112 protein-coding genes, 4 tRNA genes, 2 other RNA genes and 1 riboswitch (2 of these 119 only partly in view) are annotated in these 112,278 nt (G+C 56.8%); of the genes, 59 read left to right on the top strand and 59 right to left on the bottom strand.

All coding sequences use genetic code 11. The annotated features are described in order from the left end of the window. From cydB to pnuC, 18 genes are all read left to right on the top strand, one after another. On the top strand, positions 1–798 hold the 3' portion of the coding sequence (gene cydB, locus ACUTSW_RS09595) for a cytochrome d ubiquinol oxidase subunit II (protein ID WP_004949760.1). The gene continues 342 nt to the left of window position 1, outside the view; 798 of the gene's 1,140 nt are visible here — the last part of the coding sequence; its start codon lies off the left edge, out of view; its stop codon occupies positions 796–798. A gap of 17 nt (positions 799–815) precedes the next feature. Then, positions 816–929, top strand: a complete 114-nt coding sequence (gene cydX / locus ACUTSW_RS09590) for a cytochrome bd-I oxidase subunit CydX (RefSeq protein ID WP_004949761.1) — start codon at positions 816–818, stop codon at positions 927–929. Further along, entirely contained in the window at positions 929–1,225 is a 297-nt protein-coding gene (gene ybgE, locus ACUTSW_RS09585) for a cyd operon protein YbgE (protein WP_006324115.1), read from the top strand. Before cydX ends, ybgE begins: the two co-directional genes overlap by 1 nt. A 130-nt stretch (positions 1,226–1,355) precedes the next feature. Further along, the gene (gene ybgC / locus ACUTSW_RS09580; RefSeq protein ID WP_004949765.1) at positions 1,356–1,760 is read left to right on the top strand and encodes a tol-pal system-associated acyl-CoA thioesterase; all 405 of its coding nucleotides are present in this window, start codon (positions 1,356–1,358) and stop codon (positions 1,758–1,760) included. Continuing rightward, positions 1,757–2,440 carry a Tol-Pal system protein TolQ gene (gene tolQ, locus ACUTSW_RS09575; protein WP_006324117.1) on the top strand — a complete coding sequence of 228 codons (684 nt, stop codon included), beginning with the start codon at positions 1,757–1,759 and terminating at the stop codon, positions 2,438–2,440. The genes ybgC and tolQ overlap by 4 nt, the downstream gene beginning before the upstream one ends. A gap of 12 nt (positions 2,441–2,452) precedes the next feature. Then, complete coding sequence (tolR, locus tag ACUTSW_RS09570; RefSeq protein WP_004949769.1) at positions 2,453–2,881, top strand: colicin uptake protein TolR; 429 nt, start codon at positions 2,453–2,455, stop codon at positions 2,879–2,881. An 81-nt stretch (positions 2,882–2,962) separates the two neighbouring features. Continuing rightward, the gene (gene tolA / locus ACUTSW_RS09565; RefSeq protein ID WP_445584267.1) at positions 2,963–4,300 is read left to right on the top strand and encodes a cell envelope integrity protein TolA; all 1,338 of its coding nucleotides are present in this window, start codon (positions 2,963–2,965) and stop codon (positions 4,298–4,300) included. 133 nt (positions 4,301–4,433) lie between these two features. Then, positions 4,434–5,726: a Tol-Pal system beta propeller repeat protein TolB gene (gene tolB / locus ACUTSW_RS09560; protein WP_004949773.1), complete on the top strand. Its 1,293-nt coding sequence runs from the start codon at positions 4,434–4,436 to the stop codon at positions 5,724–5,726. 44 nt (positions 5,727–5,770) lie between these two features. Beyond that, positions 5,771–6,286, top strand: coding sequence for a peptidoglycan-associated lipoprotein Pal (gene pal / locus ACUTSW_RS09555; protein ID WP_013811931.1), 516 nt, complete (start codon positions 5,771–5,773; stop codon positions 6,284–6,286). Between the two features lie 9 nt (positions 6,287–6,295). Continuing rightward, positions 6,296–7,096 (top strand): cell division protein CpoB, encoded by an 801-nt coding sequence (gene cpoB / locus ACUTSW_RS09550; RefSeq protein WP_062869950.1) that lies wholly within the window; start codon positions 6,296–6,298, stop codon positions 7,094–7,096. A gap of 178 nt (positions 7,097–7,274) precedes the next feature. Further along, positions 7,275–7,350: transfer RNA gene (locus ACUTSW_RS09545), tRNA-Lys, on the top strand. Positions 7,351–7,382: 32 nt separating this feature from the next. Next, positions 7,383–7,458, top strand: a tRNA-Val gene (locus ACUTSW_RS09540). Positions 7,459–7,465: 7 nt separating this feature from the next. Then, a tRNA-Lys gene (locus ACUTSW_RS09535) sits at positions 7,466–7,541 on the top strand. Between the two features lie 14 nt (positions 7,542–7,555). Continuing rightward, positions 7,556–7,677, top strand: a non-coding RNA gene (locus ACUTSW_RS09530) — RtT sRNA. 58 nt (positions 7,678–7,735) lie between these two features. After that, a tRNA-Lys gene (locus tag ACUTSW_RS09525) sits at positions 7,736–7,811 on the top strand. A gap of 43 nt (positions 7,812–7,854) precedes the next feature. Further along, positions 7,855–7,984, top strand: a non-coding RNA gene (locus tag ACUTSW_RS09520) — RtT sRNA. Between the two features lie 247 nt (positions 7,985–8,231). Continuing rightward, positions 8,232–9,293, top strand: coding sequence for a quinolinate synthase NadA (nadA, locus tag ACUTSW_RS09515; protein WP_445584266.1), 1,062 nt, complete (start codon positions 8,232–8,234; stop codon positions 9,291–9,293). A 26-nt stretch (positions 9,294–9,319) separates the two neighbouring features. Further along, positions 9,320–10,045: a nicotinamide riboside transporter PnuC gene (pnuC, locus tag ACUTSW_RS09510; RefSeq protein WP_445584265.1), complete on the top strand. Its 726-nt coding sequence runs from the start codon at positions 9,320–9,322 to the stop codon at positions 10,043–10,045. A gap of 37 nt (positions 10,046–10,082) precedes the next feature. Here the strand turns inward: pnuC and zitB are convergent, their stop codons facing one another. From zitB to ACUTSW_RS09495, 3 genes are read right to left on the bottom strand one after another with little or no spacing between them, the layout of a single operon-like run. Further along, positions 10,083–11,045: a CDF family zinc transporter ZitB gene (gene zitB / locus ACUTSW_RS09505; protein WP_445584264.1), complete on the bottom strand. Its 963-nt coding sequence runs from the start codon at positions 11,043–11,045 to the stop codon at positions 10,083–10,085. After that, entirely contained in the window at positions 11,045–14,260 is a 3,216-nt protein-coding gene (locus tag ACUTSW_RS09500) for an ATP-binding protein (RefSeq protein WP_445584263.1), read from the bottom strand. The genes zitB and ACUTSW_RS09500 overlap by 1 nt, the downstream gene beginning before the upstream one ends. Continuing rightward, positions 14,257–14,862, bottom strand: coding sequence for a response regulator (locus ACUTSW_RS09495; protein ID WP_445584464.1), 606 nt, complete (start codon positions 14,860–14,862; stop codon positions 14,257–14,259). The genes ACUTSW_RS09500 and ACUTSW_RS09495 overlap by 4 nt, the downstream gene beginning before the upstream one ends. Before the next feature lie 206 nt (positions 14,863–15,068). On the opposite strand from ACUTSW_RS09495, the gene aroG reads away from it, so the two are divergent. Continuing rightward, complete coding sequence (aroG, locus tag ACUTSW_RS09490; protein WP_004941813.1) at positions 15,069–16,121, top strand: 3-deoxy-7-phosphoheptulonate synthase AroG; 1,053 nt, start codon at positions 15,069–15,071, stop codon at positions 16,119–16,121. Positions 16,122–16,201: 80 nt separating this feature from the next. Here aroG and gpmA read toward each other — a convergent pair whose 3' ends face one another. The 9 genes from gpmA to modE all read right to left on the bottom strand — a co-directional run bounded on the left by gpmA (position 16,202) and on the right by modE (position 25,264). Then, a complete protein-coding gene (gpmA, locus tag ACUTSW_RS09485) occupies positions 16,202–16,954 on the bottom strand; it encodes a 2,3-diphosphoglycerate-dependent phosphoglycerate mutase (RefSeq protein ID WP_004941818.1) in 753 nt (250 codons plus the stop codon). A 214-nt stretch (positions 16,955–17,168) separates the two neighbouring features. Continuing rightward, positions 17,169–17,513, bottom strand: coding sequence for a PsiF family protein (locus ACUTSW_RS09480; protein ID WP_013811939.1), 345 nt, complete (start codon positions 17,511–17,513; stop codon positions 17,169–17,171). Positions 17,514–17,710: 197 nt separating this feature from the next. Further along, the gene (gene galM / locus ACUTSW_RS09475; protein WP_063202856.1) at positions 17,711–18,754 is read right to left on the bottom strand and encodes a galactose-1-epimerase; all 1,044 of its coding nucleotides are present in this window, start codon (positions 18,752–18,754) and stop codon (positions 17,711–17,713) included. Continuing rightward, positions 18,748–19,899 (bottom strand): galactokinase, encoded by a 1,152-nt coding sequence (galK, locus tag ACUTSW_RS09470; RefSeq protein WP_166728379.1) that lies wholly within the window; start codon positions 19,897–19,899, stop codon positions 18,748–18,750. Before galK ends, galM begins: the two co-directional genes overlap by 7 nt. Further along, positions 19,896–20,948 (bottom strand): galactose-1-phosphate uridylyltransferase, encoded by a 1,053-nt coding sequence (gene galT, locus ACUTSW_RS09465; protein ID WP_445584262.1) that lies wholly within the window; start codon positions 20,946–20,948, stop codon positions 19,896–19,898. Before galT ends, galK begins: the two co-directional genes overlap by 4 nt. A 284-nt stretch (positions 20,949–21,232) precedes the next feature. Then, entirely contained in the window at positions 21,233–22,051 is an 819-nt protein-coding gene (locus tag ACUTSW_RS09460) for a CPBP family intramembrane glutamic endopeptidase (RefSeq protein WP_062869961.1), read from the bottom strand. Positions 22,052–22,205: 154 nt separating this feature from the next. After that, the gene (locus tag ACUTSW_RS09455) at positions 22,206–22,778 is read right to left on the bottom strand and encodes a cysteine hydrolase family protein (RefSeq protein ID WP_004941837.1); all 573 of its coding nucleotides are present in this window, start codon (positions 22,776–22,778) and stop codon (positions 22,206–22,208) included. A gap of 131 nt (positions 22,779–22,909) precedes the next feature. After that, positions 22,910–24,382: a molybdate ABC transporter ATP-binding protein ModF gene (modF, locus tag ACUTSW_RS09450; protein ID WP_445584261.1), complete on the bottom strand. Its 1,473-nt coding sequence runs from the start codon at positions 24,380–24,382 to the stop codon at positions 22,910–22,912. 90 nt (positions 24,383–24,472) lie between these two features. Beyond that, a complete protein-coding gene (gene modE / locus ACUTSW_RS09445; protein WP_062869963.1) occupies positions 24,473–25,264 on the bottom strand; it encodes a molybdenum-dependent transcriptional regulator in 792 nt (263 codons plus the stop codon). Positions 25,265–25,454: 190 nt separating this feature from the next. Here modE and ACUTSW_RS09440 point away from each other — a divergent pair, with 190 nt between their 5' ends. From ACUTSW_RS09440 to modC, 4 genes are all read left to right on the top strand, one after another. Then, positions 25,455–25,604 (top strand): AcrZ family multidrug efflux pump-associated protein, encoded by a 150-nt coding sequence (locus tag ACUTSW_RS09440; RefSeq protein WP_004941845.1) that lies wholly within the window; start codon positions 25,455–25,457, stop codon positions 25,602–25,604. 161 nt (positions 25,605–25,765) lie between these two features. Beyond that, complete coding sequence (gene modA, locus ACUTSW_RS09435; RefSeq protein WP_445584260.1) at positions 25,766–26,539, top strand: molybdate ABC transporter substrate-binding protein; 774 nt, start codon at positions 25,766–25,768, stop codon at positions 26,537–26,539. Next, entirely contained in the window at positions 26,536–27,225 is a 690-nt protein-coding gene (gene modB, locus ACUTSW_RS09430; RefSeq protein ID WP_004941851.1) for a molybdate ABC transporter permease subunit, read from the top strand. Before modA ends, modB begins: the two co-directional genes overlap by 4 nt. Beyond that, complete coding sequence (gene modC, locus ACUTSW_RS09425) at positions 27,226–28,293, top strand: molybdenum ABC transporter ATP-binding protein ModC (RefSeq protein ID WP_445584259.1); 1,068 nt, start codon at positions 27,226–27,228, stop codon at positions 28,291–28,293. Between the two features lie 33 nt (positions 28,294–28,326). Here the strand turns inward: modC and ACUTSW_RS09420 are convergent, their stop codons facing one another. Next, complete coding sequence (locus ACUTSW_RS09420) at positions 28,327–29,151, bottom strand: pyridoxal phosphatase (RefSeq protein WP_062869965.1); 825 nt, start codon at positions 29,149–29,151, stop codon at positions 28,327–28,329. A 178-nt stretch (positions 29,152–29,329) separates the two neighbouring features. On the opposite strand from ACUTSW_RS09420, the gene pgl reads away from it, so the two are divergent. Then, positions 29,330–30,334, top strand: a complete 1,005-nt coding sequence (gene pgl / locus ACUTSW_RS09415; protein ID WP_445584258.1) for a 6-phosphogluconolactonase — start codon at positions 29,330–29,332, stop codon at positions 30,332–30,334. 371 nt (positions 30,335–30,705) lie between these two features. On the opposite strand, the gene ACUTSW_RS09410 is transcribed toward pgl, so the two are convergent. Then, entirely contained in the window at positions 30,706–31,188 is a 483-nt protein-coding gene (locus ACUTSW_RS09410; RefSeq protein ID WP_445584257.1) for a kinase inhibitor, read from the bottom strand. Positions 31,189–31,353: 165 nt separating this feature from the next. Between ACUTSW_RS09410 and ACUTSW_RS09405 the strand changes: the two genes are divergently transcribed. Further along, positions 31,354–31,755, top strand: coding sequence for a YkvA family protein (locus ACUTSW_RS09405; protein WP_004941868.1), 402 nt, complete (start codon positions 31,354–31,356; stop codon positions 31,753–31,755). Between the two features lie 4 nt (positions 31,756–31,759). On the opposite strand, the gene bioA is transcribed toward ACUTSW_RS09405, so the two are convergent. Beyond that, positions 31,760–33,034 carry an adenosylmethionine--8-amino-7-oxononanoate transaminase gene (gene bioA / locus ACUTSW_RS09400; protein ID WP_445584256.1) on the bottom strand — a complete coding sequence of 425 codons (1,275 nt, stop codon included), beginning with the start codon at positions 33,032–33,034 and terminating at the stop codon, positions 31,760–31,762. A 90-nt stretch (positions 33,035–33,124) separates the two neighbouring features. Between bioA and bioB the strand changes: the two genes are divergently transcribed. From bioB to bioD, 4 genes are read left to right on the top strand one after another with little or no spacing between them, the layout of a single operon-like run. Further along, entirely contained in the window at positions 33,125–34,162 is a 1,038-nt protein-coding gene (gene bioB, locus ACUTSW_RS09395; RefSeq protein ID WP_062869967.1) for a biotin synthase BioB, read from the top strand. Next, complete coding sequence (gene bioF, locus ACUTSW_RS09390; protein ID WP_445584255.1) at positions 34,162–35,313, top strand: 8-amino-7-oxononanoate synthase; 1,152 nt, start codon at positions 34,162–34,164, stop codon at positions 35,311–35,313. Before bioB ends, bioF begins: the two co-directional genes overlap by 1 nt. Continuing rightward, positions 35,297–36,064 (top strand): malonyl-ACP O-methyltransferase BioC, encoded by a 768-nt coding sequence (bioC, locus tag ACUTSW_RS09385; protein ID WP_445584254.1) that lies wholly within the window; start codon positions 35,297–35,299, stop codon positions 36,062–36,064. The genes bioF and bioC overlap by 17 nt, the downstream gene beginning before the upstream one ends. Next, a complete protein-coding gene (gene bioD, locus ACUTSW_RS09380; RefSeq protein ID WP_062869970.1) occupies positions 36,057–36,737 on the top strand; it encodes a dethiobiotin synthase in 681 nt (226 codons plus the stop codon). The genes bioC and bioD overlap by 8 nt, the downstream gene beginning before the upstream one ends. A gap of 59 nt (positions 36,738–36,796) precedes the next feature. On the opposite strand, the gene ACUTSW_RS09375 is transcribed toward bioD, so the two are convergent. Continuing rightward, the gene (locus ACUTSW_RS09375; RefSeq protein WP_445584253.1) at positions 36,797–38,443 is read right to left on the bottom strand and encodes a hypothetical protein; all 1,647 of its coding nucleotides are present in this window, start codon (positions 38,441–38,443) and stop codon (positions 36,797–36,799) included. A gap of 172 nt (positions 38,444–38,615) precedes the next feature. Further along, a complete protein-coding gene (locus tag ACUTSW_RS09370; RefSeq protein WP_004941886.1) occupies positions 38,616–39,326 on the bottom strand; it encodes an ATP-binding cassette domain-containing protein in 711 nt (236 codons plus the stop codon). Between the two features lie 1,319 nt (positions 39,327–40,645). Between ACUTSW_RS09370 and uvrB the strand changes: the two genes are divergently transcribed. Together uvrB and ACUTSW_RS09360 are read left to right on the top strand one after the other, a co-directional pair. Next, positions 40,646–42,658, top strand: coding sequence for an excinuclease ABC subunit UvrB (uvrB, locus tag ACUTSW_RS09365; protein ID WP_004941889.1), 2,013 nt, complete (start codon positions 40,646–40,648; stop codon positions 42,656–42,658). A 167-nt stretch (positions 42,659–42,825) separates the two neighbouring features. After that, positions 42,826–43,083 carry a VF530 family protein gene (locus ACUTSW_RS09360; RefSeq protein WP_445584252.1) on the top strand — a complete coding sequence of 86 codons (258 nt, stop codon included), beginning with the start codon at positions 42,826–42,828 and terminating at the stop codon, positions 43,081–43,083. Positions 43,084–43,098: 15 nt separating this feature from the next. On the opposite strand, the gene yvcK is transcribed toward ACUTSW_RS09360, so the two are convergent. Further along, the gene (gene yvcK, locus ACUTSW_RS09355) at positions 43,099–44,016 is read right to left on the bottom strand and encodes a uridine diphosphate-N-acetylglucosamine-binding protein YvcK (RefSeq protein WP_004941894.1); all 918 of its coding nucleotides are present in this window, start codon (positions 44,014–44,016) and stop codon (positions 43,099–43,101) included. Positions 44,017–44,402: 386 nt separating this feature from the next. Next, positions 44,403–44,546, top strand: a riboswitch (molybdenum cofactor riboswitch). Here yvcK and moaA point away from each other — a divergent pair. From moaA to ACUTSW_RS09325, 6 genes are all read left to right on the top strand, one after another. After that, positions 44,533–45,519, top strand: a complete 987-nt coding sequence (gene moaA / locus ACUTSW_RS09350) for a GTP 3',8-cyclase MoaA (protein WP_006324157.1) — start codon at positions 44,533–44,535, stop codon at positions 45,517–45,519. (Overlaps the previous riboswitch by 14 nt.) 83 nt (positions 45,520–45,602) lie before the next feature. Continuing rightward, positions 45,603–46,115, top strand: a complete 513-nt coding sequence (moaB, locus tag ACUTSW_RS09345) for a molybdenum cofactor biosynthesis protein B (protein ID WP_445584251.1) — start codon at positions 45,603–45,605, stop codon at positions 46,113–46,115. A gap of 5 nt (positions 46,116–46,120) precedes the next feature. Further along, positions 46,121–46,600, top strand: a complete 480-nt coding sequence (moaC, locus tag ACUTSW_RS09340; protein WP_434462575.1) for a cyclic pyranopterin monophosphate synthase MoaC — start codon at positions 46,121–46,123, stop codon at positions 46,598–46,600. Further along, the gene (gene moaD, locus ACUTSW_RS09335; RefSeq protein ID WP_445584250.1) at positions 46,597–46,842 is read left to right on the top strand and encodes a molybdopterin synthase sulfur carrier subunit; all 246 of its coding nucleotides are present in this window, start codon (positions 46,597–46,599) and stop codon (positions 46,840–46,842) included. Before moaC ends, moaD begins: the two co-directional genes overlap by 4 nt. Before the next feature lie 2 nt (positions 46,843–46,844). Then, positions 46,845–47,312, top strand: coding sequence for a molybdopterin synthase catalytic subunit MoaE (gene moaE / locus ACUTSW_RS09330; RefSeq protein ID WP_062869977.1), 468 nt, complete (start codon positions 46,845–46,847; stop codon positions 47,310–47,312). A 131-nt stretch (positions 47,313–47,443) separates the two neighbouring features. Continuing rightward, positions 47,444–48,154, top strand: coding sequence for a Bax inhibitor-1/YccA family protein (locus ACUTSW_RS09325; protein WP_004941907.1), 711 nt, complete (start codon positions 47,444–47,446; stop codon positions 48,152–48,154). Between the two features lie 113 nt (positions 48,155–48,267). Here the strand turns inward: ACUTSW_RS09325 and ACUTSW_RS09320 are convergent, their stop codons facing one another. The 5 genes from ACUTSW_RS09320 to cecR form a co-directional block, all read right to left on the bottom strand. Next, positions 48,268–49,374: an ABC transporter permease gene (locus ACUTSW_RS09320; protein ID WP_445584249.1), complete on the bottom strand. Its 1,107-nt coding sequence runs from the start codon at positions 49,372–49,374 to the stop codon at positions 48,268–48,270. An 11-nt stretch (positions 49,375–49,385) separates the two neighbouring features. Further along, positions 49,386–50,558, bottom strand: coding sequence for an ABC transporter permease (locus tag ACUTSW_RS09315; protein ID WP_445584463.1), 1,173 nt, complete (start codon positions 50,556–50,558; stop codon positions 49,386–49,388). A gap of 14 nt (positions 50,559–50,572) precedes the next feature. Continuing rightward, positions 50,573–52,303, bottom strand: coding sequence for an ATP-binding cassette domain-containing protein (locus ACUTSW_RS09310; RefSeq protein WP_062869979.1), 1,731 nt, complete (start codon positions 52,301–52,303; stop codon positions 50,573–50,575). Between the two features lie 10 nt (positions 52,304–52,313). Beyond that, a complete protein-coding gene (gene hlyD / locus ACUTSW_RS09305) occupies positions 52,314–53,300 on the bottom strand; it encodes a secretion protein HlyD (protein WP_445584248.1) in 987 nt (328 codons plus the stop codon). Between the two features lie 146 nt (positions 53,301–53,446). After that, entirely contained in the window at positions 53,447–54,136 is a 690-nt protein-coding gene (gene cecR, locus ACUTSW_RS09300; RefSeq protein ID WP_445584247.1) for a transcriptional regulator CecR, read from the bottom strand. A 303-nt stretch (positions 54,137–54,439) separates the two neighbouring features. Here cecR and rhlE point away from each other — a divergent pair, with 303 nt between their 5' ends. The 3 genes from rhlE (at position 54,440) to dusC (ending at position 58,024) form a co-directional block, all read left to right on the top strand. Continuing rightward, on the top strand, positions 54,440–55,804 hold the full coding sequence (gene rhlE, locus ACUTSW_RS09295) for an ATP-dependent RNA helicase RhlE (protein ID WP_006324167.1): 1,365 nt from the start codon (positions 54,440–54,442) through the stop codon (positions 55,802–55,804). Positions 55,805–55,922: 118 nt separating this feature from the next. After that, the gene (locus ACUTSW_RS09290) at positions 55,923–56,882 is read left to right on the top strand and encodes a D-2-hydroxyacid dehydrogenase family protein (RefSeq protein ID WP_445584246.1); all 960 of its coding nucleotides are present in this window, start codon (positions 55,923–55,925) and stop codon (positions 56,880–56,882) included. A gap of 206 nt (positions 56,883–57,088) precedes the next feature. Next, positions 57,089–58,024, top strand: a complete 936-nt coding sequence (dusC, locus tag ACUTSW_RS09285) for a tRNA dihydrouridine(16) synthase DusC (RefSeq protein WP_445584245.1) — start codon at positions 57,089–57,091, stop codon at positions 58,022–58,024. A gap of 41 nt (positions 58,025–58,065) precedes the next feature. Here the strand turns inward: dusC and ACUTSW_RS09280 are convergent, their stop codons facing one another. The 3 genes from ACUTSW_RS09280 to ACUTSW_RS09270 all read right to left on the bottom strand — a co-directional run bounded on the left by ACUTSW_RS09280 (position 58,066) and on the right by ACUTSW_RS09270 (position 60,461). After that, on the bottom strand, positions 58,066–58,332 hold the full coding sequence (locus ACUTSW_RS09280; protein ID WP_062790379.1) for a hypothetical protein: 267 nt from the start codon (positions 58,330–58,332) through the stop codon (positions 58,066–58,068). 356 nt (positions 58,333–58,688) lie between these two features. Beyond that, on the bottom strand, positions 58,689–59,450 hold the full coding sequence (locus ACUTSW_RS09275) for an arylamine N-acetyltransferase family protein (RefSeq protein WP_445584244.1): 762 nt from the start codon (positions 59,448–59,450) through the stop codon (positions 58,689–58,691). A 75-nt stretch (positions 59,451–59,525) separates the two neighbouring features. Next, the gene (locus ACUTSW_RS09270) at positions 59,526–60,461 is read right to left on the bottom strand and encodes a LysR substrate-binding domain-containing protein (protein WP_445584243.1); all 936 of its coding nucleotides are present in this window, start codon (positions 60,459–60,461) and stop codon (positions 59,526–59,528) included. Between the two features lie 93 nt (positions 60,462–60,554). Between ACUTSW_RS09270 and ACUTSW_RS09265 the strand changes: the two genes are divergently transcribed. Together ACUTSW_RS09265 and ACUTSW_RS09260 are read left to right on the top strand one after the other, a co-directional pair. Next, positions 60,555–61,403 carry an EamA family transporter gene (locus ACUTSW_RS09265; RefSeq protein WP_445584462.1) on the top strand — a complete coding sequence of 283 codons (849 nt, stop codon included), beginning with the start codon at positions 60,555–60,557 and terminating at the stop codon, positions 61,401–61,403. 72 nt (positions 61,404–61,475) lie between these two features. Next, positions 61,476–62,072 (top strand): HD domain-containing protein, encoded by a 597-nt coding sequence (locus ACUTSW_RS09260; RefSeq protein WP_445584242.1) that lies wholly within the window; start codon positions 61,476–61,478, stop codon positions 62,070–62,072. A 108-nt stretch (positions 62,073–62,180) separates the two neighbouring features. Here the strand turns inward: ACUTSW_RS09260 and ACUTSW_RS09255 are convergent, their stop codons facing one another. Together ACUTSW_RS09255 and ACUTSW_RS09250 are read right to left on the bottom strand one after the other, a co-directional pair. Further along, a complete protein-coding gene (locus tag ACUTSW_RS09255) occupies positions 62,181–63,998 on the bottom strand; it encodes a hypothetical protein (RefSeq protein WP_445584241.1) in 1,818 nt (605 codons plus the stop codon). A gap of 220 nt (positions 63,999–64,218) precedes the next feature. Then, positions 64,219–65,511, bottom strand: coding sequence for an oligosaccharide flippase family protein (locus ACUTSW_RS09250; protein ID WP_445584240.1), 1,293 nt, complete (start codon positions 65,509–65,511; stop codon positions 64,219–64,221). 155 nt (positions 65,512–65,666) lie between these two features. Here ACUTSW_RS09250 and ACUTSW_RS09245 point away from each other — a divergent pair, with 155 nt between their 5' ends. Beyond that, a complete protein-coding gene (locus ACUTSW_RS09245) occupies positions 65,667–66,536 on the top strand; it encodes an ATP-grasp fold amidoligase family protein (RefSeq protein ID WP_445584239.1) in 870 nt (289 codons plus the stop codon). Here the strand turns inward: ACUTSW_RS09245 and ACUTSW_RS09240 are convergent. Next, complete coding sequence (locus ACUTSW_RS09240; protein ID WP_445584238.1) at positions 66,533–67,444, bottom strand: LysR substrate-binding domain-containing protein; 912 nt, start codon at positions 67,442–67,444, stop codon at positions 66,533–66,535. The genes ACUTSW_RS09245 and ACUTSW_RS09240 overlap by 4 nt on opposite strands. Before the next feature lie 112 nt (positions 67,445–67,556). On the opposite strand from ACUTSW_RS09240, the gene ACUTSW_RS09235 reads away from it, so the two are divergent. Next, positions 67,557–68,336: a HalD/BesD family halogenase gene (locus tag ACUTSW_RS09235; protein WP_445584237.1), complete on the top strand. Its 780-nt coding sequence runs from the start codon at positions 67,557–67,559 to the stop codon at positions 68,334–68,336. A 39-nt stretch (positions 68,337–68,375) separates the two neighbouring features. Here the strand turns inward: ACUTSW_RS09235 and ansP are convergent, their stop codons facing one another. Continuing rightward, positions 68,376–69,839, bottom strand: coding sequence for an L-asparagine permease (gene ansP / locus ACUTSW_RS09230; RefSeq protein ID WP_004941963.1), 1,464 nt, complete (start codon positions 69,837–69,839; stop codon positions 68,376–68,378). A 561-nt stretch (positions 69,840–70,400) separates the two neighbouring features. After that, positions 70,401–70,838 carry a PACE efflux transporter gene (locus ACUTSW_RS09225; RefSeq protein ID WP_006324198.1) on the bottom strand — a complete coding sequence of 146 codons (438 nt, stop codon included), beginning with the start codon at positions 70,836–70,838 and terminating at the stop codon, positions 70,401–70,403. A gap of 112 nt (positions 70,839–70,950) precedes the next feature. Between ACUTSW_RS09225 and ACUTSW_RS09220 the strand changes: the two genes are divergently transcribed. Both ACUTSW_RS09220 and ACUTSW_RS09215 read left to right on the top strand, forming a co-directional pair. Next, on the top strand, positions 70,951–71,844 hold the full coding sequence (locus tag ACUTSW_RS09220; protein WP_062869993.1) for a LysR family transcriptional regulator: 894 nt from the start codon (positions 70,951–70,953) through the stop codon (positions 71,842–71,844). A 77-nt stretch (positions 71,845–71,921) separates the two neighbouring features. After that, entirely contained in the window at positions 71,922–72,545 is a 624-nt protein-coding gene (locus ACUTSW_RS09215) for a LysE family translocator (RefSeq protein WP_183130029.1), read from the top strand. A gap of 2 nt (positions 72,546–72,547) precedes the next feature. Here ACUTSW_RS09215 and ACUTSW_RS09210 read toward each other — a convergent pair whose 3' ends face one another. Both ACUTSW_RS09210 and ACUTSW_RS09205 read right to left on the bottom strand, forming a co-directional pair. Beyond that, the gene (locus ACUTSW_RS09210) at positions 72,548–73,111 is read right to left on the bottom strand and encodes a DedA family protein (RefSeq protein ID WP_004941969.1); all 564 of its coding nucleotides are present in this window, start codon (positions 73,109–73,111) and stop codon (positions 72,548–72,550) included. 50 nt (positions 73,112–73,161) lie between these two features. Continuing rightward, entirely contained in the window at positions 73,162–73,842 is a 681-nt protein-coding gene (locus tag ACUTSW_RS09205) for a DJ-1/PfpI family protein (protein WP_445584236.1), read from the bottom strand. A gap of 91 nt (positions 73,843–73,933) precedes the next feature. Here ACUTSW_RS09205 and ACUTSW_RS09200 point away from each other — a divergent pair, with 91 nt between their 5' ends. From ACUTSW_RS09200 to pbpG, 3 genes are all read left to right on the top strand, one after another. After that, positions 73,934–74,878 (top strand): GlxA family transcriptional regulator, encoded by a 945-nt coding sequence (locus ACUTSW_RS09200; RefSeq protein WP_445584235.1) that lies wholly within the window; start codon positions 73,934–73,936, stop codon positions 74,876–74,878. A gap of 48 nt (positions 74,879–74,926) precedes the next feature. Next, complete coding sequence (locus tag ACUTSW_RS09195; RefSeq protein ID WP_445584234.1) at positions 74,927–76,030, top strand: adenosylhomocysteinase; 1,104 nt, start codon at positions 74,927–74,929, stop codon at positions 76,028–76,030. Between the two features lie 162 nt (positions 76,031–76,192). Continuing rightward, entirely contained in the window at positions 76,193–77,122 is a 930-nt protein-coding gene (gene pbpG / locus ACUTSW_RS09190; protein ID WP_062869998.1) for a D-alanyl-D-alanine endopeptidase, read from the top strand. 34 nt (positions 77,123–77,156) lie between these two features. Here the strand turns inward: pbpG and ACUTSW_RS09185 are convergent, their stop codons facing one another. After that, positions 77,157–77,612 (bottom strand): GNAT family N-acetyltransferase, encoded by a 456-nt coding sequence (locus ACUTSW_RS09185; protein WP_062869999.1) that lies wholly within the window; start codon positions 77,610–77,612, stop codon positions 77,157–77,159. Positions 77,613–77,691: 79 nt separating this feature from the next. Here ACUTSW_RS09185 and ACUTSW_RS09180 point away from each other — a divergent pair, with 79 nt between their 5' ends. Together ACUTSW_RS09180 and ACUTSW_RS09175 are read left to right on the top strand one after the other, a co-directional pair. Further along, positions 77,692–78,087 (top strand): VOC family protein, encoded by a 396-nt coding sequence (locus ACUTSW_RS09180; protein WP_445584233.1) that lies wholly within the window; start codon positions 77,692–77,694, stop codon positions 78,085–78,087. Between the two features lie 88 nt (positions 78,088–78,175). After that, complete coding sequence (locus ACUTSW_RS09175) at positions 78,176–79,093, top strand: DUF808 domain-containing protein (protein WP_445584232.1); 918 nt, start codon at positions 78,176–78,178, stop codon at positions 79,091–79,093. A 32-nt stretch (positions 79,094–79,125) separates the two neighbouring features. Here ACUTSW_RS09175 and ACUTSW_RS09170 read toward each other — a convergent pair whose 3' ends face one another. The 3 genes from ACUTSW_RS09170 to ACUTSW_RS09160 all read right to left on the bottom strand — a co-directional run bounded on the left by ACUTSW_RS09170 (position 79,126) and on the right by ACUTSW_RS09160 (position 80,879). Beyond that, on the bottom strand, positions 79,126–79,209 hold the full coding sequence (locus ACUTSW_RS09170) for a membrane protein (RefSeq protein ID WP_017346848.1): 84 nt from the start codon (positions 79,207–79,209) through the stop codon (positions 79,126–79,128). 104 nt (positions 79,210–79,313) lie between these two features. Then, positions 79,314–79,850: a GNAT family N-acetyltransferase gene (locus tag ACUTSW_RS09165; protein WP_445584231.1), complete on the bottom strand. Its 537-nt coding sequence runs from the start codon at positions 79,848–79,850 to the stop codon at positions 79,314–79,316. Between the two features lie 102 nt (positions 79,851–79,952). After that, positions 79,953–80,879, bottom strand: a complete 927-nt coding sequence (locus ACUTSW_RS09160; protein ID WP_197928045.1) for a DMT family transporter — start codon at positions 80,877–80,879, stop codon at positions 79,953–79,955. 99 nt (positions 80,880–80,978) lie between these two features. Between ACUTSW_RS09160 and ACUTSW_RS09155 the strand changes: the two genes are divergently transcribed. Next, positions 80,979–81,857, top strand: coding sequence for a LysR substrate-binding domain-containing protein (locus ACUTSW_RS09155; protein ID WP_445584230.1), 879 nt, complete (start codon positions 80,979–80,981; stop codon positions 81,855–81,857). Here ACUTSW_RS09155 and ACUTSW_RS09150 read toward each other — a convergent pair. From ACUTSW_RS09150 to ACUTSW_RS09130, 5 genes are all read right to left on the bottom strand, one after another. Then, on the bottom strand, positions 81,854–82,879 hold the full coding sequence (locus ACUTSW_RS09150; protein ID WP_445584229.1) for a MerR family transcriptional regulator: 1,026 nt from the start codon (positions 82,877–82,879) through the stop codon (positions 81,854–81,856). The genes ACUTSW_RS09155 and ACUTSW_RS09150 overlap by 4 nt on opposite strands. Before the next feature lie 133 nt (positions 82,880–83,012). Continuing rightward, complete coding sequence (locus tag ACUTSW_RS09145) at positions 83,013–83,825, bottom strand: MetQ/NlpA family lipoprotein (protein WP_013811999.1); 813 nt, start codon at positions 83,823–83,825, stop codon at positions 83,013–83,015. A gap of 178 nt (positions 83,826–84,003) precedes the next feature. Beyond that, a complete protein-coding gene (locus tag ACUTSW_RS09140) occupies positions 84,004–84,840 on the bottom strand; it encodes a DUF1460 domain-containing protein (RefSeq protein ID WP_445584228.1) in 837 nt (278 codons plus the stop codon). Between the two features lie 103 nt (positions 84,841–84,943). Next, on the bottom strand, positions 84,944–85,486 hold the full coding sequence (locus ACUTSW_RS09135; RefSeq protein WP_445584227.1) for a GNAT family N-acetyltransferase: 543 nt from the start codon (positions 85,484–85,486) through the stop codon (positions 84,944–84,946). Next, complete coding sequence (locus ACUTSW_RS09130) at positions 85,483–85,953, bottom strand: acyltransferase (RefSeq protein WP_063201749.1); 471 nt, start codon at positions 85,951–85,953, stop codon at positions 85,483–85,485. Before ACUTSW_RS09130 ends, ACUTSW_RS09135 begins: the two co-directional genes overlap by 4 nt. Positions 85,954–86,157: 204 nt before the next feature. Between ACUTSW_RS09130 and ACUTSW_RS09125 the strand changes: the two genes are divergently transcribed. Next, positions 86,158–86,748, top strand: a complete 591-nt coding sequence (locus tag ACUTSW_RS09125) for a Yip1 family protein (RefSeq protein ID WP_062870008.1) — start codon at positions 86,158–86,160, stop codon at positions 86,746–86,748. A gap of 55 nt (positions 86,749–86,803) precedes the next feature. On the opposite strand, the gene ACUTSW_RS09120 is transcribed toward ACUTSW_RS09125, so the two are convergent. The 5 genes from ACUTSW_RS09120 to ACUTSW_RS09100 form a co-directional block, all read right to left on the bottom strand. Beyond that, positions 86,804–87,655: a DMT family transporter gene (locus tag ACUTSW_RS09120; protein WP_445584226.1), complete on the bottom strand. Its 852-nt coding sequence runs from the start codon at positions 87,653–87,655 to the stop codon at positions 86,804–86,806. 342 nt (positions 87,656–87,997) lie between these two features. Next, complete coding sequence (locus ACUTSW_RS09115; protein ID WP_445584225.1) at positions 87,998–89,371, bottom strand: NAD-dependent succinate-semialdehyde dehydrogenase; 1,374 nt, start codon at positions 89,369–89,371, stop codon at positions 87,998–88,000. A gap of 174 nt (positions 89,372–89,545) precedes the next feature. Further along, positions 89,546–91,255, bottom strand: a complete 1,710-nt coding sequence (dld, locus tag ACUTSW_RS09110; RefSeq protein ID WP_445584224.1) for a D-lactate dehydrogenase — start codon at positions 91,253–91,255, stop codon at positions 89,546–89,548. A gap of 209 nt (positions 91,256–91,464) precedes the next feature. Beyond that, complete coding sequence (gene map, locus ACUTSW_RS09105) at positions 91,465–92,259, bottom strand: type I methionyl aminopeptidase (protein ID WP_445584223.1); 795 nt, start codon at positions 92,257–92,259, stop codon at positions 91,465–91,467. Further along, a complete protein-coding gene (locus ACUTSW_RS09100) occupies positions 92,256–92,459 on the bottom strand; it encodes a ParD-like family protein (protein ID WP_006324220.1) in 204 nt (67 codons plus the stop codon). Before ACUTSW_RS09100 ends, map begins: the two co-directional genes overlap by 4 nt. Before the next feature lie 169 nt (positions 92,460–92,628). On the opposite strand from ACUTSW_RS09100, the gene ddlA reads away from it, so the two are divergent. Continuing rightward, the gene (gene ddlA, locus ACUTSW_RS09095) at positions 92,629–93,732 is read left to right on the top strand and encodes a D-alanine--D-alanine ligase (RefSeq protein ID WP_004942006.1); all 1,104 of its coding nucleotides are present in this window, start codon (positions 92,629–92,631) and stop codon (positions 93,730–93,732) included. A gap of 402 nt (positions 93,733–94,134) precedes the next feature. On the opposite strand, the gene ACUTSW_RS09090 is transcribed toward ddlA, so the two are convergent. The 3 genes from ACUTSW_RS09090 to ACUTSW_RS09080 form a co-directional block, all read right to left on the bottom strand. Next, complete coding sequence (locus ACUTSW_RS09090; protein WP_445584461.1) at positions 94,135–94,404, bottom strand: hypothetical protein; 270 nt, start codon at positions 94,402–94,404, stop codon at positions 94,135–94,137. Positions 94,405–95,348: 944 nt separating this feature from the next. Continuing rightward, positions 95,349–96,128, bottom strand: a complete 780-nt coding sequence (locus tag ACUTSW_RS09085) for an ABC transporter substrate-binding protein (protein ID WP_037432444.1) — start codon at positions 96,126–96,128, stop codon at positions 95,349–95,351. Positions 96,129–96,170: 42 nt separating this feature from the next. Continuing rightward, positions 96,171–97,325: a pyridoxal phosphate-dependent aminotransferase gene (locus tag ACUTSW_RS09080; protein ID WP_020438686.1), complete on the bottom strand. Its 1,155-nt coding sequence runs from the start codon at positions 97,323–97,325 to the stop codon at positions 96,171–96,173. Positions 97,326–97,532: 207 nt separating this feature from the next. Between ACUTSW_RS09080 and ACUTSW_RS09075 the strand changes: the two genes are divergently transcribed. Further along, positions 97,533–98,462: a LysR substrate-binding domain-containing protein gene (locus ACUTSW_RS09075; protein ID WP_445584222.1), complete on the top strand. Its 930-nt coding sequence runs from the start codon at positions 97,533–97,535 to the stop codon at positions 98,460–98,462. Between the two features lie 116 nt (positions 98,463–98,578). After that, a complete protein-coding gene (bglX, locus tag ACUTSW_RS09070; protein ID WP_445584221.1) occupies positions 98,579–100,876 on the top strand; it encodes a beta-glucosidase BglX in 2,298 nt (765 codons plus the stop codon). 42 nt (positions 100,877–100,918) lie between these two features. Here bglX and ACUTSW_RS09065 read toward each other — a convergent pair whose 3' ends face one another. Further along, positions 100,919–101,653 carry a GntR family transcriptional regulator gene (locus ACUTSW_RS09065; protein WP_062870013.1) on the bottom strand — a complete coding sequence of 245 codons (735 nt, stop codon included), beginning with the start codon at positions 101,651–101,653 and terminating at the stop codon, positions 100,919–100,921. 101 nt (positions 101,654–101,754) lie between these two features. On the opposite strand from ACUTSW_RS09065, the gene ACUTSW_RS09060 reads away from it, so the two are divergent. Continuing rightward, positions 101,755–102,678, top strand: coding sequence for a DUF7916 family protein (locus ACUTSW_RS09060; protein WP_445584220.1), 924 nt, complete (start codon positions 101,755–101,757; stop codon positions 102,676–102,678). Between the two features lie 67 nt (positions 102,679–102,745). Here the strand turns inward: ACUTSW_RS09060 and ACUTSW_RS09055 are convergent, their stop codons facing one another. From ACUTSW_RS09055 to ACUTSW_RS09020, 8 genes are all read right to left on the bottom strand, one after another. Continuing rightward, positions 102,746–103,951 carry an MFS transporter gene (locus ACUTSW_RS09055; protein ID WP_445584219.1) on the bottom strand — a complete coding sequence of 402 codons (1,206 nt, stop codon included), beginning with the start codon at positions 103,949–103,951 and terminating at the stop codon, positions 102,746–102,748. Continuing rightward, positions 103,929–105,155, bottom strand: coding sequence for an ATP-grasp domain-containing protein (locus ACUTSW_RS09050; protein WP_445584218.1), 1,227 nt, complete (start codon positions 105,153–105,155; stop codon positions 103,929–103,931). Before ACUTSW_RS09050 ends, ACUTSW_RS09055 begins: the two co-directional genes overlap by 23 nt. Further along, on the bottom strand, positions 105,152–106,375 hold the full coding sequence (locus ACUTSW_RS09045; protein ID WP_445584217.1) for an ATP-grasp domain-containing protein: 1,224 nt from the start codon (positions 106,373–106,375) through the stop codon (positions 105,152–105,154). The genes ACUTSW_RS09050 and ACUTSW_RS09045 overlap by 4 nt, the downstream gene beginning before the upstream one ends. A 45-nt stretch (positions 106,376–106,420) precedes the next feature. Then, positions 106,421–107,200 carry a metallophosphoesterase family protein gene (locus ACUTSW_RS09040; RefSeq protein WP_445584216.1) on the bottom strand — a complete coding sequence of 260 codons (780 nt, stop codon included), beginning with the start codon at positions 107,198–107,200 and terminating at the stop codon, positions 106,421–106,423. 26 nt (positions 107,201–107,226) lie between these two features. Further along, positions 107,227–108,288, bottom strand: a complete 1,062-nt coding sequence (locus ACUTSW_RS09035; RefSeq protein ID WP_445584215.1) for a hypothetical protein — start codon at positions 108,286–108,288, stop codon at positions 107,227–107,229. Then, positions 108,285–108,797 carry a dCTP deaminase gene (locus ACUTSW_RS09030; RefSeq protein WP_445584214.1) on the bottom strand — a complete coding sequence of 171 codons (513 nt, stop codon included), beginning with the start codon at positions 108,795–108,797 and terminating at the stop codon, positions 108,285–108,287. Before ACUTSW_RS09030 ends, ACUTSW_RS09035 begins: the two co-directional genes overlap by 4 nt. A gap of 35 nt (positions 108,798–108,832) precedes the next feature. Continuing rightward, a complete protein-coding gene (dcd, locus tag ACUTSW_RS09025) occupies positions 108,833–109,351 on the bottom strand; it encodes a dCTP deaminase (protein WP_062870021.1) in 519 nt (172 codons plus the stop codon). A gap of 74 nt (positions 109,352–109,425) precedes the next feature. Beyond that, the gene (locus ACUTSW_RS09020) at positions 109,426–110,214 is read right to left on the bottom strand and encodes a class I SAM-dependent methyltransferase (protein ID WP_062870022.1); all 789 of its coding nucleotides are present in this window, start codon (positions 110,212–110,214) and stop codon (positions 109,426–109,428) included. Between the two features lie 592 nt (positions 110,215–110,806). Between ACUTSW_RS09020 and ACUTSW_RS09015 the strand changes: the two genes are divergently transcribed. Both ACUTSW_RS09015 and ACUTSW_RS09010 read left to right on the top strand, forming a co-directional pair. Continuing rightward, positions 110,807–111,856, top strand: a complete 1,050-nt coding sequence (locus tag ACUTSW_RS09015; protein ID WP_445584213.1) for an ABC transporter substrate-binding protein — start codon at positions 110,807–110,809, stop codon at positions 111,854–111,856. After that, positions 111,853–112,278: the 5' end (the start) of a FecCD family ABC transporter permease gene (locus ACUTSW_RS09010; protein WP_445584212.1), read on the top strand. 573 nt of this gene lie beyond the right edge of the window; the window shows 426 of its 999 coding nt (coding positions 1–426); its start codon is at positions 111,853–111,855; its stop codon lies off the right edge, out of view. The genes ACUTSW_RS09015 and ACUTSW_RS09010 overlap by 4 nt, the downstream gene beginning before the upstream one ends.

The following is a 112,278-nucleotide window of genomic DNA, read 5'->3' as shown; positions in this document are numbered from 1 at the left end:
TGGCGCAACATGTGGGACTGGGGCATTTTCATCGGCAGCTTTGTGCCGGCCGTGGTGTTCGGCGTGGCGTTCGGCAACCTGTTGCAGGGCGTGCCGTTCCACATGGACGAATACATGCGTCTGTTCTACACCGGCAACTTCTTCCAACTGCTGAACCCGTTCGGCCTGTTGGCGGGTGTGGTCAGCCTGACCATGCTGGTGACGCAAGGGGCAACGTATCTGCAGATGCGTACCTCCGGCGAGATCCACCTGCGCGCACGCGCTGCGGCACAGATCTCCACGCTGGTGATGGCGGTATGCTTCCTGCTGGGCGGCGTATGGCTGGTGAAAGGCATCGATGGGTATGTGATTACCTCGGCGCTGAATACTATGGCGGAGTCTAACCCGATGCGTAAAGAAGTGGCGCATCAGGCGGGTGCCTGGTTGATTAACTTCAACAAGTACCCGGCGCTGTGGGCGCTGCCTGCGTTGGGCGTCGTGCTGCCGTTGTTCACCGCACTGTTCTCGCGTTTGCAGAAAGACGCGTTGGCCTTCGTGTCTTCGTCACTGACCATTGCCTGTGTGATCCTGACCGCCGGGGTAACCATGTTCCCGTTCGTGATGCCGTCAAGCACTGTGCCTAACGTTAGCCTGACCATGTGGGACGCGACGTCCAGCCTGTTTACGCTGGAAGTGATGACCGTTGTTGCGGCGATCTTCGTGCCTATCGTTCTGGCGTACACCAGTTGGTCGTACTACAAAATGTTTGGCCGTCTCGACAAGAATTTCATCGAGAACAACAAGCATTCGCTGTATTAAGGATAAGGAGCTAAACCATGTGGTATTTTGCCTGGATTCTCGGAACGCTTCTTGCCTGCGCCTTCGGCATCATCACGGCGCTGGCGCTTGAGCATCACGAAGATTCAAAAGCGCAGCAAGACGGCAAGTGATGAGTTCGTCATTGGCTGACAAGCTGTACGCCATGACTGACAAGGGCCCGGTTCGGGCCCTTTCATTGGTGCTGGCGTTGATTTTGGCGGGCTGTATTTTCTGGGATCCGACCCGCTTTGCGGCGAAGACCAGCTCGCTGGAGATTTGGGAAGGCCTGCTGCTTATTTGGGCGGTGTGCACGGGCGTGATTCACGGCGTCGGGTTCCGACCGCAACGTTCGTTATGGCGTGCTTTTTTTGCACCACTTCCGGCAATTGTGATCCTGGCCGCAGGATTATTTTACGTTTCTTTATAATCTCCGTTATATCCCCGTGTTATGGGCCGTTCCGGCCCATAATTATTTTCGTTCCCTTCTTGTAACCCATTCCCAACCCGATCCGTCTTGCGTATAGTAGCACCGTTAAATTGCATTGCTGGGAAGTAGAGTGAGTAATACGTTGTTTCGATGGCCGGTTCGCGTTTACTACGAGGATACCGATGCCAGTGGTGTGGTCTATCACGCCCGCTATGTCGCCTTTTTTGAAAGAGCGCGCACCGAGATGCTGCGTCACCACAACTTTCATCAACAGCAGCTGCTCAGTGAACATATCGCTTTCGTAGTCCGGCGCATGACGGTGGATTATCTGGCTCCGGCTCGTCTCGACGAACAGCTGGAAGTGCAGAGTGAAATCACCTCAATGCGCGGGGCTTCTCTCACGTTTGCTCAACGTATTGTCAATTCTGACGGAACTCTTTTGAGTCAGGCCGATGTGTTGATTGCATGCATTGATCCACACCAAATGAAGCCGATAGCGCTTCCTAAGTCTATTGTCGCGGAGTTTAAGCAGTGAATGAGATGAACATCCTAGATTTATTCTTGAAGGCAAGCCTGCTGGTTAAGCTTATCATGTTGATTTTGATATGCTTCTCGGTGGCCTCCTGGGCGATCATCATTCAGCGCACCCGCATCCTTAATGCGGCTACGCGTGACGCCGAGGCCTTTGAAGACAAATTCTGGTCCGGTATTGAACTTTCCCGTTTGTATCAGGAAAGCCAGGCACGTCGCGATAGCCTGACCGGCTCCGAACAAATTTTCCATTCTGGTTTCAAAGAGTTCGCTCGCTTGCACCGCGCTAACAACCATGCGCCGGAATCCGTGATCGAAGGCGCGTCACGCGCTATGCGCATCTCGATGAACCGCGAGCTGGAAACGCTGGAAAACCACATTCCTTTCCTCGGCACCGTGGGGTCGATCAGTCCGTATATCGGTTTGTTCGGCACCGTGTGGGGGATTATGCACGCCTTTATCGCACTGGGTGCGGTGAAACAGGCCACGCTGCAAATGGTAGCACCGGGTATCGCCGAAGCACTGATCGCAACCGCCATCGGTTTGTTCGCCGCTATCCCGGCCGTTATGGCCTATAACCGCCTCAACCAGCGCGTCAACAAGCTTGAGCAGAATTACGACAACTTTATGGAAGAGTTCACCGCTATTCTGCATCGTCAGGCCTTCTCCAGCGACAGCAAATAAGTAGGAGGTAGCATGGCGAGAGTTCGTGGACGCAATCGGCGCGAGCTGAAGTCCGAAATTAACATAGTTCCGTTGCTCGACGTGTTGCTGGTGCTGTTGCTGATCTTTATGGCAACCGCGCCGATCATCACCCAGAGCGTTGAGGTTGATCTGCCTGATGCCACCGACTCCAAGGCGGTGTCCAGTGACGATAACCCGCCGGTGATCCTCGAGGTTTCCGGTGTCGGTCAATATACGCTGGTGGTGGATCACAACCGCATGGAGTTGTTGCCGCCGGAGCAGGTTGCAGCCGAAGCCAAGTCGCGTTTAGCGGCTAACCCGAAGACGGTCTTTTTGATCGGCGGGGCGAAGGAAGTACCCTACGATGAGATTATCAAGGCATTGAATATTCTCCATCAGGCGGGCGTCGCTTCCGTGGGGCTGATGACCCAGCCAATCTGACTGCAAGGTTAGAGGCAACCCGGTTCCTGTGCTCAGGCGCAGGAACCCCGTATAAGCAACACCAGTTTTTGGGAATCTATTTTGGTAAAGGCAACTGAGCAAAACGATAAGCTGAACCGCGCCGTTATTGTTTCGGTCGTTCTGCACTTCATATTGATTGCCCTGCTGATTTGGGGATCGCTGCAAGAAAACGTCAACATGGACAGCGCCGGCGGTGGCGGCGAGGGTTCGGTTGTCGGTGCAGTGATGGTCGATCCTGGGGCAGTGGTGGAGCAGTACAACCGCCAGCAACAGCAGAGTAACGACGCGCAGCGTGCTGAAAAGCAGCGCCAGAAAAAAGCGGAGCAACAGGCCGAAGAACTTCAGCAGAAGCAGGCGGCGGAACAACAGCGCCTGAAAGAACTGGAGAAAGAGCGTTTGACCGCGCAGGAAAAAGCGGCGCAGGACGCGAAAGAACAGGCTGAACAGCAAAAGCAGGCCGCAGAGCAGCAAAAGCAAGCGGCAGAACAGCAGAAACAGGCCGCTGAGCAACAAAAGCAGGCCGCTGAACAGCAAAAAGTGGCTGAGAAGGCTGCGGAGAAAGCCAAAGAACAACAGAAAGTAGCGGAAGCGGCCGCCGCCAAGGCTAAGGCCGAAGCGGATAAAGTTGCCAAGGCGCAAGCGGACGCACAGAAGAAAGCGGAAGCTGAAGCCAAGAAAGAAGCCGCCGCCGCTGCTGCCGCCAAGAAACAGGCGGAAGAAGCGAAGAAAGCGGCTGCCGCTGAGCAAAAAGCGACTGAAGCCGCAGAGAAAAAAGCGGCTGCCGACGCCGAGAAGAAAGCCGCAGCGGAAGCTGAGAAGAAAGCTGCAGCAGAAGCCGAGAAAGCCGAGAAAAAGGCAGCTGCTGACGCCGAGAAGAAAGCGGCCGCAGAGGCTGAGAAAAAAGCGGCTGCTGCCGAGAAGGCTGCAGCCAAGAAAGCCGCAGCGGATGCCAAGAAGAAAGCTGCTGCCGAAGCTGCAGCTCAGTCCTCAGAGGTTGACGATCTCTTTGGCGGTTTGGCAGACGGTAAAAACGCGCCGAAAGGCGGCGGCGCCAAGTCTGGCGGCGCTAAGTCGAAGGGCGACGGTAAACCTGCCGGTCAGGGCAATGCCAAGACTGCGGGGGCCAGTGGGGCGGATATTAATGGTTATAAGAGCCAAATTCAGGCGGCTATCCAGAGTAAGTTCTACGGTGCTTCGGATTTCAGTGGGAAAACCTGCGATCTGCGTATACGGTTAGGGCCTGATGGTTTTTTAATTAATGTCCAGCCCGCAGGTGGCGATCCTGCATTGTGTCAGGCAGCGGTAACAGCAGCAAAATTGGCAAATATTCCTAAACCGCCGAGCGATGCCGTTTATCAGCAATTTAAGAGTTCTATCCTTGAATTTAAACCACAGTAATGGTTGTTTGAGCTGAGTCATATCGCAGGGATGTACTAAGGTAACCAACAGGGATTATGTAGTTTTGTTTGCGTTGGTTTGTTAAAATTCTGCTAATTTATCGCAGGCATCCCGCCTGGATAAGGGAGATGAGATGAAGCAGGCATTTCGAGTAGCGTTAGGTTTTTTAATACTGTGGGCGTCCGTTCTTCACGCGGAAGTTCGCATCGAAATCACCCAAGGGGTCGACTCTGCTCGTCCGATTGGTGTGGTACCGTTTAAATGGGCTGGCCCAGGCACGCCTCCGGAAGACATTGGCAAGATTGTCGGCGCAGATTTGCGCAATAGCGGCAAATTCAACCCTATTGATGTGGCGCGCATGCCGCAGCAACCGACCTCCGCGTCTGAAGTGACGCCGGCGGCCTGGACTGCATTGGGCATTGACGCGGTCGTGGTCGGCCAGGTGCAACCTGGTGCAGACGGTGGCTACCTGATTTCCTATCAGCTGGTGGACACTTCAGGTTCACCGGGCACCGTATTGGCGCAAAACCAGTATAAAGTGACCAAACAATGGTTACGTTATTCTGCACACACCGCCAGTGACGAAGTGTTCGAGAAGCTGACCGGTATCAAGGGCGCGTTCCGTACTCGTATCGCTTACGTAGTGCAGACCAACGGCGGGAAATTCCCGTACGAGCTGCGCGTAGCGGATTACGACGGTTACAACCAGTTTGTGGTACACCGTTCACCGGAGCCGTTGATGTCCCCGGCCTGGTCGCCGGATGGCAGTAAACTGGCGTACGTGACCTTTGAAAGCGGCCGTTCTGCGCTGGTCGTACAGACCCTGGCTAATGGCGCTATCCGTCAGATCGCTTCGTTCCCGCGTCACAACGGTGCACCGGCGTTCTCACCGGACGGCAGCCGTCTGGCCTTTGCGCTGTCTAAAAGCGGCAGCCTGAACCTGTACGTGATGAATCTCGGCTCTGGCCAGATCACGCAAATCACCGACGGGCGCAGCAACAATACCGAACCGACCTGGTTCCCGGATGGCCAGTCTCTGGCATATACCTCCGATCAGGGCGGCCGACCGCAGATTTATAAAGTCAGTGCCAGTGGCGGTGCGTCACAGCGTCTGACATGGGAAGGCTCTCAGAATCAGGATTCTGAAGTCAGCTCTGATGGTAAATTCCTGGTGATGGTGAGTTCCAATAGCGGCGCTCAGCATATCGCCAAACAAGATCTTGGATCGGGAGCCGTTCAAGTTTTAACCGGCACGTTCCTGGACGAAACGCCTAGTATTGCGCCAAATGGCACCATGGTGATCTATAGCTCCACGCAAGGTATGGGCTCCGTGCTGCAACTGGTATCGACTGATGGGCGTTTCAAAGCGCGTCTTCCGGCAACTGATGGACAGGTCAAATTCCCTGCCTGGTCGCCGTATCTGTGATGCATGTGTAAATATGTATGGCAAACTATAAAAGGATCAAAGAAATGCAACTGAACAAAGTGCTGAAAGGGCTTCTGCTGGCACTGCCAGTTCTGGCTGTAGCGGCTTGTAGTTCTAACAAAAGCGCAAACAACGACCAATCTGGTCTGGGCGCTGGCGCTGGCACTGGTACAGAAAACGGCAGCAGCAACCTGTCTTCTGAAGAACAAGCTCGTCTGCAGATGCAAGAACTGCAGAAGAACAACATTGTTTACTTCGGCCTGGACAAGTATGACGTGAGCTCCGAGTTCGCTCAGATGCTGGACGCACACTCTGCATTCCTGCGTAACAACCCGTCTTACAAAGTGACCGTTGAAGGCCACGCGGACGAACGCGGCACGCCGGAATACAACATCGCTCTGGGCGAGCGTCGTGCTAACGCAGTTAAAATGTACCTGCAAGGCAAAGGCGTTTCAGCTGACCAGATCTCTATCGTTTCTTACGGTAAAGAAAAACCAGCAGTACTGGGCCACGACGAAGCGGCTTATGCTAAAAACCGTCGTGCCGTTCTGGTTTACTAAGAGAATCGCATGAACAGTAACTTCAGACGTCACTTGTTGAGTCTGTCGTTACTGGTTGGCGTAGCGGTCCCATGGGCCGCTACTGCCCAAGCGCCAATCAGTAATGTCGGCTCCGGCTCGGTCGAAGACCGTGTCACTTCACTTGAGCGTATCTCCAATGCTCAGGGCCAGCTTTTAAACCAACTCCAGCAACAACTCTCTGACAACCAGCGCGATATTGACTCTCTCCGCGGGCAAATCCAGGAAAGCCAATATCAACTGAATCAGGTTGTTGAACGCCAAAAGCAGATCTATCAACAGATGGATAGCATCAGCCAGGGCGGCGCTCAGAGCTCCGCAGCCGCTGCGGGTGCCGCAGGTGGGGCAGCAGCGGCTGCCTCCACCGACGGCGCTGACAGCGCGCCTGCGGGCGCCTCAGCAGCAGCACCGGCCAGTACGGGCGATGAAAACAGCGACTACAACGCCGCTGTTTCATTGGCGCTGGAAAAAAAACAGTATGATCAGGCGATCTCCGCTTTTCAGACCTTCGTAAAACAGTACCCAAAGTCTACTTACCAGCCCAACGCCAATTATTGGCTGGGGCAGTTGTTCTACAACAAGGGTAAGAAAGACGATGCGGCCTACTATTTTGCCGTCGTGGTGAAGAATTACGCAAAATCACCTAAGGCGCCGGACGCAATGTACAAGGTGGGTATCATCATGCAGGAAAAAGGGCAGGCCGATAAAGCCAAAGCCGTGTTCCAGCAGGTGATTAAACAATACCCAACCAGTGCTGCGGCCAAACAGGCGAAAAGTCGCGTTGCCGGTTAATAAGCAAAAAAATGAGCCCAGAAATTAGTCTATCTGACCGCTTTCTGGGCTCATTCGTGTGAAGAACAAGCAGTTGAACCACTTGTTTTAAAATTTAAGTTGCGCTGCCAAGATAAATTAGTAATATATGCCGCCGTTGCCAAGACAACTTGCAAGATGTTAAAGCAGCTAGGAAATTGGGTCGTTAGCTCAGTTGGTAGAGCAGTTGACTTTTAATCAATTGGTCGCAGGTTCGAATCCCGCACGACCCACCAATTTCTGAAGTAGTAGCAGTAACCACACTAGTGGGTGATTAGCTCAGTTGGTAGAGCATCTCCTTTACACGGAGGGGGTCGGCGGTTCGAGCCCGTCATCACCCACCACTGCTGTGGGTCGTTAGCTCAGTTGGTAGAGCAGTTGACTTTTAATCAATTGGTCGCAGGTTCGAATCCCGCACGACCCACCATTTTTAGATGTGATTACGATGTGGAATCGTAAGGGTGAGAACCGTAAAGGTTCGAGTCTCGCAAAGCGAGACAACATCACGAAGTGATGTCCCGAAGGGTGAGGCTGAAAGCCGAACAATCCCGCACGACCCACCATTATTATTGCAGCGAGTCTCTCTCCTGCTTACGCGTTTCAGCAGTAAACCACATCAGTGGGTCGTTAGCTCAGTTGGTAGAGCAGTTGACTTTTAATCAATTGGTCGCAGGTTCGAATCCCGCACGACCCACCATTCTTTCCGATACCTCAGCACTTTCCCCAAACCATAACATTGCATAGCGCACGAATCCTGTGGGTGAGAAGCTGCGTTCAGGTTCGACAAAATTGCCCCGTCAATTTTGGACAGCGCTTGCGCTGGCCCGAAGGGCGAGGCCAAAGGCCGAATCAATCCCGCACGACCCACCATTCTTTTCAGTCCGTGCATCATTTCTATAAACACGCACTTTTCACTTCCTGATAAACCGCACCTACTGCAATCGTCTTTCTTTTGTCGGAATTCAATCCATTAAACTTTATCATCGCAAAAATGAAAATATCAGCGGACTTTTGGCGTATTTTTAGGTATTTTGTTTAGGATATAAAACGAGTGGTGATTGCGAAGGGGCATACCCGGGCAGCAGACACCCAGCCTAGCACAGAGACGATTGCAGCGATGAGTGAAATGTTTGATGTCAATGCGGTGGTGTACCCGTTCCCGCCCAAACCGGTGCCGCTGGACGTAGCGGAAAAGGCGTTTTATCGCGAGAAGATTAAAACCCTGCTCAAGCAGCGCAATGCGGTGATGGTGGCTCATTACTACACCGATCCGGAAATTCAGGCGCTGGCGGAAGAAACCGGCGGCTGCGTGGCGGATTCGCTGGAGATGGCGCGCTTTGGCAGCAATCACCCGGCCTCGACTCTGCTGGTCGCCGGCGTGCGCTTTATGGGGGAAACAGCCAAGATCCTCAGCCCGGAAAAACAGGTGCTTATGCCGACGCTGAACGCCGAGTGTTCGCTGGATCTCGGCTGCCCGGAAGAAGAGTTTCACGCATTTTGCGACAGCCACCCGGATCGCACCGTGGTGGTCTACGCTAATACCTCGGCGGCGGTAAAGGCGCGTGCGGATTGGGTGGTAACATCCAGCATCGCCGTAGAGTTGATAGAACACCTCGACAGCCTGGGCGAAAAAATCATCTGGGCGCCGGACCGCCATCTGGGCAACTATGTGCAAAAGCAGACGGGCGCCGATGTGTTGTGCTGGCAAGGGGCCTGTATCGTCCATGACGAGTTTAAAACCCAGGCGCTGATGCGCATGAAGGCCTTGTACCCGCAAGCGGCGATACTGGTGCATCCAGAGTCTCCACAGGCGGTGGTCGATCTGGCCGATGCGGTCGGCTCAACCAGCCAACTGATTCAGGCGGCCAGAACGCTGCCCAACCCGCAGCTGATTGTTGCCACCGATCGCGGCATTTTTTACAAGATGCAGCAGGCCTGCCCGGACAAAGAACTGTTCGAGGCGCCAACCGCCGGTGAAGGTGCCACCTGCCGCAGCTGCGCGCACTGTCCGTGGATGGCGATGAACGGTCTTAAGGCGATTGCCGACGGGTTAGAGCAGGGCGGCGCCCTGCATGAAATCCACGTGGATGCCGCGTTGCGCGAAAAGGCGTTGATCCCGCTTAACCGGATGCTGGACTTTGCCGCGCAGTTGAAAATGCAGGTCAAAGGGAACGCTTAAGTTAACCATTTGATAAGGAAGAACAGATGAGCTTTTTCAGTACCAGCAATATATTGGTGCACATTCCGCTGGGGGCGGGCGGTTACGATCTGTCATGGATTGAAGCCATAGGTACCTTGTTCGGCCTGCTGTGTATCTGGTACGCCAGCAAAGAGAAAATCATCAACTATCTGTTCGGTCTGATTAACGTCACGCTGTTTGCGGTGATTTTCTTTCAGATCCAGCTTTACGCCAGCCTGTTGCTGCAACTGTTCTTTTTTGCCGCCAATATCTACGGCTGGTATGCCTGGAGCCGCCAAACCCAGGACAATCAGGCCGAGCTGAAAATCCGATGGCTGCCGTTGCCGAAAGCGCTGGCCTGGGCGGCGGTGTGCGTTATCGGCATTGCCCTGATGACTTTCAATATCGACAGCGTCTTTGCCTGGCTGACGCAGCTTGCTGTGACAGTAATGCAGGGAATGGGCTTCAGCGTGCAAATGCCGCAGCTGCAGCCGGATGCTTTCCCGTTCTGGGATTCGGCGATGATGGTGCTGTCGATCGTGGCGATGATCCTGATGACGCGCAAATACGTGGAAAACTGGCTGTTGTGGGTGGTGATTGACGTGATCAGCGTGGCGATTTTCACCTACCAGGGCGTGTACGCCATGGCGCTGGAATACGTGATCCTGACGCTGATTGCGCTGAACGGTTCCTGGTTGTGGATCAAAAGTGCAGGTCGCAACCATTCCCTGCCGTTATCTTCCTCGCAATAACAAACGCAGAGGGCGCCAAACTGGCGCCCTCTTGATTTTAGTGGTGATGACCCAGATGTGAATGCGAGCCGGAATGTGAGTGGTCACTCGGCTCGGGTGCCCGGTTAATCCCGCAGTCCGGCGTATCACAGTGCTGATATTCCATCTGAATGGTGACATGGCCGATACGGTAGTGTTCCAGCAGATAAGCCTGAATGCGGCGCAGCAGGCCATCGTGGTCGTTTGGCGGTATCACTTGCGCATGCAGCGTCATCAGTTTCTGTTCGCCAATCTGCCAGACGTGAACGTGATGAATATTGCGTACCTCGGGAATATTCAGGCACAAGTCTTTTTGCAGTTTGTTGATATCCACTTCCTGCGGCGTGCCTTCCAGCAATTCGTGGAAGCTCTCTTTCAGCAACCGCCAGGCGCTGCGTAGCACCAGACAGGACACCAGTACCGACAATATCGGGTCAATCGGTGTCCAGCCGGTGCTCAGGATCACAATGGCGGCTACGATCGCCCCCACCGAGCCCAGCAAATCCCCCAATACGTGCAACGCAGCGGCCCGCACGTTGATATTCTTCTCTTCCGTACCGCGGTGCAGCAGCCAGAAGGCGAACAGGTTAGCCAGAAGCCCCGCTATGGCGATGATCAGCATCGGCGTACCCATCACCGGCTGTGGCTCGAAGAAACGCCGTATCGCCTCCCACAGGATGAATACCACGATCACCAACAGGGCGGCGGCATTGAGGAACGCGGCCAGCGTGGTCAGGCGCAAATAGCCGAAGGTATGGCGCGCGTTGGGTTTCCGCTGCGAAAAGTGTACGGCCATCAGCGCCACCAGCAGCGCCGCAGCGTCGGTGAGCATATGGCCGGCGTCGGCCAGCAGCGCCAGCGAACCGGAAATCAACCCGCCGGCCACTTCGGCGATCATAAATACCGCAGTGACTAAAAAAGCGGTCAGTAGGCGTTTACTATTACTGTCTTTTGGCAGGTGTGTCTGTGGGGAGTCCGTCATTATTTATCCTTATGTAGAGCGAAATTCAGCGCGTCAGTGCTGACCAGACCGTCCAGTTCTATCAGTATCTGTTCTACTAACGCACTCAATTCAGTATAGGCGGCCTGAGCCAACATCCCATCACGGCCGCTTTCCACCAGCAATTGGCACAGGCTTGCGGCCTCAGGCTGTTGCAACATCAGCAGACTGCCCTTGATGCGGTGTGCGGCTTGCCCAAGGCTAGGCCAGTCTTCGCCCTCCGCCGCTTTGTCAAGCCGTTGCCGGTCTTGTCGCAGCGTGGAGAGCAGCGTGGTCGCCAGGCGTTGCGCCATCTGCCGATCGTTACCGGCCATATCGGCCAGCATCCGTTGCAGGTCAGTAAGGGCTAACTGTCCTTCCAGCGCCTGCGGTTGCTGCGGTAACGCCTGAGCAATGGCGGCCAGTGAAATCGGCTTGGTCAAAAAGCGATCGATAGCCACCTGTCCCTGTGGAATGCGGGTAAATTCCTGCACGTCTGCCGAACAGAGAATAATCTGGCAGGCCGGCCGCTGATCTCGCTGTTCATCGCGTCGTATTAGTCTCGCCAATGTCAGGCCGTCTGGGCGCGGCATGTTGTAATCGATAAACAACAGGTCGAATGGCTGCCTGCGGTGCGCTTTCAGCAATGCGTAACCGTGCTCGAACAGCGCGGGTTGCAGGCCGAAGTGACGCAGTTGCCGCTCCATGAGCAGCAGGTTGGTGGGGTGATCGTCAATCAGCGCCACGCGCAGCGTGGGAGGCGGCAAGCTGAGCGGTTGGTCGTTCTGGCGTGGGGGGGCGGCATCTGGGGCGGCTTGGGTTACCGGTACTGACACCTTGACTTGCGTACCTATGCCAGGCTGTGAATGCAGCTCAATCTGGCCGCCCATTTGCTCGATAATTTCCTTGCAGATAGACAGCCCCAGCCCGGTTCCCTGAACCGAGACGCGTTGTGCACCGCGTGCGCGGTAGAAAGGTTGGAACAGCTTACCTATCTCATCGGCGGCGATGCCACAGCCGCTATCGGTCACCGTCAGCAGCAGTTCGCCCTGTTGTTTATCCTGTTCGCGCCAGCCGATATTGACCTGAATGCTGCCGCGGGGAGTGAATTTAATGGCATTATTTATCAGGTTGTTAGCCACCTGAAGTAAACGCTCACCATCAATAACAACGGCGGCGGGAAGCTGGTGGCTGGCGGTAACGCTCAAGGTTAGCGGGCGTTCGCCGATCAGCGGCTGATACAGCGCGCTGATGTGAGCTATCCAGGGTTGCAGCGCCATGGCTTTTGGCACTAGCGTCAGCGATCCGGTTTCCAGCCGGGCGTAATCTTGTAAGTCATTGAGCAGATTGAGCAAGGATGACGCCGAGCTGTAAATGACCGGCAGCCCCTCCGGCATCGGCTGGCGTTTCAGCTCCAGTTCCAGCAGGCCGAGGATGGCGTGCATCGGCGTGCGCAGTTCATGGCTGATGGTGGCCAGAAACTTGCTTTTCATCCGGTTCTCGGCTTCGGCATGACGGCGTGCCTGTTCGATCACTTCACGCTCACGTTTTTCCCGCCGCTGCAAAACAAAGCGGCGCAGGGTCAGCGCCAGCAACAGCAGGATCGCTGCCGCCAGTAGCGCCAGCAGCCAAGTAGTTTGCGGTTGCATGCGGTTGTCGTTCACCGCATCAATCAGGTTGCTGCGATCGACAATCCACTCATCGCGCAGCGATTGCAGCGTTTCCGAGGGGATCTGCATCAGGTTTTTATCGAGGATAGCCAGCAGCAGGGGCTGATCCTGACGCACGCCGAACGCCACCGGATAGGCGATATTATTGGCGGCGAACGCCAGTTTTATTGCCCCGGCATAACGTGACAGAGCGATAAAGTTCGCCGAGATCACGTTATCCACCAGCGCATCCAATTGGCCGTTGGCCAGAGCGTCATACATCGCCTTGCTGTCGGCAAAATGAATGAGCTCTTCGTTCGGCGGCACCAGCCCCTGCGCCAGATCGCCCTGCAAAACGCCGATGCGTTTGCCGGCCAGATCGCTCCAGGTAGAAATCCCGTTGGCGTACTGACCGACGTAAACCCCCCACAGCGAACGGTGAATCGGCATGCTGGCGCTGTAACGCGCCTTAACGCCGCGCGCCAGCGGCAGAGCGGTGCGGAAACTGGCCTGGCCGGATAGCACCAGTTGGTCTGCCTGTTCGGCGTTGCGCGCCCATAGCGGAGCAAAACGCAGCCCGGTGTTTTGCGCAATGATCTTGAGTATGTCGATCGCGTAGCCGCGCGGCTGGCCGTCGGAACCGCGATAGGCGAACGGGAAGTTATTCTCTATGGCGGCGTAATAAACGGTGCGGTGCTTTTCTACCCAGCTTTTTTCCATCTGCGTCAGATCGGCGTTGCCGGTATCGAGATAGCTGGGGATCTTTTTGCTCCAGCGGCTTTGAATGGCGTTCATCAACTCCATCGGCGCATCGGCGATAGCGACGTTGAGGGTGTCGATCAGTGCCGGGTTGTCGGCGGCGAAGACGAAAGACAGGTTACCGAGATTGACCGTGCTTTCGATCTGATAAAGCTGGCCGAGCTGCAACTGGTCAATAATAAAGCTGGCGCTGGCTTCGTCGGCAATAAAGTAATCGCTGCTGCCGTTCAGCAAGGCATACACCGCCTGCAGGTTGTTGTCATAACGCTGAACGTGGGAAGACACCGCCTTCAGCGCGTTGCCGGCCTGCATATCGGTCAGGGTACTGATTGCCACCCGCGCATCGGCGGAGTTAAGCATCACCCGGCGGTCATTGCTCCGATCGCGCAGCACGCGCAGGTTACTGACGTAATAAGGCTGGGAGATTTTCAGATCCTCCAGCGCCTCGTTCTGCGGAATGCCGTACAGCAGATCGATAGCGCCGCTGTGCAGCGCTTGCTCGAGCTGCGCCAGATCGGCGAAACCGTAAATCTGAAAGCGGATGCCGGTGACCTGCTGGACATAACCGAGGTAGTCGGCGTTCAACCCGTACAGATCCTCATCCACAATAATGTTATAGGGACTGGCATTCTCGCTGATGATGCCCACGCGCAGCGTCGCGTCGCGCCAGGGATTTTTCTCGCTGGCGATCAGCATGTCCGCCGGAATATTCAGGTTACTGACTAACTGATAAGACACCGGTTGCGCCGCGTACGCGACGTTGCCGAGGTTGAGCAATATCGCCAACAGCAGCAGAATGCCGCGCATCATGGCGCCAATTCTCTAAATACCGCCACCAGTTCCAACAGATTGCTGGCGCCGGTTTTGCGCAGAATATTCTTCTTGTGGGTGCTGACGGTTTTGTTGCTGATGTTCAGCATCTCGGCAATTTGCAGATTGGACAGCCCCTTGCTGAGCAGGCCGAGGATCTGCAGCTCTTTGGGCGTCAGCAGCACGCCCTCTGCCGGTTGCGTTTCTTCCGTCATCGCAGCGGCGGGAAAACTCGGCTCCCCGGCCAGCACGGTTTCAATTGCCTGCACCAATTGTTCAAGCCGGCTGCCTTTATGCACAAACCCGTTGGCACCGGCCGCCCAGGCCATACGCGCGTAGATCTCTTCTTCCTGCGCGGTGTAGATCAGGATCGGTTGCTGCGGGTAGTGGCGGCGGATTTTTTTCAGCAGTTGCAAGCCGTCTACCTGCGGCAGGCCGATATCCAGAATGACCAGCGAAAAATTGGCTGCGGCCAATTGGGCCAACGCCTGAACATCATCCTGAACCGCCTGCAGGCTATAAGGGCGGGAAGACTTCATTAGCGCCGCTTCCAGTGCGACATGAACCACAGGGTGGTCATCAACTAATAACAGAGAAGGCATGGTTTGGCTCAAGTAACGGTATCCTGATCGCTAGCATAGCGAAAAAGGAGCCACTGCGCTCTCCCGATGAAACAGCACAATCTACTGATAATTTGGCCGTTCCGCCGGGAGGCGGCAAAGGTGATTTACAGCGCTACCCTCACAGGCTAAATTGGTTGGATCTACGCTCTGTGAAATACCGCCCCTCGATACCGAATGGAAAAGTTATGAATTACCAAAATGACGATTTACGCATTAAAGAAATTAAGGAACTCCTGCCACCGGTGGCCCTGTTAGAGAAGTTTCCGGCCACTGAACGTGCAGCTGAGACGGTGTCCCTGGCGCGCAGTGCAATTCACAAGATCCTTCGCGGTAACGACGATCGCCTGCTGGTGGTCATCGGCCCATGCTCGATCCACGACACCAAAGCGGCAAAAGAGTATGCCGAGCGCCTGCTGACGCTGCGTCAGGAACTGAGTGGCGAGCTGGAAGTGGTGATGCGCGTTTACTTTGAAAAACCGCGTACCACCGTGGGCTGGAAAGGGCTGATCAACGATCCGCAGATGGATAACAGCTTCCAGATCAACGACGGTTTGCGCCTGGCCCGTAAGTTGCTGTTGGATATCAATGATAGCGGCTTGCCGGCTGCGGGGGAATTCCTCGACATGATCACCCCGCAGTACCTGGCTGATCTGATGAGCTGGGGCGCGATCGGCGCACGTACCACGGAATCCCAGGTACACCGCGAGCTGTCTTCCGGCCTGTCTTGCCCGGTTGGCTTCAAGAACGGCACCGACGGCACCATCAAAGTGGCGATTGACGCCATCAACGCTGCCAGCGCGCCGCACTGTTTCCTGTCGGTGACCAAGTGGGGTCACTCGGCGATCGTTAACACCAGCGGTAACGGCGATTGCCACATTATCCTGCGCGGCGGCAAAGAGCCGAACTACAGCGCGGCGCACGTCAAGGAAGTCAAAGACGGCCTGGTCAAGGCGGGTTTGCCGGCGCAGGTGATGATCGACTTCAGCCACGCCAACAGCAGCAAGCAGTTCAAAAAGCAGCTGGAAGTGAATGCGGACGTGTGCAAACAGGTAGCCGGCGGTGAAAAAGCGATTATCGGCGTGATGATCGAAAGCCATCTGGTGGAAGGCAACCAGAATCTGGAAAGCGGCGAGCCGCTGGTCTATGGCAAGAGCGTGACCGACGCTTGCATCGGCTGGGAAGACACGGAAACCGTGCTGCGCGAGTTGGCGGCGGCGGTTAAGGCTCGTCGCGCCTGATACGTGAGCTCGCCCCGTTAAATCGGCATAAAAAAGCCCCCGGCCAAAAACCGGGGGCTTTTTAGATCAACGGGCGAAAATTACTTCGCTTTACCCTGGTTTGCCACGGCGGCCGCTTTAGCAGCGATCTCGTCGGCATTGCCCAGGTAGTAACGTTTGATTGGCTTGAAGTTTTCGTCGAATTCATACACCAACGGCACGCCGGTTGGGATGTTCAGTTCGAGGATCTCATCTTCGCTCAGGTTATCCAGGTATTTCACCAGCGCACGCAGCGAGTTGCCGTGCGCGGCAACGATAACGCGCTCGCCGCTTTTGATGCGTGGCAGAATTTCTTCGTCCCAGTAAGGGATCACGCGATCGATGGTCAGCGCCAGGCTCTCGGTCAGCGGCAGCTCTTTTTCGGTCAGCGCCGAATAACGTGGGTCGTGGCCCGGGTAACGCTCATCATCTTTGGTCAACTCTGGTGGGGTAACGGCGAAGCCGCGACGCCATTGCTTAACCTGCTCGTCACCGTATTTCTCAGCGGTTTCAGCCTTGTTCAGACCCTGCAGCGCACCGTAGTGGCGTTCGTTCAGCTTCCAGGATTTTTCAGTCGGCAGCCAAGCCTGATCCAGTTCGTCCAGGATGTTCCACAGGGTATGGATCGCGCGCTTCAGGACGGAGGTGTAAGCAAAGTCAAAAGAGAAACCTTCATCTTTCAACAGCTTGCCTGCTGCTTTCGCTTCGGTGCGACCTTTGTCGGACAAATCAACATCATACCAACCGGTAAAGCGGTTTTCGTTGTTCCACTGGCTTTCGCCGTGACGCACCAGAACCAGCTTAGTTACAGCCATAGCTTAACTCCTTAATAATCTGACATTTCAATGATAACGAAAATCATTATATTGCCGCGGCCGGTGGCTCGGCAATCGATAGTGTCTAACCATAGCCAATTTCTTGCCGCAAAGTAAGTGCTGTTCTGAGGAAAAGCTGAATCGATCAGGCGGGCGTCACGGGGGAAACCGGCACGGCGGAATGAGATCCGGCCGTGCCGCTGGCGAAGGGCAATCAGGCAGATTTTTTCAGACAGTTGCTCATAAAGGTTTTACGCTCGTCGCCTTTCAGGCTTTTGGTTTTGGCATCGGCGTTACAGGTTTTCATTTTCTGCTGTTGCGGCGTCAGGGTTTTCGCTGCAGTGGAACCTTCTGCCTTCAGGCAGGTGCTCATGAAGGTCGTGCGGTCCGCGCCTTTCAGCGTTTTGGTGGAGGCTTGTTGATTACAATCAGTCATGCGCTTCTGTTGAGCAGCCTGCGCCGGTGAAGGCGTTTTTGTTGCGGTTGCGGTATCGGCAGCCATCAGGTTGGTGCTCAGCAGTAAACCCGCCAGTAATGGGAGTGCAGTAATCAGACGCATAGGTGTTCCTTCAGCTATTGACCGGCCAGAGATGGCCGAAAATTGTGACGCAGCACAAGGCGTTGTGCTTATCACCGTAGCCTGATTCTAGTGTGCGCTTTGGAATAAGGAAAGGCAGGTGCCGGTGGGGCCGGCGTGTAAAAAGGTAAGCATTTATAACAAACGGCCCCCGGCCGCATGGCAAGGGGCGTGGTGGTTCAGATAGGATAAAACTGATAATGGGTGGCACTTTGATATTGCTGCCCCGGCTTGAGCCAACAGTCCGGCTGCGGCCATTCCGGGTGGTGCGGGCTGTCCGGCAAAAACTCGCTTTCCAGCGCTATGCCGGCGTAACTGGCGTAGCTGCCGCCATCACGTGCCGGTGTGCCGTCCAGATAATTGCCGCTGTACAGTTGCAGCGCCGGCGCGCTGGTGAAGACGCTCATCTGCACCTGACCGTCCGCCGACCACAGGTGTGCCGCCGGGCAGTCCAATGCGCCGCAGGTACGGTGCAGCAGATAGGCATGATCGTAGCCTTTTACCCGCTGCTGATCGCGGTCGCGCAGGAAATCCTGCAGCAGCGTTTTCGGGTGGCGAAAATCCATGCCGCTGCCGTCCACCGGCGTGAGTTCGGCGTTGGGTATGCCCTCGCTGTCGACCGGCAGATAACGGTCGGCAAACAGCTGCAACCGTTGCCGACGGGCGTCGGTGTCGGCGCCGTCCAGATTGAAATAGGCGTGGTTGGTCAGATTGACCGGGCAGGCGCGATCGGTCCGGGCCTGGTAACTGATTTCCAGCCGGTTATCGGCAGTGAGCCGGTAATTGACCTGAACCTCAAGATTGCCGGGAAATCCCTGGTCGCCGTCGGGTGAATGCAGCGCGTAACTCACCTGCTGCGTATCTTGTTGAACAATCCGCCAGCGACGGGCATTGAAGCCTTCCGGCCCGCCGTGCAATTGGTGTTCCCCTTGATTGGCGAGCAGCGGATGCGGCTTGTTGCCGACCAGCAGACTGGCGTAGGCGATACGGTTGGCATAGCGTCCGACGGTGGCGCCAAGATAGGCCGCTTGCCGCTGGTAATCCGCCGGTGTCCGGCAGCCCAGCAGCAGTTCACGCGTTTTGCCCGATTTCAGCGGCAGCACGGCGGAAAGCCAGGTAGCGCCCCAATCCATCAGCGTGACCGTCATCCCGCCGGCGTTTTGCAGCCGGGTTAGCTGGTAGGGCTGGCCATCAGGGGCCAGTTGCAGGCTGTCTGTCAGCATATTCCGGCCCCCGCTGATGCCTTGCAAACGTAAAAGGTTTCCCGCAGTCCGTTGGTTTGCAACGGATATTCGCGCGCTACCGTCTCGCGCACCGGCTCCACCAATTCTTGCGGCATCAGCGCCACTATGCAGCCGCCAAAACCGCCGCCGGTCATGCGCACGCCGCCGCGATCGCCGATAACCTTTTTGACGATCTCCACCAACTGGTCGATCGGCGGCACGGTAATGGCAAAATCATCCCGCATTGAAGCGTGAGATTCCGCCATCAGCCTGCCCATCAGTTTCATATCGCCCGCCGCCAATGCATCTGCGGCGGCCAGGGTGCGATCGTTTTCGGTGATTACGTGGCGCGCTCGCTTGGCGACGATCGGATCCAATTCATGCTGGATCGGGAAGAACAGCTCCGGGCTGACGTCGCGCAGTGCCTTGACGCCGAAGAAGCGCGCGGCGGCTTCGCATTGTTCGCGACGGGTGTTGTATTCGCTGTCCACCAGCCCGCGCTTCACGTTGGAGTTGATGATCACCACGGCAATATTTTCCGGGACCGACACCGCACGGGTCTCCAGTGAACGGCAATCGATCAGCAAGGCATGATCCTGTTCACCGAGGGCGGAAATCAGCTGATCCATGATCCCGCAATTGCAGCCGACAAACTGATTCTCCGCCTCCTGGCCATTCAAAGCCAAGGCTACGCCATCCAGCGGCAGTTCATACAGCGCCTGCATCACCTGGCCAACGGCCACTTCCAGTGAGGCGGAAGAGCTGAGGCCGGCGCCTTGCGGCACGTTGCCGGCGATCACCAGATCCGCGCCGCCAAAATTGGCGTTGCGCAGTTGCAGGTGTTTGATCACGCCGCGCACGTAATCGGACCAAAGCTGGTCCGGGTGACTGACGATCGGATCGTCGAGCGAGAATTGATCCAGCTGCCCGTCGTAATCGGCCGCGATCACCCGGATCTGGCGATCGTCACGTCTGGCTCCGGCGATCACCGTTTGGTAATCAATGGCGCACGGCAATACGAAACCGTCGTTATAGTCGGTATGTTCGCCGATCAAATTCACTCGTCCTGGCGCTTGAATGGTCAGCGCGGGCGCGTAGCCAAAGCGTTGGGTGAAAATGGTGTGGGTATGATTTTTCAAACTCATTGTTTGGCTCCGGCTTCACGGTAATGAATGTCGTCAACGGCGCGCAGACGCTCTGCGGCCTGTTCTGCAGTCAGATCGCGCTGGGTTTCCGCCAGCATCTCGTAACCCACCATAAATTTACGCACCGTGGCGGAGCGCAGCAGTGGCGGATAGAAATGGGCGTGCAACTGCCAGTGACGGTTATCCGCATCGTTGAAAGGTGCGCCGTGCCAGCCCATGGAATAGGGGAAAGAGCACTGGAACAGATTGTCGTAACGGCTGGTCAGCTTTTTCAGCGCTACGGCCAGGTCACTGCTCTGCGCGACGCTCAGATCGGTAATGCGTTGCACTGCGGCCTTCGGCAGCAGCAGCGCTTCAAACGGCCAGGCGGCCCAGTAGGGCACTACGGCCAGCCAGTGTTCGGTTTCAACGATCGTACGGCTGCCGTCAGCCCGTTCACGCTGCACGTAATCCAGTAACAGAGGGGATTGGTGCTGTTGGAAATACTCGCGCTGCAGGCGGTCTTCATGCTCGACTTCGTTCGGCAGGAAGCTGTTGGCCCATACCTGCCCATGCGGGTGCGGGTTTGAGCAGCCCATGGCCGCACCTTTGTTTTCAAATACCTGGACCCACGGATAGCTGCGGCCGAGATCGGCAGTTTGTTCTTGCCAGGTGGCAATCACCCGCTCCAGAGCCGCAAGCGTCAGTTCCGGCAGGGTTTTACTGTGATCGGGGGAGAAGCAGATTACCCGGCTGGTGCCGCGCGCGCTCTGGCAGCGCATGAGCGGATCCTGGCTTTCCGGTGCCTGCGGCGTATCCGTCATCAGCGCGGCGAAGTCATTGGTGAACACATAGGTGTCCTGATAATCCGGGTTTTTATCGCCGGTAACGCGGGTATTGCCTGGGCAGAGGAAGCAGTCCGGATCGTGCTGCGGCAGCGTTTCCGGCTGCGTGGATTCCTGTTGGCCCTGCCATGGGCGCTTGGCGCGGTGCGGCGATACCAATACCCATTGACCGGTCAGCGGGTTATAGCGGCGATGGGGATGATCGATGGGATTAAAATCCGTCATTGCGGTTCCTTTTTCTTGTCCGGCGCGGCGAGTGTAATCGCTTTCATCAACTCCAGGCGCACCCTTTACAGATTAAAATGGATAACGATGCGCAAAAAGATAGCATGCCCGACGGAGTAAAAAGGTGATCCAGAGCGAAAAATGGAATCGTTTACACTTGAGGCGGCAATAAGGAACACAGGCAGTACGGCAGAGGGTTTAGGACAGAGAAAGCAGGGCAATAAGTTGGATGATAGCGTTTTCATCCATAGCGCCGGCAGAAGGACTCCTGCCGGCTGAGAAGGTCAGGGATGTTGATACACTGGATAAGTGAATAACAGCAGGTGCGTCAGATTAAGCCCAAAATGGAACAGGATCGGCACCCACAGGCGGCCGCTCCACATCCACGCCAAGCCGTAAATCAACCCGGCGAGCGTGGCGAATGCCACCATCAGCATGCCGCCGGCCAGGTGCGCGGCACCAAACACCAGTGCTGCGATAATCAATGCGGGCCAAGCGCCCAGCCATTGGCTGAGGCGTTGCTGCAGATAACCGCGAAACAGTGCTTCTTCCGCCATACAGACAAAGAACAGATTGGCCATCACAAACGCCAGGATCCAGTCCGGTGCGTGCGGCTCAATCTTCAGGCCACCGAGGGCTACGGCCACCAGCAGTAGGGCAGGCACTGCCAGTATCAGCGCGATCCAACCGGTTTTACCGGCGCTTTTACCGGTTTCAGCGGCAAACAACGTCGACAGGCAGGCGAACAGCAGGAATGGCACCAACGCTTTGTCGAAATTGTAATACATGGTGAACGGCGCGCTGAGCGGGCCGGGTTTTTCACCGTCGATCATCAACTGGTTATGGAACCCCGGCACCAGATGCAGGAATAGCGCCACGCAGCTTGCCACCACCAGCACTTCCAGCGGTATTGCCAGATTACGTTGGGCGCTGTAATGGTGTCGCAGGCCGGCCAGTGCAGCAATGACCAACACGCAGCCCAGGCTGAGCGGGGTCAATACCCCGTGGTACATCCCCATGCCCGCCGATGCGGCCAGAAATAACCAGGCAATCAGCCGGTTAAATGGCAAAAAGAATAACGAAATCGAAAGTACGCCCCACATAACTCTATCCCTTTAAAATATGCACACGGCGCTCAGTGCCTGTGCGGCGTGTGAGTATGGCGAAGTTGAGCGCTATGAAGAATAGTAACATAGAGAGGTTACAGCAAAGGTCCGGACAGTGATCTGAAGTGAGTTTATTCGGCAACTGTCGGATTTACCCTTTCATCCAGGCCTGCGAACGGGTGATTTCCGCCAGGTTTTGCAAAATATCCAGGCTTTGCTGGTGTATCTCCTCGCTCGGCGCCGCGCACAAATCCTGCAATACGGTAACCTGAAAACCTGCATCGTGAGCCTGCCGCGCGGTGCTTTCAATCGCCAGCGGGGTGCTGACGCCTCCCAGCAACAGGTGATGGCAACGATGCTGCTGCAACCAGGCTAACAAATTGTTACCGGCAAAAGCGGAAACGGCGTTCTTTTCGAACTGAAAATCCACCGGCAACACCTGTAAAGCCTTGTCCCATTGGCAACCGGGGCTGCTCAAACGCAGAGCGCCGATCTGCTTAAGGTGGTTGAACAGCGGAGAATGGGGCGGGATATCGTGATAATCGTCGGCAAAACCCACGCGCACCCAAATCACCGGAATTTTGCGTACCCGCGCATAGGCCGCAGCGACATTGGTGTTGGCAATCAGGTTATGCGCCACCACCTGTTCATGACAGTGATTCGCGCGCCCCTTGGGGCCAATCAGATCCTCGATCAGATCGATAATAATCAGTGCGGCGGACATAGCCTCTCCAAAAATGAATCCTTCATCCCTTTATGATAAAAGGCCCACTGAGATGTGTTACGCAGGAAGTGTTGCCGGATATGTCATCGGATGAGTGGCAGGGCCACCCCTCCGCAGGATTATCCAGAATGTCAGGCAAGCTGATCCTGCTGATAGCGGTAACCGTCACCGTCGGGCAAGAAGCTCAGGCGGTGGGTAATACACTGCGGCGCGTCTTCCGCATGGTGGGAAACAAACAGCAGTTGGGTGGCGCCCTGGCCGATCAGCACGTCGACAAAGCGGCGCACCAGTTGGCGATTGATCGGATCCAGCCCCTGCAAAGGTTCGTCGAGGATCAGCAACGCCGGATGCTTGACCAGCGCACGGGCGATCAACGCCAGCCGCTGCTGGCCCCAGGACAAGCTGTGAAACGGCGTATCGCCGCGGGAACCGCCCAACCCCAACAGCGCCAGCCATTGGTCGGCCAATTGCTGCTGCCGGTCAGACACGGCCTGATAGATGCCGATGGAGTCGAAAAATCCGGACAGGATCACGTTGCGTACGCTTGAGCTGACGCGGTAGTCCAGATGCAGGCTGCTGCTGACGTAGCCGATGTGGCGTTTGATATCCCAGATGGTTTCTCCGCTGCCGCGGCGGCGGCCGAACAGGGTAAGATCGTTGCTGTAACCTTGTGGATGATCGCCGGTGATCAGGCTGAGCAGGGTGGATTTACCGGCGCCGTTAGGACCGACGATCTGCCAGTGCTCACCGGGGTTAACCTGCCAGTCGAGATGATTAAGGATGGGGCGATCGTTGTAACTGACTACCCCGTCATGCAGCACGATTAACGGTTGATCCGTCGGCAAGGTGGCTTTCTGGGCAGGATCCTCGGTTTCCGGCAGCGCCAGGCCATCCAGGTTCTCGCTGTGCGCCAATTGCGCCACCAGCGCGTCCGCCATCACCTGTTGGCGCGTGCCCTGGCTTGCGAGAGTGCAATCTGCCAGCACCCCCACCTGCCGGATAAAGTCCGGCACCTCGTCAAAACGGTTGAGCACCAGTACCAGGGTATAGCCGTGCCCGGAGAGATCGTTCAGCAGCGCGGCCAATTGGGCGCGGGAATTCACGTCGAGCCCGTCGAAGGGTTCATCCAGGATCAGCAAGTCGGGCTGCGGCATTAACGCCCGGCACAGCAGGGTTTTGCGCGTTTCGCCCGTGGAAAGGTACTTAAAACGGCGCGTCAGCAGCGCAGTGATGCCAAACTGTGCGGCCAGTTGCGAGCAGCGTTCCGGGTCTTTCACTTCTTCTTGAATGATTTCCGCCGCGGTGCGGCCGGTGTCTTCTTCGCCGGGGCTGAGCAGGTCGGTATTGTTGCGTTGCCATTCGTCGCTGACCAGTTTTTGCAACTGTTCGAAGGAGATGCGCACCTGGCGGCTGAAATCGCTGCGGCGTTCGCCGCTCAGCAGCACCAGCTCATCGGCCAGCGCGCGCGCCAGGGCGGATTTTCCGCTGCCGTTGGCGCCGACAAAGGCCCAACTGTCGCCAGACCGAATCTCCAGCGCATCCAGCGTCAGGGTTCGGGTATCGCTTAAGCGAAATGAACCTTGCGAAATGTGCAACGATGACATTACCTATTCCTTATTGTGCAATTATTTGATTTAGAAATAGGCGTATTGGCGGGTGAAGTCAATCGGCAAAAACGCAACGTTACGTTGCGTTTAGCACAACGTGGCGACAATCACCCGGTCGGCGTTGAACAGGGCGTGCACCGCGCTGCCGGGTTGCAATTTAAGCTGTTGCAGTTCCTGATTGGCTACCGTGGCGCACAGGGTTTCGCCGCCCGCCAACGTCACCAGCACTTCGCTGTGATCGGCGCCCGGCTGGATGCTGGCCACCACGCCCGCCAGCGCATTGTCCGCTGCCCCGACGAGGGCCGGATCGGTATTCAGCTTCACCCATGGCGCTTTAATCAGCGCCAACACTTCCTTGCCGGGGGCGAGCTGCAGCCGGTCGGCGCTTTGTTGGGTGAGAGCCGCGCTGAGACGGGTTTTTCCATCGCTCAGTAAAATCTCCAGATGCTGCTGCACCTGCCGGTGGTCGCGTTCGATGACGGTGCCGAAGAACTGATTGCGCGCGCTGGTTTGCAGTGAAAAGCGGGAAATTGCCGCCAGCAGGCTGTCGAGCGGCAGGTTGTCTTGCTGCAATACGTCGAAGGCTTTTTGCTGGATTTGGCCCAGCAGATCGTATAATTGGATCAGCCGTTCACCGTAATGGGTGACCTGAGCGCCGCCGCCGCCCTTGCCGCCGGTGGCGCGTTCCACCACCGTTTGCTCCGCCAGCTGGTTCATTTCGTTAATGGCGTCCCAGGCGCTTTTATAGCTGATGCCCGCCAGTTTGGCGCCCTGGCTGATGGAGCCGGTATGCCGGACCTGCTTGAGCAGCGCGATGCGGCGTGGATCGGCGAACAGTTTTTGCTGGAGTTTTAGGGTAAGGAGGATTTCGGCCTGCATAACGCGTCCTGTCGGCTGCAAAAGCCTTATTGTCGCCGATTTACCGGCAAAGCGCCAAAATGGCACGTTTGGCCGGTTACAAATTTCACCTGATGTTTAAAATAACTCCGTTTTAGCCGCTATTTTGGTTTAAAATGGCGCTACGTAGCGGTGTTCATTGCCGCTCAATGGGCAGTTAAGTGAGGCTACCATGTTGGAATTATTGAAAAGTTTGCTGTTCGCTGTGGTAATGGTGCCGGTGGTCATGGCGATCATTCTCGGCCTGATCTACGGTTTGGCGGAAGTGTTCAACATTTTCTCCAAAGTGGGCCGCTCGAAAGAAAACCGCACTCAGCACTGATCGTCAGCCATCCCCATCTCAACGCCCGCCGGCGCCGTTCGGCGGGTGTCTCAAGTTATGTCTTCCCCTGCCGATAAACCGCATGACAAGCTTCCGCACAACGTTATATTATTTTTTATATAACGAAGAGTGATATTGCACATTAACTTGCGGAGAACACCATGAAACAGCAATGGACTAAATGGGTCGGCGGTATTGTATTGGCATCCGGTATGGTCATGCAGGCGTCTGCGGCAGAGAAAATTACCGTTTTTGCGGCGGCATCGCTGACTAACGCGCTGCAGGATATCGCAACCCAGTATCAGAAAGGCAAGGATGTGCAGGTGATTTCTTCATTTGCCTCTTCTTCAACGCTGGCACGCCAGATTGAACAGGGCGCTCCGGCCGATCTGTTTATTTCCGCCGATCAGCAGTGGATGGACTACGCCATCGATAAACAGCAGATGGTCAAAGAGACGCGGTATACGCTGTTGGGCAACGAACTGGTGCTGATCGCCGCCAAAGACGGCAAACAGGATAAAATTACGCTTAACAAACAGACCGACTGGGCGAAACTGTTGAACGGCGGCCGCCTGGCGGTGGGCGATCCGGACCACGTACCTGCGGGGATCTACGCCAAAGAAGCCTTGCAGAATCTCGGCGTTTGGACCGCGCTGGAGCCTAAACTGGCGCGGGCCAACAACGTACGCAGCGCAATGGCGCTGGTGGAGCGCGGCGAAGCGCCTTTGGGCATTGTTTATGGCTCAGATGCGGTAGCCAGTGATAAAGTCAGCGTGGTGGGCGTCTTCCCGGAAGACAGCCACAAACCGGTTGAATACCCGATGGCGTTGGTTAAAGGCCATCAAACACCGGCCGTCAGCGCTTTTTATAACTATCTGAAAAGCCCGGAAGCGGCGGCTATTTTTCACCATTATGGATTCTCCCCGCGTAAATGATTCTGAGTGAGTACGAGTGGCAGGCCGTTGAACTGAGCCTGAAAGTGTCCGCCGTGGCGGTAGTTTGCAGCTTGCCTTTCGGCATTCTGATGGCCTGGATCCTGGTGCGTTGCCGTTTCCCCGGCAAATCGCTGCTGGACAGTATTATCCACCTGCCGCTGGTGCTGCCGCCGGTGGTGGTCGGCTATATACTGCTGATCGCCATGGGGCGGCGCGGGGTGATTGGCGAATGGCTGTATGACTGGTTCGGTTTCAGTTTCAGCTTTAGCTGGCGCGGTGCGGCGTTGGCGTCCGCCGTGGTGGCGTTTCCGCTGATGGTGCGCGCCATCCGGCTGGCGCTGGAGGCGGTGGATACCCGCCTCGAACAGGCTGCCCGCACTCTGGGTGCCAACCCGTGGCGGGTGTTTTTCACCATTACGCTGCCGTTGTCGCTGCCTGGGGTCATCGTCGGTGTGGTGCTGGGGTTCGCTCGCTCGCTGGGGGAGTTCGGCGCCACCATTACCTTTGTATCCAATATTCCTGGCGAAACGCGCACCATTCCGTTGGCGATGTATACCCTGATTGAAACGCCGGGGGCGGAAGCCGCCGCCGCGCGTCTGTGCGTCATTGCCATAGCGTTGTCGCTGGTTTCACTGATGGTTTCCGAGTGGCTGGCCCGCTGGGGCCGCAAACGGATGGGTATCTAAATGCTGGAGCTGGATTTTTCCCAACGCCTCGGCGATCTCAACCTCAACGTGCGCGCGGATCTGCCCGCTCAGGGCATTACCGCCATTTTTGGCCTGTCCGGCGCCGGTAAAACCTCCTTAATCAACGCCATTGGCGGCCTGACGCGTTTGCAACAGGGGCGCATAGTGCTCAATGGACGCACGCTGGCGGATACCGCCAGCGGCTTGTGCCTGCCGCCGGAAAAACGCCGCATCGGCTACGTGTTTCAGGACGCGCGCCTGTTCCCGCATTACCGGGTGCGCGGCAACCTGCAATACGGCATGGCGGCCGGCATGCGCTCGCAGTTCGACGGCATCGTTGAACTGTTGGGCATCGGCCCCTTGCTTAACCGCCTGCCGTTGACCTTGTCCGGCGGTGAAAAACAACGAGTGGCGATTGGTCGCGCCTTGCTGACCGCCCCGGAACTGCTGTTGATGGACGAACCGCTGGCGTCGCTGGATCTGCCGCGCAAGCGCGAACTGCTGCCGTACCTGGAGCGGCTGGCGCAGGACGTCAATATCCCGATCCTCTACGTCAGCCACAGCATGGACGAAATCCTGCGTCTGGCGGAACAGGTGATGGTGCTGGATAACGGCCAGGTGCGGGCATTCGGCGGGCTGGAAGAGGTTTGGGCCAGCAGTGCGCTGCGGCCCTGGTTACAGCGGGAAGATCAAAGCAGCGTGTTGCGCGTCAGCGTGATCGAACATCACTCCCGCTATGCCATGACCGCCCTGGCGCTGGGCGATCAACGCCTGTGGGTCAGCGGTGTCGATGCCCCATTGGGGGCGCAACTGCGTATCCGCATCAATGCCGCCGACGTTTCACTGATCTTGCAGCCGCCGGTTAACAGCAGCATTCGCAACGTCTTGCCGGCCAAGGTGACCGAGTGTCTGGAAGTCGACGGGCAGGTGGAAGTGAAGCTGGCGGTGGGGGAAAGCGTGCTGTGGGCGCGCATTACGCCGTGGGCGCGTGACGAGCTGGCGATCCGGCCGGGGCAGTGGCTTTATGCGCAGGTGAAAAGCGTGTCGATCAGCCGCGAGGCGCGCTGAATACGGCCCTCCCGCAGGGGGAGGGCGAAGGGGTTACTGGCCCAGCACCCGCGTGCGGATCACGTCGGCGATGCCTGGCTGCAGATGATCGGCGATCACCAGATCGGCGCGCTGTTTGACAGCGTCATCGGCGTTGCCCATGGCTACGCCCAGACCGGCGGCTTCCAGCATGCTGAGATCGTTGTAGTTATCCCCGAAGGCCACTACCTGATCCATGCTCAGCCCCTGAGACTCGACCCACTGTTGCAGGCGTTTGCCCTTGCTGTTGCCGCCTTTGGCGATATCTACCTGATCGTGCCATGACCATTCGCACGCCAGCCCCAGCTCTTTTTCCACCGTTTCGGCGAAGCTGCGCAGCGCGGGAATATCGTCGTGCGAGGTCGCGAACTTCCAGATCGATTGCACCTCGTCCACCGCCTGAACCAGGCTGTTGACGTGAAGCAGCGTCGGGCGTTGCGCCGGGGGCAGGGTTTCCGCCCAGGCCAGCGAGCGGGTGATGTGGCCGCTGGTATCCTGATACAGCATGGCGTCGTCCACATACATCAGGCCGTGAATGCCGCTTTGTTTCAGCATTTGCAGCACCAACCTGGCCTGCTCTTTTGGCAGCGGATCGGCAGCCAACACCTTTTTCTGCTGGAAGTCATACAGATAGGTGCCGTTGCAGCAGATAGCCGGCGTGTCTATTTCCAGCGCCTGATAGAACGGGTGGATCGCCACGTGATGGCGACCGGTGGCCACCACCACTTTGATACCGGCGGCGCGTGCTTCAGCCAGGGCCGCCAGCGACTGCGGCAAAATGCGTTTTTGGTTGTCCAGCAGGGTGCCGTCCAGATCGAGGGCAATGACGCGGTAGCTCATAGGGATCTCATTATCGTTAGCAACAAAACTAACCTGATGGTACACCGGATAAGCGATGGATAAAACTGCACAGATTTCATCTGCAACCCGGGGTTGTTATGTCACCGATGTGAGGTAAGCTAGAGGAAACCGAAAAACCTGAAACCGGTTTCTCTTTTACTCTCTTCAAGGAGAACACATGAAGCAAATCGTTTATGTCGCCAGCCCGGAAAGCCAGCAAATCCACGTGTGGCAGTTAAATGACACCGGCGCACTGGAGCTGCTGCAGACCGTCGATGTACCGGGCCAGGTACAGCCGATGGCGATCCACCCGGATAAAACGCACCTGTACGTCGGCGTGCGCCCGGCCTTCGGGATCGTCAGCTACCGCATTGAGGCGGACGGTAAACTGCAACAGGCCGGCATGGCGCCGCTGCCGGGCAGCCCAACCCATATTTCCACCGATTTGCAGGGCCGCTATCTGTTCTCTGCGTCCTACAGCGGCAACTGCGCCAGCGTCAGCCCGATCGGCCATGACGGCGTGGTAGTGGCCCCCCTTCAGCAGGTCGACGGTTTGGCCGCGCCGCACTCGGCCAACATCGACCCGACCAATCAGTTGCTGCTGGTGCCTTGCCTGAAAGAAGATCGCATCCGCCTGTTCAACCTGAGTCAGGAAGGCAAACTGACGCCGCACGCACAGGACGCGGTGGCTACCGCAACAGGTGCTGGCCCGCGTCATATGGCGTTCCACCACAATGACAACTATGCCTACTGTGTGAACGAACTGGACGGCACGGTAGATGTGTTCGTCATCACTGAAAACGGCAGCAAATACACCCTGACGCAGACGGTGAATATCATGCCGGACGATTTCGACGGCACTCGCTGGGCGGCGGATATCCACATCACGCCGAATGGCCGCTTCCTGTACACCAGCGACCGCACCGCCAGCATCCTGACGATTTTCAGAGTGTCCGAAGACGGCAGCACCCTGTCGCCGGTCGGCCATCATCCGACCGAAGAACAGCCACGCGGTTTCAACATCGACCACAGCGGCCGTTTCGTGATTGCCGCAGGTCAGAAATCCGATCATATCGGCGTCTATGAAATCGATCAGACCAACGGCAAACTGACCACGCTGGCGCGTTATCCGGTGGGCAAGGGCCCGATGTGGGTGAGCGTGTTAGATACCCGTCATACTTGAAGCTGCCTCTGTGTTGGCTGCATTTAGTTACGTGGCCCGTCCATGGGCCACACCCCTTCAGGGCCGCTGCAAGCAGCGTTCAAATCTGCTCCCGGCAGATTTGTCACCCCAGTCACTTACTTGAGTAAGCTCCTGGGGATTCACAAACTTGCCGCGTTACTCGGCAAAGCCTCGCCCCGTAGGGGCCAGCGCAAGCGCTGTTCAACAAAACCGTTGGTTCTGTTGTGATGCAACTCCAATTATTTAGGGTATAGAAAGAGGGTATTACTCAATGCGTGGTATGCGGTGGTGTAAATAGACTTTCGCCGCCTCATATTATCTACGCCGAATCAACTTTTCCGTCGGGGCGGATACACCTGCTCCGAGCGTTCTCAGCTGTACTTTACCGTCAGCGTGGCGTTGCCAAGGCTGTGGAAGTGCACGTTAAAGCCGACCAGCGCGCCGCTGGAACCTTCATCCACCTCAATGCTCTCAACGTCCAATGCATGAATCGTGAAGTGATAGCGATGGCTTTCACCCTGCGGAGGGGCTGCGCCGCCGTAGCCGGCTGAACCAAAATCGGTGCGGGTCTGGATAGCGCCGGCCGGCAGACCGCCTTTGCCGGAGCCTGCGCCCTGCGGCAGTTCGCGCGTCTGCGCCGGGATATTGGCCACCACCCAGTGCCACCAACCTGAGCCGGTCGGGGCATCGGGATCGTACACCGACATCACGAAGCTCTTGGTGCCTTCCGGCACGCCATCCCAGGCCAGATGCGGCGACAGGTTATCGCCCTGATAGCCCATGCCGTTAAACACCTGGCGCTCCGGCATTTTCGCGCCGTCTTGCAGATCGTTGCTGTACAAACGAAAGCTCATAATGACTCCATGGGTCGGTAAAAGCTGAATGCCTAAGCTAGATCTTTTTGGCGCGATAACACAAGCGTCATTGCATCTCGCCAGCCACCTCATCTATGAGTTATCCTCGTTAACGCTGAAGCTACATACGTGACATCAATAATTCACAGATCGATAAAAGTAATCATGATTTCATTCAAAAAACGCACGCCGTGGTTTGGTTGGCTGCGCCGCTGGGCCAAGGGCATCAAGCGCGACATCTATGCACTGTGGCTGGCGGCCCGCGATCGGCGCACTCCCTGGTATGCCAAATTGATCGCCCTGCTGGTGGCGGGTTATGCGGTGTCGCCTATCGATTTGATCCCGGACTTTATCCCGGTGCTGGGCTATCTGGACGACGTGATCATCGTGCCGTTGGGCATCATGCTGGCGGTACGCCTGATCCCCCAGCCGCTGATGGCGGAACTGCGGGAGAAGGCGCAACGGCGTATCGATAATCCCACCGGCCGCATGGCGGCGGTGATGATCATTTTATTGTGGGTGCTGTGTCTGGTGTTGCTGGCCCGCTATCTGGACCAGCACTGGTAAGCGCCTAGTTCGCCGCTGCCGCTACTGCGGCCGTCAATCGGCTGAGCTGATCGGGCTGAATGATGTAAGGCGGCATCAGATAAATCAGCTTGCCGAATGGCCGGATCCACACTCCGCGCTCGACAAAACCGCGCTGCAACTGTGCCACGTCCACCGGTTCGCGCATTTCCACCACGCCAATCGCCCCCAGCACTCGCACATCCGCCACTTTTGGCCGCGACAGGAGCGGCAATAGCTGCTGTTTTAGCTGCGTTTCGATGGCGGCGACCTGCTGTTGCCAATGGTTTTCCGCCAACAGCGACAGGCTGGCTTCGGCCACCGCGCAGGCCAGCGGGTTGCCCATAAAGGTCGGCCCGTGCATAAAGCAGCCCGCCGCACCATTGCTGATGGTTTCCGCTACGTGGCGGGTGGTCAGAGTGGCCGACAGCGTCATATAGCCGCCGGTCAGCGCCTTGCCCAGGCAGAGAATATCCGGTACCACCTCCGCGTGCTCACAAGCAAACAGCTTGCCGGTGCGGCCAAATCCGGTGGCGATTTCATCGGCAATCAGCAGTATCTGATGCTGGTCGCACAGCTCGCGCACCCGCTTGAGGTAGGTGGGGTGGTAAATGCGCATCCCTCCTGCGCCTTGCACCACCGGCTCCAGAATCACTGCGGCGATCTCCCCGGCGTGCTGTTCCAGCAGCGCGGCGAACGGCGCAATGTCGTTTTCATTCCAGGGTTCATCAAAACGGCCCTGCGGCGCGGTGGCGAACAGGTGCGGCGCGAGATAGCCCTGATACAGACTGTGCATCGAGTTGTCCGGATCGCACACCGACATCGCACCGAAGGTATCGCCGTGATAGCCGTGACGCAGGGTCAGAATGCGCTGCCGCCGTTCCCCACGCGCCTGCCAGTATTGCAGCGCCATCTTCAGCGCCACTTCGACGGCCACCGAGCCGGAATCCGCCAGAAAAACGCATTGCAGCGCCTCCGGCGTCATCTCCACCAGCCTGCGGCACAGCGCGATAGCGGCAGGATGGGTGATGCCGCCGAACATCACGTGCGACATTTTTTCCAGTTGCCGGGTGGCGGCCAGGTTCAACTGCGGGTGGTTATAGCCGTGGATCGCCGCCCACCAGGAAGACATGCCGTCTACCAGGCGCCGGCCGTCGGCCAATTGCAGTTCGACGCCGCTGGCGGCCTCTACCGGATAGCAGGGCAATGGATGGCTCATGGAGGTGTACGGGTGCCAGATATGGCGCTGGTCGAATTCAAGGTCGGAGGCGCTGATAGACATGCTTGTAAACCAAATCATATTCGTAATGGTTGACAGTATATCCACAATATCTACACTGACGACACTTTTTTCATTTTTGGAGACGCCGTGATGGCCGATCGCATTCACTGGACAGTAGGTCTCGCCCAGACCTTGTTTGATAAACCGTTACTTGAGCTGTTGTTTGAAGCCCAGACCGTTCACCGCCGGCATTTTGACCCGCGTCAGGTGCAGGTGAGCACGCTGTTATCAATCAAAACCGGCGCCTGTCCGGAAGACTGCAAATACTGCCCGCAAAGTTCGCGCTACAAAACCGGCCTTGAGTCGGAGCGGCTGATGCAGGTGGAACAGGTGCTGGAATCGGCACGCAAGGCCAAAGCGAATGGATCGACCCGCTTCTGCATGGGGGCGGCTTGGAAGAACCCGCACGAGCGCGATATGCCCTATCTGCAACAGATGGTGCAGGGGGTGAAGGCGATGGGCATGGAAACCTGCATGACGCTGGGCACGCTTGACCACACCCAGGCAGAACGGCTGGCGGATGCCGGGCTGGATTATTACAACCACAACCTGGACACCTCGCCGGAGTTTTACGGCAACATCATCACCACCCGCAGCTATCAGGAACGTCTGGACACGCTGGACAAGGTGCGCGGGGCGGGCATTAAAGTCTGTTCCGGCGGCATCGTCGGGCTGGGCGAGACGGTGCGTGACCGCGCCGGGCTGCTGGTGCAGCTGGCTAACCTGCCGACACCGCCGGAGAGCGTGCCGATCAACATGCTGGTGAAGGTAAAAGGCACGCCGCTGGCGGATAACGATGACGTCGATCCGTTCGATTTCATCCGCACCATCGCGGTGGCGCGCATCATGATGCCGGCCTCTTACGTCCGCCTTTCCGCCGGTCGCGAACAAATGAACGAGCAAACTCAGGCGATGTGCTTTATGGCCGGCGCCAACTCCATCTTCTACGGCTGCAAACTGCTGACCACGCCAAACCCGGAAGAAGACAAAGATCTGCAACTGTTCCGCAAGCTGGGCCTCAACCCGCAGCAGACCGAAACCGAGCACGGCGACAACCAGCAGCAACAGGTACTGGCGGAGCAACTGCTGCATGCCGATACCGCTGAGTTTTACAACGCGGCGCTGTAATGAGCTGGCAACAACGTATTGAACAGGCGCTGGAGGAGCGGCAGCAGAATGCCGCTTACCGTCATCGCCAGGTGAACCAGGGCGGCAATGGCCGCCATATTCAGCTCAACGGCGAGCGCTACCTGAACTTTTCCGGCAACGACTATCTTGGCCTGAGCCAGGATCCGCAGGTGATCGCCGCCTGGCAGCAGGGCGCCCAGCAGTATGGCGTTGGCAGCGGCGGCTCCGGGCACGTCACCGGGTTCTGTGCGGCGCATCAGGCGCTGGAACAGCAACTGGCGGAGTGGCTCGGCTACCCGCGTGCGCTGCTGTTTATCTCCGGCTATGCCGCCAATCAGGCATTGCTGGCGGCACTGATGCAGGCGGACGATCGCATATTGGCGGACCGGCTCAGCCACGCGTCGCTGCTGGAGGCGGCCGCCCATTCACCTGCCCAGCTGCGGCGTTTTCGCCACAATCAGCCGCAGGCGCTGGCCGGCCTGCTGGCAAAACCTTGCGGTGGCCAGATGCTGGCGGTGACCGAAGGGGTGTTCAGCATGGACGGCGACAGCGCACCGCTGGCGGAGCTGCATCGCCTGACCCAAGCGGCGGGGGCCTGGCTGATGGTCGATGACGCGCACGGCATCGGCGTTCACGGTGAACAGGGGCGCGGCAGTTGCTGGCAGCAGGGCGTGCGGCCCGAACTGTTGGTGGTCACCTTTGGCAAAGCCTTTGGCGTCAGCGGCGCGGCGGTACTGTGCGACGAGGCCACGGCGGAATATCTGCTGCAGTTTGCCCGCCATTTGATTTACAGCACCGCCATGCCACCGGCGCAGGCTTGCGCCCTGCAGACGGCGTTGCAGCGTATCCAGCAGGGGGACGAATTACGCGCCCGGCTGCAGGACAATATTCAGCGCTTCCGCCAAGGTGCGGCCCAGTTACCGTTAGCCCTGACGGCGTCGGTGACCGCCATTCAGCCGTTGCTGGTGGGCGACAACCAGCGTGCGCTCGATCTGGCGCAGCAGCTGCGTGGCCAGGGGTTGTGGGTGAGCGCCATTCGTCCGCCAACGGTGCCGCCGGGCGGCGCGCGCCTGCGCATTACCCTGACGGCGGCGCATCAGCCGCAGGATATCGATCGCCTGCTGGAGGTATTGCATGACGTCAGCCTTTGAGCCGGTCAACAAGCAGGCGGTAGCCTCGGCCTTCAGCCGTGCGGCGGGCAGTTATGATTCGGCGGCGGTACTGCAACGTGATGTTGGTGAGCGCTTGCTGGGGATGGGGGCGAAGCATCGGGGCGAACAGTTGCTCGACGCAGGCTGCGGCACCGGGCACTTCAGCCGCCGCTGGCGCGAATTGGGGAAGCAGGTTACCGCGCTCGATCTGGCGCCGGGCATGCTGGCATTCGCCCGCCAGCAACAGGCAGCGGATCACTATTTGCTGGGGGATATCGAAAATGTGCCGCTGCCCGCGGCTGCGGTAGATATCTGTTTCAGCAGCCTGGTGGTGCAATGGTGCAGCGATTTGCCGCGCGCTTTGGCGGAGCTGTACCGGGTAACCCGGCCGGGTGGCGTGATTTTGTTTTCTACGCTGGCGGAAGGCTCGCTGGTGGAATTGGGCGACGCCTGGCAGCAGGTAGACGGCGAGCGTCACGTGAACGACTTTCTGCCGTTGGCGCAGATCGACGCGGCCTGTGCCGGCTATCGCTACCTTCTGGAGACGGAGCGACAAACCTTGAACTACCCGGACGTGATGGCGCTGATGCGATCGCTCAAGGGGATTGGTGCCACCCATTTGCATCAGGGGCGCGAAGCCGGTTTGCTGTCCCGTCGGCGGCTTGCCGCTTTACAGGCTGCCTATCCACGCCGGGGTGGGCAATTCCCGCTCAGCTATCATCTGGTTTATGGAGTGATTTATCGTGATTAAGCGTTGGTTCGTCACCGGCACCGATACCGAGGTGGGCAAAACCGTGGCCAGCAGCGCCTTGTTGCAGGCGGCCAATTTGGCGGGGTATCGCACGGCCGGTTACAAGCCGGTTGCCTCCGGCAGCGACATGACGGCCGAGGGGCTGCGCAATGGCGACGCGCTGGCATTACAGGCCAACAGCGCCGTGGCGCTGAGCTACGCGGAGGTGAATCCTTATGTGTTTGCCGAACCGACGTCGCCGCACATTGTCAGTGCCGACGAAGGGCGGCCAATCGAACTGGCCCAGCTTTCCGCCGGCCTGCGCCACCTGGAGCAAAGGGCCGACTGGCTGTTGGTCGAAGGGGCAGGCGGTTGGTTTACGCCGCTTTCCGAGCAGCATACCTTCGCCGACTGGGTACAGCAGGAGCAACTGCCGGTGATCCTGGTGGTAGGGATCAAACTGGGTTGCATTAACCATGCCGTGCTGACCGCGCAGGCGATCCAGCAGGCGGGGTTGCAGCTTGTCGGGTGGATTGCCAACGACGTCACCGCACCGGGCCGCCGTCATCAGGAATATTTGGCTACGCTGCGCCGTATGCTGCCTGCGCCATTGCTGGGGGAGATCCCGCATCTGCCGCAACCTGAACGGCAGGCGCTGGGGGCATATCTGGATTTGAGCGTTTTATCCCACTGATCGTCGAGTCGTCCGTCCACGGCATTTACCGTGGACGGAGATAATGTGACTTGTCGTTTTCACATGGCAGTAACGCAGGCATTATCGAAGTACAGAACGCCATTTTTCGCCAAAGCGTACAAATTGAAAGACAGGATGACGTGGGTTGCCCAAACCGGCACTTTGCGTCTGTTGCTGTTAAAACGGTACTCTTTGAACTGAGCATAATCATTGGCGTTTAGGGTGCCATCCCAGGCGGCGGCATCAGATTTGGCGATGATCGACACGCCATTGCTTTCCGTTTCCTGAATGCAGGCATAGCGAAGCGTGGCAAATAAATTGCCGGACCCGCCATTCAGCGCTTTCAGAGTAAAGCAGGCGCCCAACTGTTCATATTGCGATACCGGAACAACCACCCTCAGACCGGCGTTTGAATTGGTATTACCCAGCTTGGTCACCTTTAACGCATTGCTGCCGTTAACGCCCGCACCGGCTTCAATGGCGAGGGTAATGGCATCCGAGGTAAAAGGATCGCTGACGTTACCGCCGGAAACCTCCCAACCGAAGGGTTTGGTGCTGAATGCGAAACTGCCGTCCTTGATTTTATTATTATTCGCGGTGGTCAGCGTTTGAATACCGGCACCCGCACCACCGCCATCAAGCCGACTGTGGCTAATCACAAAGTCGCCAGTGCCGCCGAAATAACGCCCTGTCGCGGTTCTGACACCGTAAAACTTAACGTTTTCGACGATAATCCCGCTACTGCCCGCTTCGGTGTAGAAGCAATAGTCTTGCGGCAGAACGCCTTTAAGCGTAATGATTTCTCCGCCCTGAATAAGTAATGAAGCATTCTGGTGGGCGCTGCAGCGGAAAGGAATATCTGTAATCGGGCTATTTTCATTATTGAACTCGATATGGCAACCGTGCAGTTCGACGCTCCCTGCTTGCACATTCACAATAGCACCAGCGTAATCTATTGATGTACCGAAGAAACGAAAAGCGCCGTTCGGGTTCTGGTTGCCGATGGCCAGCCCTTGCGAGTTACCGAGAGTGCCACCAAAGAAGTTAATTCCTTCACCAAAGTTCTTGGCACCGCTGTTGGCAGGCGGCATATGCACGCATTCAAAGCAGCGGATAACATGACAGGCGTAGTAATGTGCAATATAAGCGTTAGTACCAAAATACATGCCGTAATAAAAACCGGAGATATACAGGTTATTAACGGAAAAATTCCCCAGCAGGCTTTCTGGCGAGTCAAACAGGATCCCGTCAATAAAGTTGTATTCGACTTTTTCTTCATCGGCCACAGTAGGCGGTGTGGATTTTTTCTTTGCACCGATCCCTTTGACGGTAAAGTTTTTTAAGATTGGCGCTGGTCGAATTGGGACACCATTATCCAATGCGAGGGCGGTTGTGTAGCAACGCATAAAGTAGTTGTGATCGCTTTCAGTGCCACTCGGAATCTTAGTGGTTATATTTACGCCGTTGCCGTCGATATAAACGAAGCCCACGTCGATATCGGTCTTGGGCGCTACCCATTCCTCAAAGGGCGCAGTGAATTTGACGATTGCCGGTCTTTTTAATGTGTCTTTAATGAAGGTTTGCGCTTTGATCAGCTCATCGCGTGACTTGACGTAAATCCCCCCGATATCGAGACGTTCTTTTAGGGTCCAGATCTTCGTGTTCAGATCGCTATATTGAATAAATGCTGCGTCGTTATCGGCCATTGTCCACTCCTCAGTAAGGTCAATCAGGTATGAAAGCCCGTTGAGTATGGAAGGCGTGTTGACTCATTCACAGCAATGCGGGCTCTGTCCTGGCTGGTACAACACAGGAGCAGAGAAAGGGGATCAACCGGCTCGAAAGAGAGCCGGGGCGCAGTACTCCGCGCCCCGCCAGTTACACTGCCAGATAGGCATTGATCAAGTCCTCGTCCAACTGCTCCAGCGTGCCGTTCGCCACACTGCGGCCCTGATCCATCAGGCAAAAGCGATCCGCTACGCGGCGCACAAACGGCAATTTGTGCTCCACCAGCAGGATCGTCATGCCCAGTTCGCGGTTCAGTTTGCGGATTGCATTGCCGATATCGGCGGCGATCGAAGGCTGTACTCCGCTGGTCGGTTCGTCGAGGATCAGCAGCTCCGGTTCCAGCACCAGCGCACGGCCAATCGCCAGTTGCTGTTGCTCGCCATCGCACAAATCCCCGGCCCGGCGGCTGCGCATTTCCCGCAGGTTGGGGAACAGGCTGTAAATGAGCGGCGGAATGCGCCGGGTTTTGTCCCGGCCGGCCATCAGCGCCACCTGCAGGTTCTCCTCCACGCTGAGCTGCGAGAAGATTTGTCGCCCTTGCGGCACGTAGCTGATGCCCAGCGCCGCCCGGTTTTCCATCGGCTGCTGCAACAGATTTTGCGGGGGTTCGTCCGCCAACTGCCAGGTCATGCTGCCGCTGACGACCGGCAAATGCCCCATAATGCAGTTGACCAACGTGGTTTTGCCCACGCCGTTACGACCGATAAGCACCGTGCACTGGCCGCGCGGCAACTCCAGGTTAATATCCCACAGTGTATGATTTTGCCCGTAGAACTGGTTCACTGACCTTAAACTCAACATCCGGCACTCTCCTCAAAGACCCGTATTCCACTCGTGGATGTGTGCCCAAATGGGCACAGGCGTAACGCGTTCCTGCTAAAAACCACACCGATTTCACCGGCCGGCATCAGAGCAGGAACGGCCATCAAACGTCTACTTCCCTGCGTTATCCACTCCTTACTGCTTGAACCGCCCTGGCGGTTTCTTTCCCGAGTGTCTTAATGTCCAGAATAAAATGCTGCATGCCTACCTTTAACGAGGTAGTTACGGTTAAGGAAAAATAAACGATTTACAGGCAAAAATGGTTGTTAATGGCGTTTTATCAGCGTGTTTTCGCCTTTGTTGTGTCATTGCCAGTTATTTAGCCCCAGGCTGACGCTGAACGTAGAGCAGCTAATCCTGCCGTACCGACGCGGATATTTCACCTGGTCTCACTTTTGCCGTTAAACGATATTGCAACTCTCAGGCCAACTTTTACAATCGGGGAAAAAAGGGGGAATGTTATTGTCTTGTTAACCGTTTGTCGGGTGTAGACTGGCCCAGCGGCCCGGCCAAAAATGCGGTGGAAAGTTAACGCGGACGATTTTTGCACTGTTGCAGTGCTGTGAGGAAAAGTGATGGTGCAAACTATTTCGCCGGTTGCGGCAAGATGCGGCACATGAGCGCAAAAATGGGATAAATGTGTTTTTGGCAATGGGGCTGTTTAGCATTAATCGGTATAAACAAAGCGAATTTTTTGTGAAAAAATAACTAAAAAAGCCGTTTCGGCGAGGAGAAACGGTAAAAAGCGTTCTTTCTGCAACTCCCGTCACGGGCGGGGCGGTGGGAGTTATCCACTATTCCTGTGGATAACCTTGTGCATTAGATTTAGAAAAGCGGTTTAAAGCGAGAGCGGGCGCGGGTTCTGTTCGCGTTGGCCGCATTCTCATCTTTTTATTAAATGTGTTTAATATCAATAAATTAACTAAAATCAAGACACGAATGTATTGATGATGTGGCTATGTATGATTTTTCGCCGCAGTGCTATCAATAAGTTAATTTTTGACGGATTTTGGGGATAAATCAGTTATTGACAATAAAAATGTCACGCGACTGTAACCCTGTCGGTGCATCCACGCCCCGCCGACGCGCATCAGGCGGCGCTTTGCCATTGCGCGTCGGTGCCGGGGTCAATGGCGGGCTACGCCATCTTGAGCAACGAATCGCTTGAAGCTGGTTTTATATCCAGTATCATAGGCACTGGCGAAAATCGCCGGGGCTTTCCATAATTAGGGGCCATTCGTCGAGCATCCGCTCCATGGCCGCCTGAGCGCGCGCATCTCCACAGGGTAGCCGAGTCAATGAGTAAAATTTTCAAACTGCATTCCGATTTCAAACCGGCCGGCGATCAGCCGGAAGCCATTCGCAAGCTGGAAGAGGGCCTGGAAGACGGCCTGGCGCATCAAACGCTGTTGGGCGTTACCGGTTCGGGCAAGACATTTACCATCGCCAACGTCATCGCCGATCTAAACCGGCCGACCATGGTACTGGCGCCAAACAAGACGCTGGCGGCGCAGCTGTATGGCGAGATGAAAGAGTTCTTCCCCGAGAATGCGGTTGAGTATTTTGTCTCGTACTACGACTACTACCAGCCGGAAGCCTATGTTCCCAGCTCCGACACCTTTATTGAAAAAGACTCCGCGGTGAACGAGCACATCGAACAAATGCGCCTTTCAGCCACCAAAGCGCTGCTGGAACGCCGCGACGTGGTGGTGGTGGCATCGGTGTCGGCAATCTACGGTCTGGGCGATCCGGAGCTGTATCTGAAGATGATGCTGCACCTGACCAAGGGCATGATCATCGATCAACGTTCGATCTTGCGGCGTTTGACGGAGCTGCAATATTCCCGCAACGATCAGGCTTTCCAGCGCGCCACCTTCCGCGTGCGCGGCGAGGTGATCGACATCTTCCCGGCAGAGTCGGACGAGCTGGCGCTACGCATCGAGCTGTTTGATGAAGAAGTCGAGCGGCTTTCGCTGTTCGATCCGCTGACCGGCCAGATCGAGCAGGTGGTACAGCGCTTCACCATTTACCCGAAGTCGCACTACGTGACGCCGCGCGAGCGGATCCTGCAGGCGATGGAAGAGATCAAGGTGGATCTGGCCGAGCGGCGCAAGGTGCTGCTGGCCAACAACAAGCTGCTGGAAGAACAGCGCCTGACGCAGCGCACCCAGTTTGATCTGGAGATGATGAACGAACTGGGCTACTGCTCCGGCATTGAAAACTATTCGCGCTATTTGTCCGGGCGCAGCGAGGGCGAGCCGCCACCGACGTTGTTTGACTACTTGCCGGCGGATGGCCTGCTGGTGGTCGATGAATCGCACGTCACCATTCCGCAAATCGGCGGTATGTACAAAGGTGACCGCTCGCGCAAGGAAACGCTGGTGGAATACGGCTTCCGCCTGCCGTCGGCGCTGGATAACCGCCCGATGCGCTTTGAAGAATTCGAAGCGCTGGCGCCGCAGACTATTTACGTGTCCGCCACGCCGGGCAAATATGAGCTGGAGAAATCCGGCGACGACATTATTGATCAGGTCGTGCGGCCTACCGGGTTGCTGGATCCGATAGTGGAAGTGCGGCCGGTCACCACCCAGGTGGACGACCTGCTTTCCGAGATCCGCAAGCGGGTGGCGGTCAAGGAACGCGTGTTGGTTACCACCCTGACCAAGCGCATGGCGGAAGATCTGACCGAATACCTGGAAGAGCACGGTGAGCGCGTGCGCTATCTGCACTCGGACATCGATACCGTGGAACGCGTCGAAATCATTCGTGACCTGCGTCTGGGCGAGTTTGACGTGCTGGTGGGCATCAACCTGTTGCGTGAAGGGCTGGACATGCCTGAGGTGTCGCTGGTGGCGATTCTGGACGCAGACAAGGAAGGTTTCCTGCGTTCCGAACGCTCCCTGATCCAGACCATCGGGCGTGCGGCGCGTAATCTCAACGGCAAGGCAATCCTCTACGGCGACAGAATTACCGACTCGATGGCCAGGGCGATTGGCGAGACCGAGCGCCGCCGCGTCAAGCAGCAGGCGTTCAACGAAGAAAACGGCATCGTGCCTAAAGGCCTGAACAAGAAAGTGTCCGATATCCTGCAGTTGGGCCAGCCGGGCAACCGCAGCAAGGGCCGAGGGAAGGGCAAGGCCGCGGAAAGCGCCGCTCAGTATCAGCACCTGACGCCAAAAGCGCTGGATCAGAAAATCCGCGAGCTGGAAGCGCAGATGTATACCCACGCGCAGAACCTGGAGTTCGAGCTGGCCGCCGGTTTGCGTGACGAAATCCACCAGTTGCGCGAGCAGTTTATCGCCATCTCGTGAGCCGTTGGGGCACCGTATTCGGTGCCCGCATCCATCGGGGCGAATTTCTTCGCCCCCTACGGTGATGTGAACGCTGCGGTTTGAAAGACGAAGGGTATAAATTTCTTGTCGCCTGCGCCAAAGCTGATTATGGTGTGCGGCCAATTGACTAACGCGAGCCAAAGACCATGACCGAACACCAGTCCAAAGACCCGTTGCACGGCGTCACTCTGGAACAACTTTTAACTAAGCTGGTGGAGAGCTATGGCTGGTCAGGGTTGGCCGAACGCATTCGCATCAACTGCTTCAGCAGCGATCCCAGCATCAAATCCAGCCTGAAGTTTTTGCGCCGCACGCCCTGGGCGCGCAAGCAGGTGGAAGATCTCTATATCGATATGGTCAACAGCGCCGTCAGCGACAACCCGTGGCTGCGTGGGCGCGATTAACCGACCGCGATTAACTCAGGCGCGGGTGCCCAGTTCTATCAACGCCTGATCCAGCGCCTGGCGCAACAGTTGGCGATCGTGGCGGTAAGGAATATCGGCGGCTTCCAGCGGTTGCTGAATCACTACCCGATCCTGCACTGCCCCGGTATCCGCCGCCGGGCCGACAATCAGCGCATCAATCATCTTGCGGCCAATCCGCTCTTCCATCAGTTCCAGCTTGTCTTTCAGTGACAATGCCGCCGCCGCGACGCTCAGTTCGCGCCCCAGATTGCCGATGTAAATCATATTGGCGCTGCTGCGACGCAGAGCCTGGGTGAGATCGTCCAACAGTAACAACGGCATCAGGCTGGTGAGAAAACTGCCCGGCCCAATCAGGATAACGTCGGCCTGCGCGATGGCGTCCAGCGCTTCACGCGTGGCATGGACGTGCGGCGACAGCATCAGCTCCTGCGGCATATGGGTGAGCTGGTCGATATTCACCTCACCGTAAACCTGGTGGCCTTCGTGATCGTGCGCCATCAGATCCACCGGCTGCTCGGACATCGGGATCAGCGCCGCGTCCACTTTCAGCAGGCTGCGTACCAGATTGATCGCTTCCAACGGGCGCACGCTAAGATGATCCAGCGCTTTCAGCATCAGATTGCCGAGATTATGCCCCGACAGCTCGCCGTTGCCGCTGAAGCGGTATTCGAACATCGCGGAGGCGACGCTCGGTTCGGTGATCAGTTGATTGAGACAGTTGCGGGTATCGCCCCAGGCAATGCCGCCTTCCGAGCGGCGGATGCGACCGGTGGAACCGCCATTATCGGTGGTGGTCACAATGCCGGTTAAACGGGAGCCTAAAGACGACAGGGAAGACATCACGCGACCAAGACCGTGGCCGCCACCTAATGCCACCACCCGATCGAGATCGGCCAGGGTACGATTACGCATAAATTTCCTTACAAAGGGGGCTGAAACTGCCCGCATAAAATAGCGGATCTGGCGTAAAAACGCGATATACCCGTCATACTTGAAGTTGCCTCTGTGTTGGCTGCAAGCGCTTACCCCAGTCACTTACTTGAGTAAGCTCCTGGGGGCTCCCGCTCTTGCCGTCGGGAGGCAACTCCAATTATTTAGGGTAAAAGAGTGTCATTTGCGTGATTCTGGTCAATTCACCTGCGTAAGGGGCGTTTATCATGGTTAACCAGACTCGCGGCCACCTAAAAACGCTGTATACACAATTATATAGCGAAATTGCGAGTTGGCTATCGCGTTTATTTAGCGCTAGTATTCTGGTGAAAACCACGGTTTCGTTCCGGCTATTTAAGCAGCGGGAACTGAGACCAAAACTCCTAGCCTCTGGGCCTACGTTGTTCTTGCGAACAATATGGCGCTTGGGCCGTGGCGAAGTCAGCCACCAGGGTGCAGAGTGGAAACGCTCGCATCTCCCGACTTTGGAAAGGTGTTATGGTGCCGCAACTCATTGATGCTTATGAGCGTAAGTTCTATTACTTGCGCCTGTCGATCACCGACGTGTGTAACTTTCGTTGCACCTACTGCTTGCCTGACGGTTACCGACCTAACGGCAGCCCGAAAACCTTCCTGTCGCTGGATGAGATCCGGCGCGTCAGCCGCGCATTCGCCGAACTGGGCACTGAAAAGGTCCGCCTGACCGGCGGTGAACCTTCGCTGCGCCGCGATTTTACCGAGATCATTGCCGCCGTGCGTGAAAACCCGGCCATCCGAACGCTGGCGGTCACCACCAACGGTTACCGTCTGGCGCGCGACGTCGCCCAGTGGCGCGACGCCGGCCTGACGGCGATTAACGTCAGCGTCGACAGCCTGGATGCCCGCCAGTTTCATGCCATTACCGGCCAGGACAAGTTCCGCCAGGTGATGGACGGCATCGATGCCGCGTTTGCCGCCGGGTTCAGCAAGGTCAAGGTCAATGCGGTACTGATGCGTGACGTCAATCATCAGCAACTGGGCGCATTTCTGCACTGGATCAAGGACCGCCCGATCCAACTGCGTTTTATCGAACTGATGGAAACCGGCGAGGGTGGCGAGCTGTTTCGCCGGCATCACGTGTCCGGCGAAGTGATTCGCTTGCAACTGGAGCAGCAGGGCTGGCAACGGCAACCCCGCGGCCGCAGCGACGGCCCGGCGCAGGTATTCAGCCACCCGGATTATCAGGGGGAAGTGGGGTTGATCATGCCGTACGAGAAAGATTTCTGCGCCAGCTGCAACCGGCTGCGGGTCTCCGCCATCGGCAACCTGCATCTGTGCCTGTTCGGCGAGCAAGGCATCACGCTGCGCGATCTGCTGGCGGACGACGGCCAGCTCGAGGCATTGAAGCAACGTATCCAGGGCGGGTTGCTGAGCAAAAAACAGACCCATTTCCTGCATCAGAACAACACCGGCATTACCCAGAACCTGTCGTTTATCGGCGGATAATGCTCTGCATATCTCAAGCCGCAGCGTTGTTGGCTGTAACTTGAAATCTATTGGGCATCCAACGAAGAGGAGCATCGTTAACAATGAGTCATGGCAGCAGTGAATTCATTCCGGCGCATATCGCCATTCTGACCGTCTCGGACAGCCGGGGCGAAGCGGAAGACACCTCCGGCCACTATCTGCAGGAAGCGGCGCAGGAGGCGGGCCATCAGGTGGTGGATCGCGCCATCGTCAAAGACGATAAATACCTGATCCGCGCGCGGGTTTCCGCGTGGATTGCCGATGAAGGCGTGCAGGCGGTGTTGATCACCGGCGGCACCGGTTTTACCGCCCGCGACAACACCCCGGAAGCGCTGCTGCCGCTGTTCGACCGCGAGGTCGAAGGATTCGGCGAACTGTTCCGCATGGTGTCCTACGAAGAAATCGGCACCGCCACTATCCAGTCGCGCGCGCTGGCCGGCATCGCCAACCGGACGGTGATTTTCGCCATGCCGGGTTCGACCCGCGCCTGCCGCACCGCCTGGGAGCGCATTATTGAAGAGCAGTTGGACGCGCGCCACCGCCCGTGCAACTTCCAGCCCCATTTGAAGAGATAAGATCCATGACGCAGTTAACCCATATTAACGCCGCGGGCGAAGCCCATATGGTCGACGTGTCCGCCAAGGCGGAGACGGTGCGCGAAGCCCGCGCCGAGGCCTTTGTCGAGATGCTGCCCGCCACGCTGGCGATGATCCTCGGCGGCAGCCACCACAAGGGCGACGTCTTCGCCACGGCGCGCATCGCCGGCATTCAGGCGGCGAAACGCACCTGGGAGCTGATCCCACTGTGCCATCCGCTGATGCTGAGCAAGGTTGAAGTGCAGTTGGAGGCGCAACCGGAACACAGCCGGGTGCGCATTGAAACCTGCTGCCGGCTGACCGGCAAGACCGGCGTCGAAATGGAAGCGCTGACCGCCGCCTCGGTCGCCGCGTTGACCATTTACGACATGTGCAAAGCGGTGCAAAAAGACATGGTGATCGGCCCGGTACGGCTGCTGGCGAAAAGCGGCGGCAAGTCCGGTGATTTTAAGGTGGACCTATGATTAGCATTCTGTTTTTTGCCCAAGTGCGCGAACTGGTGGGCACCGGCGAGTTGTCGATGCCGGCGGACTATCCCACGGTAGAGGCGCTGCGCAGGGCGTTGTGCGCACGCGGCGAACGCTGGGCGCTGGCGCTGGAATCCGGCAAGCTGCTGACGGCAGTCAATCAGTCGCTGGTGGCGGCCGAGCACCCGCTGCGCGCCGGCGATGAAGTCGCTTTCTTTCCGCCGGTAACCGGAGGTTAACAGTGGAAAACACCCGTATCCGCGTCGGCGCAGCGCCATTCAGCGTCGGCGATGAGTATCAGTGGCTGGCGCAGTGCGATGACGACGGCGCCGTCGTGACCTTCACCGGCAAGGTGCGCAACCATAATCTGGGCGATGACGTCAGCGCGTTGACGCTGGAGCACTACCCCGGCATGACCGAAAAAGCGCTGGCGGAGATCGTGGTGGAAGCGCGCAACCGCTGGCCGTTGCAGCGGGCGACGGTGATCCACCGCGTGGGCGAGCTGTTTCCCGGCGAGGAGATTGTGTTCGTCGGCGTGACCAGCGCGCACCGCAGCATGGCGTTTGCCGCCACCGAATTCATCATGGACTACCTGAAAACCCGTGCGCCGTTCTGGAAGCGCGAAGCGACCGGGCAGGGCGACCGCTGGGTCGACGCGCGTGACAGCGATCGTCAGGCGGCGGAACGTTGGCATAATGCGAGTAAATAACGCTTCAACAGCGGAAACAAATCAACACCTTTGCAACTTTCAGCTTAGGCTTTCTGTGGTACGCTTATAGCAGGTGAAACCTGACATAACAGGGTTTCGAAATCTTGTTCAATACGCAAAAGGTAACCGTCATGGACCGATATCCACGCTCTAATGGTTCAATCGTTGAACGTGCCAACAGCGGCATTCAGGCTTATATGGCGCAGGTTTATGGCTGGATGACCTGTGGCCTGCTGTTGACGGCATTCGTTTCCTGGTACGCGGCCAACACGCCCGCGATCCTCAACTTTATTTTCTCCAGCCAGATCACCTTCTTCGGGCTGATTATCGCTCAGTTGGCGCTGGTGTTCGTGATTTCCGGCATGGTCAACCGCCTGAGCGGTACTGTGGCTACGTCACTGTTTATGCTTTATTCGGCGCTGACCGGGTTGACGCTTTCCAGCATTTTCATCGCTTACACCTACAGCTCGATCGCCAGCACCTTTGTGGTGACCGCCGGGATGTTCGGCGCGATGAGCCTGTACGGCTACACCACCAAGCGTGACTTGAGCGGTTTCGGCAGCATGTTGTTTATGGCGCTGATCGGTATCGTGCTGGCTTCGCTGGTGAATATCTGGCTGAAAAGCACCGCGCTGATGTGGGCGATTACCTATATCGGGGTGCTGGTGTTCGTTGGCCTGACGGCGTACGACACCCAGAAACTGAAAGCCATGGGCGAACAACTGAACGCTGATGACAAAGACAGCTTCCGCAAATACGCCATCGTCGGCGCGCTGACGCTGTATCTTGATTTCATCAACCTGTTCCTGATGTTACTGCGCATTTTCGGCAACCGCCGCTAAATCCGTCGTCTTTCAAGCCGCGGCGTTGTTGCTACGCGCCAGGCTGCAGCTTGAAATCCATAGGGTATCTGGTGATCGAAAAGGCTCTGCGATTCAACACGCAGAGTCTTTTTTTATGCCATTTTGCGGCGGAACATGGCGTAGGCGGCGCTGCCGGTGGTGGCGGTGATCACCAGCAGCGGCCACAGGCTGTGCCAGATAATGCCGAAGCTGGCGTCCTTCAAATAGATCTGTTTGGTGATGTCGGTAAAGTGGCGAATCGGGTTAACCCAGGTGAGATCCTGCAGCCACACCGGCATGTTCTCTACCGGTGAGACATAACCGGAAAGCAGGATCGCCGGCATCATAAACACGAACACGCCGATAAACGCCTGCTGTTGCGTGGCGCACAGCGACGAAATCAGCAGGCCGAATCCGACCAACGACAGCCCGTAAACCAGCATGGTGCCGTAGAACAGCAGCAGCGAGCCGGCGAACGGGATCTGGTACATAAAGATGCCAATCATCAGCACGATGCTGGCCTGGAAGGTGGCGACAATCAGCGCCGGTACCGCTTTGCCGATAAAAATCTGCCAGGTGGTCAGCGGCGATACCAGCAACTGCTCCAGCGTGCCCTGTTCACGCTCGCGCGCCACCGACAGCGAGGTGACAATCAGCACGCCGATGGTGGTGATCATGGCGATCAGCGAAGGCACCACGAACCATTTGTAATCCAGATTCGGGTTATACCAGTTACGCACCACCAACTCGCTGTTGTTGGGCTTGACGCGGTTGCCGATCAGCTCGTTTTGGTAATCCTGCACAATCTGCTGCACATAGTTGGCGGCAATCTGCGCGCTGTTGGAATTGCGCCCGTCGAGCAACAATTGCAGCGGGGCGGTAGTGCCGCTGGCGATATCGCGCGAGAACTGCGCCGGGAAGCGGATCAGCAGCAGCGCCCGCTGATTGTCGAGGGTGCTTTGTATCTCTTGCGGGCTGCGCAGCAGCAAGACGTGCGAAAAGGCTTTCGCCTTGGCGAAGCGCTGAGTCAGCTCCACCGAAGCATGACCGCTGTCTTCGCTGTACACCGCGATGGTGGCGTTGGTCACCTCCAGCGTGGCGGCGAAAGGGAACAGCAGCACCTGCAGAATAACCGGTAAAATCAGGATGGCGCGGGTCTGCGGATCGCGCAGCAGCGATTGCATTTCCTTAATGATTAACGTCCAGAGACGGTAAAACATTGTCTTTCTCCTTAATCCAGCCGCCGCTGGGTTTTCCAGGCCGTCAGGCCGATAAACACCACCGCCGAGGCGATCAGGAACAGCAGGTTAATCATCAGTACCGTGCTGACGTTGCCTGCAAGAAACAGTGTCTGCAACGTGCTGACGAAGTAGCGCGCCGGGATGATATAAGTCACGGCGCGCACGATCGCCGGCATGCTGTCGATTTGGAAGATAAAGCCGGACAGCATGATCGAAGGCAGAAAAGCGGCATTCAGCGCCACCATCGCCGCGTTGAACTGGTTGCGGGTGATGGTGGAAATCAACAGCCCCATGCCGAGCGTGCTGGCGAGGAACAGGCTGCTGATCACGAACAAAATCAGCAGCGAACCGCGATAGGGCACGCCGAGCACGAATACCGAGACCACCATGCACAGCACCATGGCGATCATACCGAGGAAGTAGTAAGGCACCAGCTTGGAAAGCAACAGCTCGCTGCGCGTCACCTGGGTGGAGAGCAGTGCCTCCATGGTGCCGCGTTCCCACTCGCGGGCGATCACCAGCGAGGTAAGGATCGCGCCAATCACCGTCATGATAATGGTGATGGCGCCGGGAATGATGTAGTGCCGGCTGATGGCCGCCGGGTTAAACCAGTAACGCATCTGCACGTCAATCAGTGGTTTGTCCTCGCGCCCGCGATCGGTGGCGCGCTGCTGCTGCCAGATTTGCCACACGCCCTGGGTATAGCCCTGGACAAAGTTGGCGGTGTTCGGCTCGCTGCCGTCGGTAATAACCTGGATTGGCGCGCTGCCCTGCGGCCGCGCCAGCTGTTTGTCAAAGTCGTTGGGGATCACCACCAGCCCGCGGATTTGCCCGGCCTGCATCAGTTGGATCAACTGTTGGCGGTTATCGCTGATGGTCGGTTCAATGTAGGGCGAACCGGCGAAAGTGTGGGCCAGATCGCGGGCGTCCTCGCTCTGTTGCTCCATTAAAATGCCCAGCCGCAGCTTGCTGGAGTCCAGGTTGATGCCGTAGCCGAAGATAAACAGCAGCATCAAAGGGATCACAAAGGCGATCAGCCCGCTGCTGGGATCGCGCAGGATCTGCCGCGTCTCTTTCAGACACAGTGCACGCAGCCGCCGCCAGGAGAAACCGCTGGCGTCGGCGGAGGTGGTTTTCTCGTTCACGGCTATTTTTTCGCTCAAGGCTGCTTTCTCGCTCACGGCTGTTCCTCCCGATCGTAGCCCTGCACCAGTTCGATAAACGCCTGCTCCATTGAAGGATTGGGGTTGTCGTCGCTGGCGACTTGCTGTTTGAGATCGTCCGGCGTGCCGGCGGCGATGATCTTGCCGCGATACACCAGCCCGATGCGATCGCAGTACTCCGCCTCGTCCATAAAGTGGGTCGTGACCATCACCGTCACGCCTTTATCCACCATGCCGTTGATGTGCAACCAGAACTCGCGGCGGGTCAGGGGATCGACGCCCGAGGTCGGTTCGTCGAGAAACAGAATGTCCGGTTCGTGCATCAGCGCGCAGGCCAGGGCCAGCCGTTGCTTGAAGCCGAGCGGCAGCGAATCCGGCGTTTGGCTGAGGATTGGCCCAAAGTTGAAGGCGGTCGACATCTCGTTGATTTTGTCGCGCTGCGCTTTGCCGCTCAGGCCGTAAACACCGGAGAAAAATTTCAGGTTCTGCGCCACCGTCAGGTTGCCGTACAGCGAGAATTTCTGCGCCATATAGCCCAGACGCTGGCGCGCCTTGCCGGAGCTGGTTTTCAGATCCATATCCAGCACCAGCGCCTTGCCTTCGGTCGGCACCAGCAGCCCGCACATCATTTTGAAGGTGGTGGATTTGCCGGCGCCGTTCGGGCCGAGCAGGCCGAAAATCTCACCGCGCTGCACCTTGAAGTCCACGTGGTCGGTGGCGGCGAAATCGCCGAATTTCTTGGTCAGCCCCTGCGCTTCAATCACCGTTTGCGAGCTTTCACCCTCGACGGTCGGCATGATCTCCGCCAGCGCCGATTTACTGTTTGGCCCGCCGCCGAGCAGATCGATAAACGCATCCTCGAAGCGCGGATCCGCTTCCGTCATTTCCGCGTCCGGCAGATCCAGCGCTTGCAGTATCTGACGGTGATCTTCGCCTTGCTTGAGGATCAGCCGCAGGTATTTACCCTGGATCACCCCGTCGGTGACCGAAGGCAGGCAGATCGCCCGTTGCAGCAGGGCGCGGTGGCTGCCGGCGGGGGGCGCAATCAGCACCGTGCGCCCGGCCATGCGCTGAGTCAGATCTTTAGGCGCGCCGCTGAACAGCAATTCGCCTTCATTGAGCAGCAGCACTTCGCGACACTGCTCGGCCTCGTCAAGATAGGAGGTGCTCCACAGGATCAGCATGCCGTCGTTGGCCAGCTCATGCACCATGCGCCACAGCTCGCGGCGCGAGATCGGATCGACGCCGACCCCAGGCTCATCCAGCAGCAGCACCTGCGGTTGGCCTACCAGCGTGCAGGCCAGCCCGAGCTTTTGCTTCATGCCGCCGGAAAGCTTGCCCGCAAGGCGGGTGGTGAAGCGAGTGAGATCGGTGAAGGTCAGCAGCCGCTCGAAGGTTTGTTTGCGCAGATCGCCGGTGACGCCGCGCAGATCGGCATACAGCGTCAGGTTTTCCATGACCGTCAGATCTTCATACAGCCCGAACTTTTGCGGCATGTAGCCGAGGATGGCGTGCAGTTGACGATCTTGCGCGATCGGATCCAACCCGGCGACGCGCAGCATGCCGCTACTGGGTTTCAACAACCCGGCCAGCATGCGCAGCAGCGTGGTTTTGCCGGCGCCGTCTGGGCCAACCAGCCCGGTAACCGCGCCACTGGTCAGGCGGGTGGTCAGGCTGGCGACCGCGGGTTTTGCCAACGACGGGAAACGTTTTTCCAACGCCTCCAGTTCAATGACCTGTTCCATCACCGGCCCCTCAAGGTTTGGCAAAACGAACGGTGACCGGCATGCCCTGGCGCAACGCGTCATCGGCGTCGGTGACGATCACCCGCAGGCGGTACACCAAATCGGTGCGCAGGTCCGGGGTTTCGACGCTTTTCGGCGTAAATTCGGCGGTCGGCGACACAAAGCCGATTTTGCCGTGATAAGGCTTGTTCGGCCGGCCATCGGTATAAATTTCCAGTTCGGCGCCCGGCACCGCTTTACCCAGGCTGGATTCGTTCACATAGGCGCGCACCCACACCGGGCGGGTCAGCGAAAGCGTAAACACCGTGCCGCCGGCGCTGAGCATGGTGCCGGGCTCGATTGCGCGCGTCAGTACCGTGCCGGCCGAGGGGGAAACCAGGGTGGTGTCATGCAAATTCAGCTGCGCCTGCGCCAGCGCGGCTTCATTTTGCGCCAGATTGGCTTTGGCTTCTTCTATCTCCTGCGGGCGGTTGCCGCTGAGGTATTGCGACAGCTTGTCTTTCGAGGCCTGCAGGTTGGCCTGCGCCTGATTGCGCGAGGTGCGGGCATCTTCCAGCGCGTCGGCGGAGGTGGCGTTTTTCGCCCATAATCCCTGCTGGCGTTTGAAGAAGCTGTCGGCATAGTTAAAGGCGGAAAGGCGTTGCGCCACTTCCGAACGCACCTGGGCAATCTCTTCGGCACGGTAACCGGCCAACAACAGCGCCAGCTTAGCCTTGGCGCTGGCGACATTAGCCTGCGCCTGTTGCAGTGCATTAATGTACGGTGCGTCGTCCAGCTTGCCGAGCAGTTGCCCCGGTTGGATCGGATCGCCTTCGTCCACGGTCAGCGACGCCAGCCGTCCGTCGACGCGGAAGCCGAGATTCACCGTGCGGATATCGACGTTGCCGTACAGCGTCAGCGGCTGGTCTTGCTGCTGTTGGTAATACCAAAAGCCGTAACCGGCGGCGGCGATCAGCACGATAGCCGCCACAATGAGGGCACTGCGTTTCTTGTTCATAACACTCCCTGCCTATAAAGATTAAACCCAATGAATTTCACGTTACGGCCAGGCGACAAGTGCGTGAGACCCCAGGAGCTTACTCAAGTAAGTGGCTGGGGGGAGTGCACGCAGTCAACAACGCCGTAGCTTGAAATACGCAGGGTTTACGCGCCATAACGCTGGCGCAGCCCATTAACCAGAAGATCTATGTGTTCCGCCAGCACCTCGCTGATTTGCGCCGCTTCGGCCGCACCGATCTGCTGCCAGCCAGCCTGCCGGCGCACGGTTTCCCGCGCGATGCGAAACGACAGCACCTCGCCGAGCAGTGCGTGGGTGTGCAGCACGATTTTGGTCGAGCGCTCGTCGATGCCGGTATAGGCCGCCAGCAGGCGGCACAGTTTGGTATGCAGCGGCGCTATCACCTGCTGGTGGATCAGCGGATAAGCATCGGTAGGCGAGAGTTGCTCGCGCGACATGATTTTGCTCAGGTTCAGCGTATGCGGTTGGGTCATCAGTTCGCTGAACGCCAGCAGCCCGCTTTTCAGGTAGGCGAGATACTGTTCCGGCCGGCGCTCGGCGGCTGGTCGTTGCCAGAAACGGTCAATCTCCTCGGCCAGCGGGCGGAACGCCTGCTGGATAAAATCGGCAATCCACTGCGCAACGGCCAGATAGAGGCCTTCTTTGGAATTGAAGTAATAGGTAATGGCGGCGATATTCTGCCCGGCTCGTTGGGCGATATCGCGGGTGGTCGCGCCCTGAATGCCGTATTCGCCGAACATCTCGATGGCGGCGGCGATCAACTGCTGGCGCGCCTGTTCGCCGCGCGCCCGGCCGGTAGTTTGATTACCTGGCATAGACGGTGCTCGCAGAAGTTAATCAATCATATGATTAACTTTATGCCGGATTGAGTGAAATGCAACCAGAAACCCTTTTTTAATTCAGGTTATTTTCAGGATGTACTGAATTTCCGGCATATTGTGCTCTCAGTCAGTAAAATTGCGTTTTCTTGTGCGACTTCTGCTACACTCCCGCGCTGGTGCACTGCAGTTTGTGCCAAATCCCTCGTGGTCATGCTTAATGCCCCGTCTGATCATCCTCCCAGGAAACTGCACCGAACATTAGTTTAGGTTAGGGGGGATCTGGAGCTTTTCTCTACTATGTCATTTGAAACTCTCGGCTTAAGTGCTGAAATTCTGCGCGCTGTTGAAGAACAGGGCTATCGCGAACCTACGCCAATTCAGCGCCAGGCTATCCCTGTAGTGTTGGAAGGTCGTGACCTGATGGCCAGCGCACAGACCGGTACCGGTAAAACCGCTGGCTTTACCCTGCCGCTATTGCAGCTGCTGAGTAAGCATGATCATCCGATCAAAGGCCGTCGCCCGGTACGTGCGCTGATCCTGACGCCAACCCGTGAACTGGCGGCGCAGATCGGCGAAAACGTCGAAGCTTACAGCAAACACCTGCGCCTGCGTTCGCTGGTGGTGTTTGGCGGCGTGAGCATCAACCCGCAGATGATGAAACTGCGCGGCGGCGTCGACATTCTGGTGGCAACACCGGGTCGCCTGCTGGATCTGGAACACCAGAACGCGGTTGATCTGTCCAAAATTGAAATTCTGGTGCTGGACGAAGCTGACCGCATGCTGGATATGGGCTTTATCCATGATATCCGCCGCGTGCTGGCCAAGCTGCCTGCCAAGCGTCAGAACCTGCTGTTCTCAGCGACCTTCTCCGACGACATCAAAGCGTTGGCGAACAAGCTGCTGCACAACCCGGCATCGGTGGAAGTGGCGCGCCGCAACACCGCGTCCGAGCAGATCGAACAAAGCGTGCACTTCGTCGACAAGAAGCGTAAGCGGGAACTGCTGTCGCAGATGATCGGCGAAGGTGATTGGAAGCAAGTATTGGTGTTCAACCGCACCAAGCACGGCGCCAACCACCTGGCCGAGCAGTTGAACAAAGACGGCATCACTGCTGCAGCGATCCACGGCAATAAAAGCCAGGGCGCACGTACCCGTGCATTGGCCGATTTTAAAGACGGCAAAATTCGCGTGCTGGTGGCAACCGACATCGCGGCGCGCGGTCTGGACATCGACCAACTGCCGCACGTGGTGAACTACGAGCTGCCTAACGTGCCGGAAGATTACGTGCACCGCATCGGCCGTACCGGCCGTGCAGAGCGTACCGGTGAGGCTATCTCGTTGGTCTGTGTGGATGAACACAAACTGCTGCGCGACATCGAGCGCCTGCTGAAGCGTGAAATCCCGCGTATTGCCCTGCCAGGCTACGAGCCGGACCCAAGCATCAAGGCGGAGCCGATCATCAACGGCCGTCAGGGTGGCGGGCGCGGCAACGGCGGCGGTCAACGCTCCGGTAACGGTGGTGGTCAACGCAGCGGTAACGGCGGCGGCCATAGCGGCCAACGTGAAAACCGTGGCGGCGGCAGTGCTCGCCCTCAGGGTGACGGCAAGCCGCGTTCAGGCGCGCCGGCACGCCGTCCGCGCAGCCGCAAACCAGGCGAATAATATCGCGCTGTTGCAAGACGCTATCAGGCCACCTTTATAGGTGGCTTTTTTTATGTCTGGCGGAAGTGAATTTTCGTACTAGGATCGACGGGGTAACTCAATTTATCTGGAGCCGGTGATGAAACTGAAGTGCGCAATTCTTGATGATTATCAGCAGGTGGCACTCACCATGGCGAATTGGTCGACGCTAGCCGAGCGGGTCGAGGTGTTCGCCATGAGCCAGCATTTTACCGATGAAGCGGAGCTGGCGGTGCACCTGCAAGACTGCGACATGCTGGTGATCATGCGTGAGCGCACGCCGATCACCGCCACGCTGTTGGCCCGTTTGCCGAAGTTAAAACTGCTGATCACTTCCGGTATGCGTAACGCGTCTATCGATCTGGCCGCCGCCGAACAGCGCGGCATTGTGGTTTGCGGCACCGTCAGCGGTTCGGCCGCGCCGATGGAGCTGACCTGGGCGCTGCTGCTGGGGTTGGCAAAGCACACGGTGGCGGAAAACACCGGGTTGCGTAATAACGGCCCCTGGCAACAGGCGCTTGGTGTCACCCTGCAAGGCAAAACGCTGGGCCTGCTGGGGCTGGGCAAGATTGGCAGCCAGATGGCCAAGGTGGCGCAGGCGTTCGGCATGCGGGTGCTGGCCTGGAGCCAGAACCTGACGGCGGAAAGAGCCGGGCAACAGGGCGTTGCGCTGGCCGAGTCGAAACGGGCGCTGTTTGAGCAGAGCGATTTTGTCTCCGTCCATTTGGTGCTGAGCGAACGCAGCCGCGGGCTGGTGGGGCGCGATGAACTGGCCGCGATGAAGCCTTCCGCGTATCTGATCAACACCTCACGCGCGGCGATTGTCGATCAGGCGGCATTGATAGAAGCTCTGCAACAACAACGGATCGCCGGTGCCGGGCTGGACGTGTTCGAGGTTGAACCGCTGCCGGTGGACGATATCTTCCGCCGCCTGCCCAACGTGCTGGCGACGCCGCACCTGGGTTACGTGGCCGATGACAACTACCGTATCTACTTCCGCGAGGCGATTGAGGACATCGAGGCGTTTCTCGCCGGGCAGCCCCTGCGCAGGTTGGGCTAGCGCGGTTTGAATCCCAAAATAATTGGAGTTGCATCGCGGCGGCAACTAAGCGCATCCCTGGGAGCGTACAGGTAGTACGTGACCGGGGTAAGTGCAGGAAGCCAACAAAGATGCAGCTTCAAATATGCAGGGTTTATTCCCCCGTGCGCTTGTCTGATACCGGCATTCCCCCGTATCATTGCGCGTCTTTTTTAGCTGGGGTAATCATGCGCGTATTATTGGCTCCGATGGAGGGCGTTCTCGATTCTTTGGTGCGCGAGCTGCTCACCGAAGTGAACGACTACGACCTGTGCATCACCGAATTCCTGCGCGTGGTTGACCAACTGCTGCCGGCCAAATCTTTCTATCGCCTGTGCCCCGAACTGCACCATGCCAGCCGCACGTCGTCCGGCACGCTGGTGCGCATCCAGCTGTTGGGCCAGCACCCGCAGTGGCTGGGGGAAAACGCCGCCCGTGCGGTCGAGCTGGGTTCTTATGGTGTCGATCTCAACTGCGGCTGCCCGTCCAAGCTGGTCAACGGCAGCGGCGGCGGGGCGACCTTGCTGAAAGACCCGGAGCTGATTTACCAGGGCGCGAAAGCGATGCGTGCGGCGGTGCCGGATCATCTGCCGGTGACGGTAAAGGTACGCCTGGGTTGGGACAGCGACAGCCGCAGTTTTGAAATCGCCGACGCGGTGCAACAGGCGGGCGCTACCGAGCTGGCGGTGCATGGTCGCACCAAAGAGGACGGCTACAAGGCCGAGCGCATTAACTGGGCGGCGATTGGCGAGATCCGCAAGCGGTTGACCATTCCGGTGATCGCCAACGGCGAAATCTGGGATTACCAAAGCGCACAAGATTGCCTGCAAACCACCGGCTGCGACGCGGTGATGCTGGGGCGCGGCGCATTAAACGTGCCGAACCTGAGCCGGGTGGTGAAATACAACGAACCGCGCATGCCCTGGCCGCAGGTGGTGCAGCTGCTGCAAAAATACGTTCAGCTGGAAAAGCAGGGCGACACCGGCCTGTATCACGTGGCGCGCATCAAGCAGTGGCTGGGGTATTTACGCAAAGAGTATGCCGAGGCTACCGACCTGTTCGGCGAAGTGCGTGCTTTGACCAATTCGAAGGACATTGCGCGGGTGATTTGTTGTTCTGAATAATAATAAACCCGCAGGGAGCGGGTTTGATTAAATGTGGTTGTTCAGGCTTCGCTGTCGAGACGGTTTATTTCAATCTCGATATCCTGAATGTTCTTTTCCAGCCCTTCCAGGCAGGCACCCTGTTTATTCAAGAGATCGGCGATCGCTTCGGCAAATTCTGCATGTTTATATTCGCCCTGATCGAAGGCCAACCATTGCGCAGACAGCGTTTCGGTATTGGATTGTGCGTAGTGCCGCATTTCTTTTAGCTGAGAAACCACATCACGTAAATTATCAATCTGCGTCTTGCTGTTTTCATTGTCACTCATGCATTTCTCCTTGAGGTACATCATTGAAATAATCGTGACTGCCAGGTAAAGCCTACCCTATCTAAATAAAAATATCAGCGACGCTTACTGTTTTAGCCGGTTTCAATGATTTTTATAATAAATAAGTTATTTACAAACAAAAAGATATGGTAATTGTAAAATTATATAAATAATTTTGTTTGCCAGAGTTTTTTTGATTAAATTAATGATTTTAAGTTGTCAATAGTGTTTGTCTTATATGTCAAAAGGTAAGTTCAGGAATATTTAAAATGGCGGTGTGTTCCCTATAAAAGTAAATAGGGGAATATTCGCCTGTCGAGAGAGCGAATATTTCCCCTGCCGACAGCGCTCTGTCATCAGCTTTCCAAATCAATCCCAAAATAGCGCATCAGCGCTGCACGCCGTTCATCTTCGGAATGCAGCGTCGATTCATGACGCTGGTGATCTTCGGTGATGATCAGTTTGTTCTCGCTGAGGGTCACCCGGCCATTTTCCGTTGGCCGCGAGCACACCAGCCGCTGGGTAAAATGCGACTGCTGCGAGGTGCTGTGGTAGTGGCACATGCCGTCGAACTCACTCGGCTCACGGGCTTGCAGGGTAAAGCGGTACAGGGTTTTGGCGTGCGAGCGATTGTCGCCGTTTCTGCGTTCCAGATAATAGACCTCGCCTTCCTGTTCCAAATGGAAGGTGCCGCTGGTCTGCGGTTGCTGCTCGGTGGTGGTGATTTTCAGCGGCGTCAGGAACGAGTCGCCAAACCCCACGTCCACCAGATACGGCTGATCCAGCTCCACCTTCAGCGCCATATGGTCGAAGGGCGCACCGAAGCTGCCGTCGCGGGCGCGGATCTCGCCGGAAATAAACTGCACGTTAAAGCCGATGTCCTTCAACAGCGCGGCAAACAGCCGGTTCAGCTCATAGCAAAAGCCGCCGCGGTTGCGCTCGACAATTTTATTGAACAGCGCAGGTTCTTCCAGATGAATGCCCTGGCGATAAATAATGCTCAGGTTTTCAAAGGGCACGCTCAGCATATGGCAGCGGTGCAATTGTTGCAGCGTCAGGAGGTCAGCCTGGGGGATGCCTGCGAATCCAATATGTTGCAGGTAGCGTTGTCTGTCCACGGTGTGTCTCGCAGCAAAAAAATTGATTATAAAATAGTTGGATTTTTCACTGCTGTGGGCGCAATACGTGCTGCGTCAAAACGCCGGGGATTTGCCTGCCGCTTGCAGCAGCAGATTCACCCAGCGGCGGGTGGTGGTGCTAACGAACGCGCTGTCCGCCCAGCACAGGCGATATTGATAGGCGCAGGGCAGCTGCCCGTGATCGCCAAACACCGGCACCAGCTTGCCTGCGGCTAACGCATCCTGCGCCACCGCCAGGCTGCCGAGCACGATACCGTTACCTTCCATCGCTTCCTGCAACGCATGGCCGACGCTGTTAACGGTGAGGATGCCGCGCGGTGCCGCCGCGCCTGCGCCAAAGGCGGCGAACCAGTCTTGCCAGCCGGCGGCGCCCAGCCCTTGCGCGTCCTTCCACGGTGAGTGAATCAAGGGGGCCAGCGGGAGATCGGCGAGGGTGAACGCAGGGTGCGCGGCAAGAAAGGCGGGGCTCGCCAGCGGCGCAAAGGCATCGGCCAACAGCTCGCGGGAATGCGGCGGCGGGTTGGCGGTGGGGCTGTAACGGATGGCGATGTCCGCTTCGCCGCTGGCTAAATCGCGCAGGCTTTCGTTGGCGTCCAGCACCAGCGAGACATCAGGATCGGCGTGGCGCAGCGCCGGTAAACGCGCCGCCAGCCAGTGGCTGGCAATGCCCAGCGTGCAGGTCAGTTTCAGCGTTTGCTGCTGCACCGGCCGGGCGCGATCGCTGGCTTTTTGCAGCAGCGTCAGCGCACGGGTGACGTCGGTAGCCAGCCGTTTGCCGGTGTCGTTGAGTGCCACCGCATTGCCCTTGCGGTGAAACAGTTCAACGCCCAGTTCATTCTCCAACTGGCGTATCTGGCGGCTGACCGCCCCCAGCGTGACGTTCAACTGCTCCGCCGCCTCGGTAAAACTGGCGCAGCGCGCCGCCACCTCGAAGGTATGCAAGGCTTTCAGCGACGGCAGGCGTGGTTGGGCATTCAGCTTGAGTTTCATTCAACCATATTGCCAATCTATCGATGTTCCACAAGCGATTTTTCTCTTACTTTTTGTCAACGAATCGGACGGGAGAATTGGGTGGATATATTCATGGGGTTAGCCGCCGCGCTCTGCTGGGGCAGCACGGATTTTTTGATCGGCATCAACGCGCGGGCGGTGGGGGTGCGCAGGGCGGTATTCTTCTCCCAGGCGATCGGTTTTGTCATTCTGACCGCGTTGTTGCTGACCACCGCCATTCCCGCCTTTGCGGCGTCGGCCAGGGTTTGGGGGCTGGCGCTGCTGGCCGCCGGCCTGACGGTGGGCGCAACGTTGGCGCTGTCCCAGGCTTTCGCCATCGGCAAGGCGGCGCTGGTGGCACCCTTGGTCACCAGCTATGGTGCGGTGACCACGCTGTTATCCTGGCTTGGCGGCGAACGGCTTGGCGCACTGACGCTGGCCGGGCTGGCGGTATGTCTGTTTGGGGTGATACTCAGCGCGCTGGAGCCGGGCCGCCAGCCTGAAACATCCGGTTCGGCATGGCCCTCCGTCGCCTTCTCGTTGGTGGCGGCGCTCTGTTACGGCACCGGTTTTTGGTTGCAGGGAAAATACACGCTGCCGGTGCTGGGGCCACGCGTCAGCCTGTGGCTCGGTTACACGGTCGGGTTGGCGGCGGTGTTGATCCTGAACACTGACCGACGAGCGCTGGTTGCACGGCCCACCTGGCGGCAAGGCGGGCTGTTGCTGGCCGCCAGCCTGCTGAGTTTGGGCGGTTTTACCGCCTTTGCCGTGGGCGCCGGGGCGGGCTCGGTGGCTGTCGTCACCGTGCTAAGCACCTTGTCCGGCGGCATCGCCGCGCTGTTGGGCGCGATTTTGTTGCGCGAGCGGCTTTCCGGCCCGCAGTGGCTGGGGGTATTAACGGTATTGGCGGGCGCCGTGGTGCTGCATTTGCAACCGGCATAACTCATAACCAAACAGACTCTCTCACCCCGGACGATCGCCGTTAACATGGGGATATTCAGATAAGGAGTCAGTATGGATTTAACGCAAAAAGCCCGGCTGTTCGCTACGGCGGCACACGAGAGCTGCAAGCAGAAGCGCAAGTTTACCGGCGAGCCTTACATCGTTCACCCCACCGCGGTGGTGGCGCTGTTGCAGCAGGCAAACCCTACGCCGGAAATGATCGCCGCCGCCTGGCTGCATGATACGGTGGAAGACACCCCGGTGACCCTGGCGGATATCCGCCGCGAGTTCGGCCCCAGGGTCGAAGAATACGTGGAGATGCTGACCGACGTGCAAACTCGCCGTTACGGCGGTGAGCGGTTGCACCGCAAGAATGCCAATCTGCAACACAGTGCGTTGGCCTGCCCGGAAGCGCAAACCATCAAGCTGTGCGATCTGATCGACAACAGCAAAAACATCACCGACTACGAGCCGGCCTTTGCGCGCCAGTACCTGGTGGAGATGTCGCGCTTGCTGTGCGTGCTGCAGCAAGGCGACGCCGGGTTGTTGGCTACCGCCCGCAGTCAATGTGATGCCGCCGTCGCGCTGATTAACCGGCGCAGCGGCGACGACAGTTGGTTCAACACGTTGTGGCAGCAATACGAGGAGCATTTCAGGTTGGCTGTGTAGGTGAGGATTGAAGTTAAAACGGATTATGCTTTTGCGGGCGAGTTTATGAAAATGAAGCTTATTAAATCTGAGGGAACGAGCCGCCTCTAATGAGGCGACTCTTGAGCGTTACCAGGATTTACGTGGGTTGCGGGAAACAATATCAATCTTCTGACACAGCAGTTTGGTGATGTCCACCGAAGCCGGGTTGCTGGCGCTACCGCCGAAGTTTTTCAGGACGATGACAATTCGAGCGTAATTGACATAGCCTTCCGGCAGCGGCAGATACTCCGCAGAATCCAGCGCAGTGATACGATCCGAAGTCATGGTGGCCGGTGACGTTGGCGTTACGGTGCCGCTTCGTCCCCACTGGCAGGTTTTTTCCAGCACGGTGGTGGTCCCGGCGTTACCCTTAAGTTCGTATTTACCCTGATAGGTGTTAACGGCGACATCCATGCTGCTCAGGCCCTGCAGGTTCTCCAACGTGGCGCGCCACAACACCAGATCGTTTTTTTCAATCGGGAAATAAACTTCGATTTTCTTGTCCGCCGCTGCCGTTTTGGTGGTGGCGGTAAGCACGCCGTTTTGCAGCGTCACCGTCAAATCGGAGGTTTCGGTTTGCGAGATGCGGGTGCCGCTGGCGGCGTAAACATTGTTCAACTGCAGCGCGCCGCTTTCCTTCCATGTCGGCTCTGGCAGGTGATTAACGCCATCGCCGAGATAGAGTTGACGCCACATGTTGATATAGCCAGGAGCGACGATCTTCTTCATTTCAATATGGTTGTTTGACCACCCTTTCTTGATGTCAGAGTTCACCAGATCGAAACCGTCTATGTAGCATTTACCGCTCAAATCGCTGGATTTGTCGAAGTAAAAATACTCAACGTATTGGTAGGGAACCGTGCTGTCGGGATCGGTAACGTTGGTTTGCACGCTGTGCCACTGGCTGTCCTTGATTTTTACCGTGCCGCTGTTGTCACTGGTAAATACCGGCCGGGAGTTGCGGGAGTTTTTATTGCCCCATTCGAAGTGACAGTTTTTAAAATCCAGCGTGCCGGCTTTGAGGTCGAATAACCCATAGTCAGTATTCGCTTGTTGATCGGCGACATTTTTAAAACCGCTGTAGTCAAACGAGCAATCGCGGAAGGCCAACGAATGAACGCCCTGATAATAGTTGTTGCTGTCGCCGAACAGGCATTTGTAGAACACAATTTTTTCACCGGCATTTGATGCGCTTTCGGACCAAATCGGCCACCAACAGCCGCGAACCATAATGCTGTGCCAGCTCTGGATATAGGCGTTGTTGCCAAAAACGATGCCTTTGTAGAGGTTGGTCAGCCAGACGTTTTGCACCAGCAACTGGCTGGCTGGCATGCCATCCATAGTGGGTGCATCGCTGTAAACGCACAGGCCGCGCAGATTGGCTGTTTCTCCTGGCGTGCCGACGATGCGCAGGTTATAGATCGCCGGCGCACCCTGGCTATACAGCACCCGCACGCATTCAATATTGGCTGCGCCGGAAAAATCCAAAATGGTGCCTTTAAAATCAACGGAGTTTTTCCATAATCTTAATTTTGCGGTGGTTTTACATGGGCGCACGCCGCCGGGGCCGACCAGGGTAATGCCTGCAGGCGTGGTGGGGATCTGCGCTTTCCACCATTCATCACCTTTAACCTGTAAAAAATTACTGGCGCGGGTAATGGTCAGGGAATAATCCAGCTCATCGCCAGCCTGATACCACCAGTCAATGCAGTAATCACCGTCATTGATAATACGTTTCCAGCGGCGGTTTTGCGTATCGATCAGAATAGTCGCGCCGTTGTCCAGGCTGGTGGTGTCTGCGCTGTCACGGAGGAATACGCCGTGGTGATAGCGATCTTCAATCATTACGGTTGACTCACTGCCGGTATAGGCGCGCAGGTTGGCGTAATCATTTAATGTAATCATGGTGTAAACCTCACTATTTCGATGATGCAGGTTACTGCAAGGTCATAATTGCAGTAGCACAGTGGTGTATTGAAAATAAAAGTGTGCAGGCCGAGGACGATGCACTTTTAAATCTCCCGGCCTGTGGGAGAAACTTAGCAAGAGGGGCAAGGCAGGTTAAGCCGTGAACGTTGTGCCCGCTGCCAGCGGGCTAACGGCAATCTGTTACGGGTGGTGATGGTTAGCCGGCCCGCGGGGTACGGCGAAGATAAGTGAGCGGGTTCAGCGAGCGCAGGTGCATTTGCAAGACCACGCCGCGGCGGAAGATGTAGTTGAGCAGGGTCAGCGACAGCAGTTCGGTCAGCAGGGTGCTGTAGGCGGCGCCCATGATGCCGTACTGGCGGATCAGGCAATAAGAAAGCGGGATATTGATGATAAACACCAGGAACATCTTCTTCGACAGGAAGCCGTAGCCCGAGAACATCACAATGTATTTATAGGCCAGGGTGCCGAGTGCCGAAAGCAGCGTGGCTACCGCCAGCACGCCCATGGCCGGATAGGCTGCCAGATATTGCTCCCCGTACAGCAGCACGATCACCGGTTTGCCGAGCAAAACGATGCCTGCCACGATCGCGGCAGCGATCGCCAGCACCAGCCCATTCAGTTTGGCGGCGGCGCGCACCGCGTCGTCACGGCGGTAAGCGAATATCTTGGCGAAAAATGAGGAGATCACTGCATTGGTGACGAACATCCAGGCGGTGGCCAGCGTGATGGCGACGGAATAAATGCCCAGCGCTTCGGCGGAAACGAACCACATCAGGAACAGCTGCGCCAGCCGGGTGTAAATGGCGATGGAAACGTTGGAGACCGCCAGCGGCAGCCCGCTGGCGAGCAGATAGCGCACATATTTGCGTCGAACGCGGGCGGGGGCGGTAAAGCGCGGGTGGCGGCGATGATAAAGGTGGTGGCGGATCAGATAAGGGATCAGATAAACCATCACAATGGGGATCGCCAGGAAATACAGATGCAGATCAAAATAAACGATCAGGTAACGCGCCAGCAGGGCGCTGCCCAAGCCGGCAACGTTAGCCAGCGTGTTGAAGCGCGACTCCAGCCGGGCGTCGTGGTAAATGGTGAACACGTCCCTGAGCGAGAAAAAGCCGGCGATAAAGGTGGCGGCGCAAAAGTAGAAGGTAATGAAGTCGTCCCGTAAACCGGTGTAAAGCAGGATGGCGGCGGAAAACAGGATAAAGCAGCCCTGGCGCAGGCGGTTGGTGGAAAACATCAATGCGGTGCCGGAGCGCGGGTTGCGGCTAATGCGTTTGAATAGCACGGTGTCGGAGCCCAGCAACGCCAGCGTTTGGGTAATGGCGAAAATGGCGGTAGCGAAGGTGATCTTGCCGAAACTTTCCGGGCCAATATATTTCGCCATATAGGCTGTGATAAAAATGACGCCCAGAATAGAGACCATTTTTTCAGATATCATCCAGAATGCGTTTTTCACTATGTTGATATCTATGAATTTCAATTGCATTAGCGCTTTTCCCTGTCGCATTCTGTAATAAGAATCATCCGATTATTCCCGTAGCCCTTGTAACGGTGGGGGCGCAAGGTTTTATAATTGAGCGGCAATAATCGGAATGTTAAAAGCATTTCTCCGTATGCTATCTTCATGGAAGAAACAGAAAAATGAGAAAACTCGCAAAACGGCTCTATCGGGTCGCACCCGATGCTATTTATTATCAAATTAGCCATTATCTTGCTCATGGCTCTTGGGTGAACTTCAAAAACCCCAAGACATTTTCCGAGAAAATTTATCAACGTATGCGTTATCCGCAGCGTGATTTCAGCCTGTTGGCGGATAAGGTGGCGGTAAGAGCGTATATTTCACAGCGGGTATCGGAAAATTACCTAACGCCCATCATTATGACCACCGATGACTTTACCGAACAGGACTACCTTTCCCTGCCACAATCGTTTGTCATCAAAACCAATAATGCCTCTCAGCAGGTGAAAATAGTCAAAGATAAAAGTCAGATTAGCTATCTGGATATTATGAATATTCTTAATGGATGGTCTGAAATAACCTATTGGAAACGGTTTCGTGAAAAACATTACGCCACTATTCCGCAAAAAATTATCGTCGAGGCGTTGCTGGATATCGAGTGCAGCGGGGAGTTGATTGACTACAAGGTACATGTTTTTAACGGCAATCAATCTTATCTTTTTGTTGAATTGCTGCGCGGCGGGCCTGAGCCCACTTCGCTGGAATTTTTGGACGAGCACGCTCATCCCTGCTTTTTTATTCAGAATGATATTCCGCAGATCAATACGTTGCGGGCGAAACCTGCATTCTGGGATGAGATGATCCAGGTAGCCAAAGCCGTAGCGGCGGATCTCGACTATTGCCGCGTCGATTTTTATCTCACCCCCGAGCGGCTCTACATTGGCGAACTGACGCTGACCCCCGGTGCCGGCAATGAGGTTTTTCTGCCGCGTGCGACCAACCTGCTGCTGGGCGAGATGATGTCCAGGGCCGGTAGCCGCTGCGGCGGTTAGAACGATAGTCCGCCGGGATTCGGCGGTGCGAGGTTTTGCAGCCAGGCCAAAAACTCCGCCGCTTTGGGCTTGTCCAGCGTGCGCTGCGGATAGACCACGTAGTAAGGCTTGCTGAGAGGCAGCACCGTTTCTGCCAGCGGCACCAGCGTGCCGTTAGCCAGTTCGCGTTGGATCAAGCTTTGTTGGCCGAGCAAAATGCCGTGGCCTGCTACCGCCGCATCAATCGCCAGCGAGGTCAGGTTATAGGTCAGGCCCCGTCGCTGCGGCGGCGGTAGCCCGGCGGCGGTGAACCACTCATGCCAACCCGGCAGGAACTGGCTCTCTTTGCCCCAATCGACATGAATCAGCGGTTGCCGGGCCCAGTCGCCTGCGGCCTGCCGTTGCGGGCTGCACACCGGCTGCACGCCATCCTGAAACAACTGCACTTTTTCCAGCAGCGGATAGTCCTGATCGCCAAAGCACAATGCAAAGTCCGCCGCCGAGGCGGCGAAATCCACCGTGGCATGGGTGGCGTGCAGGCGGATATCCAGCTGCGGCTGGCGTGCCAGCCAATCGCCAATCGCCGGGTTCAGCCATTTTGACGCCAGCGCCGGTAGCGCAAAGATCGTCAGGGTTTCCTGGCCCCGTTGGCGATCGACATGCTGCTGCGCCACGCGCAGCGTCTCGAACGCTTCCTGCACATAGGCCAGATAATCCGCGCCCTGTTCGGTTAGCGTCACGCCGCTTTTGGCGCGGGTAAACAGTTGAATGCCCAGATGCTGTTCAAGCTGGCGGATTTGCTGGCTGACGGCGGCGGCGGTCAGCGCCAGGCTGTCTGCCGCTCTGGCCAGGCTGCCGGTACGGGCGGCGGTTTCAAACGCCAAAATGGCGCTCAGTTTGGGCAGGCGGCTGCGGGAAGGTGCGTTCATGGCGGCTATCGTTAAGAATGGGTTACCTCATCCTTAACGCATTTTTGTTATTACGGCAATGCGACATTCGCTACAGTGGGGTATCCGGCCGCTAAGCCTTCAGGAGCTTCTCATGCAGCAACTCGCTAATATCGTTGATTTATCCGCCAACCCGATTGGCGACGCTGGCTTTCAGGCCCGCTGCAAAGCGACGCTGGACACGGCGGGTGCGCTGGTGCTGCGGGGCTTTCTGACCGCCGCTGCGCTGGCGACCGTCCGTCTCGAAGGTGCGGAGCACAGCCCAGCGGCGTTTTATGCCGCCAGCAAGCATAACGTATACCTGAAACCGCAGGATGAAAGCCTGCCTGCCGACCATGCGCGCAACCGGCAGGTGGTGTCGTCCAAGGGCTGCATTACCGACGAGGATATCCCGGCACAGTCGCCGCTGCGCACGCTGTATGATGCCCAGCCTTTCCGCGATTTCCTCTGTGCGGTGCTGGAAGAGCAACAGCTTTATCCCTACGCCGATCGGCTGTCGTCGATCAACCTGCACTACGCGCATCGCGGGCAGGAACTGGGCTGGCATTTTGATAACTCCTCATTCGCCATCACGCTCCTGATCCAAAAACCGCAGGCCGGCGGCCGGTTTGAGTATGTGGAAAACCTGCGCGATGCCGATCGCGGCGAGATGAATTACGCGGGAGTAACCCAGGTGTTGGACGGCGAGCGTGCGGTGAAGACGCTGGCGATGGAGGAGGGGGATTTGGTGCTGTTTCGCGGGCGCAATGCCATGCACCGGGTTACGCCGACCGAAGGCGATACCACCCGCATGCTGGTGGTGCTGGCCTATAACGCCCAGCCGGATATCGCGCTGTCGGAGAGCGCCCGCATGACATTTTACGGCCGGCTGTAACGGATAAAAAAACTGCCCCGGTGGGGGCAGTTGAGAGACTCAGTGGTGGGCTTCTTCGTGCGCCTGTTGTTCCAGCTTCACTTCCTGCGCGCGCTTGCGCAGGCCGAACCAGCCCAGCACCAGCAGCACGACCAGCACCGGAATGGTGGCGATGGTCCAGGTGCCGTTCGGGTAATCGAACGCCATCATCACCACGACCGCCAGCAGGAACGCCAACGTCAACCAGGAAGTGACCGGCGCACCGGGCATTTTGAAGGTGACCGGTTTGGCGCGGCCTTCCCGCACGGCTTTGCGCAAGCGCATTTGGCAGACGATGATAAATGCCCAGGAGCTGATAATGCCCAGTGAGGCGATGTTCAGCACGATTTCAAACACCTGAGAAGGCACCAGATAGTTCAGCACTACGCCGAGCACATAGATGCCACAGGTCACCAGAATACCGGCGTAAGGCACTTGCTGGCTGCTCATCTTGGACATGAATTTCGGCGCGGAGCCGCCCATCGACAGCGAACGCAGAATACGGCCGGTGGAGTACAGGCCGGAGTTCAGGCTGGAGAGCGCGGCGGTCAGCACCACGATGTTCATGATGGTGCCGATATAGGGCACGCCCAATTTACTGAAGAAGGTGACGAACGGGCTTTGACCGGCCTGATAGGCATTCCACGGCAGCAGCAGCACCAGCAGCACCACGGAACCGACGTAGAACAGGCCGATACGCCAGATCACGCTGTTAATCGCCTTCGGCAGCATTTTTGCCGGATCTTTGCATTCGCCGGCGGCGGTGCCGATCAGCTCAATGCCGGCGAAGGCGAAGATCACCCCTTGCACCAGCACCAGCGCGGGCAGCAAGCCGTGCGGGAACATGCCGCCGTTTTCGGTGATCAGGTGCAGGCCGGTAGTGTTACCCGCCACCGGCGTGCCCGTACCCAGGAACACCACGCCGACCACCAGGAAAATGGCAATGGCGGCCACTTTAATCAGCGCAAACCAAAACTCCATTTCGGCGAACCACTTCACGCCGATCATGTTCATGGTGGCGACCACCCCAAGGGCGCAGAGCGCGAACAGCCATTGCGGCACGTCGGCGAAAGTGCCCCAGTAGTGCATGTACAGCGCGACCGCAGTGATGTCGACGATACCGGTCATCGCCCAGTTGAGGAAATACATCCAGCCGGCGACATAAGAGGCTTTTTCGCCGAGAAATTCGCGGGCATAAGAAACAAAGCTGCCGCTGGAAGGGCGGTGCAGCACCAACTCGCCCAGTGCGCGGAGAATGAAGAAAGAGAAGATCCCGCACACCAGATAGACCAGCGCCAGCGCCGGGCCGGCCATTTCCAGCCGGCCGCCGGTGCCGAGGAACAAGCCGGTGCCAATGGAACCGCCGATGGCGATCATCTGTATCTGGCGGTTGCCCATGCTTTTGTGATAACCGGATTCATGTGAGTCTAACCAACGTCTTCTGGCGGCGTGTTTGTCATGATCGGTTTTTTTATGTGATTGCATCATCCGTCCTGTTTACCTGTCTATAGGGTTACCCAGCTCTCGGACGAGAGCAAACGATTGCTTTTGCCAATCGTTATGAGAATGAAGTCGTGGCATCATTCTGTTGTTTTATACCCGTCGTCTTTCAAGCTGCAGCGTTGTTGGCTGCACTGGCTTACCCCAGTTACTTACCGGAGTAAGCGCCTGGGGATAAGCGAGCTGGCCGCCTGGCTGCAACTTGAAACCCATAGGGTATATTATATGTACAGCCATCATTAAATAACGGCGAGGCATGCTACCTTTTCTCCGTAAATGTGGCAAAAAATCCTGCGTATAAATCGTGATCAATTGTGTTTATTTTTTATTCCATATACAAAAGAATATATTATTCAATAAGATGTGTGGTTTTATCAACACGGAAATATCGAGGAATAAAAAGTGACGAAAATCACAAAATATTAATTACCGTGCAAATTGCAGGGGGTTTTGCTTATTTTTCGAGGCGTGAAAGAAGGGGAGAAATAAGATTTTTGTGGCCTGCGGCGATTATAGCCCGCAGGCGAGGGGATTAACGGCGATTTTTTAGGCAGATTCCCCGGCCGGCAGAGCCGAGGCAGGCAGACCGAAAAGCAGGTCGAACGCCCAGTTAAACACGAAGGTATAGCAGGGGATAATGACGATCAGCGCCATATCCAGCAGCAGCGCTTCCAGCAGTGAAATCCCCATCCACCAGGCGATCAGCGGGATCAGGTACACCACCAGCGTCAGTTGAAACCCCACGGCGTGCGCAATACGGCGCTTTAGCGTGCGGGTGCGTGACGTCTGGCGGCTTTCCCACCGCTCAAACAGCGAGTTGTAGATGAAATTCCAGCTTACGGCGATGGTGGTGATGATCACCGCCAGCGGCCCGGTGCTGCTGGGTGCGCTGCCGGAAAGCAGCGCCAGCCCCAAAGCGGAGATCGCCATGCCGATAATTTCATAAGCGGTGACATACACCAGTTTGCGTTTAACGCCTTGCATCATGTTCTCCTGCGTTATTTTTGGTGGTTTCTCAGGTCGTAGCGGCTAAGATAACGTCAATCACATTGATAGAAAAAGTCAGGAGCTGTCAGTTTTACTGACAGGTAACGCAATGAACTTTTCCAGCGATAACATTGAGCTGTTTTTGGCGGTATTGGATCGGGGTTCGTTCTCCGCCGCCGCCCGTTCGCTGCGGCGCGTGCCTTCGGCGGTCAGTATGGGGATCGCCAACATGGAGGCGGAACTGGGCTTCCCGCTGTTTGACCGGTCGCACCGCGAACCTGTGCCGACCGCGCTGGCACTGGCGCTGGCGCCGCATGCGCGGCTGATTGCCGACCAACTTAAACAATTGCAAAACCACGCCATCGAGCTGTCGCAGGGGCTGGAGAGTACGCTGTCGATAGGCGTCGCTTCGGACATCAACGGCAGCGGCCTGCTGGCGGCGATCAAAACGCTGGCGGAGCGTTATCCGTTGCTGAACATCGAAGTGCTGACCGCCCCGCAAGATGACGTGTTGCATATGCTGCATCAGGGCAGGGTTGGCGTTTGCCTGGCGTTTGGCGGGCTTAACGTCAACAGCCAGGAGCAGTTCCATTTTGTGGGGGCGGAATCGCTGGTCGCCACGCTATCGCCATGCCACCCGGCGCTAAAAGGAGCGGCGGACGAGCTGTTTTTCGAGGACCTGGTCAACGTGCGGCAGATTATGGTGGCCAGCCGCGATCTGCCCATCGTCGATCTGCGGCCGCGGGTAGCGGAATCTTACTGGCGCACCGACAGCCTGCCGATGGCGCTGAACATGGTTGAGGCCGGATTGGGCTGGGGCAATTTCCCGCTGTCGCTGACTGCGCCGCTGTTGGCTCAGGGGAGGTTAATCCGGCTGAAATTCAAAAATACCAAAAACGAGCTGCGGTTGCCGATACACCTGGTTTGGCTGAAGAATGCGCCGCTGGACAAGGCCGCGCGCGAGCTGGTCGCGCTGATGCGCGATGCGACTCAGGTTGAATGATCCCCGTATTCATTGCTTTTATTTTCGTCGCTGCGCTACTTTGAGCAGGGGATAGTTAAGGGAGTACCGCAAGCATGATGAGTGAAACGGCATTATCGGTATTGAGCATTACCGGGGCGATAACGCTCGGGGCGATGAGCCCGGGGCAAAGTTTTATTTTGGTGGCGCGCACCGCGGTTGCTTCTTCGCGCCGCGACGGCATGGCGGTGGCGTTAGGCATGGGCGTCGGTTGTTTTATCTTTGCCTTGATCGCACTGCTGGGATTGCAGTCGCTGCTGCTGGCGCTGCCGTGGTTGTACACCACGCTGAAAGTGCTGGGCGGCGCGTATCTTGTCTATTTGGCGTTTAAAATGCTGCGCGGGGCCAGTCGGCCGCTGAACGTGGAGGCGGTCGGCGAGCGGCATCTGGGGTTTCGCAAGGCGTTTACCACGGGGTTGCTGACCCAACTCGGCAACCCGAACACTGCTATCGTGTTCGGTAGCGTGTTCGCCGCGCTGCTCAGCCATAAAATTTCGCCGCTGATGTACGTGGTGTTGCCGGTGATTGCCTTGACGGTCGACGTCCTGTGGTACGCCTTTGTGGCGTTTGTGCTGTCATCGCCGCGCCCGCGCCGCACTTACCTGCGTTTTAAAGCCTGGTTCGATCGCTTGGGCGGCGGCGTGCTGGCCTTGCTCGGCCTGAAGCTGATGCTCAATAAATAGCCTTAATCGGCGTGGCGACGCCGCCACCAGAAGCGCAACAGCAGGATGGCGGCGATCACCAGCGCGCAGAACAGCAGGCTGGTCAGCCTTTTGTCGAAGCCGGAAATAAAGCGGGCGATGGCTTCACCGCCGAAATAACCCAGCAGCACGAAAATTGTCGCCCACAGAATGGCACCCAGAATGTTCAGCGGCACAAAGCGTGAGGGCGGCAACTTGCTGGCGCCGATCAGCACCGGGCCGATAATGCGAAAGCCGTACATAAAGCGCACGCCGATCACGAACAGCATCGGGTGGCGGGCAATCAGCTTGTTGGCGCGCTCGATGCGCTTTTCCTGGCTTTTCATCCGTGAAATCACCTTCCCGCCGAAGCGGCGGCCCAGAAAGAACAGCAATTGATCCCCCAGCGTGCCACCCAGCGCCACCACCGCAATCACCCAAGGCAGATGCAACAGCCCCTGATGCGCGGCAATGCCGCCCAGCAACGTGATGGTTTCCCCCTCGGCCAGGCAGCCGATAAACAGCGCCCAGTAGCCGTAATCCGTAATGTAGTGGGCTAAATCCGCCATTCTGATCCCCTATGTCTTTAACACATAAGGTTAAGTATACGCCCAGCTCGTCAGCGGCGGGCGGCTATCTGCGCGACCAGCGCCCGGCGTTGTTGCAGGTTGTCCGCCATTGTTTCCTCTACTCGCGCCAGGATCCCCGCAGGCGCCAGCTCTGGCGTTCCTCCCAGGAACGGCGGTGCCGGGGCATACTCCAGATACAACTGGATCATTTGCGCGGTTTCTTCACCGTGCAGCTCGGCTATCAGTGTCAGGGCGAAGTCGATGCCGGCGGTTACGCCACCACCGGTGATCACGTTGCCGTCGCGCTCCACCCGCGCACTGCTGGGGATAGCGCCGAACAGCGTCAGGCTTTCACGCATCGACCAATGGCAGGCAGCGCGCTTGCCTTGCAACAGTCCGGCGGCGGCCAGGATCAGCGAACCGGTGCACACCGAGGTCAGATAGCGAGCGTGGGTTCCCAACCGGTGGATCTGCCGCATGAAGTTTTCATCCAGTAGCGCCTGGGTGCAGCCACTGCCGCCCGGCACGCACAGGACATCGCAGTGCGTGACGTCCTCCAGCCTTTGCAGCCGAGAGAAATGCAGCCCCTCAGAACTGACGTCCGCACCGCCGACCGAGGCGACGATAATTTCAGCATCAGGCATACGCCGCAGAAATTGCAGCGGGCCGGTGAAATCCAACTGGGTAACGCCCTGATAGATCGGAAAAACTATCACTAATGGTGCAGACATGATATTCGCCTCAGTTTTGTCCTTTGAACTGGGTAATAATAGCTGCCCTGTTTTTGGCTGGTATGCCATATAACCCTCAAAAAACGCCATAATGAAAAACATCGGTTTTGTGATCTTTCCCGATTTTAACCTGCTGGATTTTGCGGGGCCGCTGGCGGCTTTCGAGCAGGCCGATCGGTTCGCCGATGCCCCGGCATACCGTTGTTTGCCGGTTTCGCAGGCAGGCGGAATGGTGATCGGTTCGTCCGGCGTGGCTGTGATGACCCAGCCATTGGAGGGGGGCCGTTTTGATACGCTGCTGATTGCCGGTGGCCGCGGCAACGTGGCGGCGGCGGAGTCCCCGGCGTTGATCGCGATGTTGCAGCAGCAGAGCCGGCAGGTGCGGCGCATGGCCAGCGTGTGTACCGGGGCATTTATTCTGGCGGCCGCCGGGTTGCTGGAAGGCAAGCGCGCCACCACCCATTGGTTCCACGCCGCACGGTTGCAGCAGCGCTATCCGCGTATTCGCGTCGACAGCAACCGCATTTTTATTCGCGACGGTGCCCTCTGGACCTCTGCCGGCATCAGCGCAGGCATCGATCTGGCGCTGGCGATGATTGAAGAGGACCTCGGCGCAGAGGTGGCGGCCAACGTGGCGCGGCAACTGGTGGTGTATCACCGCCGTCCTGGCGGGCAGTCGCAGTATTCACTGCTGCTGGCGCTTAATCCTTCTTCAGACCGGATCCGCAGCGCACTTTCTTACGCCCGTGAGCATCTGCATCAGCCGCTCAGGGTGACGGATCTGGCCGATGCCGCTTGCCTGAGCGAACGCCAGTTCGGCAGGTTGTTTCGCGCAGAAACCGGTCAGACGCCGGCCAAGGTGATTGAGCAACTGCGGGTGGAAGCGGCGCGGGTGCGGATTGAAGAGAGCGGCGAAGCGCTGGAGGTTATCGCCCGTGCCGTCGGTTTTAGCGATCCGGAGCGTATGCGGCGGGCATTCATTCGCGTCTTCGGTCTGTCTCCGCAGGCGATGCGGCGCCTGAGCCGCGCCGGTTAATTCATTCAGCTATGCCCCCGTGGCGTGGCGCAGTAAAAGGAGCAACAGATGTATCAGGACTTTGAGAGCGAACTGGATTGGGCGATGCGCCATATGCCGCGCACCTGCGCGGCGGTTGCGGCGTTGCCGGATTTGAACGGCGTGCGGTTGGCGTGCAACATGCACCTGGATCTGAAAATGGCGCCGTTGGTGGCGGGCCTGCTGGGCAAGGGCGCGGCGATTTATCTGACCACCTGCAACCCGACCACGGTGCAGGATGACGTGGTCGCCTGGCTGGAGCGGCGTGGCGCGCAGGCTCACGCCTGGCGTGACATGAGCGATGCGGACTGGTCGGCATCCTTCGATCGCGCGTTGGCCTGGGAACCGACCCACCTGTGCGAAATGGGCGCGGATCTGACGACCCGTCTGCACCAGTCGGCCGAAGGCCCGCAGATTATCGCCGGCCTGGAAGCGACCGGTTCCGGCATCAGCCGGCTGAACGGCATGGCGCCGCGCTACCCGATCTTCAATTGGGACGATCTGCCGGTGAAAGAAGGGCTGCACAACCGTCATATGGTCGGCCTCACCGCCTGGCACACCTTCTTCCAGACCACGCATCTGACGCTGCATGAAAAATGCGTGCTGGTGATTGGTTATGGCCTGGTTGGGCAGGGCGTTGCGGCGGCGGCGAAAGCCTACGGCGGGCAGGTTATCGTGGCGGAAATCGATCCGGCGCGGGCATTGCAAGCGCGTTACGACGGCTGGGCGGTGGTCGATCTGGCCACGGCGGTTACCCAGGCGGACGTGATCGCCACGGCGACCGGGGCGAAAAATGTGCTGTCGGCGCAGCATTTGCAACAGGTGAAAGACGGGGTGTTTATTCTCAACGTCGGCCACGTGGCGGCCGAAATTGACGTCGGCTTCCTGAAGAACCTGCCGCACAGCGAGCCTATGCCGTTTGTGAACGCCTACCAACTGGGCGAGAAAAAGGTCTATTTACTGGCCAACGGGTCGATGTTTAACCTGACGGCGGGCTACGGCGACAGCCTGAACGCCTTCGATGTGACGCTGGCGGTGATGGCGGCGGGCATTGGTCATATCGTCGGCGACGGTGCCCGCCAGGCTTCCGGTTTGTATCTGTTGCCGCAGTCTGCGTGGCAACCGGCACTGTAACTTTTCCCTCGCGGGCGCTCACCCCAGAGCGCTCGCGGTTTGCGCAATATTCTGTCCGACAGAATTTGTCACAAATGGGGGCGCATAATCACAGTGCCAACTTGAGATCCGTCACATATAATTCTGCCAAATAAGACCTTCCTCTTCTCCAGTGACAGAGTAATGCATGTGAAAATACGTGTTTTGGTACTAACCCTGCTCGCTTTGCAGGCGGGAGCAGGCATCGCGCCGCGCGCGCTGGCCAGCGAAAATAACGCCGCCGCCCATGCCGCCCAGCCTGAGCTGGCTTCCGGCAGTGCGATGGTGGTGGATATGCAGACCCACAAAGTGATGTATGCGCGCAATCCGGATGAAGTGGTGCCGATCGCCTCCATCACCAAGCTGATGACCGCCATGGTGACGCTGGACGCCCATCTGCCGCTGGATGAAATGCTGTCGGTGGACATTCACCAGACGCCAGAAATGAAAGGCGTTTATTCCCGCGTACGTCTGAACAGCGAAATTACGCGCAAAGACATGCTGCTGCTGGCGCTGATGTCGTCGGAAAACCGCGCCGCCGCCAGCCTGGCGCATCACTATCCGGGCGGTTACGGTGCCTTTATCAAAGCGATGAACGCCAAGGCGAGATCGCTGGGCATGACTAATACCCGTTATGTGGAGCCGACCGGGTTGTCGATTCATAACGTTTCGACCGCGCGTGACCTGACCAAGCTGCTGATCGCCACCAAGCAATATCCGTTGATTGGCCAGCTCAGCACCACCACCGAGCGCATGGCGAGCTTCAAGGATCCTAACTACACGCTGCCGTTCCGCAACACCAACCATTTGGTGTACAACCCGAAATGGAACATTCAGCTGACCAAAACCGGCTTCACTAACGAAGCGGGGCATTGCCTGGCGATGCGCACCATGATAGGCAGCCGCTCGGTATCGCTGGTGGTGCTCGACGCGTTCGGCAAGTACACGCATTTTGCTGACGCCAACCGCCTGCGCACCTGGATCGAAACCGGCAAGGTAACGCCGATCCCGGCCGCTGCCCGCGACTATCGCCGCCAAAAAGACGCCCGTCTGGCGAAGAACGAAACCGAATAATCCCGGTCTGGCCTGCGGTTTCCACCGCAGGCCGCTATCGGCCCTCAGGGCGCCTGATGACAAAACCCCTTTCCCGATCGCCGTCGAATCCGGCGCGCAGATACAACTGGTGCGCCCCGGTGCGCTGCTGGCCGGAAAGCAGCATCACTTTGTAGCACCCTTTACGCCACGCCAGTTGCAAGGTGTATTCCAGCATCGCCAGGGCAATGCCTTGCCCGCGGTACGGCGGTGCCGTGACCACGTGTTCAATGATACCGAACGGCTGAGCCTGATGAACCAACCCCGGCACCATCGCCAGCATGCAGGTCGCGATCGGCTGTTCACCGTCGGCGGTAACCACCAGGCGAATTGCCGGGTTGTCCAGCAAACGCTGTAAAGTGCGCTGGGCGGCATCCGGGCGCAGCGGGGGATCCTGTGGGCGCAATTCCTGATACAGCGCCTGAAGGCCGGCCAGATCCTTTGTCTGTGCCAGGCGATAGGTGATTGCCATCTTTCCTCCTTTTGGCTGCGGTGGTTGCTCCATCCGCTATGATCACTAAATACCCTATCGTATGCGAGAGAGGATTCCTATGAGCCAGGTTGCAACCTTTATCCTGTTTCAGGGCAACGCCCAGCAGGCTATCGATCTTTACAGCGGGCTGTTCGGCAGTTTTAAGGTTCAGCAGTTGCTGCATTACGACGAGACGCCCGACGGGCAGCGGCGAATCAAACAGGCTTCGATAGACTTTGACCGACAGCATCTGGTGTTTAGCGACAGCCCGGTCAGCCATGATTTCAGCTTTACCCCGGCGGTGTCTCTCCACGTTAATTTGGCGACCGAAGCCGAATTGGAACGGGTATTCGCCCGGCTGGCGGAGGGCGGTGAAGTGCTGATGCCGCTGGATGATTACGGCTTCAGCGCGCGTTTCGGCTGGCTGAACGATCGCTTTGGCCTCTCCTGGCAGTTGAACGTACCGGCAGGCTAACTGCGCCATCCTCTTATACACATTCAGGGGCGTTTACCGCTATGCTAAACGGGCAAGGGTTTAATGAAATTTGATAAGGATGACCATTTTGGCCGGAAGTAGCTTACTGACTTTACTCGACGACATCGCTTCGCTGCTGGACGACGTCTCGCTGATGACAAAAATGGCGGCGAAAAAGACCGCTGGGGTGCTGGGGGACGATCTGGCGCTGAATGCGCAACAGGTTAGCGGGGTCACGGCCGATCGCGAACTGCCGGTGGTGTGGAGCGTTGCCAAAGGTTCGTTTATCAACAAACTGATTCTGGTGCCGCTGGCGTTGCTGATCAGCGCATTCGCCCCTTGGGCGATCACGCCGCTGCTGATGGTGGGCGGCGCTTACCTGTGTTACGAAGGCTTTGAAAAAGTGTTCCACAGCCTGACTCACGGCAAGCAAGGGGAGGAGAAAAAAGAAGAACTGGACGCCAATGAAGACGTGGCGGCCTATGAGCAGCGCAAGGTGAAAGGGGCGATCCGCACCGATTTCGTGCTGTCCGCCGAGATTATCGCCATCACTTTGGGCACCGTGGCCGGCGCGAGCTTTAGCCAGCAAATGATTGTGTTGAGCGGCATCGCTATTGTGATGACGATCGGTGTTTACGGTATCGTGGCCGGCATCGTCAAGCTTGACGATCTGGGGTTGTACCTGAGCCGAAAAACCAGCGCGCTGGTGCGCTCGATTGGCAATGGCATTGTCAGTGCCGCGCCTTACCTGATGAAAACCCTGTCGATCGTCGGTACTGTCGCCATGTTTATGGTCGGCGGCGGCATTCTGACCCACGGTCTGCCTCCGGTGCATCATTTGTTCGAAGACTGGGCGTCGTACGCTACCGTCGTACCGACCTTCGGCCATATTCTGCAGGGTGCGATCCCCGCTTTGCTCAACGTGGTGTTCGGCCTGGTTGCCGGTGGCGTGGTGCTGCTGGTGGTTTCGGCTCTGGGTGCCATTCGCGGCCGCTTCAAAGCCTGATGCGATCCCGCGCCGGATGGCGCGGGCAAGTTTTAGAAGATCAGCTTGAAGACGCCGGTAATGGTGAGCAGGCCAACGATAAAGATAATGGCGATAATCCACAGAATAATTTTCATTTATCTCTCCCAAGGGGTTATAAGGGGACGTGAGCTCTCGCTAACCTAATGAAATCATTATTTACTGTAGCTGATATTTTGCAAATTGCCCGCCGCATTGACGATTAAGGCGGCGTGGCATCGCCTTCGCCCAGTGCGCGTTGCATGATATGCGTGTCGCGCCAGTCACCAAATTTAAAACCCACCGCCTTCAGCGTACCCACGCTGGTAAAGCCCAATTTCCGATGCAGGGCCAGCGAGCCTTGATTGTCTTCGGCATTGCCGACGATCGCCAGCATCTGCCGCCAGGGGCCGCGTTCGCAACGAGCGATCAGCTCGGCCAGCAGTGCTTTACCGATGCCGTTACCCTGCAGGCCTTCGGCGATATACACCGAGTCTTCTACGGTAAACCGGTAGGCCGGGCGTGGCCGATAGGGCGTGGCGTAACAGTAGCCCACCACGCGATCTTCCCGTTTGGCGACCAGCCAGGGCAGCCCGGCTTCCTGTACCTTGCTGCACCGCTGCTGCATTTCTTCACAGGTGGGCGGCGTTTCTTCAAAGGATGCCGCGCCGTAAAGCACGTGGTAGGCGTAGATCTGTTGTACGGCGGCCAGGTCATCCGGCGTGGCGTCGGTGATGATCAACGGGGCGGAAAGGGGCATAAGCGTTCTTTGTTTACCTTGAAAAATCAGAAGATAAACGCATTATGCTCCCCATCCGACGGCAAGGTAAATTGGGCTTTTTTATGCCGGTGATAAAAAAAACTATAGTTGTCTGCTGGCCCGGTGCCGTGGCACCAGGCGGTTTACTGCGCCGGAGGCCAGCAGCACGCCGAGGATAACCCAGACCGCCCCGGCCAATTGCCAGACGTTGGGTGCAGTGCCGGTGAGGGTGGCCACCAGCAGGGTAAACACCGGCGCCAGATTGAAGAAAATGGCGGTGCGCATCGAGCCGATTTTTTCCAGCCCGTTGAACCACAGCAGATAGGCCAGCAGCGATCCGCACAGCGCCAGATAAACCACCGCCGCATGCACGCTGAGGCTGGCTGACGCCAGACTTTGCAGCGGGTTTTCGAAGATAAACCCCAGCGGCAGCAGTGCCAGCGTGCCGAACAGCATCGAATAGCTGGTGGTTTCGATGGCGGTGGCGTTATGCACCAGCCGCCGGGTACCGACCATATTCAGCGCCCAGGCCAGGCTGCCGAGCAGGATAATGCCGTCGCCGGGGTTGATTTCCAACCGCAACAGCGTTTGCAGGCTGCCTTTGGTGAGCACCAGCGTTACGCCGATAAAACCCGCCAGCAGGCCGGCGGCGCGTGACCCACTCAGTTTTTCATGCTCCCAAAATACCCCGAACAGCATTGTCCACAGCGGCGTGGTGGCGAGGATCAGCGCACCGTTGATCGGCGTGGTGGATTGCAGGCCGAAAAAGGTGCACAGGTTAAACAACGTAAAGCCGAGCACGCCCAGCCCAAGGTAGGCCGGCCAGTTGTTCCTCAGCGTAATGAAGCGTAACTGCCCGCGCAGACCGAAGAATAGCAACAGCGCCAGCGTCGCCAGGCTGAAACGCTCAATCGACGCGGTGATCGGCGGCTGATGGGCGATGATATAGGCACCGGCATTGAAGTTGGTGCCCCAGAAAAAGGTGGCGATAATCACCCCCAGATAGGCCAGCGGCAGCGAAGTTTTCATGGTGATTTCCTGTGGTGTGGAATAAACAAAAACAGTTTGCGCCACAGATTGTTGCGGTAAAATCCCCTATCTATTCACTTATGATGTGAGAAAACACCCATGTTCAATTGGGAAGATTTGCACTACTTCATGGTGTTTGCGCGCGAGAAGTCGCTGTCAGGCGCCGCCCGCAGTTTGCAGGTCGATCACGCCACCGTTGCCCGCCGCATTGCCAGCCTGGAAGCATCGCTGGCGTTAAAACTGGTGGATCGCCGCCCGCGCAGCTACCTGCTCACCGCCGACGGGCAACGCATCGCGGCGCAAGGGGACAGCATGACGCTCAACGCCTTCGCCGTCAGCCGCGCCGCCCTCAGTGGGCGACAGGGCATCGCGGGTGAGGTGACGCTGAGCGTGCCGCCGGTGATGGGGCTGAAACTGATCGCTCCGCGTATTGCCGAGTTGCAGCGCCGTTATCCGGATTTGCGACTGGTTTTGCTGGTCGATACCGCCAACGTATCGCTGCTGCGTGGCGAGGCGGATATTGCCATCAGGCTCAGCCGCGTCACTGAAAGCGATCTGGTGGCGAGAAAAATCGGCACCGTCGAGTTCGGGCTGTACGCCAACGCCGGTTATCTGCGGGACACGCCGGAGGCGGAGCGGGGGTTTATCGGCTATCACGATGAACGGGCCGCTTCGGCGCAGCAAAAATGGTTGCTGGAGCAGGCCGGGCCCCGGCCGCTGGTGATGCGCAGCAACGACCTGATGATTCAGGCTGCCGCCGCTGCGGCCGGCGCGGGCATTGCGTTGCTGCCGCATTTTGTCGCGCAGGAACTGGGGCTTGAACGCCTGGCACCGCCGCTTGGGCTGCGGCGCGAAGTCTGGCTAACGGTGCATGACGACATTCGTCATGCACCGGGTATCGCCGCCGTGACGGCGTTTTTACTGGAGTGTTACGCGGGCGTTGCGGGGATCACCCGGCTGGTGGATAACCTTGCCTAGCCGCGCATCAGGTTCGCCACTGCCTGTTGCAGATAGCTCAGCAGCGCCGGGGTCAACCAGGTGCCTTCGGTCAGCGTCGGCTCTTGTTCCATCGCCTGGCGAATTTTCATCTGGGTGGCCGGGTCAGTGCCGGCATAGGACTGGAACAGCTCTAGCCATTTGGCCGCCAGTTGCTTCGCCTGAACGGACTCCGGCGGTACGCCGTCTCTTAGCGCCTGATGGAACTGGGCGATCAGCGCCGGCCATTCGTGCAGGCGGGTAAAGTAATGTTGGCGCACGTAGGCGTATTCTTCCGCCGACAGGTATTTTTGGTAGATCGACAGCTTGGTTTCGGCAAAGGCCCGGGTGACATAATCGGTCACAGCCGGGGTGATGCCGGTCTGTTCGCGCATTGAGGGCTCATCGGCATGCATGGCGTTAAGCCGGGTAAGAAACGCCGGATTAAGCGCGGTATCGCGTTCCAGCATCTGCATCCAACGCCGCGCCAGGGCCTGCGCCTGCGGCGCTTGCGCTTCGACGCCACTGTCGATCAACTGGCGCATGCTGCTCACCAGCTCGCCCCATTCCTGATTGCGCGCCTGATCGGCCTGATAGAAGGGCAGCTGCGCCAGTTCGTCGGCGGTAAAATATTTGTCGTACATGGTCATTAACTCCAACGTAGTCAGCCAGTCGTTCAGTTCCGGTTCGTCCCCGGCGGTGAGCTGGGCATGCATATGCTGCAAATGATCGCGTAGCGCTAGGGTCTGCGCCAACTGCCGGTCCAGCATGGATATCTGCTGTTCAATCACCAGGGTTAACGTTACCCCGGAACGTGTCAGAAGTGCCCCGACCTCCGCAAGCTGGACCCCCATTCGGCGCAACGCCTGAATATGGTGCAAGCGGGTGATGTCAGCCCGGTTGTATAAACGGTAGCCGGCGTCGGAACGCGCAGAAGGGATCAGCAAACCAATGCTGTCGTAATAATGCAGTGTCCTGACGGTAATGCCGGAACGGCGGGCCAGTTCGCCCACTTTTAATAACATGACGTGCTCCTCCCCAGTGCGTGCAGGGATACTAAAGCCTGACGCGACGTGAGGGTCAATAGCGCGGAAGGGGATATTTTCAGGAAAGTGGCGGGCGCCGAAAATAGCACCCGCAAGGAGGGGAGCCGCTTGCTTACCAGCCTTTTACCGCACCGCCGTTAAAAATTTTCTCGGCGGCTTTGGCCACTTCATCCGACTCGTAGGCCTTGATGAAGTTTTGCACGTTCAGCGCGTCTTTGTTGTCTTCGCGCGTCACTATGATGTTGGTGTACGGCGAATCTTTGTCTTCGATAAAGATGCCGTCTTTGGTTGGCGTCAGCCCGGTCTGGTTGATGTAGGTGGTGCTGATGATAGCTACTGTGACTTTAGGGTCATCCAGCACTTGCGGCAATTGAGCGCCCTCCAGCTCCATAATCTTGTAGTTATGCGGGTTGGCGCTGATATCCAGCGAGGTTGGCAGTAGCCCTTTGCCCGGTTTCAGGGTAATCAGGCCGGTTTTCTCCAGCAGCAGCAACGCGCGGCCGAGGTTGGTCGGATCCAACGGAATGGCGATAACGGCGCCGTCCTGCAGCTCTTTCAGCGATTTGATTTTTTTCGAATAGCCGGCCATCGGGAACACGAAGGTATTGCCCACCGCCACCAGCTTGTAGCCGTGATCTTTATTTTGCTGTTCGAGGAACGGCCGGTGCTGGAACACGTTGGCATCCAGCTCACCTTTATCGGTGGCGTCGTTCGGCAGCAGAGAGCCGCTGAAACCGACCAGTTCAACCTCAAGGCCGTATTTCTCTTTCGCTACCTGTTTGGCGACTTCCGCCACGTCCTGCTCCGCGCCGTTGATAACCCCGACCTTGATAAGGTTCTGGTCTACCGGCTTATCGCAACCTTGCAGTGCCAGCGTGGCGGCAAACGCCGCCATCACGGCGGTAAAACGCCAGGTCTTTAACATCGTGTTCTCCCTGAAAAAAACAGTAAAATCAGTTGGTTTTGTGCTGTTAGCTAAGCCTGAACCTGCGGGGAAGTCAAACGCTTGCTCAGCACAAAGGGTTATAGGTAATAACAGGGAGTTGTATAGAGACCCTGGCTTTCAGATTGCACCCTGAAAGCCATCGGGTCTGGAAGGGCGGTTATTTGGCGCGCAGCACGACGATGCCTGGCGTGTTGATCACATAGTCCATAAAGGGCGAGTCCACTACCTTCATGTTTTCCTTGCGCGAAGAGGCATTGCGCAACATCGGGCCGTTTTCGGTCATGATAAAGATGCCGGTGTGAGTGACGTCCAGCCCGGCAAGATTGGTGTAGATACCGATGTAATCGCCGGTGTGCAACTGGGCCAGCACCTTATCGTCAATAAAATCGCTGGGCAGATAAGTGATGCTGCGCCGCACATTTTTCAGGCCGGGCAGATAGGTGCCGCCGTCAGCCTTTTGGTTCAGATTTTTCACCTGCGTCACCGCGTGCGGGCTGAGTTGAGCGGTAATGTCGGTCACGTTTGTTTTGGCGACATGCGCCCAGTCGGTGAAGAAATGTTTGCGCTGCGAGAAGCTGATTTCGCTATGGGCGTAGCGGGTCTGGATCAGGCGTTGAACGAATTCAGCCTGATTGTGCGATTTGCTCAGTGCATCGACGTAGTCGATATAGGTAAAGCAATCCAGGCCGCGGAAGTCGATCACCAGCTTTTCCGGCGTGTCCTGAGAGCCTATCAGCATGTTGGCAACGTAAGGCGTACCCAGAAATTGCTGAGAGATCAGATTGATAGTTTGGCCGTTGGCCTGCCCGGCCGGCCAGGTAGCGTGCTTGGCGAGAATGTCGTTGAGCTTGCTTAACGTCTCGCTGTCCAGGTTTATGGGCGCTACCGCAGGGGGCGTGACTGCGGCACCGGGTTCATCAATTGGCCGCTGAGGACTTTTATCTGCGCATCCACTCATCGCTATAACTAACATCAATGGAACAACCTTGTACATTTTACCCTCCAATGGTTTCAGTCCGTGACCATATAAATGATAACAGTTCTCACCATGAGGCGGGTGGTTAATAAATAAACATAGCCTAAACGCTGGCCAATAATCAGTAACCGATCTCGTTATTAAACGGCAGATACCAAAATAACGCGATTTCATGGTCGGCAATATCCGGCTGAGCGCGATACAACAGGTGATCGATACCGCCGAGAATAAAACCGAAGCGCTGATAACAGCGGCAGGCGATCAGATTATTGTTTTGCGTTTCCAGCATCAACCCCGGGGTTTCCTGCTGCTGCGCCCAGTGGCGTGCGGCATCCAGCAGGGCGGTGGCGACGCCCAAACGGCGCACGTGGGCGCTGACGACAATTTCTTCAATCAGCGCATAACCGTTCCAGTTTTTGCTCAGCGTAACGTGACCGACGGCTTCCCCCCGATGACGTGCCAGAAAGGTTTCGCTTTCTTCATTGAGGAAGGGGGCCAGCGGATAGTGCTTGCGAAACGGCGTGACCGGCCGCAGTGGCCAACTGTCTATCGGGGCATCGAAAACCGGTTGGGCATAGTGAGCGACCAGGAAACTGAAATCGCAGCTTTCCAGATAGCCGTCGGGCAACTGAGCGACGGGGGCGATATGGATAGCCTGGCTCATGGGTCCAGCTCTCTCAGCAGGCGTGCCGGATTGCCTGCGTAGATCCCTTTACGGGTGATGTCTTTGGTGACCACGGATCCGGCGCCGATCACCGCGCCGCTGCAGATGTTCACCGCCAGCACGGTGGCGCCGGAGCCGATGGCAACCCGATCGCCAATCTGCGTACGGCCCCAACTGGCGGCATCGGCGTTCGGGGCGCCATTTTTAAACAGATCGTTGGCGAAGGTCACGTTATGGCCGATAAAGCAGTCTTCGCCGAGGGTGACATATTCGCAGATAAAACTGTGCGACTGGATTTTGCTGCGAGCGCCGATGCTGACGTTTTTTTGGATCTCGACAAAGGGCCCGACAAACACGTCGTCGCCGAGTCGGCAACCGTACAGGTTGCTGGGTTGTACCACTGTGACATTTTGCCCGGCGTCGACCTCGACAATGCCGACCTGGCGAAGAGTGATGGCGGATGACATGGCAGTCCTCACGGCGTTGCTCAATCGGAGGATTATAAAACAAACTGCCGCTGCGTCTGCGTTTTCCGAACGTTTTTTCAGCGAAAGACTATAATAAGTACAGGGGAGAGAGCCCCGTGGCCGCAATCCTCGCACGGTCAACAATCCGTCAGAGGGGTAAATTCGTTCGCCGATCGCGACCTACGGCGATGGAGGAGGTGTCTCATGGTTAATCATGTTTGGGGACTTCTGGCGCATCCAAGCACCGAGTTCGAACACATTAAAAGCGAGAACGAAAGCGTCTCGCACCTTTACACCCACCACGTGCTGCTGCTGGCGGCGATCCCTGTGGTCTGCGCCTTTATCGGCACCACCCAGTTGGGCTGGCTCTCCGGCGAAGGCCATGCGATCCGGCTCGATATGTTTACCGCACTTTATACCGCAGTGGCGTTCTATCTGCTGATGCTGGCGGGTGTGGCTATCATGGGTAAAGTGATCCACTGGATGGCGCGGCGTTATGAAGCACGCCCGAGTTTGCACCGTTGTATGGTGTTTGCCGGCTATGTCGCCACCCCGATGTTTCTGAGCGGTATAGTCGCGCTCTATCCCGTCGTGTGGCTCTGTCTGTTTGTCGGCGTGATTGGCCTGTGCTATTCGGGCTATCTGCTGAATCTGGGTATTCCCCACTTCCTGAATATCGACAGTAAAGAAGGTTTTATCTTCTCCAGCTCTACCTTTGCCATCGGCATCTTGCTGCTCGAGTTTCTGCTCGGGGTAACGGTGTTGCTGTGGGGGTATGGTTCCTGGTTATTCTGAAAACGATGTTTTGATATTGCCCCTCATGCCACCCGGCATGAGGGGCTTTTGCTTTTTACGGCTTACGGAACACCAGCATTACGCCAAGTACGATGGCCGCCATGCCCAGCATGCTCATTGCCGCCAGCGCATGGCCGAGCAGCAGGTAGTCCAACAGGGCCGTGACCGCCGGGATCAGGTAAAACAGGCTGGTGACCTGCACCAGATTGCCGCGTTGGATCAGCCGGTACAGCAAGAAGGTGGCCAGCACTGAAATCACCACCGCCATCCACAGCAACGGCACGACAAGCGCCATGCTCCACTCGACCCGCAGCGGCTCGAACGGTAACACCAGTGAGCACATCAGCAACCCGACGGCGTACTGCAACGGCAACACCGCCAGCGGTGGCTGACTCATGCCTTTTTGCAGCAGCGTGCCGGCGGTCATGCAGCCCAGCGCGATAAAGGCGAACAGCATGCCGGGCAGGGAGAAGTGGGCGATCGCCAGGCTTTGATACACCACCAGCGTCAGCCCGGACATCGCCAGCAACAGGCCGAGGCTGCGCAGCCCGGAACTGCGGCGTTCGGTAATGAACTGGGTCAGTATCGGCTGTACGCCGAGCAGCGTCGCCAGCACACCGGGAGTGATACCCTGTTCCAACGCCAGCAGATAGCTAATCTGGTAACTGCCGATCATCAGCAGCCCGATCAATGCCACGCGCCACCGGGTGCCGCGGGCGGGGAGGCATTGCCGCTGCCACAGGCCGATTGCCAGCAGCAGCGCCAGAGCGATGGCGCAGCGGAAGAAAAGGAAGGCGAAGGCGGAGGCATGCTCCAGCCCCAAGCGGGAGAAAATTGCGCCGCTGCTCCAAAGCAGGACGAACAGCGTAGCCAGGCCGGCATTGGCCCATTGAGTGATAAATCGCATTCGGTTTCACCTGTCGTGAAAATGGCAAGTTCCAGCGCGCGCGGCGGTCTACGCCTGAGCGCAAATAAAGAAAGCTGGAGGTAAAATTCGGTTTGGCTTAGCGCACAACCACAGAGCGTGGCGGGTAAGCGGCAACCGCAGTGACGACAGAGAAAACGGCTGGAGGGGCGGAAGATGCGCACAGTTGAACGACGGCCGGAAGCGGCGTGTTCGTTGGGTCTGTGATGTGCGCAAACTGAGCCATTGATATTCCTGAAAGCAGGGAGTGATTACGGCATCAAAGATAGTGAAGTTTGGCGGGAGGCGCAACATAAAATTAACGTCTCCCGCCGAGGGTGAGGTTTAGCTTTTGCTGACCACCACCAGTTTCTGATTCACAAACTCTTTGATCCCCAGATCCGAGAGTTCACGGCCGAAGCCGGAGCGTTTCACGCCGCCAAAAGGCAGCTCGGGTGCGGTATCGGTCAACGAGTTGATATACACCATGCCGGTCTCGATGCGTGAGGCCAGCTTTTTGGCGCGTTCGATATCCGTGCTGAAAATAGCGCCACCGAGGCCGTAGTGAGAGTCATTGGCCAGTTTGACGATCTCGTCGTCATCCTTCACCACGTAGATCTGCGCCACCGGGCCGAAGAACTCTTCGAAATACGCCGGGTTGTCACGGCTGATGTGGGTCAGGATCGTCGGCTCGAAGAAATTGCCGTCATGCGGTATCGGCTTGCCGCCGTAGTGCAGTTTGGCGCCGTTTTGCACCGCGGCGTCGACCTGTTTGGCCAGCCCCTCCAGCGCCTCGCGGGAAGACAGCGGCCCCAGCGTGGTGGTTTCATCCAGCGGATCGCCGGTTTTCACCGCGCGGAAATGCTCGGTAAAGGCTTGCAGGAAGGGCTCCGCCACTTTTTCTTGCACGATAAAACGTTTGGCTGCGGTGCACACCTGGCCGGCATTGCTCAGCCGCGCCTGCGCGCCGATCTTGGCGGCTCTGGCGATATCGCTGTCGTCCAGCACCACGAATACGTCGTTGCCGCCCAGCTCCAGCGTCGATTTTTTCAGTGCCTTCGCGGCTTGCGAGGCGACTATGCTACCGGCCTTTTCCGAGCCGGTCAGCGCCACGCCCTGTACCCGGTCGTCGGCGATGATGTTCGCCACCTGCTGTTGCGAAATAAACAGGTTGGTATAGGCACCTTGCGGCGCACCGGCCTCGGCGACCAATTGTTCAAAGGCCTGTGCGCAGTGCGGCACGATGCCGGCATGCTTCACCAGCACCGGATTGCCGGCGGCCAGATTGGGCGCCAGCACGCGCATCAACTGGTAGAACGGGAAGTTCCACGGCTCCACCGCCATCAGCACGCCGATCGGATGATGCTCTACCCAGGCTTCGCCGAGGCTGGACTCATAGCGCACCGGGGCGAGAAATTTTTTGGCGTTGTCGGCATAGTAGCGGGCGATCTGGGCACAGAGCTTCACTTCGCCGCGGCTTTGCGCGATCAGCTTGCCCATCTCCTGGCTGGCGATTTTCGCCAGTTCCTCAACCCGGCGCTCCATCAGGTCCGCCAGCTTGTGCAGTACCGGCAGCCGCTGGTCGATATCGCCCTTGGCCCATCCGGAGTGATACAGCGCGTCAGCCTTTGCCAGCGCTTGTTCGACCTGCTGGTCGGTATGGGGTGTGTACTCGTTGATCAGTTGGTTGTTAAAAGGGTTTACCGTTTGGTATGGCATGAAGAGTTCCTCTCGTCGCGGATGGTGACGCATGACATACGCCTTGAACGGCGCAGCGAAAACGGCTGCACCGGTCTTTAAGTCTAGACGATAGGGGAGAGGCGGGCCGAAGATGCGGAAGGGAGCATCGGCTATGCCCCCGTATGCCGGGGGCGCGGGCTGAAAGCGGAAATGTTACCGGGTATTGCCGGCCCAGTGTTTCCGCTTGCTGGTCTTGCCGAGACCGGGGTTAAAACTGTTGGTCGGATCGGCGGATTGGTAGAAGGCCTGCAGATCGGGCTTGGCGTGGTACAGATGGCCGACGTTATGCTCGGCCGGGTACTCCGCGCCGCGCCGGTCGAGGATCGCCAGCATTTGCTCTTTCAGCGCATGGCTGTCGACGCCTTTTTTCACCACGTAATCCTGGTGGAATACGTGGCACATAAAGTGGCCGTAATAGAGTTTGTGCACCAGTTGGCTGTCGATTTCTGGCGGCAGGGTTTCAAACCACTCGGTATCGTTGCGGCGCAGCGCAATATCCAGCGCCAGAATATCCTCTACCTTGTCGGCATGCACCGCATGGTAGCGCACCGCCGCGCCGGCGGCGGCGAAACGGTGCAGGAAGGCCTTTTTGCCTTCGTCTGCGGTGCAGGCGAAAAATGCGCCGTTGGCCTGGGCAAAATACTGGCTCAGATACCGCTGCGCTTCGTCGACGCCGGGGCCGGCCATTTTCAGCAGCAGGTGATGTTCAAAGCGTTCGCGGTATTCTTTCATCCGCTTCGGCAAATGGCTGGGGGCCAGGTGGCTCAGGCCCTGCATCAGCCGGTCGGTCAGGTTGTGCGGCAGCAGCGGCAGTTTGTTGAAGCTGGCGTCCACGCGGCCTTTCAGGGTGAAGAAACGCGGCATTTGATCGGTGCCGAGCTTGTCGATCATCATAAAGGTGTCTTTGCCGTACACTTCGGCGATATCGAAAATATCTCGGTGCATGTATTCGCCGGCCACCGGCAGATTGTCGAATTTGCCGAGCATATGGCGACGCAGCTCGGTCAATACGGCGGTGTCGTTGGTGCCGATATAAAATACCTGCTCTTTGCCTTCTTTCTCAAAGGTGTCCAGGCGCACCGCAAACACCGCCAGTTTGCCGGCGCAGCCGGAGGCCTCGAACAGGCGGCGTTTATCCGCATTGAAGCGGGATGGGGTATCGGCATCGACGTCGCGCACCCGGCTGGCGTATTCGTTGTCGGAGGCACGCAGTTCGCCGTGCTCGACGTCCTCCGGCCGGTAGTCGCCTTTCTCCAGCCGGGTGAGGATCTCTTCCGGCGTGTCGCCGAGTTTAATCCCCAAATGGTTCACCAGCCGCAGTTGGCCGTCTTCACCCAACTGGGCGTACAGCGCCATTTCGGTATAGGCCGGGCCGCGTTTCACCAGCGAACCGCCGGAGTTATTGCACACGCCGCCAATCACCGAAGCGCCGATGCAGGAGGAGCCGATCACCGAATGCGGTTCGCGGCCGTAGGGTTTCAGCAATTTTTCCAGCTGATTGAGGGTGCTGCCGGGGAAGCCAACCACTTGTTTGCCGTTGTCCAGCACTTGCACGTGATCGATCCGCAGGGTGCTGACGATGACGATATCGCGGTCATAATCGTTGCCGCTGGGCGTCGAACCTTCGGTCAGCCCGGTGTTCGCCGCCTGCATGATGACGATTTTGTCGGCGGCCACGCAGGCCTCCAGTATCCGCCACAGCTGCAACAGGCGGGTAGGGAACACCACCGCCAGCGCTTTGCCTTCGCCGGAGCGGAATCCCTTGCGATAACGTTCGGTGCTGCGTTCGCCGGTCAACAGCTGCGGGCCGCCGACGATGTCTTTGAGCTGAGCGAGAAATGCCTGATTACCTGACTGCGTCATGCCGATCTCCCTGTCATACCTGTCGTCTTTCAAACGGCGGCGCGGTTACCCTGGGGGACGAAGAGAGTTGTCCCGATTCACGTGGGCGCTGCATGCGGCGCCCCAACATGACCTGCGGTTCTTGCCGTTATCGCCGTTTGAAATCCAGAGGGTAAATTAATTGAGTAGCCTGCTGGCTTAATACCTTGGTAACTTACTGGCTTGGTAGCTTAGTAACGATCTGCGTACCCGGCCTGACGCTCTTCGTCACGCAGCGTCAGAATTTCCACGCCGTCGGCGGTGACCGCCACGGTGTGCTCCCATTGAGCGGACAGCTTTTTATCGCGGGTTACCACTGTCCAGCCGTCTTTCTTCTGCTTAATGCGGTGGTCGCCCTGGTTAATCATGGGTTCGATGGTAAATACCATGCCTTCCTGCAACGCCATGCCGGTGCCCGGCAGGCCGAAGTGCATCACCGCCGGTTCCTCATGCATGTCGCGGCCGATGCCGTGGCCGCAGTATTCACGCACTATGCTGTAACCGGCTTGTTCCGCATGCTGTTGAATGGCATGGCCGATATCCCCCAGCGTCGCGCCCGGCTTCACCGCGCGGATGCCTTTCCACAAGGACTCATATACGTTGTTCACCAGCCGTTTGGCCAATGGCGTTGTCTGGCCGATGCAGTACATTTTGCTGGAGTCGGCAATGTAACCGCCGTTTTCCAGCGTAATGTCGACGTTAACGATCATGCCGGAACGCAGGATTTTGCTGGCCGAAGGAATGCCGTGGCAGATCACGTCGTCGATCGAGGTATTGAGCACGTAAGGGAAATCGTACTGGCCTTTACTGGCCGGGCGCGATTTCAGCTCATCGACGATAAAGGCTTCGGCGCGGTCGTTAATTTCCATGGTCGACATGCCTTCGCCAATCACCCCATCGAGCATAGCAAACACCTTGGCCAGCAATGCGCCAGAGTGACGCATTTTGGCGATTTCTTCCGGCGTTTTGATCACAATCTGTTTCACCCGACAATCTCCTTCAGCGTCAGCGCGTTATCTTTCATCATTTTTTTTACCAGTTGAGGGTAGGTCAGTTCTGGATGGAACTCCGCCAGCATGCCGATCTTGATCCAGTATTCCGCCTGCGCGTTGATCGAACGCGTCATCGTCAGGCTGGCGAGGCGCAGATCGTCATGCAGCGCGTCTGAAATTTTCACAATGCCCATAGACTGCTCCTTAAAGGAATAATATACGAAGTGTATATGGTTTGGATGGTGGGGATTGTACATTCCGTGGCATAAGAAGTTTCCTGGCGACAACGATTGCCGCCGTCGGACAATGCGTTTATTGTGATAAACGACTTTTTTTGCATGATTTTTCAGAAGGATTCAGGGCGTGACTAAATTACGGGTTGGGGTGATCTTTGGCGGTAAATCGGCTGAGCATGAAGTGTCGCTGCAGTCGGCAAAAAACATTGTGGACGCTATCGACAAAGAGAAGTTTGACGTCACGTTGCTGGGGATCGACAAGCAGGGGCAATGGCACATTAACGATGCCTCCAATTACCTGCTGAATGCGGAAAACCCGGCGCTGATCGCGCTGAACCGCTCAAATAAAAATGTGGCGCTGATCCCCGGTCAGGAGAAACAGCAACTGATTGAAGCGAGCAGCGCCGGCGCACTGGGCCAGCTCGACGTGGTATTCCCGATCGTGCATGGCACGCTGGGCGAGGACGGTTCACTGCAAGGGTTGTTGCGGATGGCCAATATGCCGTTCGTCGGCGCCGGTGTGTTGGGCTCGGCGGTGAGCATGGACAAAGACGTCACCAAACGCCTGCTGCGCGATGCCGGGCTGGCGGTGGCCCCCTTTGTCACCCTGACGCGCACCAACCGCGGCAAATACGGTTTCGATCAGCTTAGCGAGCGTTTGGGCCTGCCGTTGTTTATCAAACCGGCTAACCAGGGCTCTTCGGTGGGCGTCAGCAAGGTGCAGGATCGGGCCGGCTTTGACGCCGCTCTGGCGCTGGCGTTCAGCTTCGATCACAAGGTGCTGGTGGAATCGGCGATTGTCGGTCGTGAGATTGAGTGCGCGGTGTTGGGCAATGACGAGCCGCAGGCCAGCCTGTGCGGTGAAATCGTGCTGAGCGATGCTTTCTATTCCTACGACACCAAATACATCAATGAGCAGGGCGCGAAGGTAGTGGTGCCGGCGGAGATCGCGCCGGAAGTCAGCGACAAGATCCGTGATGTGGCGCTAAAAGCGTTCCGGGCGCTGGAATGCTTTGGCCTGGCGCGCGTTGACGTGTTCCTGACGCCGGACAACAACGTGGTGATTAACGAAATCAACACGCTGCCGGGGTTCACCAATATCAGCATGTACCCCAAACTGTGGGCCGCCAGCGGCGTCAGCTACAGCGAGTTGATTACCCGGTTGATCGAGCTGGCGCTGGAGCGCCATCAGCAAGATCGCGCGCTGAACAGCTCGGTGTTTGATCGGTAATATCGAGTAGGGTTACTGCATCAGGCAGAAGATAGGGCTGGTTCCAGGGAGTTCCAGCCCGCTAGTATAGAGTGGCGGAAATGACAAAGGTCAGGAAGGCTGTAATAAAAAGAGACATAATCCCGCCAAAATTCAAAAGGGAATTCCGGGGCGGGAGGTGCGCTCGGCTGTGCCATTTCATTTTATGGTTATCGATCGCTTCCTGGCGAAACACTAGTAACCTCTCTGAATGATTAATTAACTGAGGAGAGAAGAATACGTTCTATTGTGCAGACGAAAAGTTTCTGCCCATTTTAAGATGTGATGTTTTTATATTTCATCAAAACAATATGATAAAAATTACAAAATAATTGTAAATAAAATATTGTAGATTAATATTATTTAATTAATGTCAGTCACTTGTTATTGGCTAAAGATGTAGACTAAAGATATAATAATAACGCAGGCTGAGCAGATAAATATATCCCCAGAAAATTCACGTAATGAATTTAAATAATCTTCGCTGTTTTTATTTAATTTATCAATGGCTTCTCTTTCATTTTCAGCATTTACTTCGACATGATGCTTCCTGAAACCTTTTTTTTTCATATCCTTAATGAGTGAATGTGTTACCGATTCTTTTGGGATTACCTTTGACTCATCACTTTTTATAAAGACAACATATTTACGCATGGTCTTTCCCATAAAATCACTGTGTTTTACATCTGTGATTTTATCAGTTAATTAACGTTTGGTACCAGATCCTCTCGGCCCAGTACCATTGAACTTATAATATTATGCATGATTGCAATCGTTCAGATCCAATACTACCCGTGTACAGGATTCAGGCAGCTGTGAATTTAATTGAAATGCGATAATAGTCACAAAAATAAATATAAATAACCATTCCAAATAAAACAATTAAAACCAGAGGGGCGGTGATCTATTACAGGTAAGACTTATAGTTCCGTATTAAATAACCTGTTACTGAGTGTCTGGATTTTCCTCTATATTTCAATGTGCTTTTTCATCATTTAACCCATTGCTGCTTCGATACCACAGGCGTAGCTGTAGCGAACGATAACGCAGTACCCTGAACCTGTGCCATTCACTCCACTGTTTGAACGTCTCCATCAGGTTACTTGCTGTCGTTAACCGACCGGTCTGGCATGATGCTGATGCAGTTCTACGTCATCTGTCAGTATCAAAGTCCTTATACTCTCGTGATAATCAATTATTATCATTTCCTAAAATAATCATTTGATTGTCAATTATTGATTTTACAGATGGTTAATTTCAGTCCTTCAATGAAAGAAGGGCGAAATCTTTCGCAGATTAAAAACACATAGACGCTCTTGAAATTCCTTTCTTATAAATAACTCTATTACTTGGGTGGGGGATATATTGGGGCGATAACTTCATTGGCACTATCGTCTGCAATAAAAATTTTTAAGTCAACTTCAGCGTAGCTAATAATAAATCAGCTCCGTGGACTTGAATGAGCAAGCCGTGTGGTAGGCTGAAAGCATCGGCTTTGCAAACTAAAAATGGCTCCCGCTTGCGAAGGAGCCATTTCATAGCCGGCAGTGCAATCCCCGGCATCCGGTCATTATTGTCAATGGCCGGGGGCGGGCAGGTTATTTCACCGTCACGTCGATATCGCCAAAATACTTCTTCGCCAGCGCGGTCACGGTGCCTTGCTGCTTCACTTTCACGATCGCGTCGTTCAGCTTTTTCTTCAATGCGTCATCCCCTTTGCGCAGGCCGAAGGCGATGCCTTCACCGAGGATCTTGTCGTCGCTGACCGCATCGCCGACGAAGGCGAAGCCTTTGCCGTCCGGATGTGCCAGGAAGCCGCTTTGCCCTGACGGCGCCATCACCAGCGTGGCGTCGAGGCGGCCGGCGGTCAGGTCAAGGTACGCCTGGTTCTGATCCTGATAGGAGACGACGTCTACGCCCTGCGGCGCCCAGTGGGCCTTGGCGTAGGTTTCCTGAATCGACCCCTGCAGTACGCCGACGTGTTTGCCTGCCAGCGACTTGGCGTCCGGCAGCAGGCCGCTGTCGGCTTTGGCGATCAGGCGGTTGGGCACCTGATAGATGGAGTCGGTGAAGTCAATCGCCTGGCGGCGCTGGTCGGTGACGTTCATCGCCGAGTTGATGGCGTCAAACTTGCGCGCCTTCAGCGCCGGGATCAGGCTGTCGAACGAGGTCTCGACCCAGCTGCATTTCAACTGGGCGGCGGCGCAGACCGCGTTGCCCAGATCGATATCGAAGCCTTCCAGCTTACCGCTGGCGGATTTGGATTCGAACGGCGGATACAGCGCTTCCAGACCGAAGCGCAGCGTGTTTTCCGCCGCCAGAGAGGAACCGGCGGCCAGCAGGCAGCCCACAGCGATCAGCGTTTTCAGTGATTTCATAGTCAGTGCCTTTTTCCCATGGTCAAACCAAAAGTGAATGCATTACACCTGACACAGACGGCGTGCGCCTTCCAGCAGGGTTTCGTTATCTTTTGAAAAACTCAGCCGGATGATGCCGGTGTTGGTGCCGTCGCTGTAAAACGCCGACAGCGGGATAGTCGCGACTTTCGCTTCACGGATTAAACGCACCGCAAAATCGTTGTCGCTTTCGCTGCTGAAACCGCTAAAGCGGGCCAGCATAAAGAAACTGCCACGGCTGGGTAATAATTCAAAGCGCGAATCTTGCAAAGCGCCGGCCAGCAAATCGCGTTTTTGCTGATAGAAATCCGCCAGCCCCAGATAGCTTTGCGGATTGCCCAGCGCTTCGGCGAAGGCATATTGCATCGGCGTATCGGCGGAGAACACCATAAACTGGTGCACCTTGCGGATCTCATCCATCAACGCCGCCGGTGCCATGCAGTAACCGACGCGCCAGCCGGTGACGTGATAGGTTTTGCCAAACGACGACACAATCACGCTGCGTTCGGCCAATTGCGGGTGGCGCGCCATGCTGTGGTGAATATCGCCGTCGAATACCACGTGCTCGTAAACCTCGTCGGACAGGATAACGATATCGGTATTGCGCGTCAGGGCGGTCAGGCGCTCAATGTCATGCTCGCCGAACACGCTGCCGGTTGGGTTGTGCGGGCTGTTGACGATGATCATCCGCGTTTTGCCGGTGATGGCGGCGGCGACCTCGTCCCAGTCAATGTGCAAGTCCTGCAGCGACAGTTTGATGGCTACCGGCGTGGCACCTTGCAGGCGGACAATCGGCGCGTAGCTGTCGAATGCCGGTTCGAAATAAATCACCTCGTCGCCCGGGTGCACCAGCGCGCTGATGGCGGAATACAATCCTTCGCTGGCACTGGCGATGACCGTGATTTCTTCGTCGGCGTCATAACGTGTGCCATACAATCGTTCAACTTTATCTGCCAGCGCAGCGCGTAATGCGGCCACGCCACTCATCGGCGCGTACTGGTTATGACCTGCGCGCATGGCTTGCGCCACCGCGTCGACCAGTTGCGGCTGACAGGCGAAGTTCGGTGCGCCCTGCGACAGATTCAGTGCCTGATGTTCAGCGCTGAGCTGGCCGATTACGGTGAAAATAGTGGTGCCGACATCCGGCAACTTCGAGCGTTGTGAGCAGGCGCTCTGCATGATTGGCTCCTGGAGAGGGGGAAGTATTGCTTGATTAAGCATCAGTGACGGTAGGCGAACAAGGGAATGTTTGTCATACTAGCCATGAGTTAAAATCATGGCTAATTCCCCCTTCATTCTTGAAACGATCTTGGCGTTGGCCGCCTTGATGTCGTTCCAATTATTTGGGGGAATCCTTGTAATTTCGGGGATATCGAGGAACCCGCTATGCAGACATCTCTGCCGTCGCTCGACGTTTTGAAAACTTTTGTGGTGGTGGCTCAGCGCCTTAATTTCACTCATGCCGCCCAGACACTGCACCTGACGCAAGGCGCGGTCAGCCGTCAGATCCTCGGGCTGGAGCAGCATTTGGGCTATCCGTTGTTCAGCCGCCGGGCGCGCGGGCTGACGTTGACCCCGCAGGGTGCCATGTTGCTGGCGCCGGTGCAGCAGGCTCTGGGGCAACTGGGCGAGGCGCTGGCGCGCGTTGGGGCGCAGCCGGGCACGTTACGCATCAAGTGTCCGACCTGCGCCATGCGCTGGGTGTTGCCGCGCATTATCCGGTTGCAAAACGAGCGCCCGGAAATGCATATCGAACTGACCGCCTCGGTATCGCACGGGTTGGATTTCAGCGCAGAGCACTTCGATGCTGCGGTGGTGTTCGGCCAGCCGCAGGGTAAAAAGCTGGCGGTGCATCACCTGTTCGATGAAATCCTCACGCCGGTCTGCACGCCGTCTTATCTTCCCGATTTGGCCCGCCCGCCAACCCCGGCCGATCTGGCGGAGAAAACCCTGCTGCACCCCACGCGCGATCGCCGCGACTGGCTGCTGTGGTTGAAGGCGGCAGGGCTGGAGACGCTGCCTTCCGGCAAGGCGCAGCATTTTGATACTCTGGATTTGGCGATGAGCGCCGCACTGCAAGGTTTTGGCATCGCCATCGGCGATCTGTGCCTGCTGGAGGAGGATATCCAGGCGCAGCGCGTCGTTACGCCGTTCCCGCTCAGCGTGGTCAGCGGCGCGGCCTACTATTTGGTCTACCCTGAACGGGCACTGGTGCCCGCGACATTAGCCACGCTGGTCAATTTTCTGGGGGAAGAGGCGGCGCAAAGCCGCGCACGGCTGAAGAACGGCTTATCCGCCGCCGCTAACAGCTTGTAACCTTTAACATTACAAATTATTTCTGCGGTGAAAAAGAGTATGTCACACTGTTTTTCCACTTTGATTAATCCTCTCCGTCGCAGGCTGCGGCGGGAACATGCCTGAGACAAAACAATATGAAATGGCTTTGTGTGGTGAGTTTGCTGTCCGGCCTGGCGATCAGCCCGGTTTTTGCGCAGGAGAGCGGGGCGGCGCAAGGAGTTAATGCCCAGCAGCGTGATGCTTTCGTTTCCAACCTGATGAAACAGATGACGCTGGAAGAAAAAATCGGCCAGCTGCGTTTAATCAGCGTCGGGCCGGATAACCCGAAAGAAGCGATCCGCGACGGCATCAGCAAGGGCCAGATTGGCGCTATCTTCAACACCGTCACCCGGCCGGATATCCGCGCGATGCAAGATCAGGCCATGCAGCTCAGCCGCCTGAAAATCCCGTTGTTCTTCGCCTACGACGTGGTACACGGTCAACGCACCGTCTTCCCGATCAGCCTGGGGCTGGCGGCCAGTTTTGATCTCGAAGCCATCGCGCTCAGCGGCCGGGTATCGGCGCAGGAAGCCAGCGATGACGGCCTGAACATGACCTTCTCGCCGATGGTCGACATTACCCGCGATCCGCGCTGGGGTCGGGTATCGGAAGGCTTCGGCGAAGACACCTGGCTGGTGTCCAAAATTGCCAAAGTGATGGTCGATGCTTACCAGAACGGCGATCCGTCTCAACCCGGTTCAGTGATGGCCAGCGTTAAGCACTTCGCGTTGTATGGCGCCACTGAAGGCGGCCGCGATTACAACACCGTCGATATGAGCCCGCTGAAAATGTATCAGGACTATTTGCCGCCGTATAAGGCAGCGGTAGACGCCGGCAGCGGTGGGGTGATGGTATCGCTCAACGCGATCAACGGTATTCCGGCCACTGCCAACCCGTGGCTGCTGAAAGATCTGTTGCGCAGCCAGTGGGGCTTTGGCGGCATTACCATCAGCGATCACGGTGCGATTAAAGAGCTGATCAAGCACGGTGTGGCCGAAGATGCGCGCGATGCGGTGCGGCTGGCGATCACTTCCGGCGTCGACATGAGCATGAGCGACGAATACTACGACCAATACCTGCCGGGGCTGGTGAAGGACGGGCTGGTTTCGGAAAGCGATATCGATCGCGCCTGCCGCGACGTGTTGAACACCAAATATGATATGGGCCTGTTCAAAGATCCGTATAACCACCTTGGCCCGGTAGGTTCCGATCCGCAGGATACCAATGCCGAAAGCCGTCTGCACCGCGCCGAAGCGCGCGTAGTGGCGCGCAAAACTCTGGTGCTGCTGAAGAATGACAAGCAGACGCTGCCGTTGAGCAAGCAAGGCACCATTGCGCTGGTTGGGCCGATGGCCGACAGCCAGCGTGACGTGATGGGTAGTTGGTCGGCGGCCGGTGTGGTCAAGCAGTCGGTGACCCTGCGCCAGGGGCTGGAGCATGCGGTGGGCGATAAGGCGAAGATCCTCTACGCCAAGGGCGCCAACATTACCCAGGACAAAAGCATTATCGACTATCTGAACGAGTATGAGCCGGCGGTGGTGTTTGATACCCGTCCGCCGCAGCAGATGATTGATGAAGCGGTACAGGCGGCCAGGCAGGCCGATGTCGTGGTAGCGGTCGTGGGTGAGGCGCAGGGCATGGCGCACGAAGCTTCCAGCCGTGCTGATATCACCATTCCGCAAAGCCAGCGGGATCTGATCACCGCGCTGAAGGCGACCGGCAAACCGCTGGTGCTGGTGCTGATGAATGGCCGGCCGCTGGCGCTGAGCTGGGAAAGCCAGCAGGCGGATGCGATGCTGGAAACCTGGTACAGCGGCACCGAGGGCGGCAATGCGGTGGCAGACGTGCTGTTCGGCGATTACAACCCGTCGGGCAAGCTGCCGATGACCTTCCCGCGTTCTGTCGGCCAGATCCCGATGTACTACAACCATTTGAATACCGGCCGGCCGTTCGGCAAGGAAAACCCGGGCAAGTACACGTCACGTTACTTCGACTCGCCTAACGGTCCGTTGTATCCCTTTGGTTACGGCCTGAGTTACACCACCTTCAGCCTGTCGGATCTCAAACTTTCCAGCCCGACGATGGCGCGCAACGGCAAACTGACCGCCAGCGTCACGCTGAAGAATACCGGCAAATATGACGGTGCCACTGTGGTGCAGCTGTACGTGCAGGACGTGACGGCGTCGGTCAGCCGCCCGGTGAAAGAACTGCGCAACTTCAAAAAGGTGATGCTGCGAGCCGGTCAATCACAACAAGTGGAGCTGCCGATCACCGAAGAGGATCTCAAGTTTTACAACGCCAGCCTGAAATGGGGCGCGGAACCGGGCAAGTTCAACGTGTTTGTCGGCCTGGATTCCGACAACGTACAGGCACAGAGCTTTACGCTGCAGTAAATCGCAGAATCGCCCTCTCTTGCTGCGGTGAGAGAGGGTTTTTCAATGTTTCAATTCCAGCGCAAAATCATAGTACTCATTCAAACACCAACTGCGGGTGTACTCGATGGGCCTTTCCTCGCGGGTGAACCCGGTACGGGTCACCAGCAGCAGCGGTTCCCCCACCTCCATCGCCAGATAGCGGGCGACGGATTTATCGGCTATCTCGCCGCGAAAACGCTGAGTCGCCCGCACAATGGGTTGACCGATGGAGTGCAGATAGTGGTACAACGACTCTTCAGGCAGGCCGCTCGCCGGCAAAATAGTGGCGGGAAGCACCGAATACTGTAAGGCAATGGCGATTTCGCCGGCTTTACGTAAGCGCACCAGTTCGACCACATCCTGTTCATCACTCAACTGTAACGCCTGCATTTCTTCTGCCGTTGGTCCGCGCCGCAGAAAACCAATCAGTTCGCTTTGCGCCCTGAAACCTTGCGGCTCTACCATCTCGGTAAAACTTTCCAACAGCGGTAAAGCGGGTGCGAAGCGCGGCGCGATAAAGGTGCCGGAACCCCGATTGCGGTTGATGGTGCCATCCTGTTCTAGGTGTTGAAACGCACGGCGAGCCGTCCCCCGCGCAATGCCGAAGGCTTCCATCAGCGCTCTTTCCGAAGGTAACGCATCGCCCGAACGCCACTGCCCGGACTCCACGGCGGCCCTTATTTTTTTTGCCAGTTGCAGATAAATCGGCGTGCTGTCTGCCGAGTCCGGTTGAAGCAAGGCCAGTTTCTCATCCATACGTATCTTCCCCACGAAATGACCATTAAGTGTACCACTTGTGCCAATGAAAACTAAGTGGTACATAATTGGTTTAGTGATCATAACCGGAAGCTTGCACGATGAAAAGATACCTCGACTGTACCGCCACCGATCTTGCCAACATCACCAAAGACAATTTGCTTTACGCCATTCGCGCCAGTGAAGGGCGGATCCTGGTCAGTGAAAGCATTGCCGTGACGCAGCCGCTGCTCAATAACGTCACCAATGCGGAGCTGGCGGCCAGCCAGGGCGCCGATATGCTGTTGCTGAACCTGTTTGACGTAAACCAGCCACGCATCGAAGGCTTGCCCGACGGAGTGCCGCCGCAAGAGGTATTGCGCGAGCTGCAGCGGCTGACCGGGCGGGTTATCGGGGTCAATCTGGAAGCGGTGGATCCGGCGTTCACCTTTACGCACAATGAGTTTTGGCAGATGACGGCGGGCCGCGCCGCGACCGCAGAGAACGCGCGCAAGCTTTATGAGCTCGGCGCTCGCATGGTGGTGTTGACCGGCAATCCCAATAATGGCGTCAGCAACCAGGCTATCGCCGCGGCGTTGAAGCAGATTCGCGATGACGTGGGGGACAAGCTGGTGCTGGTGACCGGTAAAATGCACGGCGCCGGCATTGTGCGTGAAAGCGGTAGCCAGTTGATCAATGAGCGGGACATCGCTCTGTTTGTCGAAAACGGCGCGGACATCGTCCTGCTGCCGGCGCCGGGCACCATTCCCGGCATGTCGCAGGAAAAGGTGGCGGCGTTGATTGCGTTTACCCAACAGCAGGGCGCGTTGGCCATGACGGCTATCGGGACGTCTCAGGAAGGCGCCGACGTACAAACCCTCCGCCAGATTGCCCTGATGAGCAAAATGGCCGGGGCCGATCTGCACCACATTGGCGATACCGGTTATCTGGGGCTGGCGCTGCCGGAAAACATCTTCGCCTACAGCGTGGCGATTCGCGGCGTGCGCCACACCTATACCCGCATGGCTCGCTCAGTTAACCGTTAGCCGGTAAAACGCGTCGGCTCTGCGCAGAGCCGCGTTTCGCTTATCAGCTTACGAAGTTAATCACTAACTACGTTGCCGACTTTTCATCGGCAACGGACAGTTTGCTTTGCGGGGAAAATCGCTGCTTGTGCACGATGATATAGACCAGCGTCAGCAGCGTCAGGACGCTGAAAATCAGGAAGCAATAAGGCGAGTTTTTGACCAGATAGATGCCAAGAAAGCCTCCCATGCCTTCGCCTATGCCCATGGCTACAGAGTTTATCGCCAATACGCTGACCAGAATATTTTTGGCCACATAGCCTGAAATGCAGCTTTGCAGGGTTGGGATCAGCAGCAATTCCCCCAGCGTCCAAATAAAAAGTGCGAGGTACAAGTCGGTTTGGCTAGCGGCGTAGTTCAGCCACAATGAACCTGCTGCATGCGCGACAAGGGAAAAACACAGGGTTTGAAAGGCGCTGACGTTATAGCGAGTGAACAGGGCCTGCAATCTCGGTGCGAGAACGATAGACAGCACCGCGTTAAAGGTCAGCAAATAACCGAACGGGCTGGTGGACCCTAAAAGGCTATTTACGTGTAAAGGTAAGGAGGTGAACAGTTGCGAATAAATCATCCAGCACAGGGCCGTCAGCAAAAAATAGTGGCGCAGGGTTTTATCGTGGATTTGATCGCGTAAGGCCTGTGTCCATTTTTTCTGCGCTTCCAGCGTTGGCCAAATATCGCGCGCCCACAGAACCCACAGCGAGAAGCACAGCATCGTCAAAGAAGCGATAATGAAAGGCAACTTCGGGGACAGGTGATTGTACAGATAAATGGCAATTAACGGGGCCAGCATTGAGGCGAGGTTGGTGATGACCGATAACCTGACAAACACCGACGCTCGTTGATGGGCGTCTTCCGTTGCGCCGGCTACCGCACGGATCAGGATGCTGTTTGTTCCGTATGCAATGCCGAAAGCCCCGATAGAACACAGTAAAACGAGATAGTGTTGTGACAGGGCGATCATCATGCAACTGATGCTCATCACCAGAGCGGACAGCGACACGACATACGCCGGGGCAATCAAATCCAGAAAGGGTGAGATTAACAAGCGGGTCACTTTGGAGCCGATAGAGGACACCATGATGATACTTGCCGTTTCCAGGGACGAAAGCCCGAGGAACTTGTCCATATAGAACGCAAGTATCGACAGCGTCATAAAATAAGTGAAAGAAAACAAAAATGAATCGGCTGAAATCGTTGTCATGCCGTGCTTAAATGACGTCAAACTGGACATGTGCAGCCATCTCCATTGCGGTTTGTCTGGCGTGATTCCCCTTTTCCTGCGACACCACCACACAGCCGACACGTTTACCTGAATCCGTGCACGGCGGGATGATGTCGCCGGGTTTGACGGTTATCTCCGCCAATAAAATATCGTCGCTTTGCCGCACATCCTCCAACCCGCCAATCGCGACTAACCGACCTTCCGGCGCGTCGAAATACTTCACCACAGCAGTGCAGAAATAGGCGATCTCCGGCGGGGATTTGGGCGGCGTTTGCGTTGACAGATATTGCTGGAATACCGCCGCATAGGTGGGAATGCGGGTTGCTGTTTCCGTTAACAGATGAATGTAATCTCCACCTGGCCGGCAATGCATTTCTCCAATAATGATGTGCTCGTCTGCCAGCCAAAACTCCAGGTGGAAGTGCCCAAAGGTGAACCCCACACAGCGCAGGGCTTTTTCCGCACACTCATACACTCTATTTTGCGTGTCTGGCGGCAAGGCGGCAGGGAATACATGCATATCTTCAACAAAAGCCCCACCGGGCTTTAGCGATTTCTCGGTCACGCCCTGGAAAATGGCTTCGCCGTAATGGAAAAAGCCTTCCAGGCTGAATTCTGTACCCTCGATAAACTGCTCAATGATAAAGCTCTGTTGCTGCGGTTCGGTAAGGCACGCATAGGCGGTATGCAGATCTTGCCGAGCGCTGTTCCTGATGCGGCTGACGCCCTGGCTGCCTGAAGCGTCGACCGGCTTGAGTATCCAGTCTTCGGCTGGGTGCGCATGCAGAAAGTGTTCTGCCTGCGCCAGGTTGCTGAAAAGGCATGACAAGGGTTGCGGCAAGCCTTGCCTGGCGAGCATCTGTCGGCACAGATATTTATTGCGAATCTGCTGCACTGCCGCCGTAGTATTGTTGGCAAAGCCAAATTTTTCGCAAAGGCGGGCGCAGGTCTCCACCGAATATTCCTCGAAGGTATAAATACCTATCACTGGAAACCTGGCGCAAATCTCCTCGAGCAGCGGCAGGCAATCTTCATATTGCTTCGATGCAATCGGGTAAACCGGTATTTGTTGCGGGGCTTTGATTGCCAGATGATGCAAATTCTCCGGGGTATCAATCAGAATGGTTTCCAGCCCGAGTTCATGAGCCTGAGCAATGGCGCGTGGCCCTTGGCGGTGCGAAGCGCAACCGAAAAGAATAAGGACGTTTTTCATTCCACGGTAAACCTTATTTGTCGGGCGGCCCATTCAAGGGTATCGGCAAGCTGTTGATAGTTTTCAGCCGTGCCGATAAGCACGCCAAGCCGGTAGGCGCTGTAATCTTCAGGGGGAAGCGCCACGCTATGCCCCGGAGAAAAGTGTAGATAGAGGTGCTGTATGCAAGGGTGAGCCAGCACCTTGGCGACATTATCCACGCCGATCAGCGTGCCGGGCCTTTCTGCGAACAAATAACGGACGCCAATATAATCTTGCGTGAGCCTCAGTGACGATGGGGGGATTCCCCGGCATATCTGGACGTAATTCTGCAAATGTTGCTGACGGCTGGCGTGCTGTAACAGGTGAGTAGAAATATACCCCCCCGCAGGTCTGGCCGCGCATTCGATAAACTTGAAGCCGTCGCGGGTATATTTTCCCTCCAGATGGAAGACGGTGTTATCGATGCCCAACTCCCTGACAATGGTTTTGGCGCAGCGGGTGATTTCTTGTTGAATGTCATTGCTGAAATGGGAGGGGAATATATGCCGGTTTTCGACGAAGGTGTTTGCATCGGATTGATAATCAGTGATGCCAATCACCCTAATCTGGTTATCGGCGGCATAACCGTCGACGCTGAATTCCGGTCCTTCGACAAATTCCTCCAGAATGATTTTTCCGCCAAATGCGGTAAATACCGAGTCGAATTTGTCTGTGGCGATCTCGGCGAGCAGCGAGAGGGCTTGCTCTAGCGCGCTGTCGTCTTCTACCTTGAAAATTCCCTTGGAACCCGATCCGGATGCGGGTTTGACTATCACCGGGTAGCCAATTCGGGCTGCCGCCATTCGGGCATCGGCCATTGAGCTGACTTCGTGGAATGCGGGGATCATCGGGCCTAAATGTTTAAGCCGGTGTTTCATGGTGATTTTATCGCGACTATGGCGGACGGCCTGTTCGCTCATCCCGGCAAACCCCAGTTCGCGTGCGAGAAAGTTCTTGAGCGGCACATCGGTTTCTGACCAACAGACAATGCCGTCAAAGGTATATTTCTGGTGCAGTTTGGCCGCCACCGCCAGGCAGGCCGCAAAATTATCCAGATCGACAATAACGGTTTCGATCGCCAGCTCGGCGGCATAGGAAGGGATCTGCTTGGCGATAAGCACAATGTCCAGGCCCAGAGAAAGGGCCGCGCGCATTTCGGCCAGTCTTTCGTGCGGGTTTTGTCTGCCGTTGATGTACAAAATACAGTTATTCATAGTGTTAGAGTCTCGTCCATTCCGTTATGGTCATATGCTGGCTGGAAGGTGATGCAAAGGCGTACCCAGGGCGACGGCAGAAAGGGTCATTGCCGCGCTGTCATAGATCATTACGCCGTTGGCCATGGTTCCCCGAGAGACTGTCGGCCCGGTTATCCACGTCGGCGATTGGCCCAATTCATGGCGTTCAAAGCCGGTTTGCCAAACCTGCCCGGGCGTGAAAATTTTCATGCCGGGAATATGGTCGTTGCCGGAAAGGCCATGCAGACATTGATGGCGGCCCATAGTGGCAAAATGGTCGGCAAGATGATGGTGATGGCTGACTTCGAAGGTACATGAACCCGTAATGTCCGGATCGGCATAGTGGGACAACAGGACATTATGGGTGGCAAAAGGCTTAACGATGATTTCCGGCAATGAGTGGAGATAGCAGAGACTGTTATCGTTCAGCAGGGAAGGCAGCTCATGATCCTCATAAAGAAAGACCTTGCCGTCAGCCAGACGTTTACGTTCTGCAAAACTGCGGCGGTACCAATCTTCAGGATAGGAAAATCCTGCCGCATGAGACGGGAGTTTGCGAATGGCGAACAGATCGTGATTGCCGATAACCACCTCGCTGCAATGGCGCTGCACCAGATCCAGGCAGCGGTTGGCATCGCGGGTTGCCAGATAACCATAAAAAGGAACCGAGTAACCGACGATGTCGCCGAGGCAAATGACTTCGTCAGCCCCCAAACTTTCCAGTAAATTCAAGGATTCTTCCAGTCTGACGACGTCTTCGTGGATGTCTGAGATAACGCCAATTTTCATAACCTTTGCACGCCTTTATATTTGTCTTATTCGTATAAACGATGGGTTATTTTTTTATTAATCAATGCGGCCGGCTTGTCCTGCAGCAGATGTTGTTCATGCTCATGCAGGTACTGTTCGATGCGTAAATGGATGTGGCGGCTGCCGTAGTGACTGAGTTCGAAGGCCCTTGCCACCTCGGCAATAACATCGATGGAAATCCCATTATTGAGCCGCAGGCGGTTTAGCCCCTGAAGATAACGGCGCAGCACCCGCCCACGGTTATCGGCGATCGGTTTGATGTCGAGCGACATGATGGCCACGCTGGCCACCACGGCGTCGATGATGTACAGGATGTCTGAGGTGAAGTCGGCAAAATGGCCGGCAGCCTCCAGGGCAAAGATTGAACTGTCCAACCCGTGAATGCGCGTCACTATGGTTTCGAGACCGAAAGCCGCTTCGATCGCCAGCGGCGCATCCCGGTTTTCAATCACGATCAGATTGCCAATATCCATAAATGTCACTCCATCGCAGCTCACCGACAGATTGCAGTTACGGCCGCTGACGTCCTCGATGCCAAATTTATGGCGGTAATAAGAGGGCGCTTGAGTATCAAACCGAAGAAATTGCGTCATGCCCTGCTGTTGGAGTATTTCTACGAGATCATGGTCTTGGCTTGAAATATTAATCCGGAAGACGTCCGGTGATTTTAGCCCCAGCAGTTCAATGAACCGGCAAGTGGCCTGGGTGATACGCCGGCGTTCCTCATAGGGGCTGATTGCTCCCACGCTGCAAAAAAAAGACGACCATTTTGGGTAGCTGTTTTCTTGCTGCATGGCGTGATTATTTTGAGTGCGCAGGCAGTCTTGCACGGTGAAAAAAGCCTGTAATTTTTTCTCCGCCTCGATCAGATAAGGCTTAAAGGTACTGATGGTGGAGCCGGTAAACAGCGTAGACTTGTCATAAGCCGGGAGCAGCGTTTCAGGCTGGTGAAAGCTAAATCCGCTGGCTTCGAATGCCTGAGAAAACGCGTCTTTAGCTCGTTGTTTCTCCGCCAAAATGAGGCGCAGTGTGGCTTTGCTCACTGGCTGGGCAGCGGTGTTCATCATAGGGTTTCTGCCAGTGAAGTTATTTTTGACACCTGCGGGTTGTTGTAAGCGGAGTAGCCGCCGTGATAGAGGCCAACGCTACCCTGGTTAACCCAGAAAGATATTTGCCCTACGCGCATACCGGGGTAGAGGCGAAAAGGTTTTGCCGCCACCAATTCCAATGTCCATTGATGGCATGCGCCGGTATGACCTAAATTGGCCGACACCTGCAAATAAAGGCCCAGGCGCCCCAGGGAACTTCGGCCTATCAATGACATGGCAAAAACGCTGCTGCCCAGGATTTCCATGGTATGGCCCAGGTAGGTCGTTCCCGCCTCCATGACAAAACCTTCAGCGGGGAGATCGATAAAATCAAAGGTGACTTTCTCGCCTTCGACGTTTGGGATCCCCAGTCTGGGCCCCAAGCGATAATTGTAACTGTTGGGGTTGAGTTGTGACTCGTTAAAAGGAATGATGGTAATATCGTTACAGGCCGTTCTCTTTTTTATTTCGCTGCCGGTAAGAATCATGACATTTTCCGTTATATTTTCTATCTTGAGCGTGACTATTTAAAATCCACATAAGCCATCGAAACCCGTGGCCCATCGGAACCCTGATATTTGCCATCATAAGGAACGATATCGCCTAGCGGTTTCCAGAAGGTGACCTGCCCGATTTTCATTCCCGGAAACAGCCTGATAGGCAGTGTGCTGTGCAATTGAAAAGTGACGCAACCAAATGAACCAATATCAATCAGGTCGGCTGTTACATGAACGAATAACCCCAGTCGCGCGATGCTTGATTTGGCATGAATGATAGGAACATATTTGTTGCTGCCAATTTTCTCAACGCTGTGGGCCAATAAAAAATCGCCTTTACCCAGTGTTATTCCTTCCGGGCCGCAATCAATGACCTCATGACGATTATTCTTTTTTGGATCAATAATCTCTTCGTTATAGCGAATGAATGTATTACCCAGCGTTAAATCATAAGAGTTGGTTGTAATGCTTCCTTCAGTAAACGGAGAAATAACGATATCCCCCGTTTTGACGCAGGCTTCAATGGATTTTCCGGTCAAAATCATTTTTTAATACCCCGAGCACCCTAGGGACAAGGCAGTTTGCCCTTGGAGACAAACTGCCTGGATACGCAGTATTTTCAGCGGCGCACGCAGATAGCGACGTATTCAGAACCAAAGTATTCGTTTGGATCCGAGGCCCCTGGGGCATCCGTTACCCATGATGGATGCTCATAAAGGTAAATCTCTTCTATGCGGAAGAAGGGTTCCAGCAGCGCTGCAGTATTGGCGGCATTGAGGAAGGTGTGGATGAGCCCCTTTTCGGGACCGGATTCAGGAATGTAAGAAACATCCTCTTCCACTTCCGTGCCCTTTTTCCAGTCTGACGCCCGCTCTGAAGAGAAGGTGACAAAGAACAAACCGCCTTTTTTGGTGGTGCGAGCGACTTCAAAGATGGTTTTCTTCACGTCCTGCAATGAAGCATGATTGATCACTGCGCGCGAAATAGTAATATCGAAGGTGTCATTTTCGAACGGCAATTCAGTCATTGGACAGAGAACCAACTCTGCTTTTTGATGCCGTCTTACCAGCTCGGCTTGAGTGAAAGCAATGGCATTTTCAGACAGGTCACTGCCGGTGACGTCAAAACCGCGCTCATTGAAGTAAAATAAATGGCGCCCCCCGCCACAGCCTAGATCGTGGAGTTTATTTCCAGGAAGAGAGAAGCGTTGGCGTAATGCCAGAGAAGGGTTAACAATATATTTATGGTAGAAGTCTATCACTTCGTCGGCGGGGTTCATTAAAATCCATTTTGGCGATTCAAATAAACCGTGCCATGCATTGTTCTTAATTATCGTGGCAAGATCGTGGTTGTAGGCTATCTCACCGGCCAGTTCTTCCTGACTCCAGATGGGGTTTGTTATAGGCACGTTAATTCCTTTAGATATGTTGTGTTTTATTTTATTGAATGTAAAAATCCGGCCAAAACAACCAGGCTGGGATTATTTAACATTGTATTTTTTGTTCATTTTAGAAATGGTGTTTAGATAGTCAATGATATTTTTTTTTACAATTTTAGCGAGAATGAGAATAATCAGTAAAAAGATCGGCGCGGAGAATGGCATTATTTATGTTTTCTAGATTTTACAATATGTTATGCCTAATTATTTGCAAAGCAAACGATTGCTTAAGTATTTATTGCAGAATTTCATTACATGGATGCATTTTCGCATGTGTTAATCCGGGGTCTGGTGGTCTAGCGGGTCTTAACGGCCTGACTGTGGAGTGGGGGTAAAGGCCTCTCGGCGGTTTTCAGCGGCCATGGTAAATCTAACGGTACAATGTTTCATCCGGATGACAGTGCGTGGAAAGCCGTGGGTGAGGTCCCTGGCGGACCAAGGGCAGAAATATTCCACTTCAGTGGCGGGACAGGATTACGCGCTGTGTTTGAACCCGCCGATTGTTTCGCTACGACTATCGCTATATCATTTTGTATATAACGATAGTTAACCGGAACCCCTCATGCTCAAACGTTTCCCGCGCGTGCTGCTTTTTTTCATCCTGTTCTCGTCCGTCGCGCAGGCGGATCGCCAGGTTACCGACCAGCTCAACAGAAAGGTGACTTTGCCCGATACCATCACCCGTGCGGTGGTGCTGCAACACCAAACGCTGAATCTGCTGGTACAGCTCGACGCCATGCCGCAGGTGGTGGGGGTACTCGGCAGTTGGAAAAAACAGCTGGGGCCCAACTATCAGCGGCTGGCGCCCACCTTGGTGAAAATGCCGATGCCGGGCGATCTCACCTCGGTAAATATTGAAAGCCTGCTCGGCCTGCATCCGCAGGTGGTGTTTGTCGCCAATTACGCCCCACCGGAGATGATCGCGCAAATCGAACGGGTCGGCATTCCGGTAGTGGCGGTATCTCTGCGCCGTGAAGCAGCCAGCCAGGCCGGCAAAATGAACCCGGTGCTGAATGATGAAGACCAGGCTTATACCCTTGGCCTGCAGGACGGCATTCGCCTGATTGGCACGGTGATGGGCCGCCAGCCGCAGGCCGAGGCGCTGATTCAGGACGTGTTTCAACAGCGGGCGCTGGTGGCCGATCGGTTGCGCGATCTGCCGGAAGACCAACGGATGCGGGTTTATATGGCCAACCCGGACTTGACCACCTACGGTTCGGGGAAATATACCGGGCTGATGATGCAGCATGCCGGCGCGCTGAACGTCGCGGCGAAGGATATTCAGGGGTTCAAACAGGTGTCGATCGAGGATGTACTGAGGTGGAACCCTGCGGTGATTTTCGTTCAGGAACGTTACCCTGAGGTGGTGCAACAGATCCTCCGCTCGCCGCAGTGGCAGGCGATCGACGCGGTGAAGCATCAGCGTGTCTACCTGATGCCTGAATACGCCAAAGCCTGGGGGTATCCGATGCCGGAAGCCCTGGCGTTGGGCGAATTATGGATGGCGAAAAAGCTTTATCCGCAGCGTTTCAGCGACGTTAATTTGCAACAGCGGGTAGATGCCTACTACCGACAGTATTACCGCAGCAGCTGCTGCCAGAGTGGGCAATGAGGCTGGGCTGGCTGATCTTGCTGACACTGCTTTGCGCACTGCTGTCGCTGGGCATCGGCCGCTATCAGGTGCCGGCGGCTCACAGCCTGATGATCCTGTTTGAGCCATTCACCGGTTCGCACGTGGGAACGGATGCGGTGCAGCGGCAGGTCATTCTTGGGGTGCGCTTGCCCAGGGTGCTGCTGGCGATGGGCGCCGGGGCGTCGTTAGCCCTGTGCGGTGCCGCGTTGCAGGGGGTATTCCGCAACCCGCTGGTGGACCCGCATATCATTGGCGTCTCTTCCGGTGCGGCATTTGGCGGTACCTTGGCTATTTTGCTCAGCCTGCCGCTGGCGGCGCTGCTGTTATCCGCCTTTGTGTTCGGCATGGCGGCGTTGCTGCTGATTTTCGCCATTACCAGCGCCATCGCCCGGCGAAATATT

This window comes from Serratia sp. TSA_198.1, assembly GCF_052686505.1.
This window is presented reverse-complemented; position numbering and strand designations above follow the sequence as displayed.

Coding starts and splice junctions, on each gene's coding strand:
- galM (WP_063202856.1), bottom strand. CDS start 18,754: ATGCTGACAGACAGCCTGCAACTGGCCCCTGATGGCCAGCCCTACCAG.
- ACUTSW_RS09325 (WP_004941907.1), top strand. CDS start 47,444: ATGGACCGATATCCACGCTCTAATGGTTCAATCGTTGAACGTGCCAAC.
- ACUTSW_RS09250 (WP_445584240.1), bottom strand. CDS start 65,511: ATGCAATTGAAATTCATAGATATCAACATAGTGAAAAACGCATTCTGG.
- ACUTSW_RS09265 (WP_445584462.1), top strand. CDS start 60,555: ATGGGGTTAGCCGCCGCGCTCTGCTGGGGCAGCACGGATTTTTTGATC.
- ACUTSW_RS09115 (WP_445584225.1), bottom strand. CDS start 89,371: ATGCCATACCAAACGGTAAACCCTTTTAACAACCAACTGATCAACGAG.
- ACUTSW_RS09455 (WP_004941837.1), bottom strand. CDS start 22,778: ATGTCCGCCGCACTGATTATTATCGATCTGATCGAGGATCTGATTGGC.
- ACUTSW_RS09420 (WP_062869965.1), bottom strand. CDS start 29,151: ATGAGCTACCGCGTCATTGCCCTCGATCTGGACGGCACCCTGCTGGAC.
- modF (WP_445584261.1), bottom strand. CDS start 24,382: ATGTCATCGTTGCACATTTCGCAAGGTTCATTTCGCTTAAGCGATACC.
- dusC (WP_445584245.1), top strand. CDS start 57,089: ATGCGCGTATTATTGGCTCCGATGGAGGGCGTTCTCGATTCTTTGGTG.
- ACUTSW_RS09165 (WP_445584231.1), bottom strand. CDS start 79,850: ATGCCCCTTTCCGCCCCGTTGATCATCACCGACGCCACGCCGGATGAC.
- ACUTSW_RS09145 (WP_013811999.1), bottom strand. CDS start 83,825: ATGTTAAAGACCTGGCGTTTTACCGCCGTGATGGCGGCGTTTGCCGCC.
- tolR (WP_004949769.1), top strand. CDS start 2,453: ATGGCGAGAGTTCGTGGACGCAATCGGCGCGAGCTGAAGTCCGAAATT.
- ACUTSW_RS09410 (WP_445584257.1), bottom strand. CDS start 31,188: ATGAGCTTTCGTTTGTACAGCAACGATCTGCAAGACGGCGCGAAAATG.
- tolB (WP_004949773.1), top strand. CDS start 4,434: ATGAAGCAGGCATTTCGAGTAGCGTTAGGTTTTTTAATACTGTGGGCG.
- cecR (WP_445584247.1), bottom strand. CDS start 54,136: ATGCCAGGTAATCAAACTACCGGCCGGGCGCGCGGCGAACAGGCGCGC.
- ACUTSW_RS09195 (WP_445584234.1), top strand. CDS start 74,927: ATGTATCAGGACTTTGAGAGCGAACTGGATTGGGCGATGCGCCATATG.
- ACUTSW_RS09160 (WP_197928045.1), bottom strand. CDS start 80,879: ATGAAAACTTCGCTGCCGCTGGCCTATCTGGGGGTGATTATCGCCACC.
- cpoB (WP_062869950.1), top strand. CDS start 6,296: ATGAACAGTAACTTCAGACGTCACTTGTTGAGTCTGTCGTTACTGGTT.
- ACUTSW_RS09215 (WP_183130029.1), top strand. CDS start 71,922: ATGAGTGAAACGGCATTATCGGTATTGAGCATTACCGGGGCGATAACG.
- ybgE (WP_006324115.1), top strand. CDS start 929: ATGAGTTCGTCATTGGCTGACAAGCTGTACGCCATGACTGACAAGGGC.
- ACUTSW_RS09310 (WP_062869979.1), bottom strand. CDS start 52,303: ATGGAACAGGTCATTGAACTGGAGGCGTTGGAAAAACGTTTCCCGTCG.
- ACUTSW_RS09135 (WP_445584227.1), bottom strand. CDS start 85,486: ATGAGCCAGGCTATCCATATCGCCCCCGTCGCTCAGTTGCCCGACGGC.
- ACUTSW_RS09030 (WP_445584214.1), bottom strand. CDS start 108,797: ATGATTCTTACCGGCAGCGAAATAAAAAAGAGAACGGCCTGTAACGAT.
- ACUTSW_RS09120 (WP_445584226.1), bottom strand. CDS start 87,655: ATGCGATTTATCACTCAATGGGCCAATGCCGGCCTGGCTACGCTGTTC.
- ACUTSW_RS09035 (WP_445584215.1), bottom strand. CDS start 108,288: ATGATGAACACCGCTGCCCAGCCAGTGAGCAAAGCCACACTGCGCCTC.
- ACUTSW_RS09280 (WP_062790379.1), bottom strand. CDS start 58,332: ATGAGTGACAATGAAAACAGCAAGACGCAGATTGATAATTTACGTGAT.
- ACUTSW_RS09125 (WP_062870008.1), top strand. CDS start 86,158: ATGGTTAATCATGTTTGGGGACTTCTGGCGCATCCAAGCACCGAGTTC.
- ACUTSW_RS09480 (WP_013811939.1), bottom strand. CDS start 17,513: ATGCGTCTGATTACTGCACTCCCATTACTGGCGGGTTTACTGCTGAGC.
- ACUTSW_RS09370 (WP_004941886.1), bottom strand. CDS start 39,326: ATGTTGAGTTTAAGGTCAGTGAACCAGTTCTACGGGCAAAATCATACA.
- ACUTSW_RS09500 (WP_445584263.1), bottom strand. CDS start 14,260: ATGATGCGCGGCATTCTGCTGCTGTTGGCGATATTGCTCAACCTCGGC.
- modC (WP_445584259.1), top strand. CDS start 27,226: ATGCTGGAGCTGGATTTTTCCCAACGCCTCGGCGATCTCAACCTCAAC.
- ACUTSW_RS09015 (WP_445584213.1), top strand. CDS start 110,807: ATGCTCAAACGTTTCCCGCGCGTGCTGCTTTTTTTCATCCTGTTCTCG.
- moaA (WP_006324157.1), top strand. CDS start 44,533: ATGGTGCCGCAACTCATTGATGCTTATGAGCGTAAGTTCTATTACTTG.
- ACUTSW_RS09060 (WP_445584220.1), top strand. CDS start 101,755: ATGAAAAGATACCTCGACTGTACCGCCACCGATCTTGCCAACATCACC.
- bioB (WP_062869967.1), top strand. CDS start 33,125: ATGGCCGATCGCATTCACTGGACAGTAGGTCTCGCCCAGACCTTGTTT.
- ACUTSW_RS09225 (WP_006324198.1), bottom strand. CDS start 70,838: ATGCAAGGCGTTAAACGCAAACTGGTGTATGTCACCGCTTATGAAATT.
- ACUTSW_RS09405 (WP_004941868.1), top strand. CDS start 31,354: ATGATTTCATTCAAAAAACGCACGCCGTGGTTTGGTTGGCTGCGCCGC.
- pgl (WP_445584258.1), top strand. CDS start 29,330: ATGAAGCAAATCGTTTATGTCGCCAGCCCGGAAAGCCAGCAAATCCAC.
- cydX (WP_004949761.1), top strand. CDS start 816: ATGTGGTATTTTGCCTGGATTCTCGGAACGCTTCTTGCCTGCGCCTTC.
- ACUTSW_RS09260 (WP_445584242.1), top strand. CDS start 61,476: ATGGATTTAACGCAAAAAGCCCGGCTGTTCGCTACGGCGGCACACGAG.
- ACUTSW_RS09185 (WP_062869999.1), bottom strand. CDS start 77,612: ATGGCAATCACCTATCGCCTGGCACAGACAAAGGATCTGGCCGGCCTT.
- ACUTSW_RS09235 (WP_445584237.1), top strand. CDS start 67,557: ATGCAGCAACTCGCTAATATCGTTGATTTATCCGCCAACCCGATTGGC.
- rhlE (WP_006324167.1), top strand. CDS start 54,440: ATGTCATTTGAAACTCTCGGCTTAAGTGCTGAAATTCTGCGCGCTGTT.
- ACUTSW_RS09180 (WP_445584233.1), top strand. CDS start 77,692: ATGAGCCAGGTTGCAACCTTTATCCTGTTTCAGGGCAACGCCCAGCAG.
- yvcK (WP_004941894.1), bottom strand. CDS start 44,016: ATGCGTAATCGTACCCTGGCCGATCTCGATCGGGTGGTGGCATTAGGT.
- pbpG (WP_062869998.1), top strand. CDS start 76,193: ATGCATGTGAAAATACGTGTTTTGGTACTAACCCTGCTCGCTTTGCAG.
- ACUTSW_RS09200 (WP_445584235.1), top strand. CDS start 73,934: ATGAAAAACATCGGTTTTGTGATCTTTCCCGATTTTAACCTGCTGGAT.
- pnuC (WP_445584265.1), top strand. CDS start 9,320: ATGAGCTTTTTCAGTACCAGCAATATATTGGTGCACATTCCGCTGGGG.
- ACUTSW_RS09320 (WP_445584249.1), bottom strand. CDS start 49,374: ATGTTTTACCGTCTCTGGACGTTAATCATTAAGGAAATGCAATCGCTG.
- ACUTSW_RS09155 (WP_445584230.1), top strand. CDS start 80,979: ATGTTCAATTGGGAAGATTTGCACTACTTCATGGTGTTTGCGCGCGAG.
- ACUTSW_RS09065 (WP_062870013.1), bottom strand. CDS start 101,653: ATGGATGAGAAACTGGCCTTGCTTCAACCGGACTCGGCAGACAGCACG.
- ACUTSW_RS09245 (WP_445584239.1), top strand. CDS start 65,667: ATGAGAAAACTCGCAAAACGGCTCTATCGGGTCGCACCCGATGCTATT.
- bglX (WP_445584221.1), top strand. CDS start 98,579: ATGAAATGGCTTTGTGTGGTGAGTTTGCTGTCCGGCCTGGCGATCAGC.
- gpmA (WP_004941818.1), bottom strand. CDS start 16,954: ATGGCTGTAACTAAGCTGGTTCTGGTGCGTCACGGCGAAAGCCAGTGG.
- ACUTSW_RS09130 (WP_063201749.1), bottom strand. CDS start 85,953: ATGTCATCCGCCATCACTCTTCGCCAGGTCGGCATTGTCGAGGTCGAC.
- ansP (WP_004941963.1), bottom strand. CDS start 69,839: ATGCAATCACATAAAAAAACCGATCATGACAAACACGCCGCCAGAAGA.
- ACUTSW_RS09080 (WP_020438686.1), bottom strand. CDS start 97,325: ATGCAGAGCGCCTGCTCACAACGCTCGAAGTTGCCGGATGTCGGCACC.
- ACUTSW_RS09360 (WP_445584252.1), top strand. CDS start 42,826: ATGACCGAACACCAGTCCAAAGACCCGTTGCACGGCGTCACTCTGGAA.
- ACUTSW_RS09140 (WP_445584228.1), bottom strand. CDS start 84,840: ATGTACAAGGTTGTTCCATTGATGTTAGTTATAGCGATGAGTGGATGC.
- ACUTSW_RS09075 (WP_445584222.1), top strand. CDS start 97,533: ATGCAGACATCTCTGCCGTCGCTCGACGTTTTGAAAACTTTTGTGGTG.
- nadA (WP_445584266.1), top strand. CDS start 8,232: ATGAGTGAAATGTTTGATGTCAATGCGGTGGTGTACCCGTTCCCGCCC.
- moaB (WP_445584251.1), top strand. CDS start 45,603: ATGAGTCATGGCAGCAGTGAATTCATTCCGGCGCATATCGCCATTCTG.
- ACUTSW_RS09085 (WP_037432444.1), bottom strand. CDS start 96,128: ATGAAATCACTGAAAACGCTGATCGCTGTGGGCTGCCTGCTGGCCGCC.
- modB (WP_004941851.1), top strand. CDS start 26,536: ATGATTCTGAGTGAGTACGAGTGGCAGGCCGTTGAACTGAGCCTGAAA.
- moaC (WP_434462575.1), top strand. CDS start 46,121: ATGACGCAGTTAACCCATATTAACGCCGCGGGCGAAGCCCATATGGTC.
- uvrB (WP_004941889.1), top strand. CDS start 40,646: ATGAGTAAAATTTTCAAACTGCATTCCGATTTCAAACCGGCCGGCGAT.
- ACUTSW_RS09270 (WP_445584243.1), bottom strand. CDS start 60,461: ATGAAACTCAAGCTGAATGCCCAACCACGCCTGCCGTCGCTGAAAGCC.
- ACUTSW_RS09255 (WP_445584241.1), bottom strand. CDS start 63,998: ATGATTACATTAAATGATTACGCCAACCTGCGCGCCTATACCGGCAGT.
- moaD (WP_445584250.1), top strand. CDS start 46,597: ATGATTAGCATTCTGTTTTTTGCCCAAGTGCGCGAACTGGTGGGCACC.
- ACUTSW_RS09375 (WP_445584253.1), bottom strand. CDS start 38,443: ATGGCCGATAACGACGCAGCATTTATTCAATATAGCGATCTGAACACG.
- ACUTSW_RS09050 (WP_445584218.1), bottom strand. CDS start 105,155: ATGAAAAACGTCCTTATTCTTTTCGGTTGCGCTTCGCACCGCCAAGGG.
- ACUTSW_RS09040 (WP_445584216.1), bottom strand. CDS start 107,200: ATGAAAATTGGCGTTATCTCAGACATCCACGAAGACGTCGTCAGACTG.
- modA (WP_445584260.1), top strand. CDS start 25,766: ATGAAACAGCAATGGACTAAATGGGTCGGCGGTATTGTATTGGCATCC.
- bioC (WP_445584254.1), top strand. CDS start 35,297: ATGACGTCAGCCTTTGAGCCGGTCAACAAGCAGGCGGTAGCCTCGGCC.
- ACUTSW_RS09210 (WP_004941969.1), bottom strand. CDS start 73,111: ATGGCGGATTTAGCCCACTACATTACGGATTACGGCTACTGGGCGCTG.
- ACUTSW_RS09100 (WP_006324220.1), bottom strand. CDS start 92,459: ATGGGCATTGTGAAAATTTCAGACGCGCTGCATGACGATCTGCGCCTC.
- hlyD (WP_445584248.1), bottom strand. CDS start 53,300: ATGAACAAGAAACGCAGTGCCCTCATTGTGGCGGCTATCGTGCTGATC.
- galK (WP_166728379.1), bottom strand. CDS start 19,899: ATGAGTTTGAAAAATCATACCCACACCATTTTCACCCAACGCTTTGGC.
- ACUTSW_RS09290 (WP_445584246.1), top strand. CDS start 55,923: ATGAAACTGAAGTGCGCAATTCTTGATGATTATCAGCAGGTGGCACTC.
- zitB (WP_445584264.1), bottom strand. CDS start 11,045: ATGACGGACTCCCCACAGACACACCTGCCAAAAGACAGTAATAGTAAA.
- aroG (WP_004941813.1), top strand. CDS start 15,069: ATGAATTACCAAAATGACGATTTACGCATTAAAGAAATTAAGGAACTC.
- ACUTSW_RS09205 (WP_445584236.1), bottom strand. CDS start 73,842: ATGTCTGCACCATTAGTGATAGTTTTTCCGATCTATCAGGGCGTTACC.
- ACUTSW_RS09055 (WP_445584219.1), bottom strand. CDS start 103,951: ATGTCCAGTTTGACGTCATTTAAGCACGGCATGACAACGATTTCAGCC.
- galT (WP_445584262.1), bottom strand. CDS start 20,948: ATGACGGATTTTAATCCCATCGATCATCCCCATCGCCGCTATAACCCG.
- modE (WP_062869963.1), bottom strand. CDS start 25,264: ATGCAGGCCGAAATCCTCCTTACCCTAAAACTCCAGCAAAAACTGTTC.
- pal (WP_013811931.1), top strand. CDS start 5,771: ATGCAACTGAACAAAGTGCTGAAAGGGCTTCTGCTGGCACTGCCAGTT.
- dld (WP_445584224.1), bottom strand. CDS start 91,255: ATGACGCAGTCAGGTAATCAGGCATTTCTCGCTCAGCTCAAAGACATC.
- ACUTSW_RS09150 (WP_445584229.1), bottom strand. CDS start 82,879: ATGTTATTAAAAGTGGGCGAACTGGCCCGCCGTTCCGGCATTACCGTC.
- dcd (WP_062870021.1), bottom strand. CDS start 109,351: ATGATTTTGACCGGAAAATCCATTGAAGCCTGCGTCAAAACGGGGGAT.
- ACUTSW_RS09495 (WP_445584464.1), bottom strand. CDS start 14,862: ATGCCTTCTCTGTTATTAGTTGATGACCACCCTGTGGTTCATGTCGCA.
- ACUTSW_RS09170 (WP_017346848.1), bottom strand. CDS start 79,209: ATGAAAATTATTCTGTGGATTATCGCCATTATCTTTATCGTTGGCCTG.
- ACUTSW_RS09440 (WP_004941845.1), top strand. CDS start 25,455: ATGTTGGAATTATTGAAAAGTTTGCTGTTCGCTGTGGTAATGGTGCCG.
- bioF (WP_445584255.1), top strand. CDS start 34,162: ATGAGCTGGCAACAACGTATTGAACAGGCGCTGGAGGAGCGGCAGCAG.
- ACUTSW_RS09460 (WP_062869961.1), bottom strand. CDS start 22,051: ATGTGGGGCGTACTTTCGATTTCGTTATTCTTTTTGCCATTTAACCGG.
- bioA (WP_445584256.1), bottom strand. CDS start 33,034: ATGTCTATCAGCGCCTCCGACCTTGAATTCGACCAGCGCCATATCTGG.
- ACUTSW_RS09240 (WP_445584238.1), bottom strand. CDS start 67,444: ATGAACGCACCTTCCCGCAGCCGCCTGCCCAAACTGAGCGCCATTTTG.
- ACUTSW_RS09090 (WP_445584461.1), bottom strand. CDS start 94,404: ATGCGTAAATATGTTGTCTTTATAAAAAGTGATGAGTCAAAGGTAATC.
- ACUTSW_RS09220 (WP_062869993.1), top strand. CDS start 70,951: ATGAACTTTTCCAGCGATAACATTGAGCTGTTTTTGGCGGTATTGGAT.